At 63.4% G+C, this 114579-nt stretch carries 104 protein-coding genes and 4 pseudogenes (2 of these 108 only partly in view); 54 read left to right on the top strand and 54 right to left on the bottom strand.

The window, feature by feature from the left end; translation table 11 throughout:
- Together QXZ85_RS19050 and QXZ85_RS19045 are read left to right on the top strand one after the other, a co-directional pair.
- Positions 1-796, top strand: partial view of a sensor histidine kinase gene (locus QXZ85_RS19050; protein ID WP_315742241.1) — the 3' portion only. The gene continues 791 nt to the left of window position 1, outside the view; only the last 796 of its 1587 coding nucleotides appear in the window; its start codon lies off the left edge, out of view; its stop codon occupies positions 794-796.
- Between the two features lie 127 nt (positions 797-923).
- Positions 924-1781, top strand: coding sequence for a VOC family protein (locus tag QXZ85_RS19045; RefSeq protein ID WP_315764194.1), 858 nt, complete (start codon positions 924-926; stop codon positions 1779-1781).
- 36 nt (positions 1782-1817) lie between these two features.
- Here the strand turns inward: QXZ85_RS19045 and QXZ85_RS19040 are convergent, their stop codons facing one another.
- Together QXZ85_RS19040 and QXZ85_RS19035 are read right to left on the bottom strand one after the other, a co-directional pair.
- On the bottom strand, positions 1818-2852 hold the full coding sequence (locus tag QXZ85_RS19040) for a 2Fe-2S iron-sulfur cluster-binding protein (RefSeq protein WP_315704065.1): 1035 nt from the start codon (positions 2850-2852) through the stop codon (positions 1818-1820).
- Entirely contained in the window at positions 2852-4816 is a 1965-nt protein-coding gene (locus tag QXZ85_RS19035; protein WP_316174626.1) for an ethylbenzene dehydrogenase-related protein, read from the bottom strand. The genes QXZ85_RS19040 and QXZ85_RS19035 overlap by 1 nt, the downstream gene beginning before the upstream one ends.
- Positions 4817-5804: 988 nt before the next feature.
- Between QXZ85_RS19035 and QXZ85_RS19030 the strand changes: the two genes are divergently transcribed.
- The 9 genes from QXZ85_RS19030 to QXZ85_RS18990 all read left to right on the top strand — a co-directional run bounded on the left by QXZ85_RS19030 (position 5805) and on the right by QXZ85_RS18990 (position 23557).
- A complete protein-coding gene (locus QXZ85_RS19030) occupies positions 5805-7562 on the top strand; it encodes a type I secretion system permease/ATPase (protein ID WP_315704067.1) in 1758 nt (585 codons plus the stop codon).
- Entirely contained in the window at positions 7559-9505 is a 1947-nt protein-coding gene (locus tag QXZ85_RS19025) for an HlyD family type I secretion periplasmic adaptor subunit (protein WP_315764188.1), read from the top strand. The genes QXZ85_RS19030 and QXZ85_RS19025 overlap by 4 nt, the downstream gene beginning before the upstream one ends.
- 67 nt (positions 9506-9572) lie before the next feature.
- Positions 9573-11312 (top strand): autotransporter strand-loop-strand O-heptosyltransferase, encoded by a 1740-nt coding sequence (locus QXZ85_RS19020; RefSeq protein WP_315764186.1) that lies wholly within the window; start codon positions 9573-9575, stop codon positions 11310-11312.
- 204 nt (positions 11313-11516) lie between these two features.
- Entirely contained in the window at positions 11517-13313 is a 1797-nt protein-coding gene (locus tag QXZ85_RS19015; protein WP_315764184.1) for a hypothetical protein, read from the top strand.
- A gap of 406 nt (positions 13314-13719) precedes the next feature.
- Entirely contained in the window at positions 13720-17016 is a 3297-nt protein-coding gene (locus QXZ85_RS19010; protein ID WP_315764182.1) for a hypothetical protein, read from the top strand.
- Positions 17017-17206: 190 nt separating this feature from the next.
- A complete protein-coding gene (locus tag QXZ85_RS19005) occupies positions 17207-21313 on the top strand; it encodes a sulfotransferase (protein ID WP_316174623.1) in 4107 nt (1368 codons plus the stop codon).
- A 537-nt stretch (positions 21314-21850) separates the two neighbouring features.
- Positions 21851-22444: a formyltransferase family protein gene (locus QXZ85_RS19000; RefSeq protein ID WP_315704073.1), complete on the top strand. Its 594-nt coding sequence runs from the start codon at positions 21851-21853 to the stop codon at positions 22442-22444.
- Between the two features lie 272 nt (positions 22445-22716).
- Positions 22717-23067, top strand: coding sequence for a hypothetical protein (locus QXZ85_RS18995; RefSeq protein WP_315704074.1), 351 nt, complete (start codon positions 22717-22719; stop codon positions 23065-23067).
- 37 nt (positions 23068-23104) lie between these two features.
- A complete protein-coding gene (locus QXZ85_RS18990) occupies positions 23105-23557 on the top strand; it encodes a hypothetical protein (protein WP_409977496.1) in 453 nt (150 codons plus the stop codon).
- 6 nt (positions 23558-23563) lie between these two features.
- On the opposite strand, the gene QXZ85_RS18985 is transcribed toward QXZ85_RS18990, so the two are convergent.
- Positions 23564-23779: a hypothetical protein gene (locus tag QXZ85_RS18985; protein WP_315704076.1), complete on the bottom strand. Its 216-nt coding sequence runs from the start codon at positions 23777-23779 to the stop codon at positions 23564-23566.
- A gap of 210 nt (positions 23780-23989) precedes the next feature.
- On the opposite strand from QXZ85_RS18985, the gene QXZ85_RS18980 reads away from it, so the two are divergent.
- Both QXZ85_RS18980 and QXZ85_RS18975 read left to right on the top strand, forming a co-directional pair.
- Positions 23990-24868, top strand: coding sequence for a DMT family transporter (locus tag QXZ85_RS18980; protein WP_315704077.1), 879 nt, complete (start codon positions 23990-23992; stop codon positions 24866-24868).
- Positions 24869-25069: 201 nt separating this feature from the next.
- Positions 25070-26533, top strand: a complete 1464-nt coding sequence (locus tag QXZ85_RS18975) for a caspase family protein (RefSeq protein WP_316174621.1) — start codon at positions 25070-25072, stop codon at positions 26531-26533.
- A gap of 51 nt (positions 26534-26584) precedes the next feature.
- On the opposite strand, the gene QXZ85_RS18970 is transcribed toward QXZ85_RS18975, so the two are convergent.
- Together QXZ85_RS18970 and cysK are read right to left on the bottom strand one after the other, a co-directional pair.
- Positions 26585-26824 carry a BrnA antitoxin family protein gene (locus tag QXZ85_RS18970; protein ID WP_315767914.1) on the bottom strand — a complete coding sequence of 80 codons (240 nt, stop codon included), beginning with the start codon at positions 26822-26824 and terminating at the stop codon, positions 26585-26587.
- A 3-nt stretch (positions 26825-26827) separates the two neighbouring features.
- Positions 26828-27805 carry a cysteine synthase A gene (gene cysK / locus QXZ85_RS18965; RefSeq protein WP_315764175.1) on the bottom strand — a complete coding sequence of 326 codons (978 nt, stop codon included), beginning with the start codon at positions 27803-27805 and terminating at the stop codon, positions 26828-26830.
- Positions 27806-28115: 310 nt separating this feature from the next.
- Between cysK and QXZ85_RS18960 the strand changes: the two genes are divergently transcribed.
- A complete protein-coding gene (locus QXZ85_RS18960; RefSeq protein WP_315704081.1) occupies positions 28116-28346 on the top strand; it encodes a hypothetical protein in 231 nt (76 codons plus the stop codon).
- 24 nt (positions 28347-28370) lie between these two features.
- On the opposite strand, the gene tgt is transcribed toward QXZ85_RS18960, so the two are convergent.
- Positions 28371-29522 (bottom strand): tRNA guanosine(34) transglycosylase Tgt, encoded by a 1152-nt coding sequence (gene tgt / locus QXZ85_RS18955; RefSeq protein WP_315704082.1) that lies wholly within the window; start codon positions 29520-29522, stop codon positions 28371-28373.
- Positions 29523-29792: 270 nt separating this feature from the next.
- On the opposite strand from tgt, the gene QXZ85_RS18950 reads away from it, so the two are divergent.
- Positions 29793-30818, top strand: coding sequence for an aspartate-semialdehyde dehydrogenase (locus QXZ85_RS18950; protein WP_315765052.1), 1026 nt, complete (start codon positions 29793-29795; stop codon positions 30816-30818).
- A 119-nt stretch (positions 30819-30937) separates the two neighbouring features.
- On the opposite strand, the gene queA is transcribed toward QXZ85_RS18950, so the two are convergent.
- From queA to coaD, 4 genes are all read right to left on the bottom strand, one after another.
- Positions 30938-32032 (bottom strand): tRNA preQ1(34) S-adenosylmethionine ribosyltransferase-isomerase QueA, encoded by a 1095-nt coding sequence (gene queA, locus QXZ85_RS18945; RefSeq protein WP_315764170.1) that lies wholly within the window; start codon positions 32030-32032, stop codon positions 30938-30940.
- 139 nt (positions 32033-32171) lie between these two features.
- Positions 32172-32636, bottom strand: coding sequence for a peptidylprolyl isomerase (locus QXZ85_RS18940; RefSeq protein WP_315704085.1), 465 nt, complete (start codon positions 32634-32636; stop codon positions 32172-32174).
- 249 nt (positions 32637-32885) lie between these two features.
- Positions 32886-33449: a peptidylprolyl isomerase gene (locus QXZ85_RS18935; RefSeq protein WP_315704086.1), complete on the bottom strand. Its 564-nt coding sequence runs from the start codon at positions 33447-33449 to the stop codon at positions 32886-32888.
- A 54-nt stretch (positions 33450-33503) separates the two neighbouring features.
- Positions 33504-33998 carry a pantetheine-phosphate adenylyltransferase gene (coaD, locus tag QXZ85_RS18930; RefSeq protein WP_315704087.1) on the bottom strand — a complete coding sequence of 165 codons (495 nt, stop codon included), beginning with the start codon at positions 33996-33998 and terminating at the stop codon, positions 33504-33506.
- A gap of 185 nt (positions 33999-34183) precedes the next feature.
- Here coaD and QXZ85_RS18925 point away from each other — a divergent pair, with 185 nt between their 5' ends.
- The gene (locus tag QXZ85_RS18925; RefSeq protein WP_315704088.1) at positions 34184-34441 is read left to right on the top strand and encodes a hypothetical protein; all 258 of its coding nucleotides are present in this window, start codon (positions 34184-34186) and stop codon (positions 34439-34441) included.
- Positions 34442-34527: 86 nt separating this feature from the next.
- Here the strand turns inward: QXZ85_RS18925 and gyrA are convergent, their stop codons facing one another.
- A complete protein-coding gene (gene gyrA, locus QXZ85_RS18920; protein ID WP_316174618.1) occupies positions 34528-37296 on the bottom strand; it encodes a DNA gyrase subunit A in 2769 nt (922 codons plus the stop codon).
- Between the two features lie 189 nt (positions 37297-37485).
- A complete protein-coding gene (locus tag QXZ85_RS18915) occupies positions 37486-37977 on the bottom strand; it encodes a single-stranded DNA-binding protein (protein ID WP_315704295.1) in 492 nt (163 codons plus the stop codon).
- Between the two features lie 471 nt (positions 37978-38448).
- Between QXZ85_RS18915 and QXZ85_RS18910 the strand changes: the two genes are divergently transcribed.
- From QXZ85_RS18910 to uvrA, 6 genes are all read left to right on the top strand, one after another.
- Positions 38449-39228 carry an outer membrane protein gene (locus tag QXZ85_RS18910; protein WP_315704090.1) on the top strand — a complete coding sequence of 260 codons (780 nt, stop codon included), beginning with the start codon at positions 38449-38451 and terminating at the stop codon, positions 39226-39228.
- Between the two features lie 351 nt (positions 39229-39579).
- Positions 39580-40335: an outer membrane protein gene (locus tag QXZ85_RS18905; protein ID WP_315704091.1), complete on the top strand. Its 756-nt coding sequence runs from the start codon at positions 39580-39582 to the stop codon at positions 40333-40335.
- A 210-nt stretch (positions 40336-40545) separates the two neighbouring features.
- The gene (locus QXZ85_RS18900) at positions 40546-41283 is read left to right on the top strand and encodes an outer membrane protein (RefSeq protein WP_315767820.1); all 738 of its coding nucleotides are present in this window, start codon (positions 40546-40548) and stop codon (positions 41281-41283) included.
- Positions 41284-41554: 271 nt separating this feature from the next.
- Complete coding sequence (locus tag QXZ85_RS18895; protein WP_315704093.1) at positions 41555-42319, top strand: outer membrane protein; 765 nt, start codon at positions 41555-41557, stop codon at positions 42317-42319.
- Between the two features lie 272 nt (positions 42320-42591).
- Positions 42592-43275, top strand: coding sequence for a porin family protein (locus tag QXZ85_RS18890; protein ID WP_315767913.1), 684 nt, complete (start codon positions 42592-42594; stop codon positions 43273-43275).
- 302 nt (positions 43276-43577) lie between these two features.
- Positions 43578-46559, top strand: a complete 2982-nt coding sequence (uvrA, locus tag QXZ85_RS18885; protein WP_315704094.1) for an excinuclease ABC subunit UvrA — start codon at positions 43578-43580, stop codon at positions 46557-46559.
- A gap of 85 nt (positions 46560-46644) precedes the next feature.
- On the opposite strand, the gene QXZ85_RS18880 is transcribed toward uvrA, so the two are convergent.
- A complete protein-coding gene (locus QXZ85_RS18880; RefSeq protein ID WP_315704097.1) occupies positions 46645-46962 on the bottom strand; it encodes a hypothetical protein in 318 nt (105 codons plus the stop codon).
- A 415-nt stretch (positions 46963-47377) separates the two neighbouring features.
- Here QXZ85_RS18880 and QXZ85_RS18875 point away from each other — a divergent pair, with 415 nt between their 5' ends.
- Positions 47378-48046, top strand: coding sequence for an HAD-IA family hydrolase (locus QXZ85_RS18875; RefSeq protein ID WP_316174616.1), 669 nt, complete (start codon positions 47378-47380; stop codon positions 48044-48046).
- 60 nt (positions 48047-48106) lie between these two features.
- Here QXZ85_RS18875 and QXZ85_RS18870 read toward each other — a convergent pair whose 3' ends face one another.
- The 6 genes from QXZ85_RS18870 to QXZ85_RS18845 form a co-directional block, all read right to left on the bottom strand.
- The gene (locus tag QXZ85_RS18870) at positions 48107-49039 is read right to left on the bottom strand and encodes a YncE family protein (protein WP_315704099.1); all 933 of its coding nucleotides are present in this window, start codon (positions 49037-49039) and stop codon (positions 48107-48109) included.
- A 3-nt stretch (positions 49040-49042) separates the two neighbouring features.
- Positions 49043-49597 (bottom strand): SRPBCC family protein, encoded by a 555-nt coding sequence (locus tag QXZ85_RS18865; RefSeq protein ID WP_315704100.1) that lies wholly within the window; start codon positions 49595-49597, stop codon positions 49043-49045.
- A gap of 133 nt (positions 49598-49730) precedes the next feature.
- Positions 49731-50414: a UPF0149 family protein gene (locus QXZ85_RS18860; protein ID WP_316174614.1), complete on the bottom strand. Its 684-nt coding sequence runs from the start codon at positions 50412-50414 to the stop codon at positions 49731-49733.
- A gap of 810 nt (positions 50415-51224) precedes the next feature.
- Positions 51225-51974 carry an AAA family ATPase gene (locus QXZ85_RS18855; protein ID WP_315704102.1) on the bottom strand — a complete coding sequence of 250 codons (750 nt, stop codon included), beginning with the start codon at positions 51972-51974 and terminating at the stop codon, positions 51225-51227.
- Positions 51975-52055: 81 nt separating this feature from the next.
- A complete protein-coding gene (locus tag QXZ85_RS18850) occupies positions 52056-52916 on the bottom strand; it encodes a PCC domain-containing protein (protein ID WP_315704103.1) in 861 nt (286 codons plus the stop codon).
- Between the two features lie 6 nt (positions 52917-52922).
- The gene (locus QXZ85_RS18845) at positions 52923-54557 is read right to left on the bottom strand and encodes an acyl-CoA synthetase (protein WP_315704104.1); all 1635 of its coding nucleotides are present in this window, start codon (positions 54555-54557) and stop codon (positions 52923-52925) included.
- Positions 54558-54596: 39 nt separating this feature from the next.
- Here QXZ85_RS18845 and QXZ85_RS18840 point away from each other — a divergent pair, with 39 nt between their 5' ends.
- The 3 genes from QXZ85_RS18840 (at position 54597) to QXZ85_RS18830 (ending at position 55661) form a co-directional block, all read left to right on the top strand.
- Positions 54597-54752, top strand: a complete 156-nt coding sequence (locus QXZ85_RS18840) for a hypothetical protein (RefSeq protein WP_315704105.1) — start codon at positions 54597-54599, stop codon at positions 54750-54752.
- Positions 54753-54815: 63 nt separating this feature from the next.
- Positions 54816-55334 (top strand): DUF3828 domain-containing protein, encoded by a 519-nt coding sequence (locus tag QXZ85_RS18835; RefSeq protein WP_315764164.1) that lies wholly within the window; start codon positions 54816-54818, stop codon positions 55332-55334.
- Between the two features lie 51 nt (positions 55335-55385).
- Positions 55386-55661, top strand: coding sequence for a GNAT family N-acetyltransferase (locus QXZ85_RS18830; RefSeq protein WP_315704297.1), 276 nt, complete (start codon positions 55386-55388; stop codon positions 55659-55661).
- A 162-nt stretch (positions 55662-55823) separates the two neighbouring features.
- On the opposite strand, the gene QXZ85_RS18825 is transcribed toward QXZ85_RS18830, so the two are convergent.
- On the bottom strand, positions 55824-56231 hold the full coding sequence (locus QXZ85_RS18825) for a DUF3597 domain-containing protein (protein ID WP_315704107.1): 408 nt from the start codon (positions 56229-56231) through the stop codon (positions 55824-55826).
- 362 nt (positions 56232-56593) lie between these two features.
- On the opposite strand from QXZ85_RS18825, the gene QXZ85_RS18820 reads away from it, so the two are divergent.
- Both QXZ85_RS18820 and QXZ85_RS18815 read left to right on the top strand, forming a co-directional pair.
- A complete protein-coding gene (locus tag QXZ85_RS18820) occupies positions 56594-57505 on the top strand; it encodes a DUF2189 domain-containing protein (protein ID WP_315751169.1) in 912 nt (303 codons plus the stop codon).
- 242 nt (positions 57506-57747) lie between these two features.
- Positions 57748-58569 carry a lytic murein transglycosylase gene (locus QXZ85_RS18815; RefSeq protein WP_315742254.1) on the top strand — a complete coding sequence of 274 codons (822 nt, stop codon included), beginning with the start codon at positions 57748-57750 and terminating at the stop codon, positions 58567-58569.
- 69 nt (positions 58570-58638) lie between these two features.
- On the opposite strand, the gene QXZ85_RS18810 is transcribed toward QXZ85_RS18815, so the two are convergent.
- Positions 58639-58902, bottom strand: coding sequence for a hypothetical protein (locus QXZ85_RS18810; protein ID WP_315704298.1), 264 nt, complete (start codon positions 58900-58902; stop codon positions 58639-58641).
- 554 nt (positions 58903-59456) lie between these two features.
- Here QXZ85_RS18810 and QXZ85_RS18805 point away from each other — a divergent pair.
- The 5 genes from QXZ85_RS18805 to QXZ85_RS18785 all read left to right on the top strand — a co-directional run bounded on the left by QXZ85_RS18805 (position 59457) and on the right by QXZ85_RS18785 (position 64271).
- The gene (locus tag QXZ85_RS18805; protein ID WP_315704110.1) at positions 59457-59609 is read left to right on the top strand and encodes a DUF1127 domain-containing protein; all 153 of its coding nucleotides are present in this window, start codon (positions 59457-59459) and stop codon (positions 59607-59609) included.
- A gap of 148 nt (positions 59610-59757) precedes the next feature.
- A complete protein-coding gene (trmFO, locus tag QXZ85_RS18800) occupies positions 59758-61188 on the top strand; it encodes a methylenetetrahydrofolate--tRNA-(uracil(54)-C(5))-methyltransferase (FADH(2)-oxidizing) TrmFO (protein WP_315704111.1) in 1431 nt (476 codons plus the stop codon).
- A 7-nt stretch (positions 61189-61195) separates the two neighbouring features.
- Positions 61196-62296, top strand: coding sequence for an AMP-binding enzyme (locus tag QXZ85_RS18795; RefSeq protein ID WP_315767817.1), 1101 nt, complete (start codon positions 61196-61198; stop codon positions 62294-62296).
- A 194-nt stretch (positions 62297-62490) separates the two neighbouring features.
- Positions 62491-63375, top strand: coding sequence for a TauD/TfdA family dioxygenase (locus QXZ85_RS18790; protein ID WP_315767815.1), 885 nt, complete (start codon positions 62491-62493; stop codon positions 63373-63375).
- Positions 63376-63554: 179 nt separating this feature from the next.
- A complete protein-coding gene (locus QXZ85_RS18785) occupies positions 63555-64271 on the top strand; it encodes a TauD/TfdA family dioxygenase (protein ID WP_315704114.1) in 717 nt (238 codons plus the stop codon).
- Between the two features lie 7 nt (positions 64272-64278).
- Here the strand turns inward: QXZ85_RS18785 and QXZ85_RS18780 are convergent, their stop codons facing one another.
- From QXZ85_RS18780 to yajC, 5 genes are all read right to left on the bottom strand, one after another.
- Positions 64279-65145: a phytoene/squalene synthase family protein gene (locus QXZ85_RS18780; protein ID WP_315704115.1), complete on the bottom strand. Its 867-nt coding sequence runs from the start codon at positions 65143-65145 to the stop codon at positions 64279-64281.
- Positions 65142-65525: an Mth938-like domain-containing protein gene (locus QXZ85_RS18775; RefSeq protein ID WP_315704116.1), complete on the bottom strand. Its 384-nt coding sequence runs from the start codon at positions 65523-65525 to the stop codon at positions 65142-65144. The genes QXZ85_RS18780 and QXZ85_RS18775 overlap by 4 nt, the downstream gene beginning before the upstream one ends.
- A 47-nt stretch (positions 65526-65572) precedes the next feature.
- Positions 65573-66592: a protein translocase subunit SecF gene (secF, locus tag QXZ85_RS18770; RefSeq protein ID WP_315704117.1), complete on the bottom strand. Its 1020-nt coding sequence runs from the start codon at positions 66590-66592 to the stop codon at positions 65573-65575.
- Between the two features lie 8 nt (positions 66593-66600).
- Positions 66601-68202: a protein translocase subunit SecD gene (gene secD / locus QXZ85_RS18765; protein ID WP_315704118.1), complete on the bottom strand. Its 1602-nt coding sequence runs from the start codon at positions 68200-68202 to the stop codon at positions 66601-66603.
- A gap of 71 nt (positions 68203-68273) precedes the next feature.
- Entirely contained in the window at positions 68274-68636 is a 363-nt protein-coding gene (gene yajC, locus QXZ85_RS18760; RefSeq protein WP_315742255.1) for a preprotein translocase subunit YajC, read from the bottom strand.
- Positions 68637-68837: 201 nt separating this feature from the next.
- On the opposite strand from yajC, the gene QXZ85_RS18755 reads away from it, so the two are divergent.
- A complete protein-coding gene (locus QXZ85_RS18755) occupies positions 68838-69806 on the top strand; it encodes an ATP-binding protein (RefSeq protein WP_315704120.1) in 969 nt (322 codons plus the stop codon).
- A gap of 121 nt (positions 69807-69927) precedes the next feature.
- Here QXZ85_RS18755 and QXZ85_RS18750 read toward each other — a convergent pair whose 3' ends face one another.
- Both QXZ85_RS18750 and QXZ85_RS18745 read right to left on the bottom strand, forming a co-directional pair.
- The gene (locus QXZ85_RS18750; RefSeq protein WP_316174608.1) at positions 69928-71343 is read right to left on the bottom strand and encodes a LysM peptidoglycan-binding domain-containing M23 family metallopeptidase; all 1416 of its coding nucleotides are present in this window, start codon (positions 71341-71343) and stop codon (positions 69928-69930) included.
- A gap of 107 nt (positions 71344-71450) precedes the next feature.
- Positions 71451-72098, bottom strand: coding sequence for a protein-L-isoaspartate(D-aspartate) O-methyltransferase (locus tag QXZ85_RS18745; protein ID WP_316174606.1), 648 nt, complete (start codon positions 72096-72098; stop codon positions 71451-71453).
- A 272-nt stretch (positions 72099-72370) separates the two neighbouring features.
- Between QXZ85_RS18745 and QXZ85_RS18740 the strand changes: the two genes are divergently transcribed.
- The gene (locus QXZ85_RS18740; protein ID WP_315704123.1) at positions 72371-72751 is read left to right on the top strand and encodes a response regulator; all 381 of its coding nucleotides are present in this window, start codon (positions 72371-72373) and stop codon (positions 72749-72751) included.
- 12 nt (positions 72752-72763) lie between these two features.
- Here the strand turns inward: QXZ85_RS18740 and surE are convergent, their stop codons facing one another.
- The 12 genes and pseudogenes from surE to QXZ85_RS18680 form a co-directional block, all read right to left on the bottom strand.
- The gene (gene surE, locus QXZ85_RS18735; RefSeq protein WP_315704124.1) at positions 72764-73531 is read right to left on the bottom strand and encodes a 5'/3'-nucleotidase SurE; all 768 of its coding nucleotides are present in this window, start codon (positions 73529-73531) and stop codon (positions 72764-72766) included.
- Between the two features lie 139 nt (positions 73532-73670).
- On the bottom strand, positions 73671-74021 hold the full coding sequence (locus QXZ85_RS18730; RefSeq protein ID WP_315704125.1) for a hypothetical protein: 351 nt from the start codon (positions 74019-74021) through the stop codon (positions 73671-73673).
- A 106-nt stretch (positions 74022-74127) separates the two neighbouring features.
- Positions 74128-75459, bottom strand: a complete 1332-nt coding sequence (gene serS, locus QXZ85_RS18725) for a serine--tRNA ligase (RefSeq protein ID WP_315704126.1) — start codon at positions 75457-75459, stop codon at positions 74128-74130.
- 118 nt (positions 75460-75577) lie between these two features.
- Positions 75578-76384, bottom strand: coding sequence for a twin-arginine translocase subunit TatC (tatC, locus tag QXZ85_RS18720; RefSeq protein ID WP_315767813.1), 807 nt, complete (start codon positions 76382-76384; stop codon positions 75578-75580).
- Entirely contained in the window at positions 76381-76920 is a 540-nt protein-coding gene (gene tatB, locus QXZ85_RS18715; RefSeq protein ID WP_315767812.1) for a Sec-independent protein translocase protein TatB, read from the bottom strand. Before tatB ends, tatC begins: the two co-directional genes overlap by 4 nt.
- A gap of 109 nt (positions 76921-77029) precedes the next feature.
- Positions 77030-77263 carry a twin-arginine translocase TatA/TatE family subunit gene (locus QXZ85_RS18710; protein ID WP_315704129.1) on the bottom strand — a complete coding sequence of 78 codons (234 nt, stop codon included), beginning with the start codon at positions 77261-77263 and terminating at the stop codon, positions 77030-77032.
- A gap of 441 nt (positions 77264-77704) precedes the next feature.
- A pseudogene (scpB, locus tag QXZ85_RS18705) lies at positions 77705-78404 on the bottom strand (SMC-Scp complex subunit ScpB); the annotation flags it as partial.
- 19 nt (positions 78405-78423) lie between these two features.
- On the bottom strand, positions 78424-79260 hold the full coding sequence (locus tag QXZ85_RS18700; protein ID WP_315704130.1) for a ScpA family protein: 837 nt from the start codon (positions 79258-79260) through the stop codon (positions 78424-78426).
- On the bottom strand, positions 79257-80285 hold the full coding sequence (nagZ, locus tag QXZ85_RS18695) for a beta-N-acetylhexosaminidase (RefSeq protein WP_315767811.1): 1029 nt from the start codon (positions 80283-80285) through the stop codon (positions 79257-79259). Before nagZ ends, QXZ85_RS18700 begins: the two co-directional genes overlap by 4 nt.
- Positions 80286-80327: 42 nt before the next feature.
- Positions 80328-81989, bottom strand: a complete 1662-nt coding sequence (locus QXZ85_RS18690; RefSeq protein ID WP_315704132.1) for an SPOR domain-containing protein — start codon at positions 81987-81989, stop codon at positions 80328-80330.
- 96 nt (positions 81990-82085) lie between these two features.
- Positions 82086-83885, bottom strand: a complete 1800-nt coding sequence (gene argS / locus QXZ85_RS18685) for an arginine--tRNA ligase (protein ID WP_315704133.1) — start codon at positions 83883-83885, stop codon at positions 82086-82088.
- 9 nt (positions 83886-83894) lie between these two features.
- Positions 83895-85061 carry a deoxyguanosinetriphosphate triphosphohydrolase gene (locus tag QXZ85_RS18680; RefSeq protein ID WP_315704134.1) on the bottom strand — a complete coding sequence of 389 codons (1167 nt, stop codon included), beginning with the start codon at positions 85059-85061 and terminating at the stop codon, positions 83895-83897.
- Between the two features lie 111 nt (positions 85062-85172).
- Between QXZ85_RS18680 and erpA the strand changes: the two genes are divergently transcribed.
- From erpA to QXZ85_RS18600, 16 genes and pseudogenes are all read left to right on the top strand, one after another.
- Positions 85173-85502, top strand: coding sequence for an iron-sulfur cluster insertion protein ErpA (erpA, locus tag QXZ85_RS18675; RefSeq protein ID WP_315704135.1), 330 nt, complete (start codon positions 85173-85175; stop codon positions 85500-85502).
- A gap of 436 nt (positions 85503-85938) precedes the next feature.
- Positions 85939-86265: pseudogene (locus tag QXZ85_RS18670) on the top strand (conjugal transfer protein TraD).
- A 1-nt stretch (position 86266) separates the two neighbouring features.
- Positions 86267-86464 carry a conjugal transfer protein TraD gene (locus tag QXZ85_RS18665; RefSeq protein WP_315744517.1) on the top strand — a complete coding sequence of 66 codons (198 nt, stop codon included), beginning with the start codon at positions 86267-86269 and terminating at the stop codon, positions 86462-86464.
- Positions 86465-86636: 172 nt separating this feature from the next.
- On the top strand, positions 86637-87500 hold the full coding sequence (locus QXZ85_RS18660; RefSeq protein ID WP_315744516.1) for a DMT family transporter: 864 nt from the start codon (positions 86637-86639) through the stop codon (positions 87498-87500).
- Positions 87501-87848: 348 nt separating this feature from the next.
- A complete protein-coding gene (locus QXZ85_RS18655; RefSeq protein WP_315744515.1) occupies positions 87849-88655 on the top strand; it encodes a class I SAM-dependent methyltransferase in 807 nt (268 codons plus the stop codon).
- A gap of 91 nt (positions 88656-88746) precedes the next feature.
- Entirely contained in the window at positions 88747-89784 is a 1038-nt protein-coding gene (locus tag QXZ85_RS18650; RefSeq protein ID WP_315744513.1) for a prephenate dehydratase domain-containing protein, read from the top strand.
- A pseudogene (locus QXZ85_RS18645) lies at positions 89745-90332 on the top strand (FAD-binding oxidoreductase); the annotation flags it as partial. The gene QXZ85_RS18650 and the pseudogene QXZ85_RS18645, both read left to right, overlap by 40 nt.
- An 88-nt stretch (positions 90333-90420) precedes the next feature.
- A complete protein-coding gene (locus QXZ85_RS18640; protein ID WP_315767921.1) occupies positions 90421-90711 on the top strand; it encodes a hypothetical protein in 291 nt (96 codons plus the stop codon).
- Positions 90712-90755: 44 nt separating this feature from the next.
- Positions 90756-90932, top strand: a complete 177-nt coding sequence (locus tag QXZ85_RS18635; RefSeq protein ID WP_315767810.1) for an FAD-binding oxidoreductase — start codon at positions 90756-90758, stop codon at positions 90930-90932.
- A 36-nt stretch (positions 90933-90968) separates the two neighbouring features.
- Entirely contained in the window at positions 90969-92189 is a 1221-nt protein-coding gene (locus QXZ85_RS18630) for an alpha-hydroxy acid oxidase (RefSeq protein WP_315744511.1), read from the top strand.
- Positions 92190-92226: 37 nt separating this feature from the next.
- Positions 92227-93207 carry an ABC transporter substrate-binding protein gene (locus QXZ85_RS18625; protein ID WP_315764142.1) on the top strand — a complete coding sequence of 327 codons (981 nt, stop codon included), beginning with the start codon at positions 92227-92229 and terminating at the stop codon, positions 93205-93207.
- A complete protein-coding gene (locus QXZ85_RS18620) occupies positions 93204-94136 on the top strand; it encodes an ABC transporter permease (RefSeq protein WP_315744507.1) in 933 nt (310 codons plus the stop codon). The genes QXZ85_RS18625 and QXZ85_RS18620 overlap by 4 nt, the downstream gene beginning before the upstream one ends.
- The gene (locus QXZ85_RS18615; RefSeq protein WP_315744519.1) at positions 94136-94933 is read left to right on the top strand and encodes an ABC transporter ATP-binding protein; all 798 of its coding nucleotides are present in this window, start codon (positions 94136-94138) and stop codon (positions 94931-94933) included. Before QXZ85_RS18620 ends, QXZ85_RS18615 begins: the two co-directional genes overlap by 1 nt.
- A 58-nt stretch (positions 94934-94991) precedes the next feature.
- Complete coding sequence (locus QXZ85_RS18610; RefSeq protein ID WP_315744505.1) at positions 94992-95570, top strand: MarR family transcriptional regulator; 579 nt, start codon at positions 94992-94994, stop codon at positions 95568-95570.
- A gap of 98 nt (positions 95571-95668) precedes the next feature.
- Positions 95669-95788, top strand: a pseudogene (locus QXZ85_RS18605) (AbrB/MazE/SpoVT family DNA-binding domain-containing protein); the annotation flags it as partial.
- A 12-nt stretch (positions 95789-95800) separates the two neighbouring features.
- A complete protein-coding gene (locus tag QXZ85_RS18600) occupies positions 95801-96094 on the top strand; it encodes a hypothetical protein (RefSeq protein ID WP_315744504.1) in 294 nt (97 codons plus the stop codon).
- Positions 96095-96364: 270 nt separating this feature from the next.
- Here QXZ85_RS18600 and QXZ85_RS18595 read toward each other — a convergent pair whose 3' ends face one another.
- The gene (locus QXZ85_RS18595) at positions 96365-97375 is read right to left on the bottom strand and encodes a PEP-CTERM sorting domain-containing protein (protein WP_315744503.1); all 1011 of its coding nucleotides are present in this window, start codon (positions 97373-97375) and stop codon (positions 96365-96367) included.
- A gap of 183 nt (positions 97376-97558) precedes the next feature.
- On the opposite strand from QXZ85_RS18595, the gene xth reads away from it, so the two are divergent.
- Positions 97559-98350: an exodeoxyribonuclease III gene (xth, locus tag QXZ85_RS18590; RefSeq protein WP_315704137.1), complete on the top strand. Its 792-nt coding sequence runs from the start codon at positions 97559-97561 to the stop codon at positions 98348-98350.
- Positions 98351-98382: 32 nt separating this feature from the next.
- Positions 98383-99261: a class A beta-lactamase gene (bla, locus tag QXZ85_RS18585; RefSeq protein WP_315744502.1), complete on the top strand. Its 879-nt coding sequence runs from the start codon at positions 98383-98385 to the stop codon at positions 99259-99261.
- 124 nt (positions 99262-99385) lie between these two features.
- Here the strand turns inward: bla and QXZ85_RS18580 are convergent, their stop codons facing one another.
- The 4 genes from QXZ85_RS18580 to QXZ85_RS18565 form a co-directional block, all read right to left on the bottom strand.
- Entirely contained in the window at positions 99386-99865 is a 480-nt protein-coding gene (locus tag QXZ85_RS18580) for a GNAT family N-acetyltransferase (RefSeq protein WP_315744501.1), read from the bottom strand.
- Between the two features lie 39 nt (positions 99866-99904).
- Positions 99905-100747, bottom strand: coding sequence for a tetratricopeptide repeat protein (locus tag QXZ85_RS18575; protein WP_315704140.1), 843 nt, complete (start codon positions 100745-100747; stop codon positions 99905-99907).
- Entirely contained in the window at positions 100734-102458 is a 1725-nt protein-coding gene (ilvD, locus tag QXZ85_RS18570; RefSeq protein ID WP_315728940.1) for a dihydroxy-acid dehydratase, read from the bottom strand. Before ilvD ends, QXZ85_RS18575 begins: the two co-directional genes overlap by 14 nt.
- A gap of 271 nt (positions 102459-102729) precedes the next feature.
- On the bottom strand, positions 102730-103635 hold the full coding sequence (locus QXZ85_RS18565; RefSeq protein ID WP_315767807.1) for a LysR family transcriptional regulator: 906 nt from the start codon (positions 103633-103635) through the stop codon (positions 102730-102732).
- A 110-nt stretch (positions 103636-103745) separates the two neighbouring features.
- Here QXZ85_RS18565 and QXZ85_RS18560 point away from each other — a divergent pair, with 110 nt between their 5' ends.
- Positions 103746-103958 (top strand): 4-oxalocrotonate tautomerase family protein, encoded by a 213-nt coding sequence (locus QXZ85_RS18560; RefSeq protein WP_315704143.1) that lies wholly within the window; start codon positions 103746-103748, stop codon positions 103956-103958.
- Between the two features lie 13 nt (positions 103959-103971).
- Here QXZ85_RS18560 and QXZ85_RS18555 read toward each other — a convergent pair whose 3' ends face one another.
- The 9 genes from QXZ85_RS18555 to QXZ85_RS18515 form a co-directional block, all read right to left on the bottom strand.
- Positions 103972-104943 (bottom strand): tripartite tricarboxylate transporter substrate binding protein BugD, encoded by a 972-nt coding sequence (locus tag QXZ85_RS18555; RefSeq protein WP_315704144.1) that lies wholly within the window; start codon positions 104941-104943, stop codon positions 103972-103974.
- An 87-nt stretch (positions 104944-105030) separates the two neighbouring features.
- Positions 105031-106272, bottom strand: a complete 1242-nt coding sequence (locus QXZ85_RS18550; protein WP_315767805.1) for a threonine synthase — start codon at positions 106270-106272, stop codon at positions 105031-105033.
- 131 nt (positions 106273-106403) lie between these two features.
- Entirely contained in the window at positions 106404-107825 is a 1422-nt protein-coding gene (lpdA, locus tag QXZ85_RS18545) for a dihydrolipoyl dehydrogenase (protein WP_315704146.1), read from the bottom strand.
- Positions 107826-107971: 146 nt separating this feature from the next.
- Complete coding sequence (locus QXZ85_RS18540) at positions 107972-109330, bottom strand: pyruvate dehydrogenase complex dihydrolipoamide acetyltransferase (protein WP_315767803.1); 1359 nt, start codon at positions 109328-109330, stop codon at positions 107972-107974.
- Between the two features lie 2 nt (positions 109331-109332).
- Positions 109333-109638 carry a DUF5076 domain-containing protein gene (locus tag QXZ85_RS18535; RefSeq protein WP_008968862.1) on the bottom strand — a complete coding sequence of 102 codons (306 nt, stop codon included), beginning with the start codon at positions 109636-109638 and terminating at the stop codon, positions 109333-109335.
- Positions 109639-109654: 16 nt separating this feature from the next.
- Complete coding sequence (locus QXZ85_RS18530; RefSeq protein ID WP_315766380.1) at positions 109655-111025, bottom strand: pyruvate dehydrogenase complex E1 component subunit beta; 1371 nt, start codon at positions 111023-111025, stop codon at positions 109655-109657.
- Between the two features lie 28 nt (positions 111026-111053).
- On the bottom strand, positions 111054-112085 hold the full coding sequence (pdhA, locus tag QXZ85_RS18525; RefSeq protein ID WP_315704149.1) for a pyruvate dehydrogenase (acetyl-transferring) E1 component subunit alpha: 1032 nt from the start codon (positions 112083-112085) through the stop codon (positions 111054-111056).
- A 423-nt stretch (positions 112086-112508) separates the two neighbouring features.
- Positions 112509-114026, bottom strand: coding sequence for an aldehyde dehydrogenase (gene adh, locus QXZ85_RS18520; RefSeq protein WP_315704150.1), 1518 nt, complete (start codon positions 114024-114026; stop codon positions 112509-112511).
- A gap of 286 nt (positions 114027-114312) precedes the next feature.
- On the bottom strand, positions 114313-114579 hold the 3' portion of the coding sequence (locus QXZ85_RS18515; protein ID WP_316174601.1) for a GAF domain-containing protein. It continues 699 nt past the right edge of the window; only the last 267 of its 966 coding nucleotides appear in the window; its start codon lies beyond the right edge, outside the window — the gene reads right to left on this strand; it ends in the stop codon at positions 114313-114315.

The raw sequence follows: 114579 nt of genomic DNA, 5'->3' as shown, positions 1-114579 counted from the left end.
CCATCCGATGCATGAGCTGATCGAGCGCGCCGGACGAATCGGTCGCGGCGACCCCGAGGGTTTCCGTCCGCTTGCTCACTACGGCACGCGCGATTTCGCCGAGCTATCGAGGCAGTTCTTCGCGATGGCCGAGCAGCTGGCGCGACGCTCCGATCACATCGCGAGCTTCTCCGCCCACCTGACCCACGAGCTGAAATCACCGCTGACCTCGATAAAAGGAGCCGCCGAATTGCTGCTGGATTCGCTGGGTACCCTTTCCAACCCTCTGACCCGCATCGAGCAGGAGAAATTCCTGGGCAACATTCTCGGCGATGCCGAGCGGCTGGAGGCCATGACCCAGCGCCTGCGCGAGCTCGCTCGCGCCGAAATCACCCCGCAGCACGAGCGTGTGGATCTGGTGTCGGTGATCAGCAAATTGCGCGAGCGCTTCAGTGCGCCGAACATCACGATGCGGGGCTCATTCGAATCCGTGATTGCGATGTCGGCGGAGACTGCTTTGATCGCGCTGTCGCATCTCGCCGACAACGCTTGTCGCCATCAGGCTCGTAACATCTTGCTGGAGGCGCACCGTGACGGGGACATGCTCGTGCTCAACGTCAGCAATGACGGTGAGCCGATCTCGCCGCAGAACCGCGACCGGATTTTCGACGCCTTCTTCACCACGCGCCGCGATAGCGGCGGCACCGGCATGGGTCTCGCGATCGTGCGCGCCATCATGACCAGCCATCGCGGCACGATTGCACTCGAACCGACCGAGCAAGGCGTCGCATTTGTGCTACGCTTTCCGATCGGATGAACTTTCCAGTCCCGCACAATGCGAACGGGATCGAGGATCATTCAGCACCAAGCTGGCCGCGCCTATTGCCCGCCACGTCAGATCAGCCTATCTGACCGTGACAGTCGGAAGCTCGGGAGAGCAACACGTGGCCCTCAAGAACATCATCGGTATAGATCATGCCGTCGTCGCGGTCACAGGACTGGACGCGGCAGCGGAGTGCTGGCGGCGGCTCGGCTTCACGCTCTCTCCGCGCGGCACTCACAGCGCCAAGATGGGCACGGGCAATTACACGATCATGCTCGACCCCGATTATATCGAGTTGCTCGGGGTCTTGACAGAAACCGATCACAACGTGGCGACGCGAAACTTCCTGGCGCGGCGCGGCGAAGGCATCGAGCGGATCGCCTTCACTGCGGTCGATGCGGCTGAGGGAGCCGAGGAGATCAGGGCCCGCGGCTTTGAGCCGATCGGCCCGACCGATTTCGAGCGTCCGGTGCCGATGCCCGACGGCAGCCTCTCGGCCGCGAAATTCCGCGTCTTTCATTGGCCGCTGACGGAAGCGCCCGGCGGCCTGCGCATCTTCGCGTGCCAGCATAAGACCCGCGAGACCGTCTGGATCCCAGAGTTGATGCGGCACGCCAACGCAGCCAGGTGCCTGAAGCAGGTGCTGATCGTAACGCCGGCGCCGGCCCGAGACGCTGCGCATCTGTCACGCCTGATCGACCGCGAAGGACGTGCCGACACCGACGGTGTGGTCACGGTGGCGTCCGGCGGGAGCCGAGCGGACTTTGCTTTTCTGACCAGGGATCAATTGGCGAGCCGCTATCCGGCCGTCTCGCTGGCTGGATTGCCAGAGCATGGCGGTGCTGGCCTGGTGATCGGATCGAGCGATCTGGCCTTGACCGAAGCGGCGCTGGGGTCAAGCGGCGTCCATAGCGGCATAGCCATCTGCGTCCCGCCTGCTGCGGCCAATGGCACGCTGCTCGCATTCGTGGCCGGCTGACGGCGTCAAACCGCCGTCGCCGCCCAATCCTTTGCCTTATTCCGCTGCCTGCAACATCGAGGGGCGGCCGCGCTGGCTGTCCAGCCAACCGGCAAGGCGGCCCATGAGATTGCCTCCTTGCTCGGACGGCTGCGCCGACGAGACGAACGGATCGCAATGGCAGCGCGCGCCCGCAGCGCGGGCGATTTTCGCCACCGCATCGGTCATCGCTGGCGCGCCACAAGTATAGACCACGTCGTTCGGCGTCAGGTCCGGCATGTGCTCGGTCGGCCGGCCGGTGCGCAGTGCCGGCGAGATGTTCTGCGGTTCGGAGACGATCGGGATGATCTTGACGTTGGGGAAGCGCGCGAGCCGGCACAGCGCCTGGTGCATGTAGAAGGATTGCAGGGTGCGCGCCGTCACGATGAACACCATATCGCGCTTCGGATTCTCGGTGATGGCCGCCACCGCAATGGACCACATCGGCGCGAACCCGGTGCCGCTGGCGACCAGCACGATGCGGCCACGATGCTTCGGGCGGAAGAACGCGGTCCCGAGCGGTCCGATCAGCTTGACCCGATGGCCGGGCTGGATGTCACGTCCCAGCGCCGACGAGACCAGACCGTCCTTGAGCTTGCGGATGTGCAGATAAAGCAGGTGATTGTCGGGCGCGCCGGCCATCGGAAAGGTCGGGCTGTAGCAGCGCGCTGGGTAGCCGCGGAACTGCACCTTGACGTACTGCCCGGGGAAATGGCGCAGCGGCTTCGGCAGATCCAGCGTCACACCCATGACGTCAGGCGCGAGCCGGACGAGATCGCCGACTTCGGTCGACATCGTCACGGTGTCCGGCACCGGTTCGGTCACGATCTTGAGGTCTGACACGACACGGGCCTGGCAGGCATGCGCCATGTCGCCTTCGGTGCCCCCGAACAGCTTGCCGTCGACGACGCGTACCTTGCAGGAGCCGCAGATGCCGCTGCGGCAATCATGGGGAAGTTCGACGCCGCTGGAGATCGCGCTGTCAAGCAGGAGATCGCCCACATTGGCGTAGAATGTCTCCTTGTTGAACTGAACCTTGCAAATCTTCCCCATCACTCCACCTCTAGTCGCATTGGCCGGATCTGCCGCGTATGTCGGATCTGGGTGTGATCGAACGCAGCGACTCGCATAAACACGCCGTTCTTGATCGGAACGTCGTACTTGCTGTGTGTGTCCATTTTGCGGGCAATTTCGAGCGTCCAGTGGCCCGATGCCCAACGTGCAGCACAGCGAATGTCCGCCCGGTCCCCGGAAAAGTCGCCATTGATGATGACGCCGGGCACGACGGTGCCGACCGGTATCTGGGCGTCGGCTTCCATCGTATAAGGCACCGATTCGGCCTCCGTCATGAACCATCGCGCCCCATCGCTCTCGCCGATGTTGGGATCGAGATTGATCTCGCCCATGGCGGCCTTCATCGCAGTAACGTCCTTCGGCAGCCGCTTCGGCCTGACACCACGATTGCCGAGCATCTCTGCGTCGCGATCGATGACGAAGTTGTCGGAATAGTTGGCGTTGCCAGGGTCCGCGCCGAAGCCCCCCTTGTAGGGCGCGAGACCCTTGACCTGCTCTGGAGTCGGTTCGGCCGGCGGACCGAAATGATCGTCATCCATCCAACCCGTCGGACCGCCGCTCGTCGCCTTCCACTCCCACGCATCAGCATAGAGGTTCGGCGCGGGCGTATAGTGGATGCCACGTCCGGACAGCGTTGCCGGCTTGTCCGGCATCGGCTGTGAGCTCATGTGGAAGGTGCGGTCAGCCGCAAGCGTGATCGGCAATGTCGTGAACAAGAGCGAGAACTTGTCCTCGTTGTAGTCGTTCTCGTCGCCCTTCTCATAGCCGTTGTGCAGCAGATGCCAACCATCGGCGCGCTTGATCAGCGGCAGCTGCTTCAGCGAACGGGTCGGATCCTCCCAGATCACGAGGAAATAGACCCAGCTGTCGTCATGCGCGGCCTTGATCCAGACCTTGGACTCGCCGGTGCCGTCGAAATTGTCGCCCTGGTTGGTGGTGACCATGTGCGGCTGGATATTGCGCCAGACCCGGTCCGAGGTATCGCCGTCGAGCGTCGGCGCATCCGCGTTCTCGATCCGGTGAACCGTGACCGAATCTTCGGCATAGTAGTCGGCGGCGACCATCGCCCACCCCGCAAAAATCGCGACCGCCGCAGCGACCACGAACGGATTCGCCTGGAAGGTCGGATTGCGCCGCCGTGCATTGCCCTTCGTATTGCCCTTGACGTTGCCCCTGCCGCCACTCGTCGGCGGCGCCGCCGACCGCGGACGCACCGCGCCATTGCGCGCGTCCACGCGGCCGCGAACCAAATCCTCCGAACGACTTGCGGGCATCTGTTCGCGGGCCGATCTCATGGCCGGAGCCGCCGGAGAGACCTTGATCGGGGCCTCGCTTTCCTCGAGTCGCTCGGATTGCTCGACCAGCATGGTCAGCAACTCAACCGGGTCGAGACGCGGCGGCGGCGGCGGCAGCGCCTGTGGCCGGAATACCCGGTACAACTGTGATGCCCCGCCGATGCCGTAGTGAACGAGGATGTGCAGGAGAATGAACGCAGGCACGACCCAAGTCGCATACCAGTGAATCATCATGGTCACGTATCCCGACTCGATACCGAAGAACAACAAGCCGCCGGTCACGATCAATGCGGCCATGGTGATGAACAGCACCCAATGCAGGAACACGCTGATGGAGCCAAGACGCGCTGGCCTTCGGCCCATCAGGCCCTTGATCCGCATCTTGTCGACGGCCACACGCCGGCCGAGGCCGGATTTGGCGATATAGATCATGTAGGCGATCGCCACGCTCGCCAGCATCACGCCGGCCGGCATGTGCCACGTCCAGGTATGTTGGCGTGGCAAGGCCCAATCCAGATGCTCGGAGATCCAGGCGTGACTTGGCGCTTCTGTGGCCATGCGCAGCCCGGTGGTGAAATCGACCACGGTTGCCCCGACCAGCAGCCAGTGCAGGATGATCGTTCCGTAGTCTGTCTTGCGGACCCTCATGCGCGGCCGTCTCCTCGCGGACCCGCGCACATGCAGATTGCAGAACCGGCCGGGCGTCGAGCGCCATCGCTCCTGCTCCGCAGACGAACGCGACGCGCGTAGCCGCGCTTCGAACATCCGTATGCGTCGAGCTCCGCACCGATCCGGTCGATCATCATATCGTTCAGCAATTCGTCCCCCAGATGCCTGTTCTGGCAAGCGAGCTTTCTACTCTGCCGTCGCGAGGACATCGCCTCGTAAACGACCGGACAGCCCCTGACGGCGCATTCGTTCACCGTCATGCGTCGGTGTTCGGGTCTATCAACAATGGTGCGAACGGCGTCGCAGTACGGCGTCGCACCGATACGCTTCCCCTTAGCGTATTCCCCGTCTACATCGTTCCAACACGGCACGAGCGAGCCGGTGCCGCGGCGGACGGCGTAGATATAGTTTTGCGAGCGTCTCAGTCGGATTGCACCCCACTCCGCTTCGTCCTCATCGTCATGCTCATGATCTGCTTCTATCCCCGGATACCGAAAACCAAGAAGTGATCGGCGCGTCCATTGCATTTCACGAAGATTTATTTGGCTTCATGGCGTCATTCGGCCCGCACAGCGACCAATGCGTGCAGAAGCAAGGTGATAGACGGACGAAACTATGACGCCGTCGGTTCGGCCGCACGGCGAGCACGGCCGAACTCTCTGTGCGACCTTCGAAATTTGTCGCTGCCAAATTTCTCTCGCATCGTCTGAATTTTTTTTTGCACTGCGTTGTTGTCGTCGTCCCGACTACGTTTTTAGGACCGACGCGCATTCGTTTTTCCAACAGAAATCTCCCCTCGTCCCATTGTTGCCGGAAAATCGTCTGCATCGGCTGTCACCAAAGCCTGATCGATCATTATCCCGACGACATGTGGAGAGGGCGCGACCGAATGAGTGTCGCTCAAGACCGTCCGCGAACACGAGCGACGGCAGGCTTAACGGACCTTCTTGCGGCGGGAGATGATCCCGTGACGCGCGGGCTGCGGCAAGCCGCACGGCGGATGGCAGGCATCGGCGTATTCAGCGGCGTCATCAACATCCTGATGCTCTCCGGCTCCGTTTATATGATGCAGGTCTATGACCGCGTCATCCCAAGCAAGAATCTGGCGACGCTGGCCGGCCTGTCGGTCATGATTCTGACCGCTTACGTGATCCAAGGCTATTTCGACGCGCTGCGTGCGCGCATGCTGTGCCGGGTGGCGACAATGTTCGATGCCGGCCTGCAGGATGCGATCCATCATGCGCTCGCAACCCTGCCTTTGCGCGGCACCAAGCCGATGCTGATGCAGCAGCCGCTACGCGATCTCGATCAGTTGCGTGCCTTCATGTCGAGCATGGGACCGACCGCGTTTCTCGACATGCCCTGGATTCCGATCTTCCTGATCGGACTGTTCATGTTTCATCCGCTGATCGGCGTCACGGCCATGATCGGCACCGCGGCCATCATCTCGATGACGGTCGTGACCGAGCGGCTGTCGCGCCGCGCCAGCAAATCGGCGAGCGAGACCAGCGCAGCGCGTCAGGTGCTGGCGGATGCGATGCAGCGCAACGCCGAGGTGATCCGCGCGCTGGGCATGATGCAGCGATTCTCGGCCCGTTGGACCGACGTCAACGAGCGCTACCTGAAAGAGAACATCCGCTCCAGCGACGTATATGCCAATCTCGGCTCCGCCGCGAAGGTGCTCCGCTTCATCCTGCAATCCGGCATGCTCGGCATTGGCGCTGCTCTCGTCGTGTCCGAGCAGGCCTCGGGCGGCGTCATGATGGCCTCCTCGATCCTGATGGGGCGTGCGCTGGCCCCGGTCGAAGTCGCGCTCGGCAGCTGGAAGCAACTGGTCGCCGCGCGCCAGGGCATCCTTCGGCTGCGCGACATCTGCAAGGCGACTGCCAAACCCCCGGCTCCGCCGGTAGCGCTGCCAAGACCCTGCCGCGAGCTCGCAGTGCAGGAACTTGCGGTCACGGCGCCCGGCCAGGACCGACCGATCGTCTCGAACATCTCGTTCTCGATCAAGGCCGGCACCGGACTTGCCCTGCTTGGCGCGAGCGCATCGGGTAAGACCTCGCTGTCGAAAGCGCTGGTCGGAATCTGGCCCGCACAGCACGGCGTGGTGCGCCTCGACGGCGCCGCGCTCGATCAATGGAGCAACGAGGATCTCGGCCGCCACGTGGGCTATCTGCCGCAGGACGTCGCATTGTTCGACGGCACCGTGGCGGACAATATCTGCCGCTTCGACGACGATGCGAGCTCCGATGCGATCCTGCATGCGGCTCAGATCGCCGGCGTACACGAGATCATCCTGCGGCTGCCCGAAGGTTATTCGACCCGAATCGGTCAGGGCGGCATGTCGTTGTCTGCCGGGCAGCGTCAGCGCATCGGGCTTGCCCGAGCGGTGTTCGGCGACCCCTTCCTGATCGTGCTCGACGAGCCGAATGCGAACCTGGACGCCGACGGCGAAAATGCCCTGAGCCGCGCAATTGCGATCATGCGCCAGAAGCAGTCGATCGTCATCGTGATCTCGCACCGGCCGAGCGCGCTCAACGTGCTGAACATGGCGATGGTGCTTTACGAAGGCAAATCCATTGCCTTCGGTCCCTGCCAGGAGATCTTCGCCCGCATCGCCGGAGCTAAGCCCGCTCAAGCTCCGCCGGCGGTCGCGAAGGCGGCTCCCACACCGAACGCAAGAGCCATTCGTCGCGCGGCAACCGCGGAAGGCGCTCCCGCATGAAACATGTCAACGACCTCCGTCCGTACGATGAGAACGACCCCAATTGGCGCGGCATGCCGCAGAGCCGGACGGTCGGTCCCCAGGGCGATGCCCTGATCCTGGAGCTACAGCGCCTGCGAGGCGCATTCGACGACGAAGAGCCGGCCGATCCGCGTGGTCGGCGCGCTCCCCGCGATGACAGCAAAAAAGGTCGAAGACCACCGCCGGCCGGCGGCGGCCGCAAGAAGCCGGCACAGCGCCTCGCAAAGCGAAAGAAGGGCAAGGTGGGGCGGGCCTTCGATATCTCGCTGTCGCTGTTCGGATTGAGCCCGGCCCGTGCCCCGCAGCGTCATCCCGAAGCGATGCGCGAGCAGCGGCCAGCCTGGATGCGGGAGCCCGAAATATCGCCTCCGTCGCGGCCGCGTTCGGTCCTGCGGGATGACGGTTCGCTGCCGATGAATTTGAGGGCAACCGCCCCGACCATCGAGCTTGCACCGGAATCCAGCCGACGTCCGCCTGCAGGCGCGCTGGTGCCGGCCTTAATCGAACCGCAGACGCGGGTCGGCCGGCTGGTCGGGACCGCGAGTCTGGCGCTCACCACAGGCGTCACTTTCATCGCCAGTCAAGGCACTGCGGCCCAGCTCGATGATGGCTCCGACGAATCGCTGATCCCCCGCGTCGGCCATATGTTCGAGAACGAGCTGCGTACCGGACTGAGGGTTCTGCTCGTGGCCGGCGCGCTCGGAGGCGGCTGGCTGACGATGGTGCCGCTCGCCGGCGCCGTCGTTGTGCCCGGCAATCTGGTCGTGCAGTCCGACGTCAAGGCGATCCAGCACCCGACCGGCGGCATCGTTGCGAGCATCAAGGTGGAGAACGGCAAGCATGTCGCAGCCGGCGATCTCCTGGTGCGGCTGGACGCGACGCAGGTGCAGGCCAATCAGCAGGCGATCGCGAAACAATTGAACGAGCAGCGGGCCAAGATCGCCCGCCTCGTCGCCGAACGCGACGGATTGGAGCAGCCGGAATATCCGCCGGAGCTGACCTCTCATACGGATGACGCCAATGTCCGCAGCGTGATCGCCTCCGAGAATGCGCTATTCAAGGCGCGTCTCAGCACGCGGCAAAGTCAAAAGGACCTGCTTCAGGGACGGATTGCTCAGCTCAATCAAGAGATCACCGGCATGGAAGCCCAGTCGGACTCCAAGAGCAAGCAGATCGAGCTGATCAACGGCGAATTGGCCGGGGTGCAGGATCTCTACGACAAGCGGCTGGTGCCGTTGACCAGGCTCACGACGCTGCAGCGCGAGGCAGCACGGATCGACGGCGAACGCGGCCAGCTCACCTCGGCTATCGCCGAGACCCGATCGAAGATCAACGAAGCGGAGCTGCAGATCGTCAAGACTGATCAGGACTTCCGCACCGAAGTGGTGAAGGACCTTGGCGAGACGCAGGCCAAGGAAGGCGAACTGATCGAAAAAAGCGTGGCCGCGCGCGACCAGCTCGATCGAATCGAAATCCGAGCGCCGAACTCGGGCACCGTCCACCAGCTCTCGATCCACACGATCGGCGGCGTGATCAAGGCGGGCGAAACCATCATGGAAGTCGTTCCCGACTCCGATGAGCTCCAGGTCGAAGCCCATGTCCAGCCGAAGGACATCGACCATGTGCACACAGGTCAGGACGCCTTCGTTCGATTTTCGGCGTTCAACCAGCGCACGACGCCCCAGGTCACAGGACAGGTCTCGTTCGTCTCGCCGGACACCACGACGGATCAGCGCAGCAACTCAACCTTCTACACGGTCCGGGTCGTCTTGTCGGAGGACGAGCGGCATCGCCTGGGCAGTGCGCAGTTGATCCCGGGCATGCAGACCGAAGTCTTCCTGCAGACCGGCAAGCGCACGATGCTGAGCTATCTGATGAAGCCCATCATGGAGCAGTGGCGTCGCGCCTTCGTCGAGGAATAGGCGCGCCCGGGCCGTGAGCCTCAGGACGGCATCGAGTTCCGCCCCAGCGCCGTCTGGCGCAACCGACATGCCCTTGCGCCACGCCGGTGCAACGCCGATACATGCTTCGACCACGCACCAAGTCGAAAACCCCGCCGGAAGCCGTCGGCTGCCGCGACCGTCGACGTTACCGACTCAGCTCGGGCCGATGGGTCTGCGCTATGATTTCAACGATGGCTGCCGCGTCATGCTGCCCGAGACCGGCCGGCCCTGGCGCGTTCGCCTGAGTGATCTCGACACCGGCAACCTGCTGTACGAAGTCGAGCTGCGATCGGGCCATGTCAACAGCGCCAAGCGCTACTTCGTCCGTTTCCGGCTCGAGGTCTGGAGCGGCAACGAACCGGTGCTCTGCCACGACTACCATGCAGCTGATCGCGACGTCCTCATCCAGTTTCCGGTCGGCACGATCGGCGACATCATCGGCTGGCTTTCCTATGCGATGAGGTTCAAGGAGCTGCATCGGTGCCGGCTCACCTGCGCCCTTGGCGAACCGCTGATTCCTCTTTTCCGCGGCGCCTATCCTGACGTCCGCTTCGTCTCTCACGTCGACGTCGAGCCAGCGCGCTTCTACGCGACCTACAGCGTCGCGCTGTTCTTCGATGACCATGAGCAGGCGTATCAACCTTCAGACTTTCGCCAGGTCGGACTGCACCGGACCGCCGCCTATATTCTCGGTGTCGATCCCGCCGAGCAGCCGCCGCGCATCGCGCTTGCAGACGCCGGACGGCCGATCGCCGATCCCTATGTCTGCATCGGTGTGCAGGCCACGACGCAATGCAAATATTGGAATAATCCTCACGGCTGGCCCGAGATCGTCGACTACATCAAGGCGCTCGGCTACCGCGTCGTCTGCATCGACCAGAAGCCGAGGCACGGCCGCGGCATGGTATGGACCGAAATTCCCGAGGGCGCCGCGGACGAGACCGGCGACCGGCCGTTGCAGGAGCGCGCGCGCTGGCTCAAGCACGCCGCGGCCTTCGTTGGCCTGTCCAGCGGGCTGTCTTGGCTTGCGTGGGCGGCGGGTACGCCGGTCGTGATGATCAGCGGCTTCACCCATCCGGTCAACGAATTCGCCACGCCCTATCGCGTTATCAACTATCACGCCTGCAACAGCTGCTGGAACGACGTACGCCACCGTTTCGACCATGGCGACTTCCTGTGGTGCCCGCGTCACCGGGATACGCCGCGTCAGTTCGAGTGCACGCGCCTGATCACCGCGGATCAGGTCAAGGCGGCGCTGGCGCGGATTCCGGGCTTCGGTCACGGCACAGCCGGTGCCCTCGCGCCGCCGATCGACGAGGCGTTTACGGTGGCCGCCCTGCCCGCGCCGGCCCCGATCGGAATTCCTCGCGGAGGCATGGCGGTGGGCATCACGCCCCGCGCCGGAGCGCTCCGTGATTTGGCCGCAAGCCATGTCCGTGCCGGTGACCACGCGGCCGGAAAACGCGATCACGCGTCCGCGCTGCGCGACTATCAGGCAGCAGCCGCGATCATGCAGCGCCTCGCCACAGCCGAGCCGGATAACATTCCTCTCCTGCGCGACCAGGCGGTGAGCTGGAATCGAATTGCGGCGGTGCTGACCGCCTTGGGCGATCATGCGGGCGCGGCTGATCAGTACCGGCGCAGCCTCGGTCTGGTCCAGCACCTCATGGCTTCGGCGCCGCACCACCCCGACCTGCAGCGCGATCTGGCCTGGGGCCAGGCGCGATTGGCCGATGTTCTGGTGGCGCACGCCGCGCAAAGCTCGCCGCAACGCGATCCGGCCTGAACATCATTGTGACGTCACGGCGGCCCCTCGGCCACGACGGTCCCAATCTGCCCGAACAACATCATAATTGCGGACCGCTCCCTGCTTGTTTCGGCCCCATTGCGGCAATTAGTTCATCCGCGACAGTTTGACGCGGTATTGCGACAGTCTGACACATGCTGCCGCCTGTCGGTCCAAGAGCGAGACCACTCGAGGAGATGATCAATGGCAAATAATACGTTCAATCCGACCGCGCTGGCGAACGGCACGTCGAACCTGCTGGTGCGCGCAGACGCGCTCAACCAGTCCACCGACCTGGTGCAGGCAGGTGTCGTCTTCAACGATGCTGTCCGCATTTCGCAGGGCCTGTTCAGCCTGGCCGGGAGCGGCAACCAGAATCCGTTCCTCGGCAGCTACACGACCGACATCCACGCGGTGCAGAACGACATCGCTGCGATGCTGGCCAATCCTGGCCAGGTCACGCTCGGCGGCCAGACCTTTACGCTCAACACCACGGACACTGCGGTTCTCACCAATGTCCAGGCCCAGCTGGGCTCGCTGATTACGGCGGCGGCAGGCATCACCAATGCCGCGACCTTGGCGACCGCCGAGCAGACCATCCACGCCGTGCAGAGCCAGATCCTCGGCGAGATCAACAACGACGCGCACCTGTCGGCTGCGCTGAACAAGGTGACGTTCATGGCCACGACCGGGGCCACCGACGTTGCGTTCCAGAACGTTCCCGCAGGCGCCGACGATCCCGCCTCGCTGGCTGCGGCGACGGCGGGCACGAGCCTCAAGGCGGTCGGCGCGGTGTTCAACGCGGCGGAAGCGGCGGCGGCTGGCGGCATCAATGCAGGCAACCTGCAGGAGATCACCAACGATTTCACCGCGGTGTCGCAGGGCCTCACCAACATCCTCAACAACAAGACCATGCTGGCCCAGATCGAAAAAGGCGAGACCGCCAACGCGGCTGCGCTGACCACGATCCATCTCCAGACGGCGCTCGGACAGATCAACCTGCAACTGAACAACTATGACGGCGCTGCCGCCGCCGGCAATCAGACGGCACTTCGCGGCACCGCCGACAACCTGCTCGACATTATCGACATCATTCAGAACGATGCGAATTTGAACACCGCAGCTGGAGGCAATGGAACAGCAGGTCATGCTGGAGGGTTCGCCGAGGATCCGGGCGGACTGACCGGCACCGTGACCAAGTTCCAGGACAACCAGGTGCAGACCAATTTCTGGGCTGCCTTCCTGGCCGAAGCCAACACCATCAACGCGACCTTGCAGAAGATCGCGACCGGCGGCGCGCAGGCCAGCCAGACCCTGGTCACCCAGATCCAGAACTATCAGCACTTCGGCGCCGCCTTCGACGCCGCGCAGGGCGCGGTCTTCCAGGCCCGCTTCGACAATGAGCTGCTCAGCGGCACGCTCGAGGCCGATACGGCGAACGCGTTGAAGGGGCTGCAGGGCATCCTCAACGGCGACACCGGAGCTGCGCTTGCGGCTGACAAGGCGATGGTCGCAGCAGCCGGCCAGGGTTTTGCTGCCGACGCCATGGACGTCTCCGGCAACAACATCGCGGTCGGCGGTGCGACCTATGTCGGCACCGCGACCACAGTCTCGGCGGCAACCTCGGTCCATGGCCTCGCCCACGGCACCATCCCGGTGACCGCGACTCCCAACATCGCCAACGGCACCGGCGGCACGGCGGCAGCCGGTACGACGGCGGCTGGGGCCGGAGGAACGCCTGCCGCAGCAGGTGGTGCGGCAGGCGCCGGTGGAGCGGCCGCTGGCGGCACCACGTCAGCCGGCGGCGGCACGACGGCCGCTGGCGGCGGGACTACGACCTCGACGGGCGGCGGTACGACGGCGGCCAATCATGGGACAGCGGCGAGCCATCACAGCCACCATTCCCACCACAGCCACACGGCGGCCGCTTCAGCGAACACGGCTGCTAGTCATGCCACCAGCGCCGCGCATCACCACGCAATGGTCCATATGTGGGGCTGATCCGCTACTCACCTCCGAGTACGATCAGAGAGCGAGCGGCCAGTGCAGAATGACGTTCTGCACTGGCCTCCTCGAGACCAAGTGAAAAATCGGGGCGACATCTGGGCTGCAACATGCAACGCCCGTCGAATCGACCCAGACTGTGCTTCGGATGACACCTACGAGATCAACGACTTGGCAACAATCCGTCGCTGAACGGCAACAATCGGAAACCGCCCGAACAACAACATAGTTGCGAACTTCGCCACGCTTCTTTTGGCCCCAATAGAGCGAATAATTCGCACCTGGCACGCGGGACACCTAGTCCTGTCGAGCCGGCTGCGGGGCGTTCGTTCTACTCACTTCGGCTGCCTGTCACACGTACCAGGACCAGGCACGAGCCGGCGTGAACTCGGGGAGATTCATAATGGCGAATAATACCTTCAACCCAACCGCGCTGGCGAACGGAACGTCGAATTTGCTGGTACGCGCGTCCGCGCTCAACCTCTCGACCGACCTTGTGCAGGCCGGCGTCGTCTTCAACGACGCGGCCCGCGCCTCATTGGGCTTGTTCACTCAAGCCGGCAGCGGCAACCAAAACCCATTCCTCGGCGTCTACACGACCGACATCCATGCGGTGCAGAACGACATCGCCGCCATGTTGGCCAATCCCGGCCAGATCACGCTCGGCGGCCAGACCTTCGCGCTCAACGCCACCGACACTGCGGTTCTCACCAACGTGCAGGCCCAGTTGGGAACGCTGATCACTGCTGCACAACAGACCACCAATGCGGCGACGGTGGCCGCCGCAAATCAGACGATCCATGCGGTTCAGCAGGAGATCCTGCAGGAAATCAACAACGACGCTCATCTCTCCGGCGCGCTCAACAATGTGCCGTTCCTCGCCAATACCGGCGGCATGGACGTCGCGTTCCAGAATTCGCCTGCGGGGGCCGACGATCCGGCCAGCCTCGCCGCGGCGACAGCCGGCAACAGCCTCAAGGACGTCGGCGTCGTGTTCAACAAGGTGGTCGATCTGGCCTCCGGCGGCATCAATTCCGGCAACCTGCAGGAGATCACGACCGATCTCACCGCGGTGTCGCAGGGCCTCACCACCATCCTCAACAACAAGACCCAACTGGCGCAGATCGAGAAAGGCGAAACCTCGATTGCCGCCGCGCTGACCACGATTCACCTGCAGACGGTGCTGGGCCAGGTCAATCTCGAGCTCAAGAACTACGCTGCCGCGGAGGCGAATGGCAGCCAGGCTGCGCTGCGCGGCACCGCCGACAATCTGCTCGACAGCATCGACATCATCCAGAACGACGCCAACTTGAACATCGCGGCCGGCGGCAATGGTAACGCAGGCCATGCCGGCGGCTTTGCCGAGGATCCGGGCGGGCTCACCGGCACCGTGACCAAATTCCAGGACAACCAGGCACAGACCAATTTCTGGGCCGCCTTCCTGGCCGAGGCCAACACCATCAACGCGACCTTGCAGAAGATCGCGACCGGCGGCGCACAGGCCAGCCAGACCCTGATCACACAGATTCAGAACTATCAGCAGTTCGGCGCCAAATTCGACGCGGCACAGGGCGCAGTATTCCAGGGCCGCTTCGACAATGAGCTGCTCAGCGGTACGCTCGAGGCCGATACCGCAGCCGCGGTGAAGGGCCTGCAGGGCATCCTCAATGGCGACACCGGCGCGGCGCTTGCCGCCGACAAGGCGATGCTCGCCGCCGCAGGCCAAGGCTTCGCGGCCGACGCCATGGACGTCTCCGGCAACAACATCGCGATCGGCGGCGCGACCTATGTCGGCTCGGCGACCACGGTCTCGACCGCGACATCGGTGCACGGCCTGGCTCAGGGCACCATCCCCGTCACGGCAAACCCGAACATCGCCAATGGCACCGGCGGCACGGTGACGACGCCTCCGGCCGGCGGCGGTGGAGGCGGCACCCCGACGCCTATCAACTTCAGTCCGACCGCGCTCGCCAATGGCACATCGAACCTGCTGGTGCGCGCATCCGCTCTGCAGCACTCGACCGACCTGGTGCAGGCCGGCGTCGTCTTCAACGACGCGGTCCGTGACTCGCTCGGCCTGTTCAGTCTCGCCGGCAGCGGCAACTCGCCCACTTTCCTCAGCAGCTATCAAGCTGACATCACTGCAGTGCAGACCGACATCGCCGCGATGCTGGCCAATCCCGGCCAGGTCACGCTCGGTGGCAAGACCTTCGCGCTCAACGCCACCGATACCGCCGTCCTCACCAATGTCGAGGCCCAGCTCGGGATCTTGCTCAACGCGGCGGGGCAGATCACCAACGCCACGACCGCGGCCGCGGCCAATCAAACCATTCATGCTGTGCAGCAGGAGATCCTGCAGGAGATCCACAACGACGCGCACCTCACGACCGCGCTCAACAATGTGACGTACTTGGCCAACACCGGCGCGACCGACGTCGCCTTCCAAGCTTCGCCTGCAGGGGCCGACGATCCGGCGAGCCTTGCCGCGGCGACAGCCGGCAACAGCCTCAAGGACGTCGGCGTCGTCTTCAACAAAATCGTCGAACTGGCCTCCGGCGGCATCAATTCCGGCAACCTGCAGGAAATCACGACCGACCTCACCGCGGTGTCGCAGGGCCTCACCACCATCCTCAACAACAAGACCCAACTGGCGCAGATCGAGAAAGGCGAAACCTCGATTGCCGCCGCGCTGACCACGATTCACCTGCAGACGGTGCTGGGCCAGGTCAATCTCGAGCTCAAGAACTACGCTGCCGCGGAGGCGAATGGCAGCCAGGCTGCGCTGCGCGGCACCGCCGACAATCTGCTCGACAGCATCGACATCATCCAGAACGACGCCAACTTGAACATCGCGGCCGGCGGCAATGGTAACGCAGGCCATGCCGGCGGCTTTGCCGAGGATCCGGGCGGGCTCACCGGCACCGTGACCAAATTCCAGGACAACCAGGCACAGACCAATTTCTGGGCCGCCTTCCTGGCCGAGGCCAACACCATCAACGCGACCTTGCAGAAGATCGCGACCGGCGGCGCGCAGGCCAGCCAGACCTTGATCACACAGATTCAGAACTATCAGCAGTTCGGCGCCAATTTCGACGCGGCACAGGGCGCGGTGTTCCAGGGTCGCTTCGACAACGAACTGCTCAGCGGTACGCTCGAGGCCGATACCGCAGCCGCGGTGAAGGGCTTGCAGGGTATCCTCAACGGCGACACCGGCGCGGCACTCGCGGCCGACAAGGCGATGCTCGCCGCGGCCGGCCAGGGCTTTGCCGCCGACGCCATGGACGTCTCCGGCAACAACATTCCGGTGAATGGCGGGACCTATGTCGGCACGGCGACCACCGTGTCAGCAGCCACCTCGATCCACGGCACGGCCCACGGCACCATCCCGGTCACGGCGAACCCGAACATCGCCAATGGCACCGGCGGTACGGCCACGACGCCTCCGGCCGGAGGCGGCACTGGGGCGGGCGGCGGGACCGGCGCAGGTGGCTCCACTGGAGGCGGAACCACCGGTGGTGGCACGGGCACGGGTGGTTCGACCGGCGGCGGCACAACGGGCGGCAATAACGGTGGCTGCGCCAGCCATTGCGGCGGTCACCATGACCACCACGATCATAGCAGCCACGAGCACCACGAAGTGGCGGCGGCCCAGCAGGCCGACATGTCTCACCATCACGTTATGGCCCACGTGTGGGGCTGACGTCCGGCGATCATTGATCGACACCAGCCGGTGCAGAACGCAAGTTCTGCGCCGGCTTTTTTACATCGCGACCACCTCCCGGCGGTGAACGGTTCTATGGCTCCGCCACAGTGAAGCTCAGCTCAAGCCTCCGTTTCGCTTAATTCTGTGCGGACAACGGCTGCGTCCAACCTCGTGGCAAATCATTCTCATGACCGACCAAGCCGTAGCTTTCCGTCCACGTCTGATTTCGACGTCGCCTACCCATTCCCCCTCCATCAGTCCGGGCACCGAGGAAAGCACCTTGCAGGCGGCGGAGCAGGCTTTTCGCCAGCTTCTTGCCGTGCAGCCTCGCCACGTCCGAACACTCTGCAGCCTCGCAATGATCCGCCTCCAGCGCGGCGATACGGACGAGGCTCGCCGGCTGCTTGGCCGGGCCGCCGATCTCGCCGACCAATCCGCCGACGCACATCTGATGGTCGGCAAGGCGTATGCCAATCTCGGCGACGCCGCCAATGCAGCGTCGCACTTCGAACGCGCCATTGCGATCGATGACCGCCATGCCGATGCGCACAATAGCCTTGGACTCTGCTACCAACAGCTCGGACAACTCGAACGCGCGATTTCCTGTCACCAGACCGCAATCGCGCTCAGGCCGAATCTTGCGGCGGGCTTCGCCGGACTTGGAGATGCCTGTCGGCGGCTCGACCGTCATCACGATGCGATTACACACTACCAGCGCGCGCTTTCGATCGACCCTCAGGCGCCGGCCCTGCTGCTCAATCTCGGCGGCTGCTATCACGCGACCGCGCAGCTCGACGCCGCGATCCGCAGTTTTCAACAGGCGCTCGCGCTGAGCCCTCAATCGGCGGACGCTCATTTCAATCTCGGCAATCTCTATCTGGAGACGAACAGCTGGCCCGCCGCCGTCTTCCACTACGAGCGCGCCATTTCCGAACGCCCCATCTTTCCCGAGGCGTACAACAATCTGGCCAACGCGCTGCAGTCGCGCGGGACGCATCGTGAGGCCATTGCACATTATGACGAGGCGATCCGCCAGCAGCCCGGCTATGCCGATGCCTATCGCAATCGCGGTGACGCCATGCGGGCGATGAACCGTTTCGACGATGCCGTGGCCAGCTACCAGGCAGCCCTTGCGCACGCGCCGCGGGATACCAAGACGCTCAATCATCTCGCCAGCGTGTTGATGATCGCCGGCCGGCTGGACGAGGCCGCATCGGCCTATGAGACTGCCCTCAGGATCGCGCCGCAAAATGCCGGCATCCATCTCAACTACGCGGCGATCAAGCGATTTATGGCCGACGACCCGCGTTGGCCCTCTCTACAGGATCTGGCGCGGCGCGAGGAGACGCTGGCTGAGCATGAGCGCATCGTGCTGCACTTCACGCTGGGCCGGGCCTACGCCGATATCAAGGACGCAGAGCGGTCACTCTTTCATTTCCACACGGCCAACCGCCTCGAGCGCCGACGCATCCGCTATGACGAGAACCAAGCCCTTCAGCAGTTGGAGCGCATCCGCAGCGTCTTCAACGGAGACGTCATCGAGGCCCGGTCGGGAACGGGCGAGCCCTCAAATCGGCCAGTCTTCATCATCGGCATGCCGCGCTCAGGCACGAGCCTGATCGAACAGATCCTGGCCAGCCATCCTGCGGCAGAGGGTGCCGGGGAAGTCAATTATTTTGCCGCCAGTACGGAGCTGTTCGCCGATCGCACGCGCGGCGAATATCCGGAAATGCTTGCAAGAATGTCCGATGGCGATCTGCGCGAGCTTGGCAAGGCCTATCTGGCACGTTTCGCCGGTCTGGATGCGGCAGCCGAGCGCATTGTCGACAAGATGCCTTCGAACTTTCTGTTCGCGGGTCTGATCCATCTCGCGCTGCCGGGTGCGAAGATCATTCACGTCAAGCGTAATCCGATCGACACCTGCCTCTCCTGCTATTCGATCCTGTTCGCCGAGCCGCAGCCCTTTGCGTATGACCTCGCTGAACTCGGACGCTATTATCGGGCCTATGATGCGCTCATGGATCATTGGCGCGCGGTGCTGCCGGCCGGCGTCATGCTGGAAGTCACCTACGAAGACGTGGTGCGTGACCTCGAGACCGAGGCACGCCGCATCGTAGCGCATTGCGGCCTTGACTGGGACGCCCGATGTCTTTCGTTCCATCAGACCGAGCGGCCGGTGAACACCGCGAGCCTGGTCCAAGTCCGGCAGCCGCTTTTCACCGGTTCGGTCGGCCGTTGGCGACTCTACGGCGATCGGCTCAAGCCGTTGTTCGACACGCTCGGTCCGAGCATCGCGCCCACCGACACTGCCGCGGTCACGCAAGAAGAGGCCACTCGTCCCGCGCCGAGCAATGTCGTTGCGCCTGTTATCGCCGAGCCCAACCGCGCGCGCCCGATCGATCTCGTCGCCCGGCAGGGTGCGTTGAAGGCGGAGGCCGAACGAGCGTTCACCGTCGCGAAGAAGCTGCAGCAACGCGGCGACCACGAGGATGCCGAGAAACTGTTCGGCTTCATCCTGGCGAGTCAGCCGGATCATTTCGGCGCCCTGGTCGGCCTCGGAACGATCTGCACGCAGGCCAATCGTCTGGACGAGGCCAGGCGTCATTTTCTCCAGGCGGCATCCATCGATGAGCGCTCCGCCGAGGCGCATGGCAGCCTCGGGGCGGTCGAAGCCTCGGCTGGCCGGTTCGAGGCTGCGGTCGGCTACTATCTCAAGGCGCTGGCACTCGCGCCCGATCATCCTGGCATCCTCTACGCCTATGCGATGACGCTGCAGAGCCAGGGCAAGAGCGACGAAGCCATGGCGATGCTGAAGCGGGCGATTGCCCTGAAGCCCCAGCACCTCGACGCGCATTTCGCGCTAGGCAACCTGCACTATGCCGAAGGCAAGGACATCGAGGCGGCGAAATGCTACCTGAAGGTTCTCGACTATAGCCCGCATCACGCCGAGACCCACAACAACATCGCCAATGTCCTGTTGCGGCAAGGTCATCCCGAGCGCGGCATCGAGCATTACAAGAAGGCCATCGCGAGCAGGCCGGAATATGCCGATGCCTATGGCAATCTCGGCAACGCGCTGCTCGAGCTCAACCGCCTCGAGGAATCGATCGAGCAGAACCTGCTCGCCCTCAAGATCAAACCGGATCGCTTCGGATCCTACAACAATCTCGGCGTGGCCTATCAGGCACTCGGCCGATTCGACGAAGCGACTGCGGCCTTCGAACGCGCGCTTGAACTGTCGCCGGATGAGGCTCCGATCCACCTGAACCTCGCGAACATGGCGAAGTTCAAGCCGGACGACCGCCGCCTGCCCGGCCTGCACCGCCTGCTCGGCCGCGTCGATCTGCTCGACCAGGAAAAGCAGATTGCCGCCCATTTCGCGATGGGCAAGGCACTGGCCGATCTGAAGGACCATGACGCCGCATTCGCCCATCTCCAGAAGGGCAATGCGCTGAAGCGAAAAACCTTCGACTATGATGAAGGCCAGCGGCTGGCGGCGATGGCCAATATCGCCACCAAGTTCACGCCGGAATTCTTCCGGTCGACCGCAGGGCACGGCGACGCCTCCTGGTCGCCGATCTTCATCGTCGGCATGCCGCGCTCCGGCACCACGCTGATGGAACAGGTGCTGGCCAGCCATTCCAAGGTGTTCGGGGCCGGCGAACTCGAGACCTTCAAGGACCTGATCGGCGAATGCGCCAAGCGCCAGCGCGTCCTCCCGGCCTATCCCGAACTCATCACTCTGCTCGCCCCGGAGCAGATGACGGAGCTCGGGCAGCAGTACACCGCGCGGGTACGGGCGCTCGCGCCGGAAGCCGAGCGCATCGTCGACAAGATGCCGCTCAATTTCATGTTCGTCGGCCTGATCCATGCCGCGCTTCCGAACGCCAAGATCATCCATGTCAGGCGCGATCCGCTCGACACCTGCGTCTCCTGCTACTCGCTGCTGTTCACCGGCAGCCAGCCCTTCGCTTACGATCTGACCGAGCTCGGCCGTTACTACCGGGGTTACGAGGCCGTGATGGCGCATTGGCACAAGGTGCTTCCGCCCGGCGTCTTGATGGACGTCCAATATGAGGACCTGGTCGACGATCTCGAGGTCACGTCGCGCGGCGTGCTGACCCATTGCGGCCTGGAATGGGAAGACGCCTGCCGCGATTTCCACAGCACCCAGCGCGCGGTGCGCACCGCGAGCCTGATGCAGGTGCGTGAGCCGCTCTACCGCCGCTCGGTTGGAAGCTGGAAGCGATACGAGAAGTTCCTTGGGCCGCTGCGCGAGGCGCTCGGTCTATAGACCGGGCGGCAGACCGCGCTGAAATAGTAGGATTGGCGAGCGGCAAATAACCGGGCGCGCAGGCCCCAGGGAACAGGTGACAGGGCGGCACCCGGCTATTTGGCCGCGCGGCGGTCGCGGCGATTTGATACTACCCTCAATAATTTAACGAATTGTTCTAAGAAATCAGGAAAGCGACTGGACGATTCGACGCCCAAGCTGCGCATCCCAATTCTCCACGTCTCCGCGATCTGCCGGCCGCCCGCACCTGCTCCGGTGAGCCATTTCCGCTCGCGCCGCCTTCTCGGCCGTTCGATTTGCTTCGGCCTGCAACCGGCAGCGCGGACCTGTGATGAAAAAGCACGAGCTGCTTGACGAGCGGGTCCAGGATTGATTTGACCGAGCGAGCTATCTCGTTGACGGTCGTGGGGCTTTGGATTTGGTACGGGCCTGGATATTGCGCCGGCAGGGCGCGAGGTCCGATCCACTCCTCTAGCCCCGCCGTCATCCGTCCTTGGCCTGCCCCGTCGAAATTCAACCTCGGAAGACAAATCCATCATGCGTATCACCCTCGTCGGCTCCCGCCATTTCGGTGTGGCCACACTGAACATGTTGCGGGACAAGGACGTCGAGATCGCGCGCGTGGTCGTGCATGATGGCGAGGACCGCTTGGCCGCCGCAGCCCGCGCCGCCGGCATCGAAGTCGTCGTCCAGGCCGATCCGCACCTCGTCACTCCGGAAGAAATCGCGCCGGGGACCGAGTTGATCGTCACGGCGCATAGCCATGCCCGCGTCGCGCAAGCGGCCGTGGCCGCTGCCAAGCTCGGCGGCATCGGCTACCATCCCTCGCTCCTCCCCCGTCACCGCGGCAAGGCCGCGGTCGAATGGACGATCAAGGAGGGCGACCCGGTCGCGGGCGGAACGATCTATCACCTCGCCGAGCGCATGGATGCAGGCGCCATTGCCGCCCAGGACTGGTGCTTCGTCAAGAAGGGCGAGACGGCCCGCGAATTGTGGGAGCGCGCGCTTGCCCCGCTCGGATTGAAGCTGCTCGGCCAAGTCATCGATTACGCCAAGGCGCATGGCTCCATCCCCGCCAAGCCGCAGGATGAGCAGTTCGCCACCAAGGCCCCGAGCCTCACGCCGTCTTGAAGGCAGCACGTCGAAGGCGATTGGCGCACGCGCAGTTTGCGCATGCGTCCGCCCGGAATCTGGCTTCCCACGCAAAGCCCAGCGCGGTATTCAAGTAGGGACGCGCCAATTGCGGCCCTGAGCTTGGCTCGGATGCCGCTGGCCCGATAAGACGATTAATCTTTATCATATTGATATTATTCGTGAAATTTTTACCGCCGCACTGCGGCAAACTTTCGTCACAATTTTTCCAAATAAGCTGAAGCCATCACTCACATTTGAGGAACTGATTCATGCGTCTTGATCGCATCGGAATGGCTTTGGTGGCGACCATCTTGGCCGGCAGTGCTGCGGCCCCTGCTTTTGCCCAATCCCCCTATGATGGACAATGGCAGGTTACAATTGTGACCAATAGCGGCAGCTGTGAGCCCTCCGCAAGCTCGACCCTGACCGTCGCTGACGGTAGAATTTCGGCGCCGGGTGCCAACGTCTCTGGTTCGATTGGGCGGGAAGGCCTGGTTAAGGTCTCGATCAACGGGGCATACGCAAATGGTCAGCTCAATGGCAATTCCGGTTCGGGTAAGTGGAATGGCGCTTCAGCGGGCATTCCGTGCAGCGGACGCTGGCAGGCGTCGCGGCTGTAACACGCGTTTTTCGAGTTTGAAGACGGTTCGGCGGCTCATGACAGCCGCCGTCTTTTTTGGTGCGAGCGGTCTCAGCGCTCCCAGTCACGCCGACCCCGGCCCCTTCACTGGAATGGCCGGCAATTGGCATGGCAGCGGCACGGTGGCGCTCGAGGACGGCTCGACGGAGCGGATCCGCTGCCGCGCCAGCTACGCCGTATCTGGTCCGCGTTTGAACTTGTCGCTGACCTGCGCGAGCGACGCCTATAAGTTCAATCTCTCCGCCAACGTCGTGGCACAGGGCTCTGCGATCTCCGGCAGCTGGAGCGAATCGAGCCGCGGCATCAATGGCATGCTCCAGGGCCGTGGCGGCGGCGGCAACTTCCAGCTAGCCGCCAGCGCTGCCGGCTTCAACGCCAATATCACGCTCGCAACGCGCGGCAACCGGCAGTCGGTCTCGATCCGCGCCGACAGCCAGTTCCGCGGCGCCAATATCTCGTTGTCGCGCTGAGCGAGCCTAGCCGCGGAGCGGCGTCCCCGCCTTTGGCGTGGCCAGCTGCGCCGCGGTCTGCTTGATCGTCTTCGCAATCAAGAGCGCCTGCTCCTTGGTCATGGCGAAGTCCTGCACGCCCTTGTGCGTGGTCAGCGACAACACCATTAGATGCGGCTCCTTCTCGGGCCAGCCGGTCGCGAACGCCGTGAGAAAATCGGCGGAGGTGGGACGGTCGGACATGTCGTGATTGTCTCTTCTGGATATTCTTTTGGCCTGCTCGGAGCGCCCGCTTTAGGACGGAACACGTCCGCATTCCATGCTTTTGTTACGCCACTGCCAGTTCCATTGCCCGCCTGATTGCGGCACATCTGCCGATTTCGTTTGCAAGCTATACCTGGGAGGCGATACAGCCCTGCCCTTGTTACAGGCAGTCACCTTCCCTTCCCGCCCATGCACCGACCTGCTTCCAAGATGATGGCCGCCTCATGGATGACGGGCTGGCTCAGCTTCATGCTGGTGATGGCCGTGGCCGGCCGTGAAGCGCTGCGCGAGCTCAATGTGTTCGAGCTGATGGAGCTGCGCTGCCTGCTCGGCCTTGTGATGCTGTCGCCGTTGGTCTGGCTGGGCGGCGGTCCCGCCACCTTGCGGACCAGGCGGTTGCCCCAGCACATCGCCCGCAATCTCGTGCATTACGTCGCTCAACTCGGCTGGTTCTTCGCGCTTACCTTGATCCCGATCGGTCAGGTCGTCGCGATCGAGTTCACCATGCCGATCTGGACTGCGTTGCTCGCGGCGAGCTTTCTTGGCGAGCGGCTCACGATCTACAAGCTTTCCGCCATCATGCTCGGCCTGATCGGGGTGCTCGTGATCGTTCGTCCCGATGCGGGTGCCATCAACCCCGGCCAATTGATCGCACTTGGTGCGGCGATGGGGTTCGGCATCTCGATCGTGTTGGTGAAGTCCCTCACCCGCACCGAGCCGACCGTGTCCATCATCTTCTGGATGCTCTCGATCCAGGCCGCGGCGGGCCTGGTGCCGACGCTGGCGCTCTGGACCTCGCCCTCGGCCACGATCTGGGGCTGGATTGTCGTGATCGCGATCTGCGGCACATTCTCGCACCTCTGCATGGCGCGCGCGATGCTCTATGCGGATGCCACCATCGTGGTCCCCATGGACTTCCTGCGCGTACCGCTGACCGCGGCCGCCGGCTGGCTGCTCTATGCCGAACAGCTCGATGCATTTACCTTGCTGGGGGCGGCGCTGATCCTTGGCGGCAACCTGCTCAACTTGCGGCCGGCACAGCCGGTCGCCGTGCGCGCGCGGAGCTGAGGTCGCGCGAACATCCCTCATTGCGGCTCCCCGCGTGTGATCCGATCACATAGCCGCGTCCCCGGAAACGTGAATTTCCGCGCAACAGCTGCGCAAAAATCAAGTCTCGATCGATTTTTTTGGCATCGGCGACGAGACCTTTTCGCGTCCGCCGCGACTAATGTCGCAGTGATCACTTCGCTTCTCCTGGGGGATGTCCTGATGCGTTGTCTCACCATCGGTCTGTCGCTGCTTTGCATGGCGCTGACGGCGGAAGCTGCCAAAGCGGATCGGCGTGTCGCCTTCGTGGTCGGCAATGGCGCCTACAAGAACGTCGCGCCGCTGCCGAACCCTCCGGTCGATGCGAAGGCCATGGCCGCAACCCTGCGCAATGTCGGTTTCGACGTGGTCGAGGGCTCCAATCTCACCCGCGACAAGATGACCGAAAAGCTGCTCGACTTCGGCCGGAAGGCACAGGGCGCCGATATCGCGGTGTTTTATTATGCCGGGCACGGCATTGCGATCTCCGGCACCAACTACCTGCTGCCGGTCGATGCCGACCTGAAATCCGAGATGGACGTGAAGCTCGGCTCCGCCATCAACATCGACGTGACGCTCGATCAGACGATGGGCGATGCCAAGGTCAAGCTGGTCTTCCTCGACGCCTGCCGCGACAATCCGTTCGCTGCCAAGATCAAGTCGAACTCGCCGACCCGCAGCGTCGCGGTCCAGACGGGCCTTGCCGAAATGAAATCGGGTGAAGGCACCTTGATCGCATTCGCCACCGGCCCCGGCCAGACCGCGCTCGACGGCGAGGCCGGCGCCAACAGCCCGTTCACCCGCGCCCTGATCGCCCACATCGCCCAGCCAGGCGTCGAAATCCAGCAGGCGATGACGGAGGTGCGCGCCCAGGTCAACGAGGAGACCAGCAAGGGCCAATTGCCCTGGGGCCATACCAATCTGATCGGCGCGGTTTATCTCAATCCCGCTGCAACGCCGGCAACGAGCGCGGCTGCCATCCCGGGCAATGTTCCGGCCAATGCCGCCTCTTCGGCCAATGCCGAGGCCGAGCTCGAGTTCTGGCGCTCGGTGAAGGACTCCAACAGGCCGGAAGAGCTCAACGCCTACCTCTCGACCTATCCCAACGGCCAGTTCAAGACGCTGGCACTCGCTCGCATCGCCTCGATCGAAAGCGGCGCCGCGAACAATGCCACGCGGAACGTCGCCAAGGGGGTCGATCCCGCTGTGTTCACCGAGGAAGGCAGCCAGGTCAGCGAGGATCAGATCGGTCTCGACAAGAGCAAGCGGCGCGACGTGCAGCGCCGTCTGACCGGCCTTGGCTTCGACACCAAGATGACCGGCATCTTCGATGACGAGACCCGAGGGGTCGTCAAGCGCTGGCAGGCGGCACGCGGTTATCCTTCGACAGGCTATCTGACCAGGCTGCAACACAAGGCGCTGCTCGCCGAGCCGCAGCCCGCCCCGGCAACGGCTTCGATGAGCGCCCCCGCAGCCAAGCCTCGCCGTGCCAGGCCCAGCGGCAATGTCGCAGCCGGCAGCGCCCCGCCGCCGAGCGCCGCGCCGGTGTACCGCAACCCGCCGCCGGACAATGCTGGCAACGCCGCCGGTGCGGCCTTCATCGGCGGCATGATGGGCGGCGTCCTCGGCGGCGCACTGCGCAGGTAGTCGCAACTGGTATGCAAGAGCGCGGACCTGCTGAGCGGCTAATCTTTGCCCTTACAGGCCTGCGGCCTTGCGCAGCGCGGCGTTGATGCGGTCCTGCCAGCCGGGGCCTCCGGCCTGGAAATGCTCGAGCACGTCCTGGTCGATCCGCAAGGTCACCTGCTCCTTGACGCCGGGGATCGCCGCCTTTTTCGGCGGTGCCTCGACGGGTTTGGTCGTGACCTTCTTGAACGCGGCCTCGGCTTCCGTGCGGGCGTCGGCGAGCGTGCGTGGACGTCGCGGTTGGTTCGCCATCATTCACATTCCTTCGAAAAGCGCAGTCGACAAATAGCGTTCGGAGAAGGACGGCACGATCGCAAGAATGGTCTTGCCCGCGCTCTCCGGCCGCTTGCCGATCGCAAGTGCCGCGGCGATCGCCGCGCCCGAGGAGATGCCGCCGGGGATGCCTTCGTTGCGGGCCAGTGCACGAGAGGTCTCGATCGCCGTCGTGCTGTTGATCTTGACGATCTCATCAATCACGGAGCGATCGAGAATGTCCGGGACGAAGCCGGCGCCGATGCCTTGGATCTTATGCGGCGAATGCATCCCGCCTGACAGCACCGGGCTCTCCTCCGGCTCGACGGCCACCACCTTCAACGACGGCTTGCGCGGTTTGAGCACCTGCCCGACGCCGGTGATCGTGCCGCCGGTGCCGACGCCCGCGACGAAGACGTCGATATTGCCGCCGGTGTCGTTCCAGATCTCCTCGGCGGTGGTGCGGCGATGAATCTCGGGATTGGCGAGATTCTTGAACTGCTGCGGCATCGCCGAATTCGGAGTGGTTCTCAATAGCTCCTCGGCAGTCGCGATCGCGCCCTTCATTCCCTGTGCGGCGGGCGTCAGTACCAGCTCTGCACCGAGGAAGGCGAGCATCTTGCGACGTTCGATCGACATCGATTCCGGCATCACGAGCTTGAGCCGGTAGCCGCGCGACGCCGCAACGAAAGCCAGCGCAATTCCGGTATTTCCCGAGGTCGGTTCGATCAGCACGGTGTCCTTGTTGATGATGCCCGCCTTCTCCATCGCGATAATCATCGCCGCGCCGATGCGATCCTTCACGCTCGCGGCTGGATTGAAGTATTCCAGCTTGGCAAGGATCGTTGCATTGACGCCGTGCTGCTCCGGCAGCCTTCGCAGCCGCACAATCGGCGTGTTTCCGATCGCGTCGACAATCGAGTCGAACACGCGTCCTCGGCCCGGACGCGGCGTGTTTTCGGCAGCAGATGACGCATCCATTGAGACACTCCTTGCGCGCAGGCGCGACAGGTTAAGTTTTCGTAACGCATCATTGGACAGGGTGTTGCACTGCGCAAGCACGTTTCTGCGACATGAGAGCCGCTGCGGCGCACAACTTGTCGCGGCTAAATTACGCAAAAACAACGTATTTGTGTTGCGACAAGGTCAAACATCTGAGTGTATAGTAACCACGATGTCGGGCGCTGACGCGCTGATCGGTCGCAAGAACGCGATCCCACGCTCGACGTCTCCACCTTTGAGAGATCGCAACGCTTGAGATCCCCGCTCTAAGATCGCAACGGAGGTCACCATGTCAGCACTTGCTGAACTCATGTCGACCAGCACGCCGAGGCCAAATCCGCGCGGCAGCGATCTTCCGACATGTCCGGTCTGTGCAGATTCCATGATTGCGGCCGAAGCGTCTGCCTATCTTGCCGATAACGCGATCAGCTATCTCTGGACCTGCGACACCTGCGGTTACGGCTTTGTGACCAAGCACGTCGTCCACAAGCGGTTCGCCTGCGCTGCCCTGTCGTCCTGAGCCGGCTTCCATCAGCTGGGAGTGTCATCGCGCGGCGATATCACCGCGTGACCAGTTTGCGCGCGTCTCAGCATAGAACTGAGCGAAAGTGCCGGCGGCGATCGCACCGCGCATGCCGGCCATCAGTTGCTGATAGTAGGCGATGTTGATCTCCGACAGAAGCATCGCACCGAGCGTCTCGCCCGCCTTGACCAGATGATGCAGATATGCGCGCGAATAGCTGCGCGCCGCCGGCCACGGGCTCTCCTCATCGAGGGGACGCGGGTCGTCGGCGTGGCGCGCATTGCGCAGATTCACCGGCCCGAAACGGGTGAACGCGACGCCGTGCCGTCCGTTGCGGGTCGGCAGCACGCAGTCGAACATGTCGATGCCGCGCTTGACCGACTCCAGCAAGTCATCCGGCGTGCCGACGCCCATCAGATAGCGCGGCCGGTCGGCGGGCAGCACCGGCGCCGTGGCTTCGATCATCGCGAGCATCACCGCCTGCGGCTCACCGACCGCGAGGCCGCCGATCGCATAGCCGTGGAAACCGATCTCGACCAGGCCGCGTGCGCTCGTCTCCCGCAAGCTTGGGACGTCGCCGCCCTGCACGATACCGAACAGCATGTATCCGGCCGGCGCAGTCTCGAAGGCGCGGCGGCACCGCGCGGCCCAGCGCAGCGACAGCTGCATCGCGCGCTCGATGTCGTCGCGCCCGGCCGGCAGCCGCACGCACTCGTCGAGCTGCATCGCGATATCGGAGCCGAGCAGGCGCTGCACCTCGATGGCGCGCTCCGGCGACAGCTCGATCTTGGTGCCGTCGATATGGGAGCGAAACGTAACGGCATTTTCCGTCAGCTTGCGGAGCTCGGATAGCGACATCACCTGGAAGCCGCCGGAATCGGTCAGCATCGGCCCGCCCCAGCCGGTGAAACGCTGCAGGCCTCCGAGCGCCGCGATCCGCTCCGCGCCCGGACGCAGCATCAGGTGGTAGGTGTTGCCCAGCACGATGTCGGCGCCCGCGTCGCGGACCTCGCGCCAATGGATCCCCTTCATGGCACCCGCCGTGCCGACTGGCATGAAGGCGGGCGTTCGCACCACGCCATGCGGCGTGGTGAGGCGGCCGGTGCGCGCAGCGCCGTCAGTCGCAAGCAGCTCGAAATGATTGGGAAGGCTGGTGTCTTCTGGGAGGCTCATGACGGGTTTATTGCGTCAGCGCGGAGCCGGTTTCAACCTGGTCGAGCCCAATTCCGGTCACAAAGTCCGTTGACGGCGGTTCCCGCCGCCACTATGGTCCTGCGCCATGTTCACCGCGACCAAACGCACGACGAAAACCACCAAGCCCAGCAGGGCCTCGGGAGGCGTGCGCGCGTAGACGAACCTAGCCGCGACATCTTCGAACCGAAGCCCCGCCTGATGAAGGTCCGGGGCTTTTTTATTGCCTAAATTCCAACTGGAGACAGAGACGTGAAGAACGACCCCGTTGTTGCCATTGTCGGCGTGACCGGCGCTGTCGGCGCCGAATTCATCGCCACCATGGACCGCCGCAACTTCCGCGTCGGCAAGCTGAAGGCGCTGGCGAGCGCCCGCTCGGCCGGACAGACCCTGAATTTCCGCGGCCAGACGGTCACCATCGAGGAGCTCAACGAGCGCTCGTTCGAGGGCGTCGATATCGCGCTGTTCTCGGCCGGCGGCGGCATCTCCAGGAAGTTCGCACCGATCGCGGTGCGCTCAGGCGCCGTGGTGGTCGACAATTCCTCAGCCTTCCGCATGGACCCGAACGTGCCGCTGGTGATCCCGGAGATCAACGCGGGCCGCATTCGGGACCACAAGGGGATCATCGCCAATCCGAATTGCGCCGCCATCACCGCGCTGGTGCCGCTGTGGCCGATCCATCAGAAGAACCGGATCAAGCGCGTCATCATCTCGACCTACCAGGCCGCCAGCGGCGCCGGTGCGGCCGCCATGGACGAGCTCGTGCAGTCGACCCGCGCCAATCTCAACGGGCAGGTCTATGCCCCGAAGGTGATGCCGCATCCCTACGCCTTCAACCTGTTCAGCCACAACACGGCGATCGATCCGGAGACCGGCTACAACGACGAAGAAACCAAGGTCATCAACGAGACCCGGAAGATCTTCGAGGATGAGACCATCGCGATCGGCGTCACCTGCGTGCGCGTTCCGGTGCTGCGCGCCCATTGCGAAGCCATCACCTTCGAATGCGAGAAGCCCATCTCGGAAGACGACGTCCGGCGCATTCTTGCCACCGCACCCGGCGTGCGCATCGTCGACGATCGCGCCAAGAACTACTTCCCGATGCCGGTCGACGCCTCCGGCCAGGATGACGTGCTGGTCGGCCGGATCAGGAAGGACCTCTCCGATCCGTCCGGGCATTCGATCGCGATGTTCGTCTCGGCAGATCAGCTCCTCAAGGGCGCCGCGCTGAACGCGGTGCAGATCGCGGAGCTGCTGCCGGAACGCGTGATGGCGTAACGACACCCGCGCGTCATTGCGAGAAGCCGAAGGCGACGAAGCAATCCAGTTCTTTTCCCGCGGCACGACTGGATTGCTTCGCTTCGCTCGCAATGACGAGCCAACGTCTGGGGCGATACCTACGGACTCCGCACATCTTCTTCACCGCGGCGGAACAGCAGGCACGCATCGCCGTAGGAATAGAAGCGGTAGCCGCTCGCAATCGCATGTGCGTAGGCCGCTTTCATCTCGTCGAGCCCAGAAAAGGCCGAGACCAGCATGAACAGCGTCGAGCGCGGCAGGTGGAAATTGGTGAGCAGGATGTCGACGGCGCGGAAGCGGTAGCCCGGCGTGATGAAGATCGAGGTTTCGCCTTCAAAGGCTGCGATCGTGCCATCGCCTCTGGCCGCGCTTTCCAACAGCCGCAGCGAGGTCGTGCCGACGGCCACGATGCGGCCGCCTCGCGCGCGCGCCTCATTCAGTGCTGCAGCGGTCGCTTCTGACACGCTGCCCCACTCCGCATGCATTTTATGGCCTTCGGTGTCCTCGACCTTCACGGGCAGGAAGGTGCCGGCCCCGACATGCAGCGTGACCCGCTGCAGCCCGACTCCGCGGGCGCGCAAACGCTCTTCCAGCGTCGGCGTGAAATGCAGGCCTGCCGTCGGCGCAGCGACAGCCCCCTCCTTCGCCGCGAACATGGTCTGATAGTCGTCGGCGTCACGTTCATCGGCGGCGCGCTTGCCGGCGATGTAGGGCGGCAGCGGCGGTCGGCCGAGGTCCGCGATCGCCTGGTCCAGCATCGGGCCATGGAAGGAGAACGACAGCGTTACCTCGCCTTCGGCGCCTTTGGCCTCGACGGACGCGTCCAGGTGCCCCAGCAGGCACACCCTGCCCTCATTGCCGAACCGGATCGTATCGCCCGGTGCGAGCTTTTTGGCCGGCCGCACCAGTGCCTGCCAGCGCGAGCCATCGAGCCGTTTGATCAGCGTGGCCTCGATCTTCGGCTCGGTCTCGCGCCCGATCCGGCGGCCTGACAGTTGCGCTGCGATCACCTTGGTGTCGTTGACGACCAGCTGGTCACCGGGCTCGAGCCAGTCCGGCAGATCGCTAATGAGCCGATCGCGCAGCACGCCATCACCCTGCACCACCAGCATGCGCGCAGAGTCCCGCGGGCTCGCCGGCCGCAGGGCGATGTTTTCGGGCGGAAGATGGAAGTCGAACAGTTCGGTGCGCATCGTTGGCTCGGCACCAAGCCGACCCTCATCCAGAGGAGCCCGCCGCCGGCGGGCGTCTCGAAGGATGAGGCCGGGATGTCTGGGGCCTCATGGTTCGAGACGCGTGCGGCGCACGTTCCTCACCATGAGGATCGATCCATTACTGCGCGTCTGCGGCCATGTACGCCTTGACGATCTTGTCCGGGTTCTGCACCGGCTCGCCGCGCTTGATCTTGTCGACGTTCTCCATGCCCTCGGTGACCTTGCCCCAGACCGTGTACTGCTTGTCCAGGAAGCGGGCGTCGTCGAAGCAGATGAAGAATTGGCTGTCGCCGGAATCGGGGCTGGCCGCGCGGGCCATCGAGGCCGTGCCGCGCACGTGGGGCTCCGCATTGAATTCGGCCTTCAGCTTCTTGCCGGAGCCGCCGGTGCCGGTGCCTTGCGGGCAGCCGGTCTGAGCCATGAAGCCGTCGATGACGCGATGGAACACGATCCCGTCATAGAAACCTTCCCGCACCAGCTCCTTGATCCGCGCCACGTGGTTGGGTGCCAGATCCGGGCGCATCTCGATGGTCACGGGGCCCTGGGTGGTCTCAAGGATCAAGGTGTTTTCGGTGACAGCCATGCTTGTCTCTCAATGGTTTGAGTTCGACGGGATACGGGAACTCGTTCGAAGGGGGAACTTAAATGCCCGCGGGCGTGCAATCGCACTGGCCCATATCTCGATAAATGGCATTGTCGGTCGGCGTACCAAGAGCCGGGCCGCTTGGCAAAGATTTCGTTAAGCGCGCTGCACCGGTGTGGTCCCGCACCGGCGCAGGCCGGACTGCGGCACCGCTCAACCCGCGGGTGCCGCGCGCCAAGTCACTCGAAGTCATTTCATGTCCGCTGCGACCTGGACCTTCACCATCTTATCGGGATCGGTGACGCTGCCCGAAGACGAGCCGGACGGCGCCTTCTTCAACTTGTCGACCACGTCCATGCCCTGCACGACCTCGCCGACGACGGTGTATTGGCCATTGAGGAACGATGCATCGCCGAAGCAGATGAAGAACTGCGAATTGGCGGAATCGACGCTGTCGCCGCGCCGGGCCATGCCGACCGTGCCACGCTTGAACGGCACGTTCGAGAATTCCTGCTTCAGGTTCGGGTATTTCGAGCCGCCGGTGCCGTTGAAGTTCTGACCGTCACCGGTCTGCGCCATGAAGCCGTCCATGACGCGGTGGAACGGCACGTTGTTGTAGAACCCTTCGCGCGCCAGCGTCTTCAATCGTTCGGCGTGCTGCGGGGCGAGGTCGGTGCGCAGCTTGATGACGATGCGGCCCTTGGTGGTGTCGATGACGAGCGCGTTCTGCTTGTCGAGCCCTGCGGGCAGCGACTGCGCCAAGGCCGGAACGGCAAAGACGAGGGCGAAGATAACGGCGATAGCTCGGATCATGAAAACTCCGGAGGGTGGAGGACGGAAGTCGGTGATTGCGCGCGACGTGCCGTATCAGCGAAATTTGGCGGCGAGGCTGCTCGCGACGGATGGCGGCACGAAAGACGATACATCGCCGCCCATGGCAGCGATTTGACGAACCAGTGTGGCGGTGATCGGACGGACGGCGACGGAGGCCGGGACGAACACGGTCTGGATTCCCGGCGCCATGACTTGGTTCATGCCTGCGAGTTGCATCTCGTAATCCAGATCGGTGCCGTCGCGCAGGCCGCGGATCATCAGGATCGCTCCGGCTTTTTGCGCCGCCGTCACCGTAAGATTGTCATAGGTGGTGGCGTCGAAGCCGCAGGATGCCTGTGCCGCAACGGGGCCGAACGCCTCCCGCACCATGGCAAGCCGCTCCTCGGTGGAGAACAGCGGCTTCTTGCTGGAGTGGACTCCGACCGCGACGACGAGTTGGTCGCAGAGGTGGACGGCCTGCCGGACCACGTCCAGATGGCCGTTGGTGACGGGATCGAAAGATCCGGGATAAAGGGCAATGCGCGGCATAGGCCCCTCCTATACCCGCTGCAAACGACCGGCAAGCCGCCCTTTGTTTCGCCCGCCGCGGCGCCAAGAAACAAATCCTAACGGGATGAAACCATTTTCAGGCTTTTGCGAAGGAGACTAGAAACCCGCACTTTGTATTCAACCTCCACAACAAGGGCCAGAACGGCCCTCGACAGGGGATCGTCGTGATCAAAGCGCTTTCTGCCATCGCGGTGGCCGCGTTCGTGGCTGCTGCCCTGACCATTCTGCCCGGTTTCGCCCCGAAGGTCGAAGCCAGCGTGCCGCAGCCGCTCGCCAAAAGCGACCGCCTCGACATCCGCCCGATCGGTCGCGGCTGCTCGGAGCAAGCCTGGCCGAATTTCGAGGCGGCGTGCCTACGCACCGCGGGAACGAAGGCAGTGGTTAACGACGCACGGGTCGTGGCGGTCGACAAGCCGCAGTGAAACAAGCTGCAGCGAACATCTGCGAATAGCGAATGGGGAGTAGCGAATAGGCTCGATCCTGCTCGCCCTCCCTGTTCACCATTCGGCTACTCGCTATTCGCCTGATCCCCGTTTCCCTGGTCGCTGTGGCCGTTTCCGCCGGCGCCGTTCTCCGACTCCTCGCCGATGTGCTCGACCGAGACCACCTTCTCGTCGTCGGCGGTGTTGAACACGATCACGCCCTGCGTCGAGCGGCCGGCAATCCGGATGTCCTCGACCGGGCAGCGGATCAACTGGCCCTTGTCGGTCACCAGCATGATCTGGTCGGCGTCCTCGACCGGGAACGAGGCAACGAGCTTGCCATTGCGTTCATTGACGGACATCGCGACGATGCCCTTTCCGCCGCGACCGGTGGTGCGGTACTCGAACGACGAGGTCCGCTTGCCATAACCGTTCTCGCTGATTGTCAGCACGAACTGCTCCGCCGCCGACATCTCGACATAGCGCTGCTCGCCGAGTTCGACGGTCGAGCCGGCTGCTGCCTCCTCGGTATCGATCCCCGTCTCCTCATCGGCCCCGCCGCGGCGCACGGCATTGGCGCGGCGCAGGTAAGCGGCACGCTCCTCGGAGTCGACCTCCATGTGGCGCAGGATGGACAGCGAGATGACCTTGTCGGCCGATGGCAGCGCAATGCCGCGCACGCCCATCGAGGTGCGCCCGGTGAAGACGCGGACGTCATTGACCGGGAAGCGGATGCACTGACCGCCGGCGGCGGTCAGCAGCACGTCGTCGCGCTCGGTGCAGATCTGGACATCGACGATCTCTTCGCCCTCGTCGAGTTTCATCGCGATCATGCCGGAACGGCGGACCTCGACGAAATCCGACAGCTTGTTGCGGCGGACATTGCCGCCCGTCGTGGCGAACATCACGTCGAGATTGGCCCAGGAGGATTCGTCCTCCGGCAGCGGCATGATGGTGGTGATGCGTTCGCCCTGCTCCAGCGGCAGGATGTTGATCAGCGCCTTGCCGCGCCCGTTGGGGGCGGCGACCGGCAGCCGCCAGACCTTCTCCTTGTAGACCTGGCCGCGCGAGGAGAAGAACAGGACCGGCGTATGGGTCGAGGCCACGAACAGTCGGCTGACGAAATCCTCCTCGCGGGTCTGCATGCCCGCGCGGCCTTTACCGCCGCGGCGCTGGGCGCGATAGGCCGACAGCGGCACGCGCTTGGCGTAGCCGGCGTGCGATACCGTCACCACCATGTCCTCGCGCTGGATCAGGTCCTCGTCTTCGACCTCACCTTCCTGCTCGATGATGACGGTCCTGCGCGGCGTGCCGAACTCGGTCTTAACGGCCGCGAGTTCGGTCTTGATGATGCCCTGGACACGGGCGCGCGAGCGCAGGATATCGAGATAGTCGTTGATCTCGATCTTCAGCTTGTCGAGTTCGTCCGAAATCTCCTCGCGGCCGAGCGCCGTCAGCCGCTGCAGGCGCAGGTCGAGGATCGCCTTGGCCTGCTCCAGCGACAGCCGGATCGTGCCGTCGTCGGCAAGCCGATGGCGCGGATCGTCGATCAAGGTGATGATGGACTCGACGTCGCGCGCCGGCCAGTCGCGCGACATCAGCGCGTCGCGCGCCGTGGCGGGATCGGGCGACGTCCTGATGACCCGGATGACCTCGTCGATATTGGCCACCGCAACCGCAAGACCGACCAGGATATGGGCGCGGTCGCGGGCCTTGCCGAGCAGATATTTGGTCCGCCGCGTCACCACCTGTTCGCGGAAGGCGATGAACAGCGTCAGGAAATCCTTCAGGTTCATCGTCTGCGGTCGGCCGCCATCGAGCGCGAGCATGTTGGCGGCGAAACTCGTCTGCAGCGGCGTGAACTTGTAGAGCTGGTTCAGCACCACGTCGGGTACCGCATCGCGCTTCAACTCGACCACCACGCGGTAGCCCTCGCGATCGGACTCGTCGCGCAGATCGGCGACGCCTTCGATCTTCTTCTCGCGCACCAAATCGGCGATGCGCTCCACCATCGTGGCCTTGTTGATCTGATAGGGGATCTCCGAGATGATGATCGCCTCGCGATCCTTGCGGATCGTGTCGATCGTCACCTTGCCCCGCATCACGATCGAGCCGCGGCCGAGATGGTAAGCGGAGCGGATGCCGGCGCGTCCGAGAATGATGCCGCCGGTCGGGAAGTCCGGGCCCGGGATGATGTTGATCAGTTCGTCGATCGTGAGCGCGGGATTGTCGATCAGCGCCACGCAGGCGTCGATCACCTCGCCGAGATTGTGCGGCGGGATGTTGGTCGCCATGCCGACCGCGATGCCGCCGGCGCCGTTGACCAGCAGGTTCGGAAACTTGGCCGGAAGGACCGACGGCTCCTTGTCAGAGTTGTCGTAGTTCGGAGCGAAGTCGACCGTGTTCTTGTCGATGTCGTCGAGCAGCGGGATCGCCGACTTCGCCAGCCGCGCTTCCGTGTATCGATAGGCTGCCGGCGGATCACCGTCGACCGAGCCGAAATTGCCCTGGCCGTCGATCAGCGGCACGCGCATGGAGAAGTCCTGCGCCATGCGGACCATGGCGTCGTAAATCGACTGGTCGCCATGCGGGTGATATTTACCGATGACGTCGCCGACCACGCGGGCGGACTTCACGTATTTCTTGTCCGGCGTGTGCCCCTGCTCGTACATCGAGTACAGGATGCGGCGGTGCACCGGCTTCAACCCGTCACGCGCGTCAGGCAGCGCACGCGCCACGATCACGCTCATCGCGTAATCGAGGTAGGAGCGTTTCATCTCGTCGAGGATGGAGACGGGGCGAATGTCGGAAGGTCCGCCCGGCTCGCCGGGCTTCTCATCTTCAGTGTCGGACAATTGGGGATCCGGTCAGTTTTGCACGCGGAAATCGATGCGAATCATATAGCGCATCGCAGCCCCGCAAACCACCCCTCCCCGCACGGAAGGGGCGGCTTTTTCTGTTCGTTTTTCCAGTGACTTAAGGCGCTCGTCGGTCGAGGAAAATGCGGCGCCAGACCCGCGTTTCTCAACGCGCCCCGCCGGCGATCAGAACGGAATGTCGTCGTCCATGTCGCTGTTGCGGCCACCGGCCGGAACCGGCCGGCGCGGCGCTGGTGCGGATGACGGCCCACCGATGCCGAAATCGCCGCCTGGCTCGTCGGCAAAGCTGCCGCCGCCACCGCCGCCCCGGCCATCCAGCATCGTCAGCGTCGAGTTGAACCCCTGCAGCACCACCTCGGTGGAGTACTTCTCGACGCCGCTCTGATCGGTCCATTTGCGGGTCTGCAGCGCGCCCTCGATGTAAACCTTCGCGCCCTTCTTCAGATACTGCTCGGCAACTTTGCAAAGCCCCTCGTTGAAGATGACGACGCGGTGCCACTCGGTCTTTTCCTTGCGCTCACCTGTCGCCTTGTCGCGCCATGTCTCCGAGGTCGCGATGCTGAGATTGGCAATCGGCCGCCCGTCCTGGGTGCGCCGAATCTCGGGATCCTTGCCGAGATTGCCCACCAGAATCACTTTATTCACACTTCCCGCCATCACACTCTCCCGCGGCTCGAATTCCTGGACCGGTGCCCACCGGCCGATCGGCATGCGGCGGCTGGGGTCCTTCCTCAGTCGGCGGACCCTATACGCTTGTCGCGCCGGCGACCCGCCTTCTCCTTGATTATCCACATATAGCAAGCCGTCGCGCCACGTTCCAGCTTTGTTCGAATCCTATTCCCACAACCATGCGTAGAGTTCCCGTTTGAGGCGAAATTTGACCAAATTCCCGCCGGGAACCGGAATGAAGTTCCATGGCATCCCAGATACTTAAGCACTTTCATTAACTTATGATGCCATCAGAACTCCCATTTCGCGACCAGGGTGTGGCTTTTTAGCGACAGCATTTTGAGTTGAATCGCGTATCCTACACAAGCAATGACAAGCCGCCTCGGCGGTCGGACAGATTTGTTAGTTGGCGCTTTCCGGGGGACCCAAATGAAAGCGCGCAATGCGGGAGAACTTCTGATGAGAAAGATTTTACTTGGTGCCGTGAGCTTGATCGCCCTGGGACTGGTCACGCCTGCAAGTGCCGCCGACCTCGCTGCACGTCCATACACCAAAGCCCCACCTCCGGTTGCGCCGGTGCTTTATGACTGGAGCGGCTTCTACATCGGCATCAACGCCGGCGGCGGTTCGAGCCATAAGTGCTGGGATCTGGTTTCCACCGCAGGCTTCGGTACGCTGGCGACACCGTTGGACGAGGGTTGCCACGACGCGACCGGTGCGACGGCCGGCGGCCAGATCGGCTATCGCTGGCAGATGGCGAGCTGGGTGTTCGGCGTCGAAGGCCAGGGCAACTGGGCCAACTTCCGTGGCAGCAACGTCAATCTGCTGGGCGGCACCGCGCTTGTTGCCGCAGGCCTCACCGATCAGTCCAAGATCAACGCATTCGGCCTGATCACCGGCCAGGTCGGCTACGCCTGGAACAATGTTCTGGTCTATGGGAAGGGCGGCGTCGCGGTTGTCGGAGACAGGTTCAGGACCTTCAACGTTGTGGGCACCCTCGTCGACTCCGCTGACAACACCCGCTGGGGTGGAACCATCGGCGTCGGCCTTGAATACGGCTTTGCTCCGAATTGGTCGGTGGGCGTCGAATATGACCACCTCTTCCTTGGCCGGCATACCGTCGACTCGGTCACGCCGGCTGGCGCGTTTTCTGCCAGCGATCGCATCAAACAGGATGCCGATATCGGCCTGGTTCGGCTGAACTATCGCTTCGGCGGCCCGATCATTGCCCGCTACTAAACGCGCAAATCCTCTTCTCGGAAAGGCCGGCTTCGCGCCGGCCTTTTTGTTGGTTGCCGGTTTGGTTCGACGCCCCCTTGGCTGGGAACTGCGCGATGCGTGGAATATTGCTGGGGTCGCGTCGCCCCGCCGATGACTGGCGCCATCCAAGATCGGTTGAAGCCTGGACCAAGATGCCGTGGTACGCGAATGGCCCGGCTTTCGCCGCTGATTGGGCGCCATTGTTGCCTTTCGGACACAGCATCATGGGTTGAATCGTCGTATATTCAATCGGAACGCGAGTGCGGCCAACACGAACACCCGCGCTTCCGAGCGCACGTAACGAAGCGCGCAAATTTGAAAGGGTATGCAATGAAAAAGTTTTTGCTTGGTGCTGTTAGCCTGATTGCTCTTGGACTGGTGACGTCGGCCAGCGCCGCCGACCTGGCCGCCCGGCCCTACACCAAGGCGCCACCTATCGCCGCACCGCTTCCGCCCACTTGGGCCGGATTCTACATCGGTGTCCAAGGCGGCGGCGGCTGGGGTCGCAGCAAAGAGACCTTCTTCGGCGCGCCGAACACGGCAATCTTCGTGGGCACCCAGAGCTACAACACGTCCGGCGGCTTCGTCGGTGGCGTAGCCGGTTACAATTGGCAGTTCGGGAACTACCTGATCGGCATCGAGGGCGACTACCACTGGTCCGACATCAGCGGCCGCTCGGGTGTGGTCAATGCAGGTCTCGGCGACACTTACTTCACCAAGCTGCGCAGCTTCGGCGACATCAAGGGCCGCGCTGGCTGGGCGAACGGCCCGTGGCTGCTCTTCATCAGCGGCGGCGCGGCTGTCGGCGACCTCCAGCATCGCTACGACGCAGCCCTCAATGGCGGTGCGGCCAACTCCTTCTCTCAGAACGACTGGCGTTGGGGATGGACCGTCGGCGCCGGTGGCGAATACATGTTCGCCCCGAACTGGTCGGCCAAGCTCGAATACAATTTCATCGATTTCGGCAAAAGCACGATCCAGTACTCGCCTGTTCCGACCAATCGTTCCGAGTGGAAGGATACGGTTCACACCGTCAAGGCCGGTATCATCTGGCACTTCAACGGACCGGTCATCGCCAAGTACTGATTGCGTACTGATTGCGCGGCAAATACCAATTCCGGAAGGCCGGCCTCGCGCCGGCCTTTTGTTTGCTACCGGCTTGACGCGACAGCTGTGGAACTTGGCTAGTCGTTGTGGCATTTCGGTGACGGCCACTGACAGGGAAAACGGCTATAGACCCCAGCGGCGGGGGGTGTTGGTGTGCGTGCGGGCGTCGGACGGGACTTGGGGACTGCGATGTGGGGAATGTTGCTGGGGGCGGCAACGTTGCTGGCGCTGGGGGCGGCGCCGGCGATCGCAGCCGATCTGCCCGCGCGCACCTACACCAAAGCGCCTGCCATGCTCGCCGCCATCTATGATTGGGGCGGGTTCTATGTCGGCCTGAACGCCGGGGGCGGCTCTGCCCACACCTGCTGGACGAACACGGCAACAGGGACCTCAGAGGGCTGTCACAACGCCACTGGTGCTCTCGCCGGTGGCCAGATCGGTTACCGCTGGCAGAACGGCGCCTTCGTCTTCGGCCTCGAAGCGCAGGGCAACTGGGCCGATCTCAAGGGCAGCAATGCCAGCCAGGCCGTGGCGGCGACCACCAATCAGACCAAGATCGACTCCGTCGGCCTGTTCACCGGCCAAGTCGGTTACGCCTGGAACAACGCGCTGTGGTACGTGAAGGGCGGCGCGGCCGTGGTCGGCGACAAATACAACGGCTTGGCGACAGTTGCGGGCACCGTGTTCGATCGCGCCGCCGAGACCCGTTGGGGTGGCACCGTCGGCACCGGCATCGAGGTCGGCTTTGCGCCGAACTGGTCGGTCGCCGCGGAATACGACCACATCTTCATGGGCAACCGCGCGCTCAATTTCTCCGGCGTTCCCGCTGGTGCGGCCTCGCGCGGCGAGACGGTGAGCCAGGACGCGGACCTCGCGACGTTGCGCGTGAACTACCGCTGGGGCGGTCCGGTCGTCGCGAAGCACTGACAAGTAGCTGCCCTGCTCTCAATCGCCAGGATCGGCCGCGATCGAGCTGACGAACAACAAACTTGTTTGCCGTAGTTCGACCCCGGTGCGCCGTAGCGTTTCGCCGGTGCGCGAAACGCTTACCAATCCTTAAGCACGATCAGTAGCTTCCGCTCGATGCAGCACGGCGGTGACAGCTTTGAAAGGCGACTTCGTTAGAATTCTGCTCCAGCCACTTGGGTGGGACCGGACTGTGGGGTCCGGAAGAGGATCAATGGGACTGGAGACGACAATGAAGAAAATGCTGTTTCTGACTGCGAGCTTCGCGGCCGTCGGGATCGCGCCTGCATTCGCCGCTGACCTGGCTGCGCGCTCTTACACCAAGGCTCCGCCGGCCTACGTGACGCCGCTGCCGACCTGGGCCGGCTTCTATATCGGCGCGAACGGTGGCGCCGATTGGAGCCATAATTGCTGGACGCTGAACAACGTTGCCGGCGTGCCGCTGGCGGTCACACAACCTGAGGGCTGCCACAACGCCACCAGCGGCGTGGTCGGCGGACAGATCGGCTATCGCTGGCAGGCCGCGAGCTGGGTGTTCGGCCTCGAAGCACAGGGCGACTGGACGGACCTGAAGTCCTCGAATGTCAGTACGGCAGCGCTGGCCGCGGGCGTCACCAACCAGACCAAGACCGATGCGATCGGCCTGTTCACCGGCCAGGTCGGCTACGCCTGGGGCAATGTGCTCTGGTACGTGAAGGGCGGCGCTGCCGTCACCCACAACAAGTATCGCGGGCTGGCCACCTTGACCGGTGCGGAGATCGATTCGGCGAGCGAAACACGCTGGGGCGGCACCGTCGGCACCGGCCTTGAGTATGGCTTCGCCCCGAACTGGTCGGTGGCGCTCGAGTACGATCACCTGTTCATGGGTAGCCGCAACGTCAGCTTCCCGGCCACCGCCGTCGCCAATGCCCGCACCGACACGATCAAGCAGGACGTGGACATGGCGACCGTGCGCGTCAACTACCGCTTCGGCGGCCCGGCGCTGACCCGATACTGATCGATCGCGCAGCAGGTCGAATTCAGAGGCCGGCGGCACGCCGGCCTTTTTCGTCGGCCGGGCGGCGGCCGTTTCGGCCCCCTGCAGAAGATGTGGCTGAGCTGCAAAGCCTTTCCGGTTTTTGCTCCCAATGGCGTGCTTTGGACACGACTGTGGCCCGGAAGTGACGGTTTTTCGAGCAGACCTCGGTTATAGCGGTTCCGTCAATCTGAACGGGTACGTTCCTGTCACACCTATGGCGGGAGCGACGAGGAAGAATGGGACTGAAAATTATGAAGAAAATTCTGCTGACGACTGTGGCCTTTGCCGCGCTGGGAATGGCCCCTGCCGTCGCCGCCGATCTGGCCGCGCGCACCTACACCAAGGCGCCGGTGATGGCGCCGCTGCCGACCTGGGCCGGCTTCTACATCGGTGCCGTGGGCGGCTATGCCGGCGAAGACAACGGCTCGAACTCTTTCAACCGCAAGGGCGGCTCCGCCGGCGGCACGATCGGCTATAACTGGCAGCAGGGCCCCGTGGTGTTCGGCCTCGAGGCCGACGCGCTCTGGGCTGATATCAACAACTCGACCTCGGGTCTGGCTCTCGTCCCCGGTCTGGGCTTCACGCCGCTCACCGGCAACGCAAAGATCCAGGATTGGGGCACCGTGCGTGGCCGCCTTGGCTACGCTTGGGGACCTGCACTGCTGTACGTCACCGGCGGTTATGCTTGGGCTGACAGCAAGATCAGCTTCGCCACCCCGCTCACCTCGTCCTCGGATAGCCACTTCCACAGCGGCTGGACCGTCGGCGCGGGCGGAGAATACATGTTCGCCCCGAAGTGGTCGGTCAAAGCCGAGTACCTCTACCGGAGCTTTGGCAACGAGAACTACACGTTCGCGACCCTCCCGGGCCTGAACGGTGGAACCGGCACGACCAACTTCCACTCCGGTCAGGTCGGCATCAACTACCACTTCTAAGAATCGCTGGCCTTTACGGGCCACGGTCGAAGCCTCCGCTCCCGCGAGCGGAGGCTTTTTCTTTGCGTGATTTCTGGTGACCACGGTTCAGCCCTGCTGACAGGCCCTGCCATTCCGCCAGCGCATTGTTGATGATTCGCGGACGGCACTGGAAATCCACCGCCGTTCTTCCTACGTTCCAGGTCTACCTTCTCCTTTGGCGTCCGATGGCCGGTTCCCGGCGGAGCGCGCCTGAACCTGAGGCGTGCGGGTCTGCGCGCCGCAACGATGGCGCCGGAAGCCGCGCCGTGGGACGAATCGCAATGGATGAAGTGCTCAAGGCCAAGCAGCGTCAGCAAGGCAACCCGTCCAGCCTCCGCGCCATCACCATTCGTGGCGCGCGCGAGCACAATCTGAAGAACATCGACGTCGAGATCCCGCGCGACAAGCTGGTCGTGTTCACCGGCCTGTCCGGCTCGGGCAAATCCTCGCTCGCCTTCGACACCATCTATGCCGAGGGCCAGCGCCGTTACGTCGAATCGCTCTCGGCCTATGCGCGCCAGTTCCTGGAGATGATGCAGAAGCCGGACGTCGACCAGATCGACGGCCTGTCGCCGGCGATCTCGATCGAGCAGAAAACGACCTCGAAGAACCCGCGCTCCACCGTCGGCACCGTCACCGAGATCTACGACTACATGCGACTGTTGTGGGCGCGCGTCGGCGTGCCCTACTCGCCCGCCACGGGGCTGCCGATCGAGAGCCAGACCGTGTCGCAGATGGTCGACCGCGTGCTGGCGCTGCCCGAGGGCACCCGGCTCTATCTGCTGGCGCCGGTCGTGCGCGGACGCAAGGGCGAGTACAAGAAGGAGCTCGCCGAATATCTCAAGAAGGGCTTTCAGCGCGTCAAGATCGACGGCGCCTTCCATGAGCTGGCCGAGGCGCCCACGCTCGACAAGAAGTTTCCGCACGACATCGACGTCGTGGTCGACCGCATCGTCGTGCGCTCCGACATCGGCCAGCGGCTCGCCGAGAGCTTCGAGACCGCGCTGAAGCTGGCCGAAGGGCTGGCGGTGATCGAGTTCGCGGATGCCCCCGCCTCGGCGCCGGCCGAGGAGAAGAAGAAGACCGCCAAAATCCACGACAAGAGCGGGCCCGAGCGCATCCTGTTCTCGGAGAAGTTCGCCTGCCCCGTCTCCGGCTTCACCATTCCCGAGATCGAGCCGCGGCTGTTCTCCTTCAACAATCCCTATGGCGCCTGCCCGGAATGCGGCGGCCTCGGCGTCGAGCAGCATGTCGATGCCGATCTCGTCATCCCCGACAAGGATATCACCTTGCGCAAGGGCGCCATCGCGCCCTGGGCCAAGTCGTCGTCGCCCTATTACCTGCAGACGCTGACCGCGCTCGGCAAATTCTACAAGTTCACGCTCGACACCAAGTGGAAGGACCTGCCGAAGAAGGTGCAGAACGCCCTGCTCCACGGCTCCGGCGACGACGAGATCAAGTTCACCTATGAGGACGGCGTCCGCTCCTACGACACCAAGAAGCCGTTCGAGGGCGTCATCACCAATATCGAGCGCCGCTTCCGCGAGACCGAGAGCGAATGGGCGCGCGAAGAGCTCGGCAAATATTTCAACGACGTGCCCTGCGCCGCCTGCAACGGCTACCGGCTCAAGCCCGAGGCGCTGTGCGTCAAGGTCGCCGGCAAGCACATCGGCGAGATCAGCAATCTCAGCGTCAAGGCTGCCGGCGAATGGTTCGCCGACGTTCCGGAGAGCCTGAATGCGCAGCAAAGCGAGATCGCCGCACGCATCCTGAAGGAGATCCGCGAGCGTCTGACCTTCCTGCTCGACGTCGGCCTCAATTATCTGACGCTGTCGCGCTCCTCCGGCACCCTCTCCGGCGGCGAGAGCCAGCGCATCCGCCTGGCCTCGCAGATCGGCTCGGGCCTGACCGGGGTGCTCTACGTGCTCGACGAGCCCTCGATCGGCCTGCACCAGCGCGACAATGCCCGCTTGCTCGACACCTTGAAGCGCCTGCGCGACCTCGGCAACACCGTGATCGTGGTCGAGCATGACGAGGACGCCATTCGCCTTGCCGATTACGTGCTCGACATCGGGCCCGGCGCCGGCATGCATGGCGGCCACATCATCGCCCAGGGCACGCCCGCCGAGATCATGCGCAACCCGAAATCGCTGACCGGCAAATATCTCACCGGCGAGCTCGAGGTCGCGGTGCCGGAGCGGCGCCCGCCGAACCATCGCCGCACCATCAAGGTGGTGAACGCGCGCGGCAATAACCTCAAGAACGTCTCGGCCGAGATTCCGCTCGGGCTGTTCACCTGCATCACCGGCGTCTCCGGCGGCGGCAAGTCGACCCTGCTGATCGACACGCTCTACAAGGCAATCGCCCGCAAGCTCAACGGCGCCAACGAGGCGGCCGCGCCGCACGATCGCATCGAGGGGCTGGAGCATATCGACAAGATCATCGACATCGACCAGTCGCCGATCGGCCGCACCCCGCGCTCGAACCCTGCGACCTATACCGGCGCCTTCACGCCGATCCGCGAATGGTTCGCCGGCCTGCCGGAAGCGAAGGCGCGCGGCTACGAGCCCGGCCGCTTTTCCTTCAACGTCAAGGGCGGCCGCTGCGAGGCCTGCCAGGGCGACGGCGTCATCAAGATCGAGATGCACTTCCTGCCCGACGTCTACGTCACCTGCGACGTCTGCAAGGGCAAGCGCTACAACCGCGAGACGCTCGATGTGCTGTTCAAGGGCAAGTCGATCGCCGATGTGCTCGACATGACGGTCGAGGAAGCCGCCGAGTTCTTCAAGGCGGTGCCCCGCGTGCGCGAGACCTTCAAGACGCTCCACCGCGTCGGGCTCGACTACATCCATGTGGGACAGCAAGCCACCACGCTGTCCGGCGGCGAGGCGCAGCGCGTCAAGCTCGCCAAGGAATTGTCGAAGCGCGCGACCGGCCGCACGCTCTACATCCTGGACGAGCCGACCACGGGCCTGCACTTCCACGACGTCAAAAAGCTCTTGGAGGTGCTGCACGAGCTGGTCGCGCAGGGCAACACGGTGGTGGTGATCGAGCACAATCTCGAAGTCATCAAGACGGCGGACTGGGTGATCGATCTCGGCCCCGAAGGCGGCGACGGCGGCGGCGAGATCGTCGCCTGGGGTCCGCCGGAGGACATCGTCAAGGCGCCGCGCAGCTACACCGGGCAGTTCCTGAAGCCAGTGCTGGAAAAGTCATCGAAGCCGAAGAAGCGCAGCGGCAGTGCCAGCGAAGCGGCGGAGTGAGTTAGAAGCCTAAGAGGTCACCGAACAGACCCGCCGCTCGGTCACGAGCGGCGGGTCTTTGTTGAGCTAATCACTCTTGCCGGTGTCACCAAGGCTGGTAGCGATAGACGCCCGTCACCGTGCCGTTGTTGTTGCCCTGTGGGCCGACGTCGCCCTGGGTCGAGCCCGGAGTCGGGTGGTTCGTGCCGTTACCGTAGGTGCCGTAGCCGTTCCAGCCATAGCTCCGGTAATAGGTCGGCCGCGGCGGGACGGCGTCATAGCTGTCAGCCGGGCCGGCGGCATAGCCAGGACCGGGAACCCAGGCCATCGAGTCATAATGGGCATAGCCCTGCGCGAACGCGCCGGCGGTTCCGGCGATCAGGGTTGCGGCCGCCACTGCGGCAAATTGTGTCTTGCGTAGCATGTGAATGCTCCTTTGGCTGTGTGACAGGTCAACCGCTGCACCGCGGGAGCGTTCCGTCTGCCACCGCACAAAAGACGTGAGCGAAGGTGATGGGCCGTGATGATGATCTTACTTTCGCAACATGGGACAGCGATCAGACCCTCATTGCCTGCCGCATGCGAACTGTCGTCCCGGCCTTGAGCCGACTTTCCAGACACAGGGACCTATGATCACCGCCGCCGCTGTGTTGCAGCGACATCTCACGTCCAACGAGAGCTCCGGGATTATGGGTCCCCGCGCACGCGCGCCTTCGCAGCAACAGTGCAGGTGTGGCGGCGACGAAGGCGCGATCGGATCGCTGGGAGCTGACCATTCTTCGGCTTGTCACGCGCGAAAGAGTAACGTAGCTGTCCAACGAGAGTCTCGCCTGCCCTTGATGCCCTATTCCCTCGCCATCTTCGATCTCGACGGCACGCTGGTCGACAGCTTCCCTTGGTTCGCGCGCACCGTGAACCTGGTTGCCGACCGCTATCGTTTCCGCCGCGTGCAAGAAGAGGACGTGGAGACGCTGCGGCACGCCTCGACCCGCGAGATCCTGGACTTCCTCGAGGTGCCGATGTGGAAGCTGCCGCTGATCGCGCGCCACATGCGCAAGCTGAAGACTGCTGCTGCCGCGACCATTCCGTTGTTCGATGGCGTCGACACCATGCTCGGCGCGCTCGTGGCCAACGGTGTCACTCTCGCGCTGGTCTCCTCCAATACGGAAGCCAACGCGCGACAGAAGCTCGGGCCGCTGGCCGCGCTGTTTGCCGATTTCGATTGCTCTGCATCGGTCTTCGGCAAGGCACAGAAATTTCGCCGCGTGCTGAGGCGCGCCCGGCTCGAACCGGCGCAGGCGATTTCGATCGGAGACGAGATCCGCGACATCGAGGCCGCGCGCGCCGCCGGCATTACCTGCGGCGCGGTCACCTGGGGCTATGCGGCGCGACCAGCGCTGATCGCGCACCGGCCTGATGTGGTGTTCGAGCACATGGAGGAGATTGCGGTGGCGGTTGTCGGACTTCAAAGAGCGCCGTGCCCACCATGCTTGCCGTGGCGAAGATAGGCGGCACGCTTCGCTTTGCGCACCCTACGGGACTGTGCCAAGTACGCTTGCGCGGCGCCCTCACCGCCGCAGAAACGCCCCGAACGCGCGCGGGCCGTCACCCACCTTGACCTCGCTCACTACTTTCAGCTCAACGGCATCGATGATGCTGAGCGTGTTGCTTTCCCAGTTCGCAACGATGATGCGCTGGCCGTCACCCGTTGCCGCGATTCCCTCCGGATAGTCGCCGACGGTGATGCGCTTGAGCGGCTTAAGGCTCGCCAGGTCGAACACGCTGACGGTCCCGTCGTACTGGTCGGTGACGAAGGCTTTGCCTTGCGCGAGCGCGACCGCATAGGGCCTTAGCCCGACCTTCACCCGCCCGACCTCGCTGTTATCAGCAAGGTCGATCACCGAGACATCGTTGGAGCCGACATTCGCGGTGTAGGCACGCCGGCCCTCGGCATCGATGGTGACGCCGAACGGCCGTGTGCCGACCTTGATCACAGCCTTGCGCTCGCGCGTCGCGGTGTCGACGACGGAGACGCTGTCATCGTCGCGGTCCGCTGACAGCAGCAGCTTGCCGTCCGGCGTGAGCGCGAGCCCCGAGGGCGAGGCGCCGACTGCGATGCTCGCGACCACGGCTCGGGCTTTGGGATCGACGACACGGATCGCCGCCGCGTACCAGTCCGCGACATAGACCTTGGCACCGTCCGGCGCGACCGCAACTCCGAGAGGTCCGCCGCCGACCTCGATCCGCCCCGTCACCTGCCGTGCCGCCGCATCGACGATGCTGACAGCCTTGTCGTCGGGACTGGTCACGTAGGCAAATCGGCCGTCGCGCGCCACCGCGACCCCGGCCGGCTTGCCGCCGATCGGAATCGTGGCCAACGGCCGCAACGTCGCGAGATCGACCACGGTGAGGTCATCGCTGAGCTGATTGGTGACGAACGCTTCCTCCGCCTGCACCGCGCCAGAGAGCACGAGGCAGACCGCGATCAGCAGAGCCCGCACCGGTCAGCTTCCGCTCTCGACCTTCTTCTTCAGTCCGTCGAGGCCATCATGATAGAGGTCGGTGACCGCCTTGATCGCCGCCTCGTCGCTCAGCTCCGGCGGCGGATCGTTGTTGGGATATCCGCGATAGAAGGCACCGGCCCATTCGACCAGGCTGCCCTTGCCGTCGGCGCTCGGCGACACCGTGATGGTGGACGAATAATTGGTCACCGGCAGCACCTTCACATCGACAGCGGTGATCCGGTAGGAATAGCTCATCTTCTCGGCGTCGTATTTGTAGAGTTCCTCCTCGATCGTGGCGCCGGTTTTGAGCGTGAGGCGTCGCGTCGCGCCGATCTCGTTGCCCTTCTCGCCTTCGGTCTTAGCGACGGGGCCAAGCCAGCTCATGTCCTGGAAATTGCCGATCACGGCCCACACTTTGGCCGGCGGGGCGTTGATCTCCACGTGCTCCTGGACCTTGCGCCGGGTGGGGCCGTGCGCCCACGCTGCCGTCAACGCCGTCGTGGCCACCGCAACTGCCGCCAGCACCGCGACGGCCCTGGCCATTGTTACCCTCATATCGCTTCCTCGATCGTTCTTGTTACGCCGCGCCGAGCGCGTCCTGCCATCATCTTACAGGCGATATCGGCGCCGCAACAAAAAAGTCACGGACCGCAATCATCTCGGCACGGCCCGGTGACCGCAGTGCGGTTCAATTCGCGCCGCAGCAGCGCTTGTATTTCTTGCCGGAACCGCAGGGGCATGGCTCATTGCGGCCGATCTTCCGCCCAGGGACGAACGGGGCGGGCTGATCGGCAAGGCTGCGTACCGGTTCGGGCTTGTTCAGGCGACGCCTATATAAGGCCACGATCCATTGCGGGATCAGCCTCGGCGCTTGCCGCGTCAAGCGCGCGACCTCATCCTCCGGCAGCTCATGGCGGTTCTCGCGGGCGATATCGGCCAACATGAACAGGCCCGCCGTGGCTGCGGTTACTTCGCCCCCGACATCGAGAAGCTTCGTCCACGCGCCGCGACGCAGATCCATGGCCGCCGCGAAGCCTTCCATCCACAATTCCCACGACACGTCGCCATTGCGCTCATCGATGGGAAACAGCGGCCGATAACTTTCCGGCTGTCGCGCAAGGGTAAGCGCGACATCGTCGTAATAGTTCGTGACCAGGCCGAGAACCCGATTGGCCTGGTCGATCGTGTCGAATACCGACGTGGGCCCCCCGGTCATGCCGAAAGCAACCGCGAACCATTCGCCGATCGGAACCGGCTCGGGACAGACCAGCAAGCCGGCGATGAAACCGTCGAGCTCTTCGAGCACCATCGCCCGATCGTCGAGCGCAAGCAGGATGTGCTCCAACTGGTCGCGGCGGCTCTGATCCAGCATGCTTGCTCGTCCGTTCTTATTCAAATGTACGACTCTTTCCGCGACGGGGTGGTTTGCCCGTCAGGCGCGTGGACGCGCAAATCGCCGCTTCGCGACGTCTTCGATAGCGAAAACGATCTGCGCCGAAAACCTGATTTCGCGAAGTCGTCCAGAGCGATCGCCCTTGTGCGGTCCTGCCGCGAAAATATTTCACTTTCGTTTTTTCAGAATTCATGCATACTCATGTCATCCCGCCTCACATGAGGGACGCTTCGCGATCGTCACGAACGTCGAGTGCGGGCTGCGATGGGGCGCATCGGATTGCAGCGTGACTGATCTCATGCCGACGAACAATCCCGATGCGCACGGTCAAGCCGTGTGGTCCTGGCGTCCCGGTGCTGACGCCCGCGCAACGCGTCAGCGTTGTCGCGACGCGATGATGCTTCGCATCACGCGGAGACGGGGGCAAGAAAGCCGGTCCCCGGGGAGAGCTCGGAGCAGCCGCTCAAACCATCGCGCAGGGAAGGCCGGAGCGATCCGGCTGAGCCTGTGGTTCCTGCCCCGTGCACTTCTTCACGCACGGGGGCCGCGGGTATCAGTCGATGCCCGGCCTTCCCTGCTCCCTCTTCTTTCGAGGGGAGCGAACGCCGATGCAAAACCCGGGCGTGATACGCCGCGGGAAGGACTGGTCGTATGTCTCCGTCATCGCGAGCAGCAAAGCGACGAAGCGATCCAGAGCCGTCGTATGGTCCTCGATTGCTTCGCTCGCAATGACGGCGAACTGAGCAAGCTCCTCTCGACACGGCAATTCCAATGCATGGCGTCGCAACCTCACTCCGCGAACACCGCCTCCACGAAGCCTTGCGGATCGTCGCAGAATTCGCGCATCGCCTTGAAATGATCGGTGTCCTGCACGCGCACCGGCACCAACCCGTATTTGGTCAGGCGCAGCAGTGTGGCGTTGGGATAGGCCATGAGGATCGGCGAATGCGTCGCCATCACCACCTGGCAGTAGCCGGCCTCGTCCATACGCCGCATCAGTTTGAGAAATTCCATCTGCCGGCTCGGCGACAGCGCCGATTCCGGCTCGTCGAAAATGTAGATGCCCTGCCGCTGACAGCGCTCTTCGAAAAAGCGCAGGAATCCTTCGCCGTGGGAGTGCGACAGAAAATCCGGCCCATATCCGACCGCATCCAGATATCTCGCGACGGAGAAGAAGGTCTCGGCGCGAAAGAACCAGCCCTTGGTGATCTTCGGCAGCCAGCTTGCCCGCAACGCCGTCGACAGTTCGCCGCCCATGATCTCAATCGCTTCGGAATGATCGACGGGGCGATAACCCTTGCCGCCGCCGGCCTCGTCATAGCCGGCGAGCGCCGCGATGCCTTCGAGCAGCGTCGATTTGCCGGTGCCGTTCTCGCCGACGATGATCGTGATCGCATGCGAAAAGCGAAGCTCGAAATCGTCCTGCAGGAACGGCAGGCAGAACGGATAGGCGGTGCGATCGGGAATGCGGGACGGATCGAGCCAGAGCCGTTTCAGGTACGGCGCGGGCAGCCTGATCTCACGTTGCTTCCTGGCCATGCCGCAGTCCCCGCAACCTCCGAAAAATGTAAGGCACAATGGCACCTTCAATGGAACAAAACAAGAACTAACGCGGAGGTCCTACTCCAAAACCTGCAGTACCAGTTCCATCGTCATCAGCACTGGATTGTCGCCGCGGAGCAGCCGGCCTTGGGACAACGCACCGGTGTAGTCGACCAGCGCGACCTCGAGGGTGGCCTCTGGTTTTCCGCTCTCGCCGGGGACGATCGCACCGGAGGTTACGGTCAGTTCGGTTGCGAACGCCTCGACCGCGCTGCGGTCGGCAAAGCGCGCGCCGATGGTGGAGCCGACCCCGCCGCAGATGCGAGCGCTGTTGATGTCATGGGCGCGGCAGAACTCTTCCAGGCTGACCGCAAAATCCTGGTTGGGCCGCAGCCGCAGCGCGAACGCGCGGCAGGTCGTCTCGGCATCGCTCGGCGCGACTTGGACCGGCCCGAACAGCTTGAAGTTGGTCTCCGGATCAGCTTCGGCGATGAAGACCGCGCGGTCCAGGCCGAAGGCGTCGACCACGAACGGCTCAGCCACGATCGTCTCCTCAGGGAGGATATGCCCGCCGCCCTTGCGGCCGTCCTCTTCCGTCCACAGCGCATGGCAGTGGAAGAACGGCGCATCGTCACGGATCCCCAGCGTCATCGTCGCCGTCGAGAGCCGTGTGATCCCAGACGGCCGGTACGTCTCGCTGTAAAACGCCGCATGCTCCGGCGTTTGCGAGAGCGCGGGCATCACATAGGCCAACGGACCGAGTGCGCCGCTGGCGATATTGGCGACACCACCCGCAAAGCCGTAGGCGGCAAATCCCTGCCGCACCGCTTCCAGCAGCGACAGACCGGTTGGGACCGTGAAACTGAACGCACGGCCGCGCGCTGCAACCCACTGGATGCGCTCCGCGACCGGCGGCCCGGGTTGACGAACCTGACGCATCGCGCTTCAGCCCTGCCTCGTTGTCAAGTCAAGCAGCCCGCGCGCGACCAATTCGTCCCGTACCAGGCGCTTCGGCACCTTGCCATAGCCGGATTTCGGCAAGGCATCCCAGAAGAAGAACCGTTTCGGCATCTTGTAGCGCGGCAGCTTGGTGGCGAGATAGCCGGCCATGTCGGCTTCGGATGGAGCCGTGATGCCCTCGCGGGCCACGCACACGGCAATACCGACCTCGCCCCAGACCGGATCGGGCACGCCGAGCACGGCGACTTCGCCGATATCCGGATGGGTCAGGATCTTTTCCTCGACCTCGCGCGGATAGATGTTGGAGCCGCCGGAGATGTACATGTCGGAGGCGCGGCCGGTGATGTAGACGAAGCCCTGCGCGTCCATGTGGCCGAGATCGCCGGTTCGGAACCAGCCGTTGCGAAACGCCTTCGCGTTGGCTTCGGGATTGTCGTAGTAGCCCGCGAACACCGCCGGCCCGATCACGCAAATCTCGCCGGTCTCGCCCGGCTTCAGTTCGCGTCCTGCGTCATCCTGGATCGACACCTGCATGCCGGTGCGCTCATAGCCGCAGGTCCCGATCCGCGCCTCGGGCCCATCCTCCTCCTCATGCAGCGGCGCCGGCAGCACGGTGATGTTGCCGGTGACTTCGCCGAGCCCGAAATATTGGACGATGACCTTGCCGAGCTTGCTCAGCGCCCGCTTCTGGTCCTCGCGATACATCGGCGCACCCGCATAGATCACGTGACGCAGCGAGGAATGATCGAACTGATCGACGGCGGGATGCTCGACCATCATCTTCAGGATCGTCGGCACGGTGAAGAGATTGCTGACGCGATGCGTCTCGATCAGCCGGAAGGCCTCCGCGATGTCGAACTTCTCGCTCGGCAGCAGCACCGTCTTGGCGCCGCGCGCGCTCTGCATCAGCTGGTGCACGCCGGCGCCATGCGACAGCGGTGCGACCACGAGCGAGGCATCATCGGCCGTCGTGCCCGGTGTGAGATCGGCGAGATGATTGGTGATCACGAAGGCCATCTGGCCGTGCGTCAGCACCGCGGCTTTCGAGCGGCCCGTGGTCCCCGAGGTGAAGAAGAACCAGCAGGGATCGTCGTGTTCCACCGCGGCATTCTCAATTCTCACCCCCGCATGCGCCTTCATCGCCTCGCCCACCGCGCGCTCGCCGAACGTGCCGGCCTCGCCGACGCGCCAAGTGAAGGCAGGACCGGTCACGGCCGCTGCGTGGCCGGGAAAGTCGCCATGACAAAGGAAGGCTTTCGCACCCGAGGCGCTGGCGAGATAAGCGACCTCATCGGGCATCAGGCGGAAATTGGTCGGCACCCAGACCGCGCCGAGCCGGAACGCCGCGAACATCGAGACGAACATCTCGTCGCAATTCTTCGAATGCACGAGGATGCGGTCACCCTTGACGATGCCCCGCTGAGCGAGCGCAGCGGCGAGCGCCGAGACCATCTCGTCGATTTCGCGCCACGTCCACGATCGCTCCCCCCACACGAAGCCGATGCGATCGCCGAGCCTGCGGCCGTTTTGCGTCACGATGTGCGCGAGATTCATGACCCGGCGCGACATCCGAAGCAGCCCGCCGTTCGGCGCGAATTCCATCGCCGCGCCGCTGCTCATGGACGTTCCGTTGCGACGATGTCGAAGAGCTCAGACTTCATGGGCATTTCCTCGTGGGATAACGACGTGGCGGCCGCGCCGCTCTTTACCCTCTGTTTATCTCCTTCCTGCAATCGCCTGCAAGCTCAGCAAGACAATGTCACCGATCCGTTCCGCGACATCGAACGGAAAGGCGTGCTGCACGACAAACCATGACAACGAACCTTGGGCGCTGCCTGCAACATCGGGGCACGCGCGGTATTTTGATTAAGGACAGCCATGCTCAACCGCCGTATCGTTCTCGCCGCCACAACTGCGCTCCTCGCCTCGCCTGTGTTGGCGCAGGCGCCCATGGCCAACGATCCCGTCGCGATTCTCACCGCGATCTACACCCGCGCGGCCCGCGGCAAGGGAGATGAGGGCGGCGGCTTCATCATCGATAGCAAAGCAGCAAAAGCGAAATTCCTGTCGAAGGCGCTAATCGCACTCTGGGCCAAGGCCGATGCCCATACGCCGAAGGGCGATGTGGGGCCTGTCGACTTCGATCCCGTCACCAACTCGCAGGATCCGGACGTCGCCTCGTTCAAGGTCACGCAGGAGAAGATGGAGGCCGATAAGGCGACCCTCGCCGTATCGTTCACGGGCCACCGCACCGAGCGCAAGAACCAAGCCGACCAGATCATCCGCTATGACTTCGTGCGCGAGGGGGACAAATGGAAGATCGACGACATCAAAGGCACGGTCGATGGCCAGCCATGGTCGGTCCGCGCCATGCTCGCGGCTTCGCTGAAGAGCTGATGTTGCAGGCCCAAGCAGCCTGCTTACATAAAGGCATCAGTGATGCGAGAGATGCAAATGCCGGTGCGCGACAACAGAGAACAAAGCCGCTTCGAACTCGAGGTCGAGGGCAAGATCGCGTTCGCCAATTACCGGCTGACGCCGCAGGCCGTCATCATCACCCATACCGAGACGCCGCTCGCGTTGCGCGGACGCGGCATTGCTTCTGACCTGGTCAAGGGCGCACTGGAGCTGATCCGTGCCGAGGGACGGAAGGTGATCGCAGGCTGCAGCTTCGTCGCTGTCTATCTGCGCCGGCATCCCGAATACCGCGATCTCGCGGCCTGAACGGTTCCGTAGACGTACCTCAGGCGCTACAACGAACCCGACGACCGGGAGAGACCCGGATGTTCGCTAATCCAGCCACAACAATTCGCTAATCCAGCCACAACAAAAAGGCCCGCACCGAGGCGGGCCCTTCAGGGTTCCACTCGACGAGCGAGACGAGACCTAGTGCTTGATCTCCGGCGGCAGCTTGCCGCCATTGGCCGCAAGCTTTGCCATCACCTGCTTGTGCAGCCAGACATTCATGCTTGCCGAATCGTTGGTGTCGCCGGTGTAGCCGAGCTCCTTGGCCAGCTCCTTACGGGCGGCGAGGCTCGAATCGATATCGAGGGCCTTCATCAGGTCGACGATCGATGTCCGCCATTCCAGCTTCTCATGCTTGGCAGCGGCAGCCTTGTCGACAATGGCCGCGACATCGACGCTTTGCGGCGCGGCAGCTGGCGCGGAACTTGGCGCAGCGGGCGCGGCCGACGAAGCCGGCGTCGAGCCTGGCGTCGGTGCTGCTCCGCCAGCCGGCGCGGCCTCGGCATGATGGCCGAAAATCGCGCTCATGATTTTTCCAAAGACGCTCATCAATGGCTCCTAATGGATTTCGACTTTGTGTGAAGAACTTGATCGGCTGCCTTTTGTTGCGTGACGACGAAACGGGGCCCACCGCCGCCACGCCGCCGGTAAACGCCTGCAGCGCGGCCAATGTTGAAGCTTACCCAAGGCGGAATGACGGCGAAATGACGCATCGTTGTGTGCAACGCGATATAATCCACCGTCACCGAGCCGTGAGCGCGGAGGATGATGATTTCGAGTATGCTTCTGACTTCAGTTCGCGAGAGGCCATCCGTCGGTTCGTCGCGCCTGGCCAGATCGCGAGCTTTCCGAAACCGGCGTGCCTGCCTCTTCCGGCAACGTGCAAGGCAGGATGAAGGGAGCGAACGACCATGGCGACTTACCACGGCAATGTCGTATCACACGCTCGGCCAGGCGACGCGGTCGCTTCCGAGCTGACCATCCGGACTATCGATCTTTCCAACCTGTGGCGCGCGCTGCGGCTCGGCTGGGACGACTTCAAGGCGATGCCAAGCCACGCGCTGATGCTGTGCGCGATCTATCCTGTGCTTGGCTTGATCCTCGCACGCGCGGCGTTCGGCTATTCGGTGGTTCCGCTGCTGTTTCCGCTCGCCGCGGGCTTCGCCCTGCTCGGCCCGTTCGCCGCGGTCGGACTCTACGAACTGAGCAGCCGACGCGAAAGCGGGATGGTGAGCTCGGCCTGGGATGCCTTCGAGGTGCTGCGCTCACCTTCGTTCGGCGCGATGCTCGGATTGGGCACGCTGCTATTGGCACTGTTCGTCACCTGGGTGGCCATAGCGCAGACGATCTATATTGCCGTGTTCGGCTATGGCGGGGCGACCGGCTTTGGCGATTTCGTCCGCCGCGTCCTCACCACCGAGCAAGGCTGGTGGCTGATCGCGGTCGGCTGCGGCACCGGCTTTCTATTTGCGCTGCTGACGCTCTGCATCACCGTCGTGTCCTTCCCCCTGATGCTGGATCGCCGTGCGGGCGCGCTGGAAGCAATGGTCACCTCGCTCCGGGTCACCGCCAAGAACCCGTTTGCGGTCGCGGCTTGGGGACTCGTCGTGGCCGCACTTCTGGTCATCGGCACGATCCCATTCTTCCTCGGACTTGCGGTGGTGATCCCCCTGCTCGGTCACGCGACCTGGCACCTCTATCGTGAGGTGATCGCGGTCGACCCGAACGCGGAACGACTGGCGCCGCCGTCTCCCCCGCGGCGCAAGCCGGCCGCGGATTTCCCTGCCAACTTGTTCCCATGGCGGTCGGACGATGGCGTCTAGGACACCATGAACCCTGACAAGATCTACGCCGCCGAGGAGGTCGGCGGCGGCCTCGCTTTGCTCAAGACCGCATTCCACGCGCGTCGCTATCGGCGCGTTAAGCAATCCTTATATGATTGCGCCGACAGGTCAGCCTGTCCCATACGGCAACGTGATGGGTGGGCCATGGTCTGGCCGCGGTTACGCCCAACATGGCGACCCGCGTGATACCGGTTGAAATGATTTCATCCCAGGTGCGTTCGATGTCCGCTTTTCGCTTTTTCCCCGCCGTCGCCCTGTGCGCGGCATTCGCGTTCACCCCCTTCGACTCGGCACGCGCAGCGGCGGCCTGTGGCAGTGGCAGCTTCGATGCGTGGCTCGCCGACTTCAAGACGGAGGCTACGGCAAAAGGCATCTCGCAAGCTGCCGTCACCGCAGGCCTGAACGGGGTGACGTTCGATCAAAGCGTGCTGACGCGCGATCATTCGCAGAAGGTGTTCACGCAAAGCTTCGAGGAGTTCTCGGGCCGTATGATCCCGCCGCGGCTGATGCGCGGCTCCAATATGCTGAAGCAATATGGCTCGGTGCTGTCGCGAATCGAGGAGGCCTATGGCGTGCCGGGCGAGGTCCTGGTGGCAATCTGGGGCTTGGAGACTGATTTCGGCGTCAACATCGGCAAGTTCCCGACCATCCGCGCGTTGGCGACCTTGGCTTACGATTGCCGCCGGGCTGACGAGTTCCGCGCCGAGCTGATGGACGCTCTGCGCATCGTGGAGCGCGGCGATCTGTCACCGACTGAGATGCGCGGCGCGTGGGCCGGCGAGATCGGGCAGACCCAGTTCATGCCCTCCTCCTGGCTCAAATTTGCAGTCGATTTCGACGGCAATGGTCGGCGCGACCTCATGCGCAGCGCGCCTGATGTCCTCGCCTCGACAGCGAACTATCTCAAAGGCCATGGCTGGCAGCGCGGCAAGGATTGGGAACCCGGCGGTCCTAATTTCGCGGTTCTGCAGCAGTGGAATAAGAGCGACGTCTATGCCCGCACCATCGCCGCGTTCGCCACTCAACTCTCGCACGCGCCATAGGCGGCTAGGAAATAAGAAAGGCCGATCGCCATGGCGATCGGCCGAATATCTTAAGTGAAACGGCTACGTTTATTTCGCCAAACCGGCCTGCGCGGCCTTCGACAGGTGCACGGCGCAAACTCCCATCTTGCCGTTGAGCAACGCATCCTGCGCCAAAGCGACTTCCTTTTCGGCCGTGTATTTGCTGTCGCCATCGGCCATGGCCTCGATCGCCGTTTCCGTCTTCTCGAGATTTGCGCCGCTGCAACCGCCGCCCACCTTCGCGGCCTGCGCAGGCAGCACTGCGCTCAGCGAAGCGACCAACACGGCTGAGCCCACGAGCTTCATCTTCATGCGATTTCCCCAGTTATTGACCGGCCCCGACGCCATTGCCGGGCCATGCGACATTTTGTCGCATAACGAGTTCCGCCTCCCAATGAATTCGCCGCGAGGAAAATGTGATGCGCGCCGGCCGCAAGGGCGCATGCAGGACCAAGTATTTCGATAACAGGCCTGTAATGAAGCCCGACAACAGTTCAGGCTCCGTGGAGGTCGGCTCAGAAAAATCCGATGACCGAGCCCGCTCGCATCTCGTCCATGGCTCTCGATGCATCAGCGAAGTGAACTATAATTCACTCATACGGGAGCGCCTACGCAAGAAAATGCGATGAGCCCGACCGTCTGCCCCTCGGGTGACCCGGCCGATTCGCTCGATAGACCATCAACATGTTGAAGTTACTTTAATTTATGAGATTTCACGATCCCTTAATGGTCCCTTACCAAAGCTATGCATTGATCGTTTAGCTGCAGCGCACCATTTGCGCTTCTGCATCGCAGCAATCCTATCTATATTCATTTAACGATACGGCTCTGACCAAAAGCTGAATCGTGAATACAAGGAGATTCTCATGTTGCTCTCGCTCATTCGCATGATCCAGGCGTTCCGGGAGTATCAGCGCAACGTTGCCGAACTGTCGCAGCTTAGCGATCGCGAGCTCGCGGACATCGGTCTCGACCGCGCTGACATTCCGCGCGTCGCCGCCGGTCACTACAACGGCTGATAGCCTGTTCCGACGTCTTGACGGACAGCGCCCGCCTTCTGGCGGGCGTTGTCGTTTGGGAGGCCGAGGCCGGAGTTCCGATCGATCCGCGTGATCGACGTCTCATGGCGCATTTCCCTCCAGCAGGAAACGCGCTACCTGTCCGCCCATGACTGCCAAATCACTTCGCGAACCCGTCCACGTCGTCGGCGCAGGCCTCGCCGGCTCTGAAGCTGCTTGGCAACTCGCCGAAGCGGGCGTCAGTGTGATTCTACACGAGATGCGCCCGGATCGGATGACCGAAGCGCACCGAACCGCCTCGCCGGCCGAGCTCGTGTGCTCCAATTCCTTCCGCTCCGATGACGCCGCAAACAACGCCGTCGGCCTCTTGCATGCGGAGATGCGCAAACTCGGTTCCTTGATCATGCGCGCCGCCGATGCCAACCAAGTGCCGGCCGGTGGCGCACTGGCGGTCGACCGGGATGGCTTTTCCGCTGCGGTGACCAAGGCGCTGCAGGAACATCCCCGAATCGAGCTTTGGCGCGGAGAGATCGCCAGCCTGCCACCGGCGGATTGGGACAATGTCATCGTCGCGACCGGCCCCCTCACCTCCGAGCCCCTCGCCGAAGCGATCCGGGCTCTGACCGGTGAGGACGCGCTTGCCTTCTTCGATGCGATCGCGCCGATCGTCCACAAGGAAACGATCGACATGTCGGTGGCCTGGTTTCAGTCGCGCTACGACAAGGTCGGTCCCGGCGGCACAGGCGCGGACTACATCAATTGTCCCCTGACGAAGGAGCAGTACGATTCGTTCGTGGCCGCGCTGCTCGCGGGCGAGAAGACCGATTTCAAGGAATGGGAGACCAAGACTCCCTATTTCGACGGCTGCCTGCCCGTTGAGGTGATGGCGGAGCGCGGCCACGAGACGCTGCGTCACGGCCCGATGAAGCCGGTCGGCTTAACAAATCCGCGCAACCCAACCGTCAAGCCCTATGCGATTGTACAGCTGCGCCAGGATAACAAACTCGGCACGCTCTACAACATGGTCGGCTTCCAGACCAAGCTGAAGTATGGCGCACAACAGCGGGTGTTTCGGACCATCCCAGGCCTTGAGAACGCCGAGTTCGCGCGGCTCGGCGGCCTGCACCGCAACACGTTCTTGAACTCGCCGAAGCTGCTCGACGAGCAGTTGCGCCTTCGCGCACAACCACGGCTGCGCTTTGCCGGTCAAATGACCGGCTGCGAAGGCTATGTCGAATCGGCCAGCGTCGGCTTGATCGCGGGCCTCTATGCCGCGGCCGATGCATGTGGCCAGCAGCTTGCTCCGCCCCCGCCGACCACGGCGCTTGGCGCGCTGCTCGGCCATATCACTGGGGGCCACATCGAGACCGTCGATGCCGGCCCGCGCTCGTTCCAGCCGATGAACATCAACTTTGGGCTATTCCCGCCGCTCGCGAGCGCGCCGACCAAAAAGCCTGACGGCACGCGCCTGCGCGGCAACGAGAAGACGATTGCCAAAAAACAGGCGCTCAGCGCCCGGGCCCTCGCCGATCTCGACCGCTGGATCGCGGACCATCTTCATATCGCAGCCGCTGCGTGAGTTTCCGATGAGTTTGCCGAAGGACGACGCCAGGGTGCTGTCGTCGCGCTGGAGCGATGGCGTTTTGCTCAAGCGCGATGTGTTTTCGACGGTCGAGCGTGGCCGTTTTCGCACGGACGACGGCGAGGTCGACGCCGTACTGCGCCGGCTCGACGAAGTGCCATGGTGGTCGTTCCTGCTGGCGCGGCATCTGTTCGCCAGGGAACGCAAGGCACTGACATTGGCGAAGGACCTCGATGTTGGTCCTGGTCTCTTGTGGGCCGGAAACCGTGCACTGGTGCGAGGTTTCATCGACGGCGTCGCACTGCATCTTGCCAAGCCGCGCGGCAATGTCGCCTATTTCCGCTCGGCCAAGCAGGCGCTGCACCGGCTGCATCGCGCGGGCATCACGCATAACGATCTCGCCAAGGAACAGAACTGGCTGGTGAGCCGCAACGGCCGCTGTTACGTCACCGATTTTCAGCTCGCGGCGTGCTTCTCGACGCGCAGCCGTCTCTTTCGGATCGCCGCCTATGAAGACCTGCGGCACATGCTCAAGCACAAGCGCACCTACGCGCCGGAGGCTTTGACCCCGAAGGAACGCAAGATCCTGGCGCGCAAGTCAGCGTTTGCCCGGATCTGGCTGATGACCGGCAAGAAAGTGTATCGGGGGATTACCCGCGGCATCTTCAACTTCACCGATCGCGAGGGCGGTGGCCGCCGTCTGGTCAATGATGCTCCGGTCTTGATGGAGCTGATCCGCAAGAACTCCGATGTCCGCGACGCCGCGATCGTGGCCTTTGCAGATCGCCGTACAGGGGTCGGCCTTTACGCCTTTGTCGAAGCCGACCGGAGTTCGCTCGAGGCTCAGCTGCAGAGCGAACTTGCGGCCGCGAAGGGACCGAAACCGCCGGAACATATCCAGGTCGTGCAGGCGTTGCCGCGGGACGCGAGCGGCAAGCCGCGCACCGAAATCCTGCAGCTCGTCGCCATGAACCAGCTCGACCTGATCGAGCCGATGATGACAAGCGAGACCGACCGCGCGTTTTTAAAGGACATCCTGGACTCCCGGAAGAACCTGCGCGATCGCTTCAATTTCGAGGCTGACCTTCGGCAGCCGTCCCACTGATGGGACGGCTGAGGCTTCACCTGCCGGCCTAATCGCAACGAGGTTGCCGTCGCGCTCCATCGAAGCGAACTCTCTCGGCGACGGATCATAACCGTCACGGGACAGGAAGGACGTGCAACACCCTGCTTACCGGACGCATCCGATCGGCAAAATCTGCTATGGTGGATCCAAAGCTCTTAACGGAGGATCCGGTCATGGACATCGATACCCCTCGCGCAGATGAATCTGCGTCGCTCACGATCGTTCCGACCGGGCGGGCACTCGGCGCGGAGGTCAGAAATATCGACATCAAGCGCCTCGACGACCGGACGTTCGCCGCGTTCCTGCACGCTTTCCACGCGCACTCCGTGCTGCTCGTGCGCGGTCAGACCTTATCAGACCAGGATCTGATCGCCTTCAGCCGCCGCTTCGGCGAACTCGACTGGGCACCAGTGCAGGAGAATGGTCGCCGCTTCGTCGAGGGACTGCCGGAAATCTACATCGTCTCCAACGTCAAGCAGAATGGCGAGGCGATCGGCAGCCTGGGCTCGGGCGAGGCGGTCTGGCACACCGATATGTCCTATCTCGACATGCCGCCGATCGCGAGCGCACTCTATGCCCTGGAGATCCCGCCAGTCGGCGGCAACACTTCGTTTTGCAGCATGTATGCGATCTACGACGCCTTGCCGGACGAGTTGAAGCGCCGCATCGCGGACCTGAAGATCAAGCACGACGGCACCTACAACAGCGGCGGCTTCGTACGTCAAGGTGTGACGCCAACGGACGATCCGCGCACCTCGCCCGGCGCGGTTCATCCTCTGGTCTGCATCCATCCCGATACAGGCCGGCGAATGCTCTATCTTGGTCGCCGTCGCAACGCCTACCTGGTTGGTCTGGAGCTTTCGCAGTCCGAGGCACTGCTCGACGAACTCTGGACCTATGCCGCGCGCCCCGATTTTTCCTGGGAGCATGTCTGGCAGGTCGGTGACCTCGTCATCTGGGACAACCGCTGCACCATGCACCGGCGCGATCCGTTCGACGACAATTCCAGGCGGATCATGCATCGGACCCAGATCAAAGGAACGGCACGCCCAGCGTAAGCCGTCTTAACGCAAGGTTGCGTTAATCCGCGTCCAACTTTTGACTCATGTCGCCGAACTGCGCCGACAATTTGCAGATCTCGGCGCAGTCCTCCCGCGAAATGCCGCGCCGCCGAAACAAGCCCGACAAATTACCGTGTTTTGATTTCCCTCACTGAGTAAAACGAGGGAGATCGCGCGTGAATCTCGGACGCAACGTCGCGCAGAAGGTGTCAGGCAGCTTGATCGAGGTCATCCCGACCGCAAGAGCGCTCGGCGCCGAAGTCCGCGACGTCGATCTTCGGTCGTTCGATGATTGGGCCTTTGCCGGCTTCATGCGGGCGCTGCTGAAACATCAGGTACTGCTCGTTCGCGGCCAGACTCTATCCGATCATGAACGCACAGCGCTCAGCCGGCGCTTCGGAAATGCGGCCGTCATCTACACGCCCTTTGGCGCGACCCTCGGCAAAGCCGCCACGTTCTACAGTCTGTATGCCGCCTATGACGCACTTCCGCCTCGGCTCAGAAGCCGGATTGCGCATCTTAAAGCGAGACAACTCCTCACCGCAGACGAGGGGCCCCCGCTCTGGCCGGTCGGGTCCATTCAGTCCGCGACCAGCGGCACCGTGCAACCGTTGGTAAACATCCATCCCGATACCGGGCGGTCCCTGCTCGCGCTCGGCTCGCGACGCCATGCCTATCTGGTTGGCCTGGAGCTTGCCGAATCGGATGCGTTGCTCGACGAGCTCTGGGATTTCGCGGTCCGCCCGGAATTCGCTTGGAGCCATGTCGGTCGGCAAGGCGATCTTCTGGTCTGGGATGCTCGCTGCACGATCCATCGCGCCGATGTCGCGATCCCGCCGCCGCAGCGGCTGCTGCATAGTGCCGAGATCTGGAGCTCGATTGGACCGGCTTGATCCAGCTTCAGCGGCCGCGGAAGAGCCCCGACTTCGAAGCGCGCCATAACGTCCACAAGGCCGACAGGTGCGAGCGTGCTTGGGGGCGGAACGGATCGTTATCTGGACGCGAAGCGCGTGCAAGGTCGCGGCGCAGGAGCGCCAGCGGCAGGAATACTGGACGAGTCTCGCGCGGCGCCTCAGCAAGCAACGCCAGGGCCATGTCCAGATGCTGCCGTGCCTCCGCGAGCAAATCGCCCAGCGCCGCGCGAAGTGCGGGCGTCAGCTGACCCGTGAAGACCTCCTCGAGGTTGCTGCCGTGACGCTGCAGAAGATCGAGGGGAATGAAGAGTTGCCGGTGAGCAGCATCTCGGGGCAATGATGCCAGCAGCTGCAGAATTCCCTGTGCAAGCCCAGCGTGACGCACGAGATGGTCGATCTCGGACGACGGCGGAGCCGTAATCCTTGCCGCCAAGGCGAACAGCGCCGCATGCGTGTCGCTGAGATAGCCGTCGAGCGCCGCCATGGTTGGCATTGGATCGTTGTAGAGATCGAACTGATGCTCGTCGATCAATCGTGTCAGGGGATCGAGCGGCAATGAAAACGCGCGCACCACCGATCGCAGCTCGGCCGCGACCGGATTGCCCTCTACGCCGCCATGCTCCTCGCCTGTGAGGGCGTCGCTCCACCACTGCAGGCGAATTTCGCCAGGCAGAGGCTGGGATACGACATCCCTGATGCGGGAGATCTCGACGTCGAAAGCGTAGAGCGCCAGCAGCGCGCGCCGCAGATCTGGCGCGACGAACAGCGTTGCCGCATAGCGATCAAAGTCATGCTCGCGCACCAGCGCAGCGCAGAACGCCGCGGCACCGTCGCCATCGACCGTTCCACTCATGGAACGGCAATCAGCGCGGCGGCGACCCGTCGCCGCTCACCGATCATGATGTTATAGGTGCGGATCGCAGGACCGGTTTGCATGGGATCGAGCACAACCCGCAGCGCACGCAAAGCCGCGCGCAGGTCATTCGGCGGGATCCAGACCTCGGTTCCGGTGCCGACGATCAACGTGTCGATGGTATTGGCCGCATCGAAAACACGTTTGAGCGAATAGCGATCGATCTGGCCGGGCTGCGTCACGTCCCAGGCCCAGATCGAATCCGGCAGGCACAGCAGCGAGCCGCGATGCGACATGCCGGCAAAGACGAAACCGCCCTTGCCGTAGCCGTCAATCGGCGCCGATCGTGGAAAATGCGGGGTGTCGTTGGGATTGGCCATGCCCGACCTAACTTGCGGCCCTCGGATATGATCCGAGGGATTCCGGATCAGGGCGACTTCTTCTTCGGCGCGGGCTTGTCCTCCTGCGCCTCGGCGCGGACCGAGTGCACGCCAAGATAGATCAGGATGGGCGAGGCGATGAAGATCGAGGTGTAGGTGCCGACCAGCACGACGCCGAACATCATCACCGCGGTGAAGCTGTGGATGGCCTGGCCGCCGAACAGAAGCAGCGCGAGCAGCGCAAGCGTCACGGTGACGTGGGTGATGATCGAGCGCGACAGCGTCGAGTTGATCGATTCGTTGAGCAGCTGCGGCATCGGCATCTTCTTGTAACGGCGCAACATCTCACGGATACGGTCGTAGATCACGACGGTATCGTTGAGCGAGTAGCCGAGGATCGTCAGAAGCGCCGCGATACTGGTGAGGTCGAAATCGACCTGGCTGATCGACATGAAGCCGATCGTCAGCACGATGTCGTGGACGTTGGCGATCATGGCGCCGAGCGCGAATTGCCATTCGAACCGGAACCAGAGGTAGATCAGGATGGAGACGATCGCCAGCATCAGGCCGAGCATGCCGTAGGCCAGGAATTCGCCCGAGACGCGCGGTCCCACCACCTCGACGCGGCGATAATCGACCGCATCGCCCAACGCGGCCTTCACCTTGTTGGCGGCCTCCTGCTGCGCGGTGTCGCCACCGGGCTGCTCGGCGACGCGGATCAGGACCTCTTCAGGACCGCCGAACTGCTGCAGCTGCACCTCGCCGAGGCCAAGCTTGCCGAGCGTCGCACGCATGGTGGCGAGATCGGCAGGTCCCGACTTGGAGCGGACCTCCAGCAAGGTACCGCCCTTGAAGTCGATGCCCAGGTTCAGGCCGTGGGTGAAGAACAGCGTGATCGCCATGATCGACAGCACCGCCGAGATCGGGAAGCTGATCCGCCGGAACTGGGTGAAATCGAAATGCGTGTTGTCGGGCACGATGCGCAGCGACGGCAGCACGCCAAGTGCGCTGACCACCGCCAGCACCACGATCAGGATGCCAAGCCCGAGAAGAATCCAGTGTGTCACGGCAGCTCCTAAATGGGCACGCTTTGCGGCCGCTTCCACCGCACCCACCACGCCACGATCAGGCGGGTCAGGGTAAAGGCGGTGAAGACCGTGGTGATGATGCCGATGCCGAGCGTCACGGCGAAGCCGCGCACCGGCCCGGTGCCGATGTAGAACAGCACGGCGGCGGCGATGAAGGTGGTGATGTTGGAGTCGAGGATGGTCGACAGCGCGCGCTTGAAGCCGGCGTCGATCGCCGAGATGGCGTTGCGGCCGCCGCGCAGCTCCTCGCGGATGCGCTCATAGATGAGCACGTTGGAGTCGACCGCGATGCCGACCGTCAGCACGATGCCGGCGATACCGGGCAAGGTCAACGTGGCGTTCAGGAACGACAGCACGCCGAAGATCATCGCCACGTTCACGGCCACCGCGATGTTGGCGAACAGGCCGAACAACCGGTAGGTCAGCAGCATGAAGACGACGACCAGGATCGAGCCGACATAGGCCGCGAGCTCGCCCTTGGCGATCGAATCCTGACCAAGGCCCGGACCGACCGTGCGTTCCTCGATCACGGTAAGTGGCGCCGGCAGCGCGCCGGCACGCAAGAGGATCGCAAGTTCGTTGGCGGACTGGACGGTGAAATTCCCGGAGATCTGGCCGGAGCCGCCAGTGATCGGCTCGCGGATCACCGGCGCTGAGATCACCTTGTTGTCGAGCACGATCGCAAACGGCTGCCCGACATTTTCAGTGGTCGCTTGCGCGAATTTGCGCGAGCCCGCCGAATTGAAGCGGAAGGTGACGATCGGCTCGCTGGTGCGCTGGTCGAAGCCGGTCTGTGCGTCGCTGAGATCGCCGCCGGAGACGAGCACCTGCTTCTTGATCACATAAGGCTGGTTGGGTGCCGACGCGCTCTGCAGCACCTCGTCATCCGCCGGTACCCTGCCCTGCAGCGCCTGGTCCACCGGGACCGACGTATCGACCATGCGGAATTCCATCTTGGCCGTCTTACCAAGCAGCTCCTTCAGCTGGGTCGGGTCCTGCAGGCCGGGCACCTGGACCAGGATGCGATCGGTGCCCTGCCGTTGAATGACGGGCTCGACGGTGCCCAGCTCATTGACACGCTTCTCGACGATCTGGATTTCCTGGTCGATGGTCTGGCGGATGCGATCGGTGATCGCGGCCTGAGGAATGGTCAGCCGGATCAGTCCACCCCCGGCGTCGGAGACCTCCAGCGAACGCTGACCATTGGAGCCAAGCAAGCCGCCGAGCGGCTGCGACAGCTCGCGCAGCTTGGACAGCGCGGTCGGAACCTCGGTCTCCTTGCTGATCTTGACCTCGACGACATCGCCGCGTGTGGCAAGGCCCGTATAGCCGATCTTGGCATCGCGCAGCGTGCGGCGCGCGTCATCGCGGACGGAGTCGAGCCGCTCCTTTTTGATGTAGTTGGAATCGACCTCGAGCAGCAGGTACGAGCCGCCCTGCAAATCGAGGCCCAGCACAAGGTGCCGCTGCGCCCAGAGCGGCCAGCTCTTGACGGTCGCCTCAGGGAAGAAATTGGGGACGGCGCACAGGCACACCACGAGCGCCGTGAGGATGATGCCCAGCGCCTTCCACCGCGTGAAATAAAGCATTTGCGTGATCCGTCAGATCAGAGCGACCGTTCGGCGCGACACCGACGCGCCACGAATCCGTAAGGACAAATTCAACTCGCCGCCTTCTCGTCCTTCGCGTCGGCCTTCTCCTTGGCCGGCTCGCCCTTGGTGCGGACACCGGTGATCATCTGCCGCATCTGCCGCACGCGGACGCCGTCGGCGATCTCGAACTCGACCTGGTCATCGTCGACGACCTTGGTGACCTTGCCGACCAAGCCGCCCTGGGTGACGATCGTGTCGCCCCGGCGGACGTTCTTGACGAGGTCGGCGTGCTCTTTGACCTTCTTCTGCTGCGGCCGCAGGATCAGGAAGTACATGATCACGAAGATCAGCGCGAAGGGCAGCAGCGACATCAGCATGCTGTTGGTGTCGCCGGCGGCCGCGGCCTGGGCATAGGCAGGAGTGATCAGCATGCGCTTTGGTCCTCGTGAGGTCCGTCTCGTCGGGAGACGGGAATCGCCGGCGAGCCGCCGGGCGGCGGGCCGGACAGGCAGGAAATTCGCGCGGAATATAGCGGCCTTAGTCCCAATTGCAACGTGGACCAGCCTTTCATTTAGGCAAGCTTGCGACCGCCGCCCCGGGTCGATATGGCTGCACGGTCAGGAACTTGCAGCATGTCAAAAAAAGCCGTCAAAGCCCGCTCCCGAAAGCCCGCCAAATCCGCATTGCAAAAGCAACTGAAAGTCGCGGCAAAACGCCTCGGCACGTCGGCGGACGACACACCCCAGCGCATTGCCGTTGCGCTGGAGGCCATTGCGGCGCACCTCGCCGCATCGGCGCCGCCTGCGAACAGGCTCCCCTCGTTCGAGGACGCCGATGCCTTCGTCTGGCATCCGAACGGACGGCTCGGCACGGTGCCGCGGGTCAGCCGCGTCGAGATCGATCTGCTGAAGGGCGTCGACCGGATGCGCGACATCCTGATCGAGAACACCGAGCGCTTCGCCGACGGCCTGCCTGCCAACAATGCGCTGCTCTGGGGCGCGCGAGGCATGGGCAAATCATCGCTGGTGAAGGCCGCGCACGCCACCATCAATCTGGATCGCAAGGGCACCGATCGGCTGAAGCTCATCGAGATTCACCGTGAGGATATCGAGAGCCTGCCCGCCCTGATGGACATCCTCCGCGCGTCCTCGTTCCGCTTCATCGTGTTCTGCGATGACCTCTCCTTCGACGGCAACGATGCCTCCTACAAGTCGTTGAAGGCGGTCCTGGAGGGCGGCATCGAGGGGCGGCCGGAGAACGTGATCCTCTACGCCACCTCCAACCGCCGCCATCTGCTGGCGCGCGAGATGATCGAGAACGAGCGATCCACCGCGATCAATCCGGGCGAGGCCGTCGAGGAGAAGGTCTCGCTGTCCGATCGATTCGGGCTATGGCTCGGGTTCCACCGCTGCAGCCAGGACGAATATCTGGCCATGGTGAACGGCTATTGCAGCCATTTCGGCATCAAGGTCGACGAGCAGGAGCTGGAGCACGAGGCGCTGGAATGGGCCACCACGCGCGGCTCGCGCTCCGGCCGCGTTGCCTGGCAGTTCATCCAGGACCTGGCCGGACGGCGCGGCGTCAGGCTGACAGCGGAGTGAGCTAGCCAAGCCGCAGTCATCTCCCGCGAAGGCGGGGAAGCCGGTATGCGGCGGCGTACCGGATCACGCATGGACCGTCACGGAGCACCGGATCGCCCGCTTTAACCAGCGGCGCCGTGCGTCATGCTCCATTCAGGAATTGCAGCGGGTCAACCGGCGTCGATCCCTTGCGGATCTCGAAATGGAGCTGCGGCGACCCCACTTCGCCCGATTGACCCGACTTGGCAATGACCTGGCCGCGCTTGATCGTATCGCCGCGCTTCACCATCAGCTCACTCGCATGGGCATATGCGGTGACATAGCCGTTGGAATGCCGCACCAGGACCAGATTGCCGTAACCCTTCAGTTCGTTGCCGGCATAAGCGACCACACCGTCTTCGGCGGCCTTCACCGGCGTGCCCTCGGGGACCGCGATGTTGATGCCGTCGTTGGCCTTGCCGTTGGTCTTGGCGCCGTAGCTGGTGATCACCTTGCCGCGGGCGGGCCAACGGAAGGTCGGCAGCGCACTGGTGGTCTCAGCCGGCTTGGCCGGCTCGACTTCCTTCTCCGGGGCTGGATTGGCTTGGGCAAGCCGCGCGGTCTGCACGGGACCCGCCGTGGCGACCCTGGTCGTCGGCGCCGGCGTCGGCACGGTCGCAGCCGCCTGGGGTACGGCTGCGACCGGAGCTGCGGGCGTAGCTACAGCCACCGTCTTTCCGGGGATGGTCAGCTTGGCTCCCAGCTTCAAGGGCGAGGTCGGCGTCAAACCGTTGGCGCGCGCAAGTTCGGCGATGGAGATATGATTGTGATGCGCGATGCTGGCCAGCGTGTCGCCCCGATTGACGAAGTGCACGCTCGGCGCGGCGACTGGAGCCGCCACGGCAACCGACCTGGGTGCAGCGGCGACTGGCGCCGCCATCGTTGCCGGCGCCGCGGCCACGGCGGCAGGATTTGGAATGATGAGCTGCTGCCCCGGCGAGAGCACGCGCGGCCCCTTGTAACCGTTGGCAGCGAGAATCTCTGCCGGCGTCACGTGATAGCGGCGCGCCAGGATCTCGAGCGTATCGCTGGTACCGACAATGATCTTGGTGCCGCCGGCGGGCCGAACCGCTGCGACCGAACGCGGCGGCACCGTGCCGGTCGTTTCAAGATGCGGCTGGCGCGGGGCAGCGTAGGTTTGCGCTGGCGCCGGAGCCGCGGCATAGACGGGCGCCGGCGGCGCATACGACGCCACGCCTCGCCCGCCCGCAGACACCCCGCCCGAGCCTCCGCCCGACGGATAGGTCTGCGGCGCGGCAACGGGCGGCGGCAGTGCCGAGGATGAATAGGCGGCCGGCGCCGGAGGATTGTATTGCGCGGCGGGGCGCCGCTCGACCGGAGCGGGCGGCTGCACCGACCCGGTTGCCTCGGATGCAAACGGATTGGAGAATGAGTTTTGGCTTTGCGATAGCCGTGTCGACATATCGGCGCTGCAGCCGGCAAAGCCGAACGACATGACCGCCAGCGCCGTGACCTGCGGAAGGCGGCGCGAGCGAAGCAACTCGATAATCACAGGCATGGTTACTCACTCGTACGCAACAAACTACGAATTTGAGTAAACACGCCCGCGGTAAATAACCGCTTAAGCTGCCGATAAGGTGTTGTCGCGCCAGCTAATCCGCGTCTTTAGAGTTCACGTGCAATTCCCGGAATTGCCGGCACAAATCGCACGTCGACGAGCTCCTTTCGCGCGAAATTTTCACCCGTGCGGGTGACGCGCACGAGAGTTTGGACGCCGTGATTCGGCCCCACCGGCGCGATCAGGATACCGTCGGGCTCGAGTCGGTCGAGCAGGCTTTGCGGGACATCCTCCATCGCGGCCGTCACGATGATGCGGTCGAACTGCCCGGCGCCGGGCGGGACGGAAAATCCATCCCCCAACATGACCTCGACGTTAAAGCAGGAGAGCTTCTCGAGCCGCTCCCGTGCCGCATCGGCGAGGGCTCGGAAGCGCTCGATGGACAACACCTGCCCCGCCAAGCGCGACAGGATGGCGGCCTGGTATCCCGACCCGGTCCCGATCTCGAGCACGCGGCTTGTTTTCTGCAGCTTCAGCTGCTCGGTCATATAGGCCACGACGAAGGGTTGGCTGATGGTCTGGCCACACGCAATCGCGAGCGCGCTATCGCGATAAGCGTCGGCCCGGTCCGCGGGCCCGACGAACTCGTGCCGTGGCACCTCCTCCATCGCCCGCAGCACGGATTGATCGCTGATCCCCCGCCGACGCATGGTCAGCTGAAACATCATCTTTTCCGGAGGAGCTTTCGGAGCCATCGCGCCATCTCGTTGCATACCGACCTATACAAGCATCATCTTGGCGACGGAGCAGCGGTTTTCCGCATCAGGCTCCCACCTCCGGCCGTCCTGACACAAAAACGTGTTCCGCTGCCGGAACAAGCCGGAGAGTTCGTCGTTGGGAGCGTAGAACCTGCCACGGCCAGAGTGACCAGACCTGGGACGATCCGCCTGGGGACAACGCTGTTGACGTTGCGCCGTTTGCGGTAATTTGCGAACGTCGTTCTCGGTAAAGGCGAGGACTGAAATTCATGACTGCACCGCGGCCACCACGCGGCTCCGTGTTTCTGGTTGAAGATGAAGTCATGATCAGGATGATGGTCGCCGACATGCTCGAAGAGCTCGGCTACACCGTCGTCGCAGAGGCCGGCGAGATCGGCGAGGCCATGCGGCTCGCCGAGAGCACCTATTTCGATGTCGCCATCCTCGACGTCAACGTCAACGGCAAGGTGATTTCCCCCGTTGCCGACGTGATCAAGGCGCGAAATCGCCCGTTCATCTTTGCCACGGGTTATGGCTCGGCTGGGCTTCCGGAGGAATATCGCGACCGCCCCGCCCTGCAGAAGCCGTTCCAGTTGGAAACGCTCAGCAAGGCGATCGACAATGTCCTGCGTGGCGCGACATCGTCATAAGCGCAGGCCCAACTAGCCGAGAATCCCGCTCAGCGCGCCAGAGAAGGCCTCGTCGGTACGGTCGAGCCGCAGCGGCGTGACTGATACGTAGCCCGCCGCAAGAGCCTCCAGGTCCGTTCCCTGCTCCGGCGCATCGAGCACGGCCGAGCGCTCAAAGCCGATCCAGAAATACGGATTGCCGCGCCCGTCGCGGCGCTCTTCCACGTTAAGAAATCCGAGATTCCGCTTGCCCTGACGGGTCACGCGGATGCCATGGACTTCTTCCGGCGTCCGGGCAGGAAAATTGACATTGACCACCGTGTTCTTCGGGACGCCCGCTTCGAGCACCTTGCGTATGATCTGAGGTCCGAATTTGCGCGCCGTATCCCAAACCGGTTTGTTCCGGGTCTCAAGCGAGAACTCCTGCGAGAGTGCAAAGGATGGCAGGCCGAGGATGGTGCCTTCGAGGGCACCGGCCACGGTGCCGGAATAGACCACGTCTTCGGCGACGTTCCGCCCCTTGTTGACGCCCGAAAGCACCACATCCGGCAGCTTCGGCCCGAGGATGTGACGAGCGCCCATGATGACACAATCGGTCGGCGTCCCGCGCACCGCGAAGTGCCGGGGTCCCACCTCGCGCAACCGCAACGGATCGTTCAGCGACAACGAATGAGAGACCCCGGATTGATCCAGTTCGGGCGCCACCACCCAGACATCGTCGGACAGAGCGCGCGCGATCTCCTCGATGACCTTCAGACCGGGGGCATGGATGCCGTCGTCATTGGTGCAAAGAATGCGCATGCTGCCGGCCACCTCTAAGCGAAGTCGAGATCAGGTTACAGGTGTCATATCCCCTGCCGGCACCCGAGGCAAACCCGCCGCGATCCAGAAAAATCCAGCGAATCCGCTCCGCAAATGCGGAGTCGGACGTTGCATCCGGTTAACGCCTGATCCGCCATTGCGGTACGAACTTCGCGAGCTGCCCCTGGGTGCGCAACTGGAGTCGCGCATTTGGCGCGGTCGCCGACATCACAGGCTCGCTTGTGGCCGCCCCTTCGCGCGCTTCCTGCGCCAGCTTGGGAAAACGCGCACGCGCCGAGGCCAACGCCTTTTCGAAGTCGGCCTCGTTGAACCAGGCGAGCCCGCGCAAACCATCCTGCAGATCGTCGCGCCAGATCCGAGAGAGATCGACGTCGAAAGCGCCCTTCAACCGCTGGTCCACGGCCTGGATGCCGTGGCCGGTGACGGCCCATTGCCTCCCAACCCAATAGATATCCCGGTGCAGGGGCATCGATCGCGGCTCTGCAAAGCGGCTGCTTGGTGCAGAGGGAGGATATCGGCGGGCGGCGGCAGCGCAACCGCTCTGGAGCGGAAAGACCGCAATATTCCGCCGGTCTCTATCGCTCGGCCGCAACCACCTTCAGGCCGCCCATATAGGGCTGCAGCACCTCAGGCACGGCGATCGAGCCGTCCTCCTGCTGATAGGTCTCCATGACTGCGATCAGCGCCCGGCCGACAGCCGTCCCTGAGCCGTTGAGCGTATGGACGAAGCGCGGCTTGCCGTCGGCAGCCCGATAACGCGCATCCATGCGGCGGGCCTGGAAGTCGCCGCATACCGAGCAGCTCGAGATCTCCCGGAAAGCGCCGCCATCGCCCTGCCCCGGCATCCAGACTTCGATGTCGTAGGTCTTCTGCGAGGAAAATCCCATGTCGCCGGTGCACAGCGTCATCACCCGGTAATGCAGGTCGAGCTGCCGCAGCACCTCCTCGGCGCAGGCCAGCATGCGCTCATGCTCGTCCTTGCTGGTCTCCGGCGTCGTGATCGAGACCAGCTCGACCTTGCTGAACTGGTGCTGCCGGATCATGCCGCGGGTATCGCGGCCGGCGGCGCCTGCTTCGGCACGGAAGCACGGCGTCAGCGCGGTGAGCCGCATCGGCAGCTCCTTCTCATCCAAGATCGACTCGCGGACCAGATTGGTGAGCGCGACCTCGGCAGTCGGAATCAGACCGAGACGATCGGTCTTGAGCCGTTCATCGGGCGACGCCAGCAGTTCGCCCTTGATCGCCCAGAACTGGTCGTCCTCGAATTTCGGCAATTGCCCCGTCCCGAACATCACCTCGTTACGGACCAGAAGCGGCGGATTGATTTCGGTGTAGCCATGCTCGTTGGTATGCAGGTCGAGCATGAACTGGCCGATCGCGCGCTCGAGCCGCGCCAGCCCCTTCTTCAACACGACAAAGCGCGCGCCCGACAGCTTCGCCGCGGTCTCGAAATCCATATAGCCGAGATCGTCGCCGAGATCGTCATGCGGCTTCGGCGTGAAGGCATAATTGCGCTTGGCACCAAAGACATGGCGCTGCACGTTGGCGTGCTCGTCCTTGCCCTCCGGCACTTCGTCGAGCGGCAGATTGGGAATCGCGGCAAGTTCGCGCGCCAGATCTTCGTCGGCCTGCTTGGCCGCCGCTTCGAGCTCCGGCATGCTGGTCTTGAGCTTGGCGACCTCCTCCATCAGCGCGCTCGCACGCGCCTCGTCCTTGGCCTTCTTCGCCTCGCCGATCTCTTTCGAAGCAGCGTTACGCCGCGCCTGCGCCTGCTCGGATGCCAGGATCGCTGTACGCCTCCGTTCGTCGATCACAAGCAGATGCGCCGACAAAGGCGCCAAGCCACGGCGGCTCAACGCGGCGTCAAAGCCTTGCGGATTGTCACGGATCGATCTGATGTCGTGCATGATCGTTCGGTCCTGGGAACGAAGAATTACGGTCGAGTCGCCCTCGGCCGCGCGGGCGGCTTGCAGTACCCTGATTATGGCCTGATGGGAACAGCCAAGGCCGGCAGGCCGCCCAGCGCTACTCGGCCGGATCGGCCGGAGGCGACGCACTGCTGCCGGATCGGCCTGCGGCGGCCTGTTTCTCGACGAAGCGCACGGCAACAATCGCGCCCTCGTAGAGCGCCAGCAGCGGAATCGCGAGCGAGGCTTGGCTCAACACATCAGGCGGGGTCAGCACGGCTGCGATGATGAAGGCGACCACGATGAAATAGCGGCGCTTCTCGCGCAACATCTGCGAGGTGACGATGCCGACCCGCCCCAACAGGGTGAGGATGACCGGGAGCTGGAAGGCGATGCCAAAGGCGAACACCAGCGACATCATCAGGGATAGATATTCGCCGACCTTCGGAAGCAGTGCGATCTGCGCGGTGTCCGGACCGCCCATCTGCTGCATGCCGAGCGAGAAGCGAACCAGCATCGGCAACACCACGAAGTAGACCAGTGCGGCCCCAAGCACGAAAAACACAGGCGTGGCCACGAGGTAAGGCAGGAACGCGTGGCGCTCGTGGCGGTAGAGGCCGGGAGCGACGAACTTGTAGATCTGCGTCGCGACGATCGGGAACGAGATGAAGCCTGCGCCGAACAGCGCGAGCTTCAGCTGGGTGATGAAATATTCGAGCAGTTGCGTGTAGATGAACTTGCTATTCTCCGGCCCGGCAACCCAGACGAACGGCAGAACCAGGATGTTGTAGATCTGCTTGGCGAAGAAAAAGCAGAAGATGAAGGCCAAGCCAAATCCGAGCAATGCCTTGATCAGCCGCGCGCGCAGCTCGATCAAGTGATCCATCAAAGGAGCCTTGCTGGCTTCGATATCTTCAGCGGTCATGACGCTTTGGCGTCCTTGAACCGATCCGCTTCCTCCGCCCCGATCGTCTCAGGCTGGACCTCCGAGTTTGGCTCGGACTTGATCTCGCGGACGATCGCCAGCGGCTCGCTCGACACCGGGTGCGCCTCCGCCTCGACAAACGTTTCGGGGTGCGGCGGCTCCGGTGTGGTCGGCACTGCCGGCGCCTCCACTGTCGATGCGACGGCCTCGTTCGACGCGGCGGGAGTATCCGCCGGCTTGTCGATACCTTCGATATCCAGCGCCTTGTCGACATCGCGCTGAAGCGAGCTGATCACCCCGGTCGGACTGAAGCCGCTGGCCGCCTCGCGAACCTCGTCGAAACTCTTCTTGAGGTCGGCCATTTCGGCCTCGCGCATCGCCTCTTGAAACTGGCCCTGGAATTCGGCTGCCATCCGCCGGGCCTTGCCCATCCACTGCCCGACCATGCGCAAAACGCCGGGAAGCTCTTTCGGGCCGATCGCGATCAGCGCGACGACCCCGATGACGAGCAGCTCACTCCAGCCGATATCGAACATGAAACAATCCGCCTACGAGACGTCGCCTGCCAATCCCGTGCCGCCGAGCCCCGTATGATCCGGTCCCTGCCCGTCGAATCCGGCGCCGTCTACGTCTGTCACACCGTTGTCAAACAGCCTTGCTGCCGACATCAGTACGGGTTGCGGTCGGCGTGCTGCCGTGATCGATCGACTTGACCGGCTCGGCCTTCTCCGGTGCCTTGTCGTCGTCCTGCATGCCTTTCTTGAAGGCTTTGATGCCCTGCGCGACATCGCCCATCAGGTCGGAAATCTTGCCGCGCCCGAACAACAGCAGGACGACCGCGATCACCACGATCCAATGCCAAATGCTAAGCGAACCCATCCTGCAACCCTCCAAACATCAGCGCGGAAGACCGGCGATCGCCGCTCGAGCGCGATGCCAAATCCACGCTTGGTCATGGACCTGACCGCGCCGCCTCGCTTCTAGCATCCGGCCGCAAAACAGCAACATAAACACGGAAGACTAGATGAAGACTTGACGCTTCAAGCCCGATCTTGAGCGGAAGGTAGGCGTGACAAGCCCCAAAAACAAGCACTTAAGCTCCGGCAAATGACGGCCAGCACTACGCAATAATGCGAGTGTTAATGGGACCTCGGTCCAGCTAGTCCGAGGTTTCGTCCGGCTCACCACTCTGCGGGTTGCCGGGTTCCGGGGCATCGCTTTCGGAACGCACGCCCGTGGCGTCATCGGCTGCCGCGTCTTGAACGTCCGGTTGCTCGGTTTCGTTGGAAGCTTCTGTATTTTCTGTATCCTCGTGGATCGCCTCCGGTTCGACCGCAGGCGCCAGCGCCAGATCGAGATCCCCTGGCTCCAACGGCTCCTCGTCCTCGCGCAAGGTCGGGTCGTCCGATGGCGTCGGAACCGTGAAGCCGGTCGGCAGCCGTGAATCCAAGAGCCCCGTACCTTTCAGCTCCTCGAGACCCGGCAGGTCGCCGAGCGCCTCAAGGCTGAACTGCGTAAGGAATGCATCGGTGGTCCCGAAGGTGAGCGGACGGCCCGGAGACTTGCGGCGACCACGCGGCTTGATCCAGCCGGTTTCGAGCAGCACGTCGAGGGTCCCCTTCGAGGTAACGACGCCGCGGATTTCTTCGATCTCGGCGCGCGTGACCGGCTGGTGATAGGCAACGATGGCGAGCACCTCGATCGCCGCCCGCGACAGCTTGCGGGTTTCGGTGCTCTCGCGGGTCATCAGCCAAGCGAGATCGCCTGCAGTCCGGAACGTCCATTTGTTGGCCACGCGCACGAGGTTCACGCCGCGGGGGGCGTATTCCTCCTGGAGCTGCGCCAGCGCCGCCTTCACATCGACGCCTTCCGGCATGCGCTTGGCGAGCGTAGCCTGATCGAGCGGCTCGGCCGATGCAAAAAGCAGAGCTTCGAGAATGCGCAATTCTTCCGGCCGCACCTGCGGCTCGGCGGCGATGTCTTCCGGCTCTTCCATGCGTACTTCCGCCAAGATTGCCATCGCACGGTCTCCTTCTTCGTTACTCAACCGTCAAATCCGGCGCGCTCATGGCACCGGGTGGTTGGGGCGGACGCTTGCGAAAATACAGCGGCGCAAACGCCTGCCTCTGGTTCAGTTCGAGCTGCCCTTCCCGCACCAGTTCCAGCGCGGCCGCGAAGCTCGAAGCGAAAATGGTGGCGCGTTGGGCCGGCTCGACCACGTAGCTCAAGAGGTAATCGTCCAGGCAGCCCCAGTCTTCCGAGACCTCGGTCATACCGACCAGACGCTCCAGAGAGGCGCGCGCTTCTGCGAGCGACCACACCGTTCGCTTGGCCAGATGCACCGATGTCAACACGCGCTGCTGACGCTGTGTGGCGTAGGCCGACAATAGATCGAACAATGTCGCCGAGTACTTCGGACGACGGACTTCCGCGATCGGCTCAGGATTGCCGCGCGGAAACACGTCGCGCTGGAACTGCGGCCGGTTCATCAGCCGGTTCGCCGCCTCTCGGATCGCCTCCAGCCGGCGCAGCCGGTTCGCGAGCGCAGTCGCCATTTCCTCCGCGCTGGGCCCCTCGGCGGCAGGCGGCTCCGGCAACAATAGCCGCGACTTCAGAAAGGCGAGCCAGGCCGCCATGACGAGATAATCAGCGGCAAGTTCCAGCCGGATTTTCCGCGCAGCCTCGATGAACTGCAGATATTGGTCCGCCAGCGCCAGGATCGAGATCTTGGCGAGGTCGACCTTCTGCTGCCGCGCCAGCGCCAGCAAGAGGTCGAGCGGGCCTTCGTAGCCCTCGACATCGACCACCAATGCCGGCTCGCTCTCGGACAGCTCGGCAGGCCGGCCGGTTTCGAAAGACAGGATTTCCGCGGTCATGCGTTCGCTGATCCCAGCCGGTTGATCAATGTGTCGAGCTCGGTGCGCGCGGCGATGCGATCGAAGGCACCCGCGGGCTTGCGCGAGGCGAGCGCCCGATCGACGCGCACCAGGGCCGCTCCCGACAATGCCGGCGTCTCGGCCGCGACCGCCTGCATCTCATCGAGCTTGCCGTTACAATGCAGAACGATGTCGCAGCCGGCCGCGATGATCGCGCGTGTGCGCTCGGCGATCGAGCCCGCCAATGCGTTCATGGACACGTCATCACTCATTAACAAACCCTGGAACCCGATCCGACTGCGAATCACCCGTTCGATGATTGTCGCAGAAGTCGTGGCCGGATGGGCGGGATCGATGGCGCTAAACACAACATGTGCAGTCATGGCCATCGGCAGGTCGACCAACGGCCGGAACGCGGCGAAATCGGTGGCATCGAGCTCGGATTCGGGGGTGTCCACCGTCGGCAACCGGAAATGGGTGTCGGCCGTGGCGCGGCCATGACCGGGGATGTGCTTGAGCACGGGCAGAATGCCACCCTGCTCCAGTCCCTCGGTGACGGCACGGGCAATGGCCGCGACCTTGTCCGCCGTTTCACCGTAGGCCCGGTCGCCGATCACGGCATCGGCGCCGGAGACGGGAACGTCGGCCAAGGGCAGGCAATCCACGCTGATCCCAAGCCGCCCGAGGTCATCGGCGATGAGGCGGGCGCTGAGCCGGGCAGCCTCAAGGCCAAGCGCCGAATCAATGTCATAGAGCCGACCGAACGCGGCGCCTGCCGGATAGACCGGCCAGTGTGGCGGCCCAAGCCGCTGCACCCGCCCGCCCTCCTGGTCGATCAGCACAGGGGCATCGGCGCGGCCTGCGGCATCCCGGAGTTCATCAACAAGTGCAGTCACTTGAGCCGGCGACTGCACATTGCGCTTGAACAGGATGAAACCCCAGGGCGCAGCGTCGCGGATGAAGGCCCGCTCGGCGGGGCTGAGCTCAGGTCCGGAAACGCCGGTAATGAAGGCCCGTATGGTCATCGGGGCCGATTAGACCTCGCCCCGAGACCGGTCAAGCCAGGGTTAGTGGTTACTAAACGCGAAACACTGTCCGCCGGCAGTTTTCAACGTTCCGCACATCTGGTTGGCTTCCTCGCGCGTCGCAAACGGCCCGACAGCGGCACGGTATCGCACGCTCTTGTCAGGCATATCCACGCGCCTGATGATCGGTGAATAGCTTCCCAGCACCGAGGAATACTTGCTCTGCGTCACCTTGTAGGACGACAGCGCATCCTCTTCGCTGACCTGCGACGAAATCGAGACGAGATAACCGCCGCCGCTCCTGCTCGCAGCCGGCGCCGATTCGGTCGGCGCGACGGCTGCGACGCGGCTCGACGGCGCCGGAGCTGCCGATTGCGGGTTCAGCGAGAGCGGCGCGTTGTTGACGGATGCATTCGCATTGGCGGGCGAATTGCGCGTCGGCTTGGTCGCCGGCTTTGTTGCAGGAGGAGGCGCTGCCGCGACTGCGGCATCCCCGCCGCTGGCATCGGCCGACGTCGTACCGGCCGAATTGCCGCTGATGCGCAGCGTGCTGATCGGCCGCGGGTCGCTGTTCGGCAAGATGCCGTTGTTGCCGCCAGCCGCGGGCGGCATGCCAGCGGTCGAAACGCTCGACGGAGGCGGCGGATTGGCATTCTGATTGAGCTGCGGGAAGACCACCCGAGGGCCGACGGACCTGGAATTCACATCGACCGGGGTTTCCTCGCGCGACACCAGCTTCTCGCCGCCATCTCCGATCAACCGATCGGGAACCTTGGGCGTCGAGTCTGCCGGCGAGGCCATGATCTTGGTCGGGCTGTTGTCCGCCTTGATGATCGGAGCCTCGCCACTCCGGGTGGTCGAGAAGTAGGTCTTATAACCGAACGCGCCACCGGTGCCGAGAACGCCAAGCGCAAGGATCGCAAACACAGTGGTCATCCCACCGCCGCGGCGCTTCGGCTCCTCCTCCTCGTCGGCCTCGTCGTAGCCGTCCTGGTAGGCGTAGTGATCCTCGTGGAATTCCTGCTCGCCGTGAAAATCCTGGGCTTCATGCCCGGCCGGCCCGAACAGCGCGTCGTCGTAGCGAGACGGATCCGGCTCCGGTTCGTCGAACGCCGCCTCATGATGAAGGCCGGGATCGGTGCCAAAGCCGCGATGCGGGTCGGTGGCGCCAAAGTTCAGCTTGGCGAGGTCATCGGCAAAATCATCCCGCGGATAGGATTGGGGAGCCTCCGGCCGCGCCGCACTCTGCCGCGTCGCAAACTCCTGGGCTTCGAAATCCTGTTCGGGAAAATCCCGCGAAAGGGCGTTGGGATCCTGATAGCCCCCCGCCGCAGGATATCCGGCAGCAGGCCGCTGCGGCTCGCGCACGAGTTCCGCGAACGGATCGCGCGCGGTGGCTGGGGCCTCCCGCTGCTGATTTCGCGGGATTTCCTGCCGGTTGGCGCGCTGGATCCAGGATGGCGGCCCAGCTGACGGTGCGGGCTCGGCAACCGGCTCGACCGGCGGCAGCGGCGTTGACGGGCGCGGCGCGGCTGCGCGCGGTGCGCCGGAAGGAACATTGCGCGTGGTCTGAGCAGCGAACGGGTCGTTCTGCCCGATCAGGCGAGCGAGCTCGGCAAGCGGATCACTCTCCGGTTGCGCGGACCCGCCACCCCGACCAAAACCATCAGCGGGAAAGGGTCTATCCTGGTACCGATCAGCCATCGAATAAAGCGTCCCCGCGGGAGAACCGCAAATGCGTACTAAGGCGGACCTTGCCGGATCGAGGCCCCCAACACAAACTGCATCCGCCGACCCGGGCTACTTCATGGCCTCGGGAGCATGGACGCCCAATATAGCTAGTCCCGAGCCCAGCACCGAGACAACGCCCTGAACCATGGCTAATCGCGCCTTGGTTATCACTGCATCATCACGGTAACTGAAGCGTAAATAGGGCAAGCTGTTTCCGCGAGTGTACTGCGCATGGAATTCACTTGCAAGTTCATACAGATAGAAAGCGATCCGGTGCGGCTCATGGGCCGCGGCCGCGCCTTCGATCAGGCGAGGAAATAGCGCCAAGCGCTTTAAAATGCCGATCTCGCCGGGGTCCGCGAGCAGCTCGAGCCTCGCTTCCGCCAGGAAAGCAGCGCGCGCCAAAGGCTCCTCGGGCAGCTCCGGAATCACCTCCGCCCGGGCATTGCGGAAGATCGAATGCCCGCGCGCGTGACCATACTGCACATAGAATACCGGATTGTCCTTGGACTGCTCGATCACCTTGGCGAGGTCGAAGTCGAGCACTGCATCGTTCTTCCGGTAGAGCATCATGAAGCGGACTGCGTCGCGGCCGACTTCATCGACGACCTCGCGCAACGTCACGAAATCGCCGGAACGCTTCGACATCTTCACCGGCTCGCCATTGCGCAAGAGCTTGACGAGCTGGACGATCTTGACGTCCAGCGTCGCCTGCCCGGCCGTGACCGCCTTCACCGCGGCCTGCATGCGCTTGATGTAGCCGCCATGATCAGCACCGAATACGTCGATCAGATCGGCAAAGCCGCGCTCGAACTTGTTGCGGTGATTGGCGATGTCGGAAGCGAAGTAAGTGTAGGTGCCATCGGACTTGATCAAGGGACGATCGACGTCATCGCCGTAGGCGGTGGCGCGAAACAGAAGCTGTTCGCGATCTTCCCAATCCTCCACCGGCGCGCCCTTCGGCGGCGGCAATCGCCCTTCGTAGACGTCACCGCGCTGGCGCAGGAAATCGATGGTCTCGGCAACCTTGTTGTTGCCTGAGGCGATCAGCGAGCGTTCGGAAAAGAAGACGTCGTGGCGGATGTTGAGCGCGGCGAGATCTTCCTTGATCGCGTCCATCATCATCGCGATCGACTTGTCGCGCACGATTCCCAGCCACTGCGCCTCCGGCATCGCCTTCAGCTTGTCGCCATATTCCGCGGCCAGCGCCTGGCCCACAGGCTTCAGATAGTCGCCGGGATAGAGTCCTTCCGGAATCGAGCCGATGTCCTCACCCAAGGCCTCGCGATATCTGAGGAAGGTCGAGCGCGCGAGCACGTCGACCTGGGCTCCGGCATCGTTGATGTAGTATTCCCGCGTGACGTCGTGACCGGCGAATTGCAAAAGACTGCAGAGCGCGTCGCCGAACACGGCGCCACGGCAATGACCGACATGCATCGGGCCCGTCGGATTGGCCGAGACGTATTCGACGTTGACCCTCGCTGCGCCCGGGACCGAGGCGACCCGGCCGAAGTCGCCAACCTCGCGTAAGACGGTGCGGAGCTCTTCCGCCCAGACAGTGGGTTGCAAGGTCAGATTGATGAAGCCGGGACCGGCGATCTCGACCTTGGCCACCAACGGATCATCGCGCAGCTTTGCTGCGATCTGCTCGGCCAGATCGCGCGGCTTGGCCTTGGCTTCTTTCGCCAGCACCATCGCCGCGTTGGTCGCCATGTCGCCATGGCTGGCATCGCGCGGCGGCTCGACCACCACGCGCGCAAAATCGATGCCCTCGGGCCAATTGCCGTCCTTGGCGAGCGCGGCGCAGATCGCATGCACGCGCGCCAGCACGTCGGCGAAAAGATGCAGGTTTTGAGCTTTGTCGACCATGGGCGCCGCCTAACGTAAATCCGGGGTCGAGTCAAAAAGCCTGACATGCTCGGTGAGCGCAAAACGGTCGGTCATGCCGGCGATGAAATTGCCGATGCGGCGGGCGCACTCCCCCTCCCCGTCACGGCCATCGCGCCATTCGGGCGGCAAGGCCGCCGGATCCTTGCGGTATCGTTCGAACAGGTCGACCACGATCCGTTCGGCCTCGCGCATCACCCGCATCACCCGCTCGTGCCGGTACATGTGGTGCCACAGGAAGCCCTTGATGCTCTTCTCGGCCGCGGCCGCCTCGGCAGAAAACGCGACCAGGGGCGCGCCGTGCCGGCGGACATCATGGGCCGACATCGGCTTGACGCGGTCGAGCCTTGCCTGGGCTTCCGCCGCCACATCTGCAATCAGGAAGGAGATCAGGTCGCGCACCAGCTCCGCACCGCGCCTGATATCGTCGAGACCCGGATAATGCCGGTCGATCGCGTCGATCATGGCGGCAATCAGCGGAATCTCTTTGAGGTCGTCGACCACGAACAGCCCGGCACGCAAGCCGTCGTCGATGTCATGGGCGTCATAGGCGATATCGTCGGCCAGCGCAGCAACCTGCGCCTCCAGCGAAGCGAAGCTCCACAGCTCCAGATCGAAGCCCGCATTGAACTCGGCGATCCCGATCGGAATGGGCTCCTGGAGCGGACCGTTATGCTTGACGACACCCTCCAACGACTCCCAGGTCAGGTTCAGGCCGTCGAACTCGGGATAGCGCTGCTCGAGCGAGGTGATCACGCGCAAAGCCTGCGCATTATGATCGAAGCCGCCATGGGCCTGCAGGCATTGGTTGAGCGCCCGCTCGCCGGCGTGCCCGAACGGCGGATGGCCAAGATCGTGCGCCAACGCCAGCGTCTCGGTCAGGTCCTCGTCGAGCCCGAGCTGGCGGGCGAGCGCCCGGGCGATCTGGGCGACTTCCAAAGAATGGGTCAGTCGCGTGCGATAATGATCGCCCTCGTGGAAAACGAAGACCTGGGTCTTGTGCTTGAGCCGGCGGAAGGCGGACGAATGGATGACCCGGTCGCAATCCCGCCGGAAAGCACTCCGGGTCCGCGACGGCGGCTCTGCGACAAGCCTGCCCCGACTGCGATCGGGATCGCAGGAATAGGGAGCGCGGGGGGCAGCCATTCCGACCGACACGGCTGATTCGACCTCCGAAGGTTTGATTCCAGCGTTCGATGCACTTAACTATGGGGCGTGCCCGATACCAAATGAATTGGGCATGACGAGTGCTCCAGGAGATCCTTTGCCATGACTGCCGCCGTCACCATCAGCGAGCGTGCCGCCCGCCGGATCGGGGAAATCCTCAAGAAGGAGGATAACGGAGCCATGCTACGCATCTCGGTCGAAGGCGGCGGCTGCTCCGGCTTCCAGTACAAGTTCGATATCGACCGCAGCAAGGCCGATGACGACCTGGTGATCCAGCGCGACCAGGCGATCGTCCTGGTCGATCCGGCCTCGGTGCCGTTCCTGGCCGGCTCGGAACTCGACTTCGTCGACGACCTGATGGGCGCCTCCTTCCGCCTCAACAATCCCAATGCCACCGCCTCCTGCGGCTGCGGCACCAGCTTCTCCGTGTAATCCCCGCCGATCAGTAGACCTCGGCCTTCCGGCCGGGCCTCGTGGGGCAGGTGGCGGCAGCGCAACCGGGATCTGGTGCGTTCAGCAGGCAAGCCGCGGCGTGTCCCGCAGCGCAAGCGCGTCCGGGGTCTGCATCAGACGTGGCCCTCGGTAACGAGAGGGCGCGGGGAAGGCCGGGAGCTCGCCGCCCCCATGGCCCGCCTGCAGAAAAGAAAGCAGGCGGCAGTCACCACAGGTTCGGCCGAGACATCCCGGCCTTCCCCGCGCGACGGTTTTAACGGCTGCTTCGTACTCTCCCTGGTGCGCCGGGCTTTTTGGCCACCATATCCGCGCGAAGCGAAGCTTCGTCGCGTCCGCGACAACGCGTAAGACGCGTTGCGCGGGGCATCAGCGTCGGGATGCCAGGACCATACGACTTTGACCGTCCGTGCCGACCTTGCGCAAGCCACGGGACTTCGATGCCGAACTGAAGGCACTGGAAGACAAGGCGCGTGAACTCAAAACCCGCAAGCTGCAGCAGCTTGGAGAACTGGCGATCGCTACGGGAGCCGACGCGCTCAGCACTGAGGAACTGGCGAGCGCTCTGATCGTGCTGGCCGAGACCAAAGATACGGACAAGAGGGCGGCGTGGGCCAAGCGCGGGGCGACGTTTTTTCGAAGCCGGTCACGGTGACCTGCACCGGCAAATGGCCGCGACACTGACAGCGCTCCGGCGCAACCGAGCGGCGCGCAATCGCCATCAGGCAGCAGGGGCGCGGCATGACATGCGCACGTGGCAGGTCGAACGCCGCAAACGCACGCGCCACCTCATCGAACTCGCCGCGTTCATCTGGATGGCCGACAAGCTCCGAAGCAACGATGGACAACGCGCCCGCGACCTATGGGCCGGAAAGGGGAAAGTAGCGTTCGACGCGGAAGGCAATGCATACGCACAAACGATCACCGCACGACACGCCCTATGATGGGCGGTGATCGATGGTGGGCGACGCGGAGAGGTCATATCTGGCTAAGAAGATATCGTTTAATATTAATTGCATTTTGCAAGTATATATTTGACACTGCGTGCTATGCCCTACGCATCGCGGTGAGGCGGGGCAATTATCCGGGTCACTACCTAGCCGCAAAGGATACAACATGACCGCAGCCCTCTTTCTCGCGACCGTGCTTTTGTGGGGTTCGGGCGCCATTGTGACGTCCCTCCAGGCAAGTGCTTCGGCTCCGGAGTTGTCGGTGGCGATCCGCATGTTTCTCGTCGGGTTAGGCATGCTCGGGTTCTCGATCGCCACCGGCAAACCGATCACGATTGCCCGTAGCGACCGCATTTGGGTGATGATGCAAGGCATATTGTTTTTCGGGCTTGCATTTATCGCCTTCTACAAGGCGACGAAGGGTATCCCGAGTGGGATCGCAGCGCTGGTGCTGTCGAGTTCTTCGCTGTTTGCCGCCATTGCCAGCCGTTTGCTGTTGAAACTGCGGATAAGCCGCCGCACAACAATTGGCATAGTTTGTGGTCTCTTTGGTCTTGGCATCGTGGCGGCCCCACAGATCTTCGCACTGCATCTCAATCCGCAAACTGTGACGGGCTTTATCTGGGCCGGCATCGCGGCGATGGCTACCGGTGCGGGGACGGCGATTGCTGCGCGTAACCAGCGGCGCGGCGTGCCAATCCCAGTGCTTATGGGTTGGGGTGCATTGTGTGGATGCGGCTTCGGATTCGCCTGGGCTGTGATTGTCGGCACGTCTCTCACAATACCTGTAACTGTTGGCTATCTGGCACAGCTTGCCTATCTGGCAATTGTCGCATCCTGCGTTACGTTTCTCATGTATTTCACCCTCATTGAGAAGGTCGGCCCTGCGCGAGCGGCCTATGCGCTAACGGTTGTTCCGATTGTTGCCATAACGATCTCCGTTATGTTCGAAGGCCTGCACGTCGATACTCGCCTCGCCTTCGGTGGTGCGACAATCCTTCTTGGCAATATCCTGGTGCTCAACGCCTGAATCGAAGCGATCAGTCACGGCCCTCTGCGATCGGAGCCCTATGTGTCAGCGGAGGGGCCCGTGAGTTGCGATCACAGCTTGAGTACCGTTTAACGGCCCACCCGCTAGTCGAGAATGCACCGGTCCATTGAAGAATATCGCCCTTAGCTCCGGTAAAATTGCCTCCGGTAAGATCAAATGCACAAAGTTTAAGCTAGCCCAAATTACTTGCAAATAGCAATTGATATCCTATCAAATCCATGTTGTAGTTTTGATCATAAGAGGCATCGCGATTGCCCGTAAAACTAGAATCTAGGGAGACATCCGAACCTAGGGAGACGTCCGAACCGCAACAACTCTGGAAGGCATATGTCCATGTATATGTCCTCGACACCGACGGAATCCGAGGTCGTCTTCTCAGGTCGCCGCTCGGCAACCTACCGCGATGCACTCCATCTCTTTCCCGATGCCTGGCTTGACGATATTGCCGCCATGCGCCACTTCCTGCAGCCGATCGACGGTCGGCGAGTCTTGGAGATTGGCGCTGGCAATGGTCATTTCAGCAGGGTGATTGCTCAAGATATCGGCCCTGCAGGCTTGTTGGTCGCAACCGATCCGTCCACTGAACAGCTTGAGGATCTCGAAGTCGAAAGTGGCGGGCGGATTAAGGTTTTCGGTCAGGCAGCGCACATGCTCGACCTGCCGATTCGTGATTTTGACATGGCTTGGTCGCGCGGCGCCGTGCATCATATTTCGGACAAGACGGCTGCCTGGAAGGCGATCGCAACCCATGTCCAACCCGGCGGCAAGCTGGTGATTGCCGACATCTTCGCCGGAACGCGACTTGCCGCATATTTCGACGATTTCATCGCGCTCAGCTGCTGTAGCGGCCACGAGGTCTCATTCCTCTCGCGGGAGTTTGCAACGAGCCTGTGTGCGCTGACCGGATGGGACAAACCTCAATTCACCGATGTCACCACCCGCTGGCGCTTCGACACCAAAGCAGATCTCGGACATTTTCTGCGATTGTTGTTCTCTGCAACCGAGATTTTCGACGACGACGACTGCCTTGTGGCAGCGGAACGCCATCTTGACGTCGTTTCCGATGGTAACGGCATCGCTCTGCTTTGGCCGATGACAGTGATGGAAACGACGCGGCTACCACCCGCAAGTTAATCATAGATGGCCGATGACAGGCGCTTGACGCTGGCCGGGACAAATCCGGCCGCGACATGACGTAGCGTGTGCGAATTTTCGGAGATCGCCTATGACATTTCCCGCCGCAAACTGTGGATCCACGGCCCCTACCCCCGGAACCGCTTTCGATCCAGATACCAGTCCATTGGTTCCAGACCTCGAGAAAATCAGCTCGGACACCACCGTCCATAGAGTTGGCTATAATGGTCGGCCCGGTGCATTTGCTGATGTTGCTTGCAGGATGGCGTTCCCATCCGCAGATCGCATCGCCATGCCGAGCTTAGAGACCGCGATTGCAAGTACTGTCCGCGGTGAAGTCGACCGGATCCTCCTGCCATGCGAAAACAGCCTGGTTGGGCGCGTGCCGGACGTGCACAAGATCGTGCCCGATAGTGGTTTGCATATCGTCGGTGAGCATTTTCAACGCGTCGAGCATTGCCTCATGGCGCCGGCAGGCACCACGCTCGCCAGTATCCGGCGCGTTCGTTCGCATCCCGTGGCACTTGGTCAAGTCAGCCGTCTTATTGCGGCGCTCGATCTCGAGGCCGTTGCCGCTCCGACGACATCGCACGCCGCCGAGCTAGTGGCGTCTCGTGCGGATCCGAGCGAGGCGGCAATTGCTTCAGATCTCGCCGCCAACCTCTACGGACTGAATATCCTCAAACGCAATGTCGAAGACGATCCACATAATACGACGCGGTTCTATGTGCTGTCCGCGGAACCTCAGGCAATCGAGCACAAAACACAGCTTCTGACGACAATCGTCTTCCGTGCCCAGAACCGGCCGGGCTGCCTCTATCACGCCATCGCCGGATTTGCCGACAATGGCATCAACATGACCAAGATCGAAAGCTATCTTGTCGGCGGTCAGTTCGTGCCATCCCGCTTCCTTTGCGAATTCGAGGGTGATCCCGCCATGCCAGAGGTGGCCGATGCGCTCGATATTCTCGCTCGTCATGCACACGAGGTCGTTGTTCTCGGCACATTTCCGATGGCTAGCCGACATCTGCGCAACCGCAGCGAGGAAGATCTCCATTCTTGGGGAACCAAGCCTCCGGCTGCCTTTCGATGGTCCAACCGTCAACAGGAAAGCGAAAACCCGCGATGACAGCCGTGATCAAACATAGCGCACACCAAAACGATCTCGCCAATGCGGCAATCGCGAAATTGAAGCTGCGTTTTGGCGATCGACTCACAACGGCGGCGGCCGTGCGAGATCAGCAGGGCCGTGACGTGAGCTGGCATCCCTCCTACCCGCCGGACGCAGTCATCTTTCCTGAAACGGCCGATGAGGTATCGCGTATTGTAGCAACCTGCCACGCCTTTGACGTGCCGGTGATCCCGTTTGGAACCGGCACATTATGCGAGGGTCATGTTGCAGCCCCCATGGGCGGAATATGCGTCGATCTCTCACGGTTGGATCAAATTCTGATGGTTCAGCCGGACGACATGACAGCGACCGTCGAGGTAGGAGTGACCCGCAAGCGCCTCAATGCCGAATTGCGCGACACAGGTCCGTTCTTCCCAGTTGATCCCCGCGCGGACGCCTCGCTTGGCGGTATGGCCTCAACGTGCGCCTCGGGCACGAATGCCATGCGTTATGGCACGATGAAAGACAATGTCATTTCACTAGGTCTCGTTCTGCCCAACGGTGATCGGATTCGGACCGCAAGCCACGCGCGCAAGTCGGCTGCAGGATACGACCACACGGCTCTGGGTGGGAACCGAAGGCACGCTCGGCATCGTGACCGAGGTGACCGTCAAGCTGCATCCAATTCCAGACCACGTCGTTGCGATTTCGGCAAGCTTCTCGACGCTAGAACAGGCGGTCGGTTTCGTGCTTGTTGCGACGAGGCTAACCGATACTTTAGCACGCATCGAACTGCTCGATGAACTGCAGGTCGAGGCCGTCAACGGTTATTCAAAACTCTCTTTGCCGATCGAGCCAACGCCTTTTATCGAACTGCACGGCAGCCGCGGCGGCTTTGCCTTTCATAGAGGTGGAGGCGCATACCACCGGAGCCAGCCGGGTTGATACGGCAGTGTCGGCGGAGGCCCGAGCCAGGCTTTGCTATCGCCTTGCAAGGGACGTCGAGCGGCGAGCACGGAATCGGCCACGGCAAAATGGCAGCGCTTGTCGCCGAGCATGGTCCGATCATCCGGGTAATGGCCGCGATCAAACGTGCGATCGATCCTCACAACATCATGAATCCAGGCAGGATTTTCAACCTCGCCGAGGCGCCGCCTTTCAATTGAGCGAGATCCATAAACCAGGGAGGTAGTGCAACATTCATGTCCAAGCAGCATGGCCCGGCTTCGATCGCCGATTTCAGAACTGCCGCGCAGCGCGCGTTGCCGAAAATGGTCTTTGATTTCTTCGACGGCGGCGCCGGCTCGGAGCTGACGCTGCTCGAAAACCGTGCGGCATTGGATCGCATCCGTCTCGTCGGTTCAGCACCGGTCGATGTCGGTCATCGCTCGGCTGCCATCACGCTCTTCGGCAAACCGCTCGCAATGCCAGTCATCATCGGCCCAACGGGGCTAGCTGGCGCGGCTTGGCCGGCAGGCGATCAAGCGCTGGCTCGCGCTGCCGGGCGAGCGGGTATTCCCTTTGTCATGAGTTCGGCAGCCAGCGCGACCATGGAAGCCGTGGCAGCCGCCAGCGAAGGCAGAAAGTGGTTTCAGCTCTACCTGTTCCGTGACCGCGAAGTAAGCCTCAGACTGCTGAAACACGCCGAGGCGCTGGGCTTCGAAGCGATTGAGATCACCGTCGACAACGCCATTCCCGGCAGACGGTTGCGCGATGCCCGCAATGGCTTTTCACTGCCGTTCCGCTGGACGCCGGGAAAGCTCTTGAGCCTCCTTGCTCATCCGGCGTGGGCATTGCGAATGGCTCGTGCCGGTGCTCCGCGTTTAGAGGTCATGGCAGCCGAGTTCGACCTCAAATCTGCGAGAACGATCGCGGAGGTGATGGAGCAACAGCTTGACCCGACCGTCTCCTGGGACGACATCGCCTTCATTCGCGATCGCTGGAAGGGGCCGTTGATCCTAAAGGGGCTGCTCAATCCGAGGCAGGGGGTCCGATCAGCAGAACTTGGGCTTGACGGTATCGTGGTCAGCAATCACGGCGGCCGACAACTCGACGGAGCCGTTGCGAGTATCGACATCCTGCCGGAATTCGTGAGCGCCGTCGGAGGCAAGCTCGCAATCCTGGTCGACAGCGGCTTTCGCAGCGGCACCGATGTTGCCAAGGCGCTGGCGCTCGGCGCAACGGCTGTGCAGGTCGGACGTGCGACACTCTATGCGTTGGCGAGTGGCGGTGAGGAAGCGGTTTTCCGGGCTCTCGGCATCATCGCCGCTGAACTCGACGTCGCTCAGGCAATGATGGGTGCACCCACCATTGCCGATCTCCGACCTTCCAAGCTTCGATTTCCCCCGGTTCTGATGCGACCTGAGCAAGTTCCGGTTCGCGAGTCCACATTGCCGCGGTCACAGTCACCCTTTGCCGCCTGATCCGCCGTCCACAAAGCCCTTTCGAGGAGATTGTCCGATGGACCGCAGAATCGTTTTATTGCATGCCCTGGCCTTGTCAGCCTTTCTGGTCCCTTTGGCCACCAATGTCGCCACGGCAGCAGACAAGACAGTGGCGCTGACCTATATCGTTGAACACCCCGCCATCGATGCCGCACGCAAGGGAATCATCGATGCGCTGGCCGACGCCGGCTTTGTCGACGGCAAGACTATCACTCTCGACGTTGCAAGCGCACAAGGCAGCATGCCGACGCAAACGCAGATCGCCAAAACTTTTGCCGGCAAAGCACCGGACCTGATCGTGGCCATCTCGACGCCGTCGGCTCAGGCCTGTCAGGCCGCGGCGAAGGGGGCAATCCCGATCGTGTTTTCCGCTGTGACGGATCCTGTTGCAGCTAAGTTGGTCAAAAGCTTTTCGCAGCCGGACGGCACGCTCACCGGCACCAGCGACAAGCAACCCCTGAATCTGACCTTTGAGTTGATCCGCAAGCTCACACCGACAGCAACGAAAGTCGGGGTCCTCTATAATGCTGGCGAGACCAACTCCGTCGCACAAGTGGCAGACATGAAGGCCGAGGCGGCAAAGCTCGGCATGAGTATCGTCGAGGCGACCGCCGCCCAGTCGGCGGCTGTGCCGGATGCCGCGCGCAGCCTCGTCGGCAAAGCCGACGCCATCCTGCTCCCGACCGACAGCACGATAGTTTCGGCCGTCGAAAGCGTGGTCAAGGTCGGCGTCGATGCGAAGATCCCTGTCTATGCCAGCGACACCAATTCCGTTGAACGCGGAGCGATGGCTGCGCTTGGGTTTAATTACTACAAGCTGGGCCGGCTGACGGGTGAGATTGCCGCAAAGGTCCTGAATGGTGCAAAGCCCGCCGACATCCCCGTCGGCACGCTCGACAGCGAGGATCTTTACCTGAACAGCGCATCGGCGAAGAAGATGGGGGTAAGCTTGTCCGAGACTGTGACACAAGCGGCCGCAAAGGTGATCGCACAATGAGCCTCATCGCCCTTTCCGGAGCCTGCGAGGCAGGCCTGTTGTTTGGCCTTGTCGCCCTTGGCGTCTTTCTCTCGTTTCGGATGCTAGACTTTCCAGATCTGACCGTCGACGGTAGCTTCCCGCTCGGTGCCTCGGTCGCAGCTTCCGCGATCATGGCCGGCGTGCAGCCCATCGTCGCAACGCTTCTAGGATTTGCCGCAGGCGCCGTGGCGGGCTTCGTAACGGCGTTCTTGTCGGTCCGGTTGAAGATCATGAACCTGCTCGCAGGAATCCTGACCATGGTTGCGCTGTTCTCGATCAACCTGCGCGTCATGGGCAAACCGAATATATCGCTCTATGGCACCGACACCATATTCTCCTGGATTGACGGAATCGCTGCACTCGGAGTCTGGGCCAACACGGTGCTGCTTCTCTGCATTGTATTAGCCGCAAAGGTTTCCGTCGATTGGTTCCTCGTCACTCAGATCGGACTGGCCTTGCGCGCAACCGGCGCCAACCCGAGAATGGCGGAGGCGCAGGGCGTCGACAACGGCCGCATGGTCATGCTGGGCATGGCATTCGCCAATGGTCTCGTCGGCCTTGCCGGCGCGCTCTATGCTGAAAGCCAGGGCGTTGCCGATGTCTCGATGGGTATCGGCACGATTGTAACCGGTCTTGCTGCAGTTATCATCGGCGAGACAGTTGTCGGCGCAGGATCTGTTGCGCGAGCCACGCTCGGCTGTATCCTTGGTGCATTGATCTATCGGCTCGTCATTGCGCTGGCGCTAGATGGCGGCATGATCGGGATCCAGGCGCAGGATCTCAACCTGGTGACTGCAATCGTGGTCGCCGTCGCCGTGATGGTTTCGAAAGCGCGGATGAAGAAGCTGCCCTCCATCAGGCGCACCCCTCTGCCTGAGCCGTCGAAAGCAGAAGGAGCTGCCTCATGATGTTGAACCTCGATTCGATCTCGGTCACGTTCAATCCTGGGACAGCTCTCGAAGTGGCCGCACTGCGTGGCGTATCGCTGGCCATCCCCAAGGGTCAGTTCGCAACGGTGATCGGCAGCAATGGCGCCGGAAAGTCGACACTCCTTTCGGCTGTTGCCGGCGCAGTCGCACCCGATCGTGGCCGGATCGTCATTGATGGCGTCGACGTTACGCGGTTGTCCACCCAGACGCGGGCGAGATTCATCGGTCGCGTATTCCAGGACCCGCGGATTGGCACCTGCGAGGCCCTTACCGTTGAGGAAAACCTTGCACTCGCTTCCGCGCGCGCTGGACGACGCGGGCTGTCCCTTGCGCTCGGTGGGCGGATGGGGCGCGCACGGTTCAAAGAACAGCTCGCTGATCTTGGTCTCGGACTCGAAACGAAGCTCAGGGCGCGGATCGGCACGCTTTCCGGCGGACAGCGACAGGCGGTGAGCCTGTTGATGGCGACATTGCTGCCGATGAAGCTACTTCTTCTCGACGAGCATACGGCGGCGCTGGATCCTAAGGCAGCGTCACGAATCCTAGCACTCTCGGCGGAGATCAGCGAACGTCAGCGACTAACGACGCTGATGGTCACGCACAGCATGCGCCATGCCCTCGACTTCGGTCAACGCACCATCATGATGAATGGAGGACGCATCGTGCTCGATGTTGAAGGCGACGAGCGGGCTGGCTACGATGTACCTGACCTGATCGCCCTATTCGGAGCGGTCAGTGGCGGTGAAGTTGCCGAAGATCGGCTTCTGCTCGCTTGATTACTGCCGCGACCGCCGGTCGCTTGTTTTCGGAACGATGTTGGAATATAGATGAAAAATGCAATTAAAAGACAATCAACACGAAGGCAGAGCGGTGGAGGAACGCGAGGATGGGAAGGCTGTCAAGCCTTCGTTTCGGCTTGACCGCTGGATACCCTACCGCATGTTCCTCGTGGCGAGCAGCACCGCGGAGCTGCTCGCTTCATACTATGGGCCGCGCTATGGGCTTTCCCAAGCCTCTTGGCGAATTCTCGCCATTGCCGGCGGCCGCCCTGGGCTTTCGAGCAAGGAAATTTGCCATGCTGGCGCGCTCGATCAGTTCGCCGTCAGTCGCGGCATCGCGCAGCTGGTCACGCTCGGCTTTGCCCAGCGCAATGCCGGCATGGGAGATCGTCGGTTCTCGGCGGTAGAATTGACGCCCCAAGGTTACAAGGTGCTGGAGGAGATAGTCGTCATCGGTCAGGCGATGGAAGCGCGTATCCTCGAGAGCCTGTCGGACGCCGAGCGCGAAAGCCTCCACACTATGCTCGATCGGATCGAAGATGCTTGTGCCGGCGCAGTCGCCCGCGGCTGGCAGGCAGTTGCTGGTGACACCAATTCGGCAAGGTTGGTCCCGCAATTCACTTCGTCGGAGTAGGCTGCCGCAGAACTTCTGCAGGCTGTGTGAGAAGTGCATACGCTCTTACGTTCACTGAGCGTTTATCGTCTGCCCTTTTGATAGCTCCTGAGGCTTACGAGCCGATCCGCCGCAAGAATCTGCTGGAAGTGTTGGCCGGTTTGGAGCCACTGGGGCCGGACGATCAGTTCACCGATGTTGATGACACCCTGCTAGCGCCGAAAGAAATTGATCTGTGAGCGTGCTCTACATTGATGAAGGCACGCGGAAAAATTCGGACATGGGATGAGTTTGCGTCGGTCAGCAAGCTGCGCAAACCTGAATGGTGGCAAAGCGAATATGGGTGGCCGTTCGCAGGCTGGAGCAGTCGCATGGCGAAGGCAGCGAATGCCGCCTATGAGGCCGCTCTGGGCGCACTCGAAAAAGCCGAGAATGTGACAGCAGGCCTGCGCTCGTCCGGCGCAAGCCTTGAACGCGGCCGCTCGCAGGTCCAAATCACCACAGTTGCTCTGCATGAGGTGGGATGCGCGAGATCATCGTTCTGATTTGCCCGACACGGCAAGCCGTAGTGCGTGCGACACGTTGGCACGACGGGCAATATGAGCGTGCGCTTCATGCGTAGACTGCCCGTCGTGCAGCGAGCGCAGCCGCACAAAGGTGCGCGGGTTCGGCAGATCGTCTCACATCTTGCGAGCGCAAGCGAAGCACTCCAGACCCGCGCACAGGACTTTCGGATTGCTTCGCCGCTACGCTCCTCGCAATGAGCTTGCGCGTCCTGCTATGAGGACTGCGCCTTGGCGATGAGTACGCCGGTGCTAACGATTTTCGCCGACTTCGTAGGACGGCCGATCTGCTTCGCGATAGTGGAACAGCGAGACGTGCAGATTGGCGTTGGAGAGATTCTGTCCGGAGCGGTCCGGATCGACGACCATCTCGACATAGATGTCCAGTTCGCCGTCACGTCCCTCTTGCAACGCAATGCCTTCGACCTCGCGATCGCCGGCGGGCGTGGGGAGACGAAACAACTCTTCCACATGGCCGTTGTGCAGATTGGCGCGGTACACCGACTGCGTCGTGTTGTTCGAAGACATATAGAGCCAGTCGCCGTGGACTTTCGCGCCCTGAATGTTTTCCAGAGCCATGTCCATCGTGATGGTGCCGATGAACTTCCAGTCCTGCAGATTGTAGACGTTGATGGTGTTTCCGCTCTGCCACTCCTTGCCATAGCCCCGCTGGTGCTTGGCGTCGACGGCGACCCAGCTCGCGACATCCTTCTTCGGATTGCTCGGCGCGCCCGTCAGCTCATAGACGATCCCGGTGTAGCTCAGATCGCGTGCGTTGAAGAGCGCGACATGGCCGTTGGTATAGCCGCGGGTGGTGTCGAGCGACGCATAGATCACGCCGTCGCTGTAATCGATGTCTCCGATGTGATCCAACCCCTGAGCGAGCAGGTTTGCCGGAATCCCCGGCACGAGGTTGGCAGGCAACTGGAATGACGAGTTGCGTTGAAGCGAGTTGAATTTGCGGTCGGCGATCTCCAGGCCGTATTGCCAGGAGAAGAACCAGCGACGGCCGTCCGTCGCCATGCCTTGCGACCGATACAGGCCGGTGAAGGAGTTCGGCGGATTCTGCAGAAAGAACTGCTTCTCTTCGACAAGCTTCCACTGCTTCGTGGCACCATGATCCTCGTGCTCATGCCCCGGCACGTGCCACTCCAATTGCAGGCGCTCGCTGGCCGCATGAGCCGGCGCGAACTCTGTGGCACCGATCGCCAGTGCCGAAAAGGCCAGCGCGGTTGAGCGCATCAACGTAAGAGAAAACTTCATCGAGAATCCTTCACAATCAAATCGGTCAATCATGCCGCATCGGCATGGCAGCGCTAACTAGTGGCGGCGTGTGAACCCGTGATGAAGTTCGCGTGAACGGACAGGCCATCGAGCGGGCTTGACCGAGACCGCCTTGGCTTGGTCTAACCACGTGGTCCGCCTCATCCCCTTCGGAACTCCGCCATGCGCATCGCCACCTGGAACGTCAATTCGGTCCGGCAACGGATCGAACATCTCATGACCTGGCTGAAGGAGTGCTCGCCCGACATCGTCTGCCTGCAGGAGATCAAATGCACCGACGATGCCTTCCCGCGACTCGAGATCGAGGCGCTGGGCTACAATGTGGTGACGCACGGACAAAAGACCTTCAACGGCGTGGCGCTGCTCTCGAAGCTGCCGTTCGACGAGACCAAGTCGGGGCTTGCCGGGGACGACGAGGACGTGCATGCGCGCTTCATCGAGGGCGTGGTCAGCCTGAAGCAGGGCGTGGTCCGGATCGCCTGCCTCTATCTGCCCAACGGCAATCCGGCCAATACCGAGAAATATCCTTACAAGCTGAAGTGGATGTCGCGCCTGCGCGATTATGCCTGTGAACGGCTGAAGACCGAGGAGCCGCTGGTGCTCGCCGGCGACTTCAACGTGATTCCGCAGGCGGTCGACGTTCACAATCCGGACGCCTGGGTCACCGATGCGCTGTTCCGCCCGGAGACCCGCGAGAGCTTTCAGGCCCTGCTGGGCCTCGGCCTCACCGACGCACTGCGCGCGGTCACCGATGCGCCGGGCCAGTACACCTTCTGGGACTACCAGGCCGGGGCCTGGCAGAAGAATCAGGGCCTGCGAATCGATCACCTGCTGCTGTCGCCGCAGGCCGGTGACCGGCTGGTCGAGGTCGGCATCGACAGCTATGTGCGGGCCTGGGAGAAGCCATCCGATCACGTGCCGATCTGGGCGGATTTCGATCTCGAAGCGGCGTAAGGCTTTCAACCTTCCCCCGAGGATCACTCATCATGATCAGCAGACGCGACCTCCTTCCGCTTGCCCTCTCTCCACTCCTCGCTGTCAGTCTCACGCCGCGCGCGCGGGCGCGCGATCTCGCCGGCGTCGACGCCGCGCTCACCAAGCTCGAAGCCGATAGTGGCGGCCGATTCGGCGTCGCACTGCTGGACACGGCAAGCGGCGAGCTTGCAGGCCATCGCCTCGACGAGCGCTTTCCGATGTGCAGCACCTTCAAGGTGCTGGCCGCCGCAGCGATCCTCGCCAGGGTCGACGCGGGCGCCGAGCAGCTCGCGCGTCGCATCCGCTTCGCCCAGGCCGACATCTTGTCCTACGCCCCGGTCACCAAGACGCATCTCGATTCCGGAATGACGGTCGCCGAGCTGTGCGAGGCCGCCGTCACGCTCAGCGACAACACGGCCGCCAACCTCCTGCTGGCCTCGTTCGGCGGCCCGCCCGCTCTGACGCATCATGCGCAGTCCCTCGGCGACTCGCTCACGCGTCTCGATCGCATCGAGCCCGATCTCAACGAGGCCACGCCCGGCGATGTCAGGGATACGACAACGCCGGCTGCGATGGCGCGAACGCTGGCGAAGCTCACCACGGGCGAAGCGCTCTCGCCCGCCTCGCGCGAGCTGCTGATCGGCTGGATGGTCGGCTGCAAGACCGGCGCGTCCAGGCTGCGCGCAGGGCTCCCGAGCAACTGGCGCATCGGCGACAAGACCGGCTCCGGCGGGCATGGCAGCAGCAACGACATCGCGGTGATCTGGCCGCCGGGCCGCGCGCCGCTGATCCTGACCAGCTATTTGACCGAGACCGATAACGCGTCCGACGACAAGCGCAACGCAGTTCATGCCGAAGTCGGACGGATCGTGGCACGGCAGTTCGGCTAGAGCACGGTCCGGAAAACTGGAAACCGGTTTTCCCTCGCGACAAACGCCATAGGCGTTTGCGCGGAGATCATGCTCAATCAGAGAGATGAGATCATGATGCGATTCTTTCCAATCGCATCATGATCTAACGCGGCGCGACAGAAAGCACCTTGAACATCGGATACGACGCCGCCGTGCCGAACTTGCCGACAACGGGTCCGTCGTCGACATAGCCACGCGCGAGATAGAATCGATGCGCGGTCTCGGTGCTGAGCAACGTCACACGCCGGGCGCCGCGCTCGGCCGCACGGGCCTCGAGCGCGGCCAGCAGCGCGGAACTGACGCCGGAGAAGCGCGCCTGCGGAGCGACATAGTTCAGGGTGATCTCGCCGCTATCCCGGACACCGCCCACCGCGACGATGGCTCTGTCTCGGATCGCGACCAGCAGGGAGCGGCCGTCATTGTCGGCCCAGGTGGCGACATTCTCGGAGGTCTTGTTGGCCAGCCAGCGGCTCAGAATATCCGCGTCATTGCGGTGATCGGCGCTGCAGAGCTGCGCGATCGAGGCGCGCAACACGGCGCAGGCCTCATGCCCATCGGCGGGCGTCGCATCTCGGATGATCATCGCGTCCCCTCTTCAGTCGGGGACTCGCTGCATTCCCCGTCAGTCCCGCTTGCCCTGAACCCAGTGCTCGAGCATCTGCAGCGCCATGGCGCGGTCATCATCGGAGGCCTGCGCAAAGGCGCGGTTATAGCTCTCCTTGATCCAAGCCTCGTCGGCGCCTGCCCCTTCCCGCGCCAGGGTCAGGAACATCAGCCCGCGCGCGGGCTGGCGCGGCAGCCGATCGCCGTTGAACAGCATCTGGCCGAGCAGCGCCTGGGCCTGGTGCTGGCCCTTCTGGGCCGCCAGACCGAGCCAGCGCGCGCCGTAGCGGAAGTCGTCCCGCGAAGCGTCCGAGGTCTTCAGATACAGCCGCGCCAGATCATATTGAGCGTCGGCATTGCCGAAATAGGACGCAGCATAGGAGAACATCTCCCGCGCCCGGTCCGTGTCTGGCTTGACCTTCGAGTTCGGGATGCCGCTCAGATAATACCGGCCGAGCGCAACGAAGGCGTTCGCCACGATCTGCGCCTGCGGCGCCGACGGACTATCCTCGGCATGGGCATTGGCGATCCGGCTGAAATAGTCAAATGCACGCAGATCGTCCTGCGCGACGCCGTCGCCGGCAGCGTACATGCGCCCGAGCTTCCACTGCGCAATCGGATGACCCTCGTCCGCCGCATATTGCAGCGCCGTCAGCGAGGTCGGCTGCGGCGCCGCGGTCGCGGCGGTCTGCGGTACCGCCTTCCGCAACGCCGCCGCACCGGCGGCGGACGGAACCGTGGCTACAGGGATGGTCGGCTCCTGATTGACCGGTGCACCGTCGAATGCAAACGACGGCTGCGCCAGCGCCAACGGGGCGACGCCCAACATCAATGCAAAAATGATACGGTCAGATGTCCGCATAGCAATATGTCTCTTGCGCACTACCGGGGTGGGTGACGGCCCCCGCCACTGCTGGCCCAACCTGCTGGGCATATTTCCAAAGCACGCCCGACATATGATTCGTCGCGCGCGGCTGCCATTTGGTTTTGCGTTCCGCAAGCTCGGCGTCGGTCAAATTTACGTTAAGCCGACCGGCGATTGCGTCGATCTCGATGATGTCGCCGTCCTCGATCAGTGCGATCGGGCCGCCGACCGCGGCTTCCGGCCCGATATGCCCGATGCAGAAGCCGCGGGTCGCACCTGAGAACCGGCCGTCGGTGATAAGCGCGATCTTACCGCCCATGCCCTGGCCGGTCAGCGCCGCCGTGGTCTGCAGCATCTCTCGCATGCCCGGGCCACCGCGCGGTCCCTCATAGCGGATGACGATGACTTCGCCTTCCTTGTAGGTGCGCTTCTGAACCGCCTCGAAGGCGTCCTCTTCCCGGTCGAAGCAGCGGGCCGGCCCAGTGAATTTCAAATTCGACATACCCGCGACTTTCACGATCGCGCCCTCCGGCGCGAGATTGCCTTTCAGACCGACGACACCTCCGGTCGCAGTGATCGGCTGATCAGCCGGCCTCACCACATCCTGGTGCGGATTCCATTTCACGCCTTTGAGGTTTTCGGCGATCGTCCGGCCGGTGACTGTGAGGCAGTCGCCATGCAAATAGCCATGATCGAGCAACGTCTTCATCAGAAGCGGAATGCCACCAGCTTCGAACAGGTCTTTGGCGACATAGCGGCCGCCCGGCTTCAAATCCGCGATATATGGTGTCTTTTTGAAGACTTGAGCTACATCAAACAAATCGAATTTGAGGCCGGCTTCATGCGCGATCGCTGGTAGATGCAACGCAGCATTCGTCGAGCCGCCGGACGCCGCGACCACGGCCGCAGCGTTCTCCAGCGACTTGCGGGTGACGATATCGCGCGGCCGGATGTTGGCGGCGATCAGCTCCATCACCTGCTCGCCGGCGGTCATGCAGAAAGCGTCGCGGATCTCATAAGGTGCTGGAGCGCCAGCGGAATATGGCAGCGCAAGGCCGATCGCCTCGGAGACGGTCGCCATCGTGTTGGCCGTGAACTGGGCGCCGCAGGCTCCCGCCGACGGACAGGCGACGCGCTCGAGTTCGTCGAGGTCGGCGTCCGACATCGCCCCCACCGAGTGCTTGCCGACCGCCTCGAACATGTCCTGCACGGTGACCTGCTGGCCGCGGAAATTGCCGGGCAGGATCGAGCCGCCATAGATGAAGATCGAGGGCACATTCAGCCGCACCATCGCCATCATCATGCCGGGCAGCGATTTGTCGCAGCCGGCCAGCCCGACCAGCGCGTCATAGGAATGGCCGCGGATGGTGAGCTCGACCGAATCGGCAATGCACTCACGGGACGGCAGCGAGGAGCGCATGCCATCGTGGCCCATCGCGATGCCGTCGGTCACGGTGATGGTGCAGAACTCGCGCGGCGTGCCGCCGGCATGCGCGACGCCCTTCTTCACCGCCTGTGCCTGCCGCATCAGGGCGATGTTGCAGGGGGCAGCCTCGTTCCAGCAGGAGGCGACGCCGACGAAGGGCTGGTGGATCTGGGCCGTGGTGAGGCCCATCGCATAGAGGTAGGACCGATGGGGCGCGCGTTCAGGACCTTCCGTCACGTGACGGCTGGGCAACCTGCGCTTGATGTCGGTCTTGGCGTCCATCGCGAATCTGGCTTTCGCCGACACCAATGCGAGACAAGAAAACCCGTTTCCCTGAAATGGATTTTCTCTCCCTCACGCGCCGGTCACTCACTGAAAGCAATATTTCACGAAGGGGTGTGGCCAAAAAGCGGCGCAGTCGTGGAGGGCCTGAGATTGCAACGTGACGCTCGCAATCTGTTGCGATCTCGCAACGTTCGTGGCCGGCACGCAACCATTTTCGGTTATATAATACCTTGACGGCCAACCACCTCGGCCCGTGTGACGCGCGGATTCAGCCCCTACGGCCAAGCGGGGCCTGAGCGAGGATCCCGGAGACCCAGTCCAGGAACACCCGCAGGCGCAAGGTCAGCTGGCGATTCTGCGGATACAGCGCCGAGAGCGGGGTCGGCGACGGCGGGTAATCGGTCAGGATCTCGACCAGCGCGCCTTCGGCGAGATCGTCCGCAAAGCGGTAGCGCGGCGCCTGGACCAGGCCCAGCCCGAGCTTGGCGAGGTCGGCCGAGGTGTCGGAATTGTTGACCGTGACGCGGCTCGGCAGCGTCACCTGCCGGACCGTCCCGCCGGCGCAGAATTCGAGCGGCAGCACCTCTCCGGTCCGCGACGAGATGAAGCCGACCATCTGGTGGCCATCGAGCTCGTCGGGCGTCGCCGGCATGCCGTGCTTGGCGAGATAGGCCGGGCTTGCGACGGTGATCTCCTCGATCATGCCGAGCCGACGGAGAATCATCCCGCTATCCTCCGGCTCGCCGGCGCGGATCACGCAATCGACGCCCTCTCGCAGCAGATCGACCAGGCGATCGCCCTGCCCGATCCGCAGATCGAGGAGCGGATAGCGCGCCAGGAAGTCCGGCAGATGCGGCAGCAGGAAGGTGCGCGTGAGGTGCGGATGCGCATCGATCCGCAACAGCCCGCGGGGCTGAGCTTCGCGCAACGCGACCTCCGCCTCCTCCAATTCGGCCAGGATGGCAACGCAGCGCCGATAATATTCCTCGCCGTCCAGGGTCGGCGTGACATGCCGGGTGCTCCGCTCCAGCAGCCGTGCGCCGAGACGAGCCTCGAGCTGTTGCAGCGTTTCACTCGCCGTCGAGCGGGGCACGCCGAGGTCGGCGGCCGCCGTCGTGAAGCTCCGGCGCTCCACCAGCCGGACGAACAGGCGCATCGCATCGAACCGATCCATGCGCGATTGTTCGCTTGGCCCGACAAGTCATGTCAAGTTGCCCGGGATGATCTGCCCCGACAGCCCAGCTATCGATCTCGCACCGAGACAGGACCGATACGGAGCTGGACATGCCATTTGCGAACATCAAGGTGCCACAGGCCGCGCTTTCCAAGGCGCAGAAGGAGGAGATCGTGCATCGCGTGACCTCCATGTTCGTCGACTATTTCAGCGAGGCGGCGCGGCCTCACGCCATGGTGCTGATCGAGGAGGTGCCCGACGGCGGCTATGGACGCGCCGACGAGGTGTTCGTGATCCCGCAAGCCTACCGCGCAAAGGACTGATGAACGCGCCTACCTACTCCGTAGAGACGCCGGCCGCCTTGATCATCGGCCACCATTTGCCGATCTCGGCGCGCTGCTGCGCGCCCAGCGCCTCCGGCGTGAGCTGATCCGGCGGCGTCATCTGCAGTCCCAAATTCTTGAGCTGCTTCTGCACCTCCGGGTCGTTCAACGCGGCCACGGCGGCGGCATTGAGCTTGGCAATGACGTCGCGGGGCGTCCGCTTCGGCACCCACAGGCCCGACCACAGCGTCATATGAAAGCCCGGCAGCCCCGTTTCGTCGGTGGTCGGAATCTCCGGCGCGCTCTCGACGCGCTTGTCATCGGTCACGGCATAGGCCCGGATCGTGCCGGCGCGCACCTGATTGATCGAGTTCGAGGTCTGGTCGACGATGAGATCGATCTGACCGGCGACGAGATCGTTCAGCGCGGGTCCGGTCCCGCGATAGGGCACGAATTGCAGCTTGATGCCGGTGGCCTGTTCGAAATAGAGCCCGGCGATATGGCTGCCGGAGCCGTTGCCGGCCGTGCCGGCGGTGGCCGGCTCGGGACGCGATTTGAGCCAGGCCAGCAGTTCGGCCAGCGATTTCGCCGGCACCGCGGTCTTGCTGACGATGATCATCGGGTTGCTCGGCAACAGCACCACGGGCTCGAGATCGGCCACGAGGTCATAACCGAGCTTGTAGACCGCGCCGTTGGCGACGTGGGTGCCGAGATGGCCGAAGCTGACCGTGTAGCCGTCCGGCGCCGAGCGTACCGCGCGGCCGACACCGATCGAACCGCCGGCGCCGGTCACGTTCTCGATCAGCACGGCCTGGCCGAGCGTCCGCTTCATGTGCTCACCCAGGATCCGCATCATTGCGTCCGACGGGCCGCCGGCCGCGAACGGCACGATCACGGTGATCGGACGCGAAGGGTAGTCATCGGCGCGAGCGGGCGCGGCCAAGGCCGATAGCGCGAACAGGACAGCACAAAGCAAGCGTCGCATCACGTCCTCCCTCCTGGAGCATGATCTTCGCGGAAAAGCGCTACGCGCTTGTCCGGATCATGCCGAGGCCGCGGTGCTGATCGTTACTTAGAATTGCGCGTAGTCGATCGGCTGGTGACGATCGAGCGTGCGGGCAACCGGCGGCAGCGGATATTTAAGCCCTGTCGCGCAATTGAACAGCATCACGCGGTCATTTTTTGTGACGCGCCCGTCGGCAAGACTCTGCTTGTAGGCCGCATAGGTCGCAGCTCCTTCCGGACACAAGAGCAGCCCCTCCTCGCGCGCCACTTCAGTCAGCGCCGACGAAATCTTCTCGTCATCGACCGCGATGGCGAAGCCTTTGCTCTCGCGAACGGCGCGGAGGATCAGAAAATCTCCGACCGCCTGCGGCACCCGGATGCCCGACGCGATCGTATGCGCATCTTCCCAGCGCGTCGCATGCTCGACACCTGCTTCAAAGGCACGCACCATCGGCGCGCAGCCCGAGGCCTGCACCGCGACCATGCGCGGGCGCTTGCTGCCGATGAAGCCGATCTTCTCCAATTCGTCGAACGCCTTCCACATGCCGATCAGGCCGGTGCCGCCGCCGGTCGGATAGAAGATCACATCGGGCACGTCCCAGCCGAGCTGCTCGGCGAGCTCGAGCCCCATCGTCTTCTTGCCCTCGATCCGGTACGGCTCCTTCAAGGTGGAGGTATCGAACCAGCCGACCTTGGCCTTGCCCTCGCCAACGATCTTGCCGCAGTCGTCGATCAGGCCGTTGACGCGGTAGACGGTCGCGCCCTGCAGCTCGATCTCGCTGACATTCACCTCCGGCGTATCCGCCGGGCAGAAGATGGTGGTCTTGATGCCGCAGCGGGTCGCATACGCCGCGAGCGCCGCACCGGCGTTACCGTTGGTCGGCATCGCCATGTGCTTGATGCCGAGCGCCTTGCCCATCGACACCGCCATGACCAGCCCGCGCGCCTTGAACGAGCCGGTCGGCAGCCGCCCCTCGTCCTTCACGATGATCTCGCCGCCGCCGAGCTTGGCCGAGAGCTTCGGCAGGTTGATCAGCGGGGTCATGACCTCGCCGAGGCTGACGATGTCCCGGCATTTGCGCACAGGCAGCAGTTCGCGATAGCGCCACAGGTCCGCGGGACGCTGGCCGAGCGCCTCCTTGCTCAACGACTTTTTGACGCCGGCAAGATCATAGCGCACCAGCAGCGGCTTGCCAGCCTTGGAAAGGTTATGGACATGATCCGCCGGATAGTGGTCGCCTTCCATCGCGCATTCGAGATGGGTGACGAAAGTCGGGCGCTCGATGGTGAGGTTGTCGCTGGATTGCACGGCCTGTTTCTTTCCTGCGTCGATCGCAATTCGTTGCGCGTCATTGCGAGGAGCGCGAGCGACGAAGCGATCCAGACCGATTCTGCAGACGCATGTCTGGATTGCTTCGCTTCGCTCGCAATGACTGTCATTCAGATGTTCAGCACGCGCCCGTAAGCGTCGAGCACGGCTTCCTTCATCATCTCCGACAGGGTCGGATGCGGGAACACCGTGTGCATCAGCTCTTCCTCGGTCGTCTCCAGATTCATCGCGACGACATAACCCTGGATCAGCTCGGTGACCTCGGCGCCGATCATATGCGCGCCGAGCAGCTGGCCGGTCTTCTTGTCGAAGATCACCTTGACCAGGCCCTGGTCTTCTCCGAGTGCAATCGCCTTGCCGTTGCCGACGAACGGGAAGCGGCCGACGCGGATCTCGCGCCCCTGCTCTTTCGCCTTCGCTTCGGTCAGGCCGACGGAAGCGACTTGCGGATTGCAATAGGTACAGCCCGGAATCATGAGCTTGTCCATCGGATGCGGATGCAGGCCCTTGATGGCTTCGACGCAGATCACGCCCTCATGCTCGGCCTTGTGCGCGAGCATCGGGGGACCCGCGACGTCGCCGATGGCGTAGATGCCGGGTACGTTGGTCTTGCCATAGCCATCGATCACGATGCAGCCGCGCTCGGTCTTCACCCCGAGCTTCTCGAGCCCGAGATTCTCGATGTTGCCGACCACGCCGACCGCCGAGATCACGCGCTCGAACTCGACCGTCTGCAGCTTGCCTGGGGCCTCCTCGATGGTCGCCACCACGCTGTCGGCCTTCTTCTCCAGCTTCTTCACGCCGGCGCCGGTGAGGATCTTGATGCCCTGTTTCTCGAAGCGCTTGCGCGCCAGGCCCGCAATCTCCGCATCCTCGACCGGGAGGATCTGCGGCAGCACCTCGACCACGGTGACGTCGGAGCCCATGGTGTGGAAGAAGGATGCGAATTCGATGCCGATCGCGCCGGAGCCGATCACCAGCAGCGACTTCGGCATCTTCTCCGGCACCATCGCCTCGAAATAGGTCCAGATCAGCTTCTTGTCCGGCTCGAGCCCCGGCAGCACGCGCGGCCGCGCGCCGGTCGCGACGATGATGTGCTTGGCCTGATAGGTGCCCTCGCCGAGCGCACCCTTCGGCGCTTCGACGTCCGATTTGGTCACTGTTATCTTGCCGGGCGCGTCGATCGTGGCGCGGCCCCAGATCACCGAGACCTTGTTCTTCTTCATCAGGAAACCGACGCCGTCGTTCAGCCGCTTCGAGACGCCGCGCGAGCGAGCGACCACCGCCTTCGGATCATATTTGATGTTGTCGGCGGACAGCCCGTAATCCTTGGCGTGCTGCATGTAGTGATAGATCTCGGCCGAGCGCAGCAGCGCCTTGGTCGGGATGCAGCCCCAGTTCAGGCAGATACCGCCGAGGTAGGATTTCTCGATGATCGCGGTCTTGAGGCCGAGCTGGGCAGCGCGGATCGCGGCCACATAGCCGCCGGGGCCGGAGCCGATGATGATGACGTCAAAGTTCGTGTCGGCCATAACGGTTCCGATCTCAGCTTGGATTTGTAGGGTGGGCAAAGCGAAGCGTGCCCACCGTCAAACGGCGAGCTTGTTGGATGGTGGGCACGGCGCAAAGCGCCTTTGCCCACCCTACAACGCTGCGCTGCGTTCGCGATGATGGCACGTCACACCATCATCATCACGGGATTCTCGATCAGCTGCTTGAAAGCGCCGATCAGTTCAGCGCCGAGCGCGCCGTCGATGGCGCGGTGATCGCAGGACAGCGTCACGCTCATCATGCTCGCGACCTCGATCTTGCCATTGCGAACGACAGGCCTCTCCTCTGACGTGCCGACCGCGAGGATCGTCGCATGCGGAGGATTGATGACCGCGGTGAAGTGATTGATGCCGTACATGCCAAGGTTCGACACCGCCGTGGTGCCGCCCTGATACTCCTCCGGCTTCAGCTTGCGGGCCCGTGCCCGTGCGGCGAAATCCTTCATCTCGCCGGAGATCACCGATAGCGTCTTGGTCTCGGCCTTCCGGATGATCGGCGTGATCAGGCCACCGGGCATCGCCACCGCGACGCCGATGTCGGAATGCTTGTGCTTGACCATGCCGCCTTCGGTCCAGCTCACGTTACAGTCCGGAATTTTCTGCAGCGCGACCGCCATCGCCTTGATGACGAAGTCGTTCACGGAGAGCTTGTAAAGCGCCTTCTTCTCCTTGTCCTTCGGAGCCGCCGCATTGATCTCCTCGCGCGCGGCCAGGAGCTTGCCGATGTCGCAGTCGATCGTGAGATAGAAGTGTGGGACGTTCTGCACCGAGGCCGTGAGGCGCTGGGCAATGGTCCGGCGCATGCCGTCGTGCGGCACAATCTCGTAGGAGCCCGGCTCGAACAGCGAAAGGATCTGCTTGTCCGACATCGACGGCGCGAGCGCGGGTCCGGCAGCCGCGGGCGCGGCCGCTGGCGCCTTCAGGCCCCTGCCCGCCTTGGCCTCTTCGACGTCGCGTGCGATGACGCGGTCATGCGGACCGGTGCCGGAAATGCGCGACAGATCGATGCCGGCATCCTTGGCGAGGCGACGCGCGAGCGGCGAAGAGAACACGCGCTCGTGGCCGTTCATCTGCGGCGCAGGCGCCACAGCCTGCGGTGCGGGAGCCGCGGCCGGCTTCGCTGCAGCCGCCGGCGCCGCGGCCGGAGCCGGTGCAGCGACCGGCTTCGGCGCTTCAGCTGAAGGTGCCTTCTCGGCCTGCGGCGCTTTGGCAGGTGCCGCGCTGCCGGCGGCCTTCACATCCTCGCCGTCGCCGGCGAGCACCGCGATCACGTCGTTGACGGCGACGTCCTGCGTGCCTTCCGGCACCAGGATCTTGGCCAGCGTGCCTTCATCGACGGCCTCGACCTCCATGGTCGCCTTGTCGGTCTCGATCTCGGCGATGACGTCGCCGCTCTTGACCTTGTCGCCTTCCTTCTTGAGCCATTTGGCGAGATTGCCCTTCTCCATCGTCGGCGACAAAGCGGGCATCAGAATATTGATCGGCATGATCAGTGACCTTGTTTCGACCTTGGGGTGGTGGTGCCCATATCGGTCGGCCGAGCCAGCTCGGCTTCGAACATTTCGACGATGCGCGAGAGCGCTTCGTCTTCGGACATTTCGGTCTCGCGCGCATAGGCGCGCGCAGCATGGCGGGCCACATCGACCAGCAACAGCCCCCAAACGTCCGGCTCCTCGAAGGCGCGCTGGAACGCGATCGAGAGGCCACCGTCGAGCACGAAGGCGCGCAACACTTCGGTGGCGTCCTCGCGGCCGATGACGTCGGGCGGCAGCGGCTGCTCCTTGGGGCCGGCCATGGTGTCTCCTCGGCGCTTAGCGGTAGCAGACGGATTTCGCGGCCTGCACGACCTCAGCGGCCGAGGGCAGTGCCAGCTTCTCCAGGTTGGCCGCATAAGGCATCGGCACGTCCTTGCCGGAGACGCGCATCACTGGCGCATCGAGATAGTCGAAAGCGTGCTCCATGATGCGTGCGGCAATCTCGGCGCCGACGCCGCTCTGCTGCCAGCCCTCTTCCACCGTCACCGCGCGGCCGGTCTTCTTGACCGAGGCGACGATGGTTTCGGTATCCATCGGGCGCAGCGTGCGCAGGTCGATCACCTCGGCCTCGATGCCCTCCTTGGCGAGCTCCTCGGCCGCCTTGAGCGCATAGGTCATGCCGTTCGACCAGGAGATGATGGTGACGTCCTTGCCGGCGCGTGCGATCCGCGCTTTGCCGATCGGGATCACGTAGTCGTCGAGCTTTGGCACCTCGCCGGAGTGGCCGTAGAGCACCTCGTTCTCGAGGAAGATCACCGGGTTGGGATCGCGGATCGCAGCTTTCAAGAGCCCCTTGGCGTCGGCGGCCGAATAGGGAGCGATCACTTTCAGGCCCGGAACGTGCGAGTACCAGGACGAGTAATCCTGGCTGTGCTGGGCGGCGACGCGCGCCGCGGCACCATTGGGTCCACGGAACACGATGGAGCAGCCCATCTGGCCGCCGGACATATAGAGCGTCTTGGCGGCGGAATTGATGATCTGGTCCATCGCCTGCATGGCGAAGTTGAAGGTCATGAACTCGACGATCGGCTTCAGGCCCGCCATCGCGGCACCGACTCCGGCGCCGGCAAAGCCATGCTCGGTGATCGGCGTATCCATCACGCGCCGGGCGCCGAACTCCTGCAGAAGGCCCTGCGTCACCTTGTAGGCGCCCTGATATTCCGCGACCTCCTCGCCCATGATGAAGACGTCGGCGTCGCGGCGCATTTCTTCGGCCATCGCGTCGCGCAGCGCCTCGCGGATGGTCATGGTCACCATCTCGGTGCCCGCCGGCACTTCGGGGTCGGGCTCGGCGACGCTCTGTGGCGCTGCCACACCGGCCGTCTCGGCGGCCGGCGGCGCGGACTGTGCGGCCTTCATCTCGGGTGCCGGCGCTGCCGCCTTGCCGAGATCGGCAACGCTCTCGCCGTCGGCGAGGATGGTTGCGATCGGCGTATTCACGGCGACATCAGCGGTGCCCTCGGGGATCAGGATCTTGCCGAGCGTGCCCTCATCGGTCGCCTCGACCTCCATGGTCGCCTTGTCGGTCTCGATCTCGGCGATCACGTCACCCGACTTGATCTGCTCGCCTTCCTTTTTCAGCCATTTGGCGAGGTTGCCCTTCTCCATCGTCGGCGACAGCGCAGGCATCAAAACTTGAATAGGCATATCAGCTCCGGAAAAACAGCGTCTGCGCTTAGCGATAAACGTCGGTGTAGAGCTCGGACGGATCGGGCTCGGGATCGGCTTGCGCGAAATCGGCGGCCTCGTTGACGATCTTGCGCACATCCGCGTCGATCGCCTTCAAATCCTGTTCGCTGACCTTCGCCGCGAGCAGGCGATTGCGCACCTGTTCGATCGGATCGTGGTCGTGGCGCACCTGCTCGACCTCCTCACGGGTGCGGTACTTGGCCGGGTCCGACATCGAGTGGCCGCGATAGCGGTAGGTCTGCATTTCCAGAATGTACGGGCCCTTGCCTTCGCGGCACCAGGCCACCGCCTTTTCGCCGGCGGCCTTGACCGCGCGCACGTCCATGCCGTCGACCTGCTCGCCAGGAATGTTGAAGGAGATGCCGCGCTTGGAGAAGTCGGTCTGCGCAGAGGCGCGGGTCACCGCGGTGCCCATGGCATAGCGGTTGTTCTCGATCACATAGACGACCGGCAGCTTCCAGAGCTCGGCCATGTTGAAGCTCTCATAGACCTGGCCCTGGTTGGCCGCGCCGTCTCCGAAATAGGCGATCGACACCGAGTCGTTGCCCCGGTAGCGATTGGCGAGAGCCAAGCCCGTACCCAGCGAGACCTGCGCGCCGACGATGCCGTGGCCACCGTAGAAATGCTTCTCGATGCTGAACATGTGCATCGAGCCGCCCTTGCCCTTGGAGTAGCCACCGCGGCGGCCGGTCAGCTCGGCCATGACGCCCCTGGCGTCCATGCCGGTCGCCAGCATGTGACCGTGATCGCGGTAGCCGGTAATGACCTGATCGCCCTGCTTGAGCGCCATCTGCATGCCGACGACGACCGCCTCCTGGCCAATATAGAGATGGCAGAAGCCGCCGATCGCACCCATGCCGTAGAGCTGACCTGCCTTCTCCTCGAAGCGGCGGATCAGCAGCATGTCGCGCAGCGCGGTCAGCTCCTGCTCTCTGGTAAATTCCGGCGGCGGCCCGCTTCCCTTTTCCGCGTTTACGTCTTTTGCAGCGCTTTTCTTGGGTGCGGCAGGTGCGGCCATAGCGATTCCGGCTTCAAAGGGGGAAGATTGAACGGCCCTCTCTATCCCAACTCAAACCGGGGTGGAAGGATTGCCGTTGCACGGCAAAAGTTTTGCTATACCGCAGTGCAGCGCAGATGAAAGTTTTGCAAAGACTCACGGCCGCTGGCGATATTGAATTGCTCAAAACCGCGGCAGGCCACCACTCTATAGCTCTGCCGGGTGCGCTCCTCCCGGAAAGGATGTCCGGCGTCGGTCAAAGCCCATTCACCACAAAAATCGGCGGCACCGTGCTCATCGCGCGATACCGCCGGGGTCCAGTCAGGGAGAGAAAGTCGGGTCCTTAGATCATGATGAGATTAGAAAGAATCGCATCAGGATCTCATCTCTTTGATTGAACATGATCTTTTCGGAAAACCGGTTTCCAGCCTTCCGGACCATGCTCTAGAAGAAGCCCAGCTTCTTCGGGCTGTAGCTGACCAGGAGGTTCTTGGTCTGCTGGTAATGGTCGAGCATCATCTTGTGCGTCTCGCGCCCGATGCCGGACTGCTTGTAGCCGCCGAAGGCCGCATGCGCCGGATAGGCGTGATAACAGTTGGTCCAGACCCGGCCGGCCTGGATCGCCCGGCCAAACCGGTAGCAGCGATTGGCATCGCGGCTCCAGACTCCGGCGCCCAGGCCATAGAGCGTATCGTTGGCGATCGCCAGCGCCTCGTCATCGGTCTTGAAGGTCGTGACCGACACGACCGGCCCGAAGATCTCTTCCTGGAAGATGCGCATCCTGTTGTTGCCCTGGAACACGGTGGGCTGGACGTAGAAGCCGCCGGCGAGATCGCCGCCGAGCTCTGCGCGCTTGCCGCCGGCGAGCAGCTTTGCCCCCTCCTGCTTGCCGATCTCGATGTAGGAGAGGATCTTTTCGAGCTGTTCGTTCGAGGCCTGCGCTCCGATCATGGTCGCCGGATTGCGCGGATCGTCCTGCCTGATGGCGGCAACGCGCTCAAGCGCGCGCGCCATGAACTTGTCGAAGATGTCTTCATGCACCAGCGCGCGGCTCGGGCAGGTGCAGACCTCGCCCTGGTTGAGCGCGAACATCACGAAACCTTCGATCGCCTTGTCGAAGAAGTCGTCGTCCTCGGCCGCAACGTCCTTGAAGAAGATGTTGGGCGACTTGCCGCCCAGCTCGAGCGTCACCGGAATGAGGTTCTGGCTGGCATATTGCATGATCAGCCGGCCCGTCGTGGTCTCGCCGGTGAAGGCGATCTTGGCGATCCGTGGGCTCGACGCCAACGGCTTGCCGGCTTCCAGGCCGAAGCCGTTGACGATGTTGAGGACGCCAGGCGGCAGCAGATCGGCGATCAGCTCGATCCAGACCATGATCGAAGCCGGCGTCTGCTCGGCCGGCTTCAGCACCACGCAGTTGCCGGCCGCGAGCGCCGGCGCGAGCTTCCAGCACGCCATCAGGAGCGGGAAATTCCAAGGAATGATCTGTCCGACCACGCCCAGCGGTTCGTGGAAGTGATAAGCGACGGTATCGTGATCGATCTCGGCAAGCGTGCCTTCCTGGCCGCGCACGACACCGGCAAAGTAGCGGAAGTGATCGATTGCGAGCGGCAGGTCGGCGGCGCGGGTCTCGCGGATCGGCTTGCCGTTGTCCCAGGTCTCAGCCACCGCGAGGCGTTCGAGATTGGCCTCCATGCGATCGGCGATACGGTTGAGGACGATAGCGCGTTCGACGACGCTGGCCCGTCCCCACGCATCCTTTGCGGCATGGGCGGCATCGAGCGCGGCTTCGATGTCCTGGGCGTCCGAGCGCGCGATCTTGCAGACGACCTGGCCGGTCACCGGCGAGACGTTGTCGAAATATTTGCCCGAATACGGCGCGACCCATTTGCCGCCGATGAAATTGTCATAACGCTCGGCGAAGGGCGACGTGGTTGCGGTCAGGAATTCCGGCTTGTTCATGGCGTGTTACTCCCAATGTTTTGTTGCATCGTTCGTCGCTGCGCTTGGCCCGGCAAAGCGGCTTGAGATCGGCGATTTGCAGGGGCGGTTCGCGTGGCTGCGACGTGGCGAACGATGTCGTGAGAGGGCCGACCTGTCAGCCGGGGCGCCAAGGCTCGCTCCCCGGAACTGTCGCAGATCTGCGACAGTTTGCTCCGCGCACGATGAGCGAAGCGCCGGTTGCACGCGGGCGCAGCCACATCCTGCGTCGCGCGCCCTTGCAGGCCCAAGAACGGTGAGAGGCCGGTCAGTGCCCGTTGAGGCCGAAGCGCTTCAGCTTGCGGTGGAGCGTGGCTCTGCTGACGCCGAGCGCCTTGGCCGCGGCCGAGACGTTGCCTTGCGCCCGCAGCAGCGCGCGTTGCAGCACCCCGCGCTCGACATCGCCGAACTGCTCCAGTGCTGCCCCTGGCCCGCTCAGGAGGTCGGCCGCCGGCATCGGCTGAAAGGTCCGGTCCGGCGCAAGTCCCAGGGACGAGCGGGCGGAGCGCGTGGCGCCAACCACGAGGTCATCGGC

It is taken from the genome of Bradyrhizobium sp. SZCCHNGR1005 (assembly GCF_032489995.1).
Classification (GTDB): Bacteria; Pseudomonadota; Alphaproteobacteria; order Rhizobiales; family Xanthobacteraceae; genus Bradyrhizobium.
Note: the sequence above shows the minus strand (reverse complement) of the source record. Positions and strands in the feature narration are given on the sequence as shown.

What these genes read in the sequence shown, in the direction of transcription:
- QXZ85_RS19040 (WP_315704065.1), bottom strand. Translation starts at nt 2,852, where the DNA reads ATGGGGAAGATTTGCAAGGTTCAGTTCAACAAGGAGACATTCTACGCC.
- QXZ85_RS19035 (WP_316174626.1), bottom strand. Translation starts at nt 4,816, where the DNA reads ATGAGGGTCCGCAAGACAGACTACGGAACGATCATCCTGCACTGGCTG.
- QXZ85_RS19025 (WP_315764188.1), top strand. Translation starts at nt 7,559, where the DNA reads ATGAAACATGTCAACGACCTCCGTCCGTACGATGAGAACGACCCCAAT.
- QXZ85_RS19020 (WP_315764186.1), top strand. Translation starts at nt 9,573, where the DNA reads ATGCCCTTGCGCCACGCCGGTGCAACGCCGATACATGCTTCGACCACG.
- QXZ85_RS19015 (WP_315764184.1), top strand. Translation starts at nt 11,517, where the DNA reads ATGGCAAATAATACGTTCAATCCGACCGCGCTGGCGAACGGCACGTCG.
- QXZ85_RS19010 (WP_315764182.1), top strand. Translation starts at nt 13,720, where the DNA reads ATGGCGAATAATACCTTCAACCCAACCGCGCTGGCGAACGGAACGTCG.
- QXZ85_RS19005 (WP_316174623.1), top strand. Translation starts at nt 17,207, where the DNA reads ATGACCGACCAAGCCGTAGCTTTCCGTCCACGTCTGATTTCGACGTCG.
- QXZ85_RS19000 (WP_315704073.1), top strand. Translation starts at nt 21,851, where the DNA reads ATGCGTATCACCCTCGTCGGCTCCCGCCATTTCGGTGTGGCCACACTG.
- QXZ85_RS18995 (WP_315704074.1), top strand. Translation starts at nt 22,717, where the DNA reads ATGCGTCTTGATCGCATCGGAATGGCTTTGGTGGCGACCATCTTGGCC.
- QXZ85_RS18990 (WP_409977496.1), top strand. Translation starts at nt 23,105, where the DNA reads ATGACAGCCGCCGTCTTTTTTGGTGCGAGCGGTCTCAGCGCTCCCAGT.
- QXZ85_RS18985 (WP_315704076.1), bottom strand. Translation starts at nt 23,779, where the DNA reads ATGTCCGACCGTCCCACCTCCGCCGATTTTCTCACGGCGTTCGCGACC.
- QXZ85_RS18980 (WP_315704077.1), top strand. Translation starts at nt 23,990, where the DNA reads ATGCACCGACCTGCTTCCAAGATGATGGCCGCCTCATGGATGACGGGC.
- QXZ85_RS18975 (WP_316174621.1), top strand. Translation starts at nt 25,070, where the DNA reads ATGCGTTGTCTCACCATCGGTCTGTCGCTGCTTTGCATGGCGCTGACG.
- QXZ85_RS18970 (WP_315767914.1), bottom strand. Translation starts at nt 26,824, where the DNA reads ATGGCGAACCAACCGCGACGTCCACGCACGCTCGCCGACGCCCGCACG.
- cysK (WP_315764175.1), bottom strand. Translation starts at nt 27,805, where the DNA reads ATGGATGCGTCATCTGCTGCCGAAAACACGCCGCGTCCGGGCCGAGGA.
- QXZ85_RS18960 (WP_315704081.1), top strand. Translation starts at nt 28,116, where the DNA reads ATGTCAGCACTTGCTGAACTCATGTCGACCAGCACGCCGAGGCCAAAT.
- tgt (WP_315704082.1), bottom strand. Translation starts at nt 29,522, where the DNA reads ATGAGCCTCCCAGAAGACACCAGCCTTCCCAATCATTTCGAGCTGCTT.
- queA (WP_315764170.1), bottom strand. Translation starts at nt 32,032, where the DNA reads ATGCGCACCGAACTGTTCGACTTCCATCTTCCGCCCGAAAACATCGCC.
- QXZ85_RS18940 (WP_315704085.1), bottom strand. Translation starts at nt 32,636, where the DNA reads ATGGCTGTCACCGAAAACACCTTGATCCTTGAGACCACCCAGGGCCCC.
- QXZ85_RS18935 (WP_315704086.1), bottom strand. Translation starts at nt 33,449, where the DNA reads ATGATCCGAGCTATCGCCGTTATCTTCGCCCTCGTCTTTGCCGTTCCG.
- coaD (WP_315704087.1), bottom strand. Translation starts at nt 33,998, where the DNA reads ATGCCGCGCATTGCCCTTTATCCCGGATCTTTCGATCCCGTCACCAAC.
- QXZ85_RS18915 (WP_315704295.1), bottom strand. Translation starts at nt 37,977, where the DNA reads ATGGCGGGAAGTGTGAATAAAGTGATTCTGGTGGGCAATCTCGGCAAG.
- QXZ85_RS18910 (WP_315704090.1), top strand. Translation starts at nt 38,449, where the DNA reads ATGAGAAAGATTTTACTTGGTGCCGTGAGCTTGATCGCCCTGGGACTG.
- QXZ85_RS18905 (WP_315704091.1), top strand. Translation starts at nt 39,580, where the DNA reads ATGAAAAAGTTTTTGCTTGGTGCTGTTAGCCTGATTGCTCTTGGACTG.
- QXZ85_RS18900 (WP_315767820.1), top strand. Translation starts at nt 40,546, where the DNA reads ATGTGGGGAATGTTGCTGGGGGCGGCAACGTTGCTGGCGCTGGGGGCG.
- QXZ85_RS18895 (WP_315704093.1), top strand. Translation starts at nt 41,555, where the DNA reads ATGAAGAAAATGCTGTTTCTGACTGCGAGCTTCGCGGCCGTCGGGATC.
- QXZ85_RS18890 (WP_315767913.1), top strand. Translation starts at nt 42,592, where the DNA reads ATGAAGAAAATTCTGCTGACGACTGTGGCCTTTGCCGCGCTGGGAATG.
- uvrA (WP_315704094.1), top strand. Translation starts at nt 43,578, where the DNA reads ATGGATGAAGTGCTCAAGGCCAAGCAGCGTCAGCAAGGCAACCCGTCC.
- QXZ85_RS18880 (WP_315704097.1), bottom strand. Translation starts at nt 46,962, where the DNA reads ATGCTACGCAAGACACAATTTGCCGCAGTGGCGGCCGCAACCCTGATC.
- QXZ85_RS18875 (WP_316174616.1), top strand. Translation starts at nt 47,378, where the DNA reads ATGCCCTATTCCCTCGCCATCTTCGATCTCGACGGCACGCTGGTCGAC.
- QXZ85_RS18865 (WP_315704100.1), bottom strand. Translation starts at nt 49,597, where the DNA reads ATGAGGGTAACAATGGCCAGGGCCGTCGCGGTGCTGGCGGCAGTTGCG.
- QXZ85_RS18860 (WP_316174614.1), bottom strand. Translation starts at nt 50,414, where the DNA reads ATGCTGGATCAGAGCCGCCGCGACCAGTTGGAGCACATCCTGCTTGCG.
- QXZ85_RS18855 (WP_315704102.1), bottom strand. Translation starts at nt 51,974, where the DNA reads ATGGCCAGGAAGCAACGTGAGATCAGGCTGCCCGCGCCGTACCTGAAA.
- QXZ85_RS18850 (WP_315704103.1), bottom strand. Translation starts at nt 52,916, where the DNA reads ATGCGTCAGGTTCGTCAACCCGGGCCGCCGGTCGCGGAGCGCATCCAG.
- QXZ85_RS18845 (WP_315704104.1), bottom strand. Translation starts at nt 54,557, where the DNA reads ATGAGCAGCGGCGCGGCGATGGAATTCGCGCCGAACGGCGGGCTGCTT.
- QXZ85_RS18840 (WP_315704105.1), top strand. Translation starts at nt 54,597, where the DNA reads ATGGGCATTTCCTCGTGGGATAACGACGTGGCGGCCGCGCCGCTCTTT.
- QXZ85_RS18835 (WP_315764164.1), top strand. Translation starts at nt 54,816, where the DNA reads ATGCTCAACCGCCGTATCGTTCTCGCCGCCACAACTGCGCTCCTCGCC.
- QXZ85_RS18830 (WP_315704297.1), top strand. Translation starts at nt 55,386, where the DNA reads ATGCAAATGCCGGTGCGCGACAACAGAGAACAAAGCCGCTTCGAACTC.
- QXZ85_RS18825 (WP_315704107.1), bottom strand. Translation starts at nt 56,231, where the DNA reads ATGAGCGTCTTTGGAAAAATCATGAGCGCGATTTTCGGCCATCATGCC.
- QXZ85_RS18820 (WP_315751169.1), top strand. Translation starts at nt 56,594, where the DNA reads ATGGCGACTTACCACGGCAATGTCGTATCACACGCTCGGCCAGGCGAC.
- QXZ85_RS18815 (WP_315742254.1), top strand. Translation starts at nt 57,748, where the DNA reads ATGTCCGCTTTTCGCTTTTTCCCCGCCGTCGCCCTGTGCGCGGCATTC.
- QXZ85_RS18810 (WP_315704298.1), bottom strand. Translation starts at nt 58,902, where the DNA reads ATGAAGATGAAGCTCGTGGGCTCAGCCGTGTTGGTCGCTTCGCTGAGC.
- QXZ85_RS18805 (WP_315704110.1), top strand. Translation starts at nt 59,457, where the DNA reads ATGTTGCTCTCGCTCATTCGCATGATCCAGGCGTTCCGGGAGTATCAG.
- trmFO (WP_315704111.1), top strand. Translation starts at nt 59,758, where the DNA reads ATGACTGCCAAATCACTTCGCGAACCCGTCCACGTCGTCGGCGCAGGC.
- QXZ85_RS18795 (WP_315767817.1), top strand. Translation starts at nt 61,196, where the DNA reads ATGAGTTTGCCGAAGGACGACGCCAGGGTGCTGTCGTCGCGCTGGAGC.
- QXZ85_RS18790 (WP_315767815.1), top strand. Translation starts at nt 62,491, where the DNA reads ATGGACATCGATACCCCTCGCGCAGATGAATCTGCGTCGCTCACGATC.
- QXZ85_RS18780 (WP_315704115.1), bottom strand. Translation starts at nt 65,145, where the DNA reads ATGAGTGGAACGGTCGATGGCGACGGTGCCGCGGCGTTCTGCGCTGCG.
- QXZ85_RS18775 (WP_315704116.1), bottom strand. Translation starts at nt 65,525, where the DNA reads ATGGCCAATCCCAACGACACCCCGCATTTTCCACGATCGGCGCCGATT.
- secD (WP_315704118.1), bottom strand. Translation starts at nt 68,202, where the DNA reads ATGCTTTATTTCACGCGGTGGAAGGCGCTGGGCATCATCCTCACGGCG.
- yajC (WP_315742255.1), bottom strand. Translation starts at nt 68,636, where the DNA reads ATGCTGATCACTCCTGCCTATGCCCAGGCCGCGGCCGCCGGCGACACC.
- QXZ85_RS18755 (WP_315704120.1), top strand. Translation starts at nt 68,838, where the DNA reads ATGTCAAAAAAAGCCGTCAAAGCCCGCTCCCGAAAGCCCGCCAAATCC.
- QXZ85_RS18750 (WP_316174608.1), bottom strand. Translation starts at nt 71,343, where the DNA reads ATGCCTGTGATTATCGAGTTGCTTCGCTCGCGCCGCCTTCCGCAGGTC.
- QXZ85_RS18745 (WP_316174606.1), bottom strand. Translation starts at nt 72,098, where the DNA reads ATGGCTCCGAAAGCTCCTCCGGAAAAGATGATGTTTCAGCTGACCATG.
- QXZ85_RS18740 (WP_315704123.1), top strand. Translation starts at nt 72,371, where the DNA reads ATGACTGCACCGCGGCCACCACGCGGCTCCGTGTTTCTGGTTGAAGAT.
- surE (WP_315704124.1), bottom strand. Translation starts at nt 73,531, where the DNA reads ATGCGCATTCTTTGCACCAATGACGACGGCATCCATGCCCCCGGTCTG.
- QXZ85_RS18730 (WP_315704125.1), bottom strand. Translation starts at nt 74,021, where the DNA reads ATGCCCCTGCACCGGGATATCTATTGGGTTGGGAGGCAATGGGCCGTC.
- serS (WP_315704126.1), bottom strand. Translation starts at nt 75,459, where the DNA reads ATGCACGACATCAGATCGATCCGTGACAATCCGCAAGGCTTTGACGCC.
- tatC (WP_315767813.1), bottom strand. Translation starts at nt 76,384, where the DNA reads ATGACCGCTGAAGATATCGAAGCCAGCAAGGCTCCTTTGATGGATCAC.
- tatB (WP_315767812.1), bottom strand. Translation starts at nt 76,920, where the DNA reads ATGTTCGATATCGGCTGGAGTGAGCTGCTCGTCATCGGGGTCGTCGCG.
- QXZ85_RS18710 (WP_315704129.1), bottom strand. Translation starts at nt 77,263, where the DNA reads ATGGGTTCGCTTAGCATTTGGCATTGGATCGTGGTGATCGCGGTCGTC.
- QXZ85_RS18700 (WP_315704130.1), bottom strand. Translation starts at nt 79,260, where the DNA reads ATGACCGCGGAAATCCTGTCTTTCGAAACCGGCCGGCCTGCCGAGCTG.
- nagZ (WP_315767811.1), bottom strand. Translation starts at nt 80,285, where the DNA reads ATGACCATACGGGCCTTCATTACCGGCGTTTCCGGACCTGAGCTCAGC.
- QXZ85_RS18690 (WP_315704132.1), bottom strand. Translation starts at nt 81,989, where the DNA reads ATGGCTGATCGGTACCAGGATAGACCCTTTCCCGCTGATGGTTTTGGT.
- argS (WP_315704133.1), bottom strand. Translation starts at nt 83,885, where the DNA reads ATGGTCGACAAAGCTCAAAACCTGCATCTTTTCGCCGACGTGCTGGCG.
- erpA (WP_315704135.1), top strand. Translation starts at nt 85,173, where the DNA reads ATGACTGCCGCCGTCACCATCAGCGAGCGTGCCGCCCGCCGGATCGGG.
- QXZ85_RS18665 (WP_315744517.1), top strand. Translation starts at nt 86,267, where the DNA reads ATGCGCACGTGGCAGGTCGAACGCCGCAAACGCACGCGCCACCTCATC.
- QXZ85_RS18660 (WP_315744516.1), top strand. Translation starts at nt 86,637, where the DNA reads ATGACCGCAGCCCTCTTTCTCGCGACCGTGCTTTTGTGGGGTTCGGGC.
- QXZ85_RS18655 (WP_315744515.1), top strand. Translation starts at nt 87,849, where the DNA reads ATGTCCATGTATATGTCCTCGACACCGACGGAATCCGAGGTCGTCTTC.
- QXZ85_RS18650 (WP_315744513.1), top strand. Translation starts at nt 88,747, where the DNA reads ATGACATTTCCCGCCGCAAACTGTGGATCCACGGCCCCTACCCCCGGA.
- QXZ85_RS18630 (WP_315744511.1), top strand. Translation starts at nt 90,969, where the DNA reads ATGTCCAAGCAGCATGGCCCGGCTTCGATCGCCGATTTCAGAACTGCC.
- QXZ85_RS18625 (WP_315764142.1), top strand. Translation starts at nt 92,227, where the DNA reads ATGGACCGCAGAATCGTTTTATTGCATGCCCTGGCCTTGTCAGCCTTT.
- QXZ85_RS18620 (WP_315744507.1), top strand. Translation starts at nt 93,204, where the DNA reads ATGAGCCTCATCGCCCTTTCCGGAGCCTGCGAGGCAGGCCTGTTGTTT.
- QXZ85_RS18615 (WP_315744519.1), top strand. Translation starts at nt 94,136, where the DNA reads ATGTTGAACCTCGATTCGATCTCGGTCACGTTCAATCCTGGGACAGCT.
- QXZ85_RS18610 (WP_315744505.1), top strand. Translation starts at nt 94,992, where the DNA reads ATGCAATTAAAAGACAATCAACACGAAGGCAGAGCGGTGGAGGAACGC.
- QXZ85_RS18595 (WP_315744503.1), bottom strand. Translation starts at nt 97,375, where the DNA reads ATGAAGTTTTCTCTTACGTTGATGCGCTCAACCGCGCTGGCCTTTTCG.
- xth (WP_315704137.1), top strand. Translation starts at nt 97,559, where the DNA reads ATGCGCATCGCCACCTGGAACGTCAATTCGGTCCGGCAACGGATCGAA.
- bla (WP_315744502.1), top strand. Translation starts at nt 98,383, where the DNA reads ATGATCAGCAGACGCGACCTCCTTCCGCTTGCCCTCTCTCCACTCCTC.
- QXZ85_RS18580 (WP_315744501.1), bottom strand. Translation starts at nt 99,865, where the DNA reads ATGATCATCCGAGATGCGACGCCCGCCGATGGGCATGAGGCCTGCGCC.
- QXZ85_RS18575 (WP_315704140.1), bottom strand. Translation starts at nt 100,747, where the DNA reads ATGCGGACATCTGACCGTATCATTTTTGCATTGATGTTGGGCGTCGCC.
- ilvD (WP_315728940.1), bottom strand. Translation starts at nt 102,458, where the DNA reads ATGGACGCCAAGACCGACATCAAGCGCAGGTTGCCCAGCCGTCACGTG.
- QXZ85_RS18565 (WP_315767807.1), bottom strand. Translation starts at nt 103,635, where the DNA reads ATGGATCGGTTCGATGCGATGCGCCTGTTCGTCCGGCTGGTGGAGCGC.
- QXZ85_RS18560 (WP_315704143.1), top strand. Translation starts at nt 103,746, where the DNA reads ATGCCATTTGCGAACATCAAGGTGCCACAGGCCGCGCTTTCCAAGGCG.
- QXZ85_RS18555 (WP_315704144.1), bottom strand. Translation starts at nt 104,943, where the DNA reads ATGCGACGCTTGCTTTGTGCTGTCCTGTTCGCGCTATCGGCCTTGGCC.
- lpdA (WP_315704146.1), bottom strand. Translation starts at nt 107,825, where the DNA reads ATGGCCGACACGAACTTTGACGTCATCATCATCGGCTCCGGCCCCGGC.
- QXZ85_RS18540 (WP_315767803.1), bottom strand. Translation starts at nt 109,330, where the DNA reads ATGCCGATCAATATTCTGATGCCCGCTTTGTCGCCGACGATGGAGAAG.
- QXZ85_RS18535 (WP_008968862.1), bottom strand. Translation starts at nt 109,638, where the DNA reads ATGGCCGGCCCCAAGGAGCAGCCGCTGCCGCCCGACGTCATCGGCCGC.
- QXZ85_RS18530 (WP_315766380.1), bottom strand. Translation starts at nt 111,025, where the DNA reads ATGCCTATTCAAGTTTTGATGCCTGCGCTGTCGCCGACGATGGAGAAG.
- pdhA (WP_315704149.1), bottom strand. Translation starts at nt 112,085, where the DNA reads ATGGCCGCACCTGCCGCACCCAAGAAAAGCGCTGCAAAAGACGTAAAC.
- adh (WP_315704150.1), bottom strand. Translation starts at nt 114,026, where the DNA reads ATGAACAAGCCGGAATTCCTGACCGCAACCACGTCGCCCTTCGCCGAG.